The following is a 112,487-nucleotide window of genomic DNA, read 5'->3' on the forward strand; positions in this document are numbered from 1 at the left end:
GCCGCCCGCGAGAGCGGCCCGTTAACGTTAGATCTCTATCGCTTCGGCGATTGCTAAGGCATCCTCGAGTTCGACGCCGAGATACCGGACTGTACTGTCCATCTTAGTGTGGCCAAGAAGAAGCTGAACAGCGCGTAGGTTTCCGGTCTTCTTGTAGATCTGAGTGACCTTGGTTCTCCTCATTGAATGGGTTCCGTAGGCGCTTGCTTCGAGACCGATCGACGTGACCCAATCGCGGACAATCCGTGCATATTGGCGTGTCGAGATGTGCAAGCGTTCATGAAATCGGCCGGGCCAAAGGTACTCCGAACCGACCATCAGCTCATCTTCCATCCACTTCTCAACAGAGGCACGTGTGCCTTCCGATATCTCAAAGCGCACGGGTTTCTGCGTCTTGCTTTGAAGGACCGAAGCCCGTTCCTTAATCTGACCCGATGACATGACATCGGCGACCTTCATCTTCACCAGATCGCAGTCGAGGAGCTTACTGTCGATTGCCATGTTGAAGAGCGCAAGATCGCGATGATTTTCGGCAAGCTCGAGGCGAACTCGGATTGCCCAGACATGCTTTGGTTCCAGCGGTCGCTTCTGGCCGACGATGCGTCCTTTGTTCCAGGCTGGGCGAAGAGCACGAATGGCAGGTAAGTTTGGGGTTTCCATGGTTGATCCTCCGATCCGCCATGCCCACCCACAACGACAACCCGACGTTGACCGGAGAATTTTATCACAGCATGCTGCGCTGCCTCCGAGGTCCGCGATGAGCCCATTTTGCCGATGCTGCGCTTGGTTCCAAAGTCCGTTACCCCGCAGAACCCGGTCGTTCGTCAGGCAACTGGCGTGAAATCCATTGTCCAGTTGGTTTCCCAGGTGGCTCCAGCATCAGTCGAGAAAGCTTGTTCCCATCGTGGGACCGGCCCTTTTTTCCAAAGAAATCTGACGATGAGGGGTTGCCCGTTCAACACGTCATGCGCGCGAAATTCACCGGTATCTCCTGTGAATTTACCCTTTACCGGTGTATCAAGCCTGTGGGGCGATCTACCGTCGAGCCACCAGATTGCCCATTCCCCTGAACCTGGATTGAAGCTGCGCAGGGCAATGGCGCGATAAGGCTGTCCAGGAAGCTCGACAAGGTTGTCTTCAACATTTCCATTGCCTGCGAGGATTGGCTGCGTTTGCGAAAGGCCTGCGAAAACCTCCCAATCATCGCAGCCGGTTAGCCGCTCTTTTAGGCGTCTGTGCTGTACTGTCCAAGACCCGAACATGAAGTCAAAATCATTCTGAACGGTGTTTGTAGCCTCGCGGCCGCGATCGGTTTGCATGGATTGTCCTTTCTCCGTGACATGACTGCTTATGAGAGAGATAACCCGACATAACGTGTCATGTTTTTTGGAGAGCCGATGAAATCCTCTCGTTTACTGTCAATTTTGTTGTGCCTTCAAACCCGCGGCCTGATGACGGCGCAGCAGCTGGCCGACGAATTTGAGGTCAGCTTGCGCACGATCCACAGGGACATCGACCAGCTAAGCTATGCAGGTGTCCCGGTTTTCGCCGAACGCGGACGCAATGGCGGCTATCGGTTGATGGATGGTTACCAGACCCGATTGACGGGCCTTGACGCAGATGAAGCGCGCAGCCTGCTGTTGGCGGGGCTTGGCTCCGCATTGGATGATCTTGGTTTGCTGGAGGCCGCGAGCCAAACAGAGCTGAAAGTCATGGCGTCGCTCTCTGGCACGACGCGCGATCAGGCCATTGTTGTTTCAGAGAGGTTCTTGTTGGATCCGATGGGTTGGTATCAAAAGAAAACCATGGCTCCATTTGTGTCTGAAGTTGCCTCGGCGGTGTGGAATGAAAGGCAGCTGTCGATAGAATACGAAAGCTGGAACGGTGTCGTGCACCGTATTGTGTCGCCCCTGGCGATTGTCCTGAAAGCTGGTAACTGGTATCTCGTCGCGCTCGTCGAAACCCCACGTGTCTACAAGATTGCAAACATACAGAGCATCAAGCTTCTTGACGAAACGTTCTCTCGGCCGAGGACTTTTGATGTCAGCGCCTTTTGGCACAGCTGGATCGCAGATTTCGAGCGCCGGCTTAAGTCTCAACCAGTTGAACTTCGGGTCAGTTCAACCGGTTTGCGCATGTTGACGGAAAGAGGCTTTGCACCGCAGTCGCCTATTGAGATTCCGAAACGAAATGGATGGTTCTCTGTGTGCGTACAAATGGAACTTGGCGTGAAGGCCGTTCGCGATGTTTTAGCTCTGGGTTCTGAGGCCGAGGTGCATGAGCCAGCCGCATTTCGAAAAGACGTGATCGCTGAGGCCCGCAAGGTTATCGCTCTAAACCTATCTTGATTTCGCCGATGTCCGCTTAGTGCAGTAAGCGGGCACCCTTGGCGATCGCAACGAACGCCCGCACTGTGTGAGTTCGCTATAGCTTCGATTTCGCGGTCGCGGCGAAAGTCGGCAATGTGGGCTGCAACGCAGCATCGCAGCTGGAGGCCGGATGTCGGGTCTGGGCCGTTCACAAACTTCTCGGTTTAGACGCAGAAAATTGAGATATTCCCTGCCAAGTCGACCTGAAGACGTCGAAACACGCAATCAGCATGCCGCCTTACATAGCCTCCAACGTGTGGGTGAGGCCATTTCGAATGTGATCTTCCAACAGTCTCTTCGCCGTACCCGCGTCTCTGGCCAGCGCGGCATCGAACATGCCCTTGTGCTCCTTGACGGCTTCTTCGCCGCGATAGGTCAGCACGAGCATCTGATACCGCAGATATTTGTCGTAGATGATCGAGTGCAGAGACAGAAGGTTCTTGGAGTTGCAGGCCGCGATCATCGCTTGGTGAAATTCCCAATCATATCTTTTCCAGGTCTCTTTCTCGGACTCGTCGCCCTTGAGAAGCTGCTGTTCCATCAGGTGCAGCTTGTGATGTGCGGCGACGAGGTTGCCTTCCCAATCCGTATCGCCATTTGCAATCGACAATTCCAATGCGTGGCATTCCAACAGGACGCGCAGTTCCGCTATCTCGGTCAGATCCTCGGGTGAAACCGGCGTGACCAGGAAACCCCGTTGCTCGGGAGCTTCGACAAATCCGTCGCTGGCGAGCCTGTTCAGCGTTTCACGAAGTGTCGAAAGGCTTGCTGAGTAGCGTTCCTTCAAGGCGTCCAGCTTCAGTTTGGAACCGGGCTGTAACTCTCCGAAGATGATATCCCGCTTGATGCGCTGATAGGTGCTTGCACCTATCGTGGACGGCTGTTTCGCCATGCGTTTCACCCGATATTCTCAGTTTCTTCCTTCAATTAGCATTTTTTGCAGACACCAGCAATCCAAACAGAAATCTGGTAAAAAGAAAAATATCATATATTATTGCGGAATTGCGAAAACCCCAATACGGTCGCGGCCAAGTTGGGCAATGCAGCCCGGTCTCAATAATCGGTTTCGGGATTTTCCGGACCTTCCAGAAGGAAGCAAAGTGTCTAAGAACTTTCGCATTGCTATTGTCGGCATTGGCCTCGTTGGACGCCGCCACGCAGACGCTATCCGAGCGTTGCGCCATGTGGATCTTGTCGCGGTGGTCGACCCCAGCGACGAAGGCCGTGCGTACGCCGTTGAGCACGGGGTCGCATGCTACGCGACCCTCGAAGAAATGTTTGCAAATCAAACGCTGGACGGAGCTGTGCTTGCGACCCCGACGACGCTTCATGTCGAACAAGGCCTCACATGTATTCGACATGGTTGTCCCGTTCTCGTCGAAAAACCGATCGCCGTGGAAGCCACCGCTGCACTGGAGCTTGTCCAAGAAGCGGAGAGGGCCAATGTGCCACTGATGGTCGGCCATCATCGTCGGCACAATCCTCTGATCAAGTCAGCTAAGGAAGCCATCGTCGATGGGAAGATTGGGGATGTGCGCGCTGTCCACGCGAATTGCTGGTTCTATAAGCCCGACGAATATTTTGATGCTGCGCCATGGCGAAAGAAATCCGGGGCAGGACCCATTTCGGTCAATCTTGTCCATGATGTGGATCTTCTGCGGTACCTGGCCGGAGAAGTCGTGACCGTACAGGCGCAGTCGGCTGCATCGCAACGCGGTTATGACAACGAAGATGTCGCGGGCGCGCTGTTGACGTTTGAAAGCGGAGCGATTGGGACCATCAGTGTGTCCGACAGCATCGTCGCTCCGTGGAGTTGGGAGATGACGTCTCAGGAATATCCAATCTATCCGTCGACCACTGAGAGTAGCTACATGATAGGTGGCTCTCATGGGTCGTTGTCCGTCCCCGATCTTCGACTGTGGAGCTATCAGAGTGAGCAAAGGGATTGGTGGATTCCAATCTCGTCAACCGCGCTGAAGAAGGGTTCCTCTGACCCACTGGTCAATCAACTCAGGCATTTTGTCGAAGTTGCTCGGCACGAAGCAGATCCGATTGTGTCCGGCTGGGAAGGCTTCAGAACACTTCAAGTCATTGAAGCCATTCAGAATTCCTGCAGGACTGGCGAGACTGTCAGAGTAAGAAGTCTTCTTGAAATACAACAACAGAGACTGCAGGTAATAGGAAATATCTGATATTTTGGAAAAAATCTTGCAAAATGTCCAAAATAGGGCAAAACTCAGAATCGGAAAAATGCATCGTGATGTCTCAGGGAGGAGCAAAGTGATTACCAAACTTACCCGCCGGGCTGCTGTATCAGCCCTGGTCGCAACCGGTGTTCTGTTCAGTGCAACAAGCGGCGCACTGGCGGAAGACAAAGTGCAACTTCGTCTCGCAACATCAGGATCGGAGACCGACCAGCGCTCGGTCGCCATGGCCGAGGTTTTCGCGCCCATGGTCGCTGATTTCGCAAGCTACGAGCCCAGCTATAATGGCACTATCTTCGCCCAAGGCACTGAGTTGGACGCCATCAGCCGAGGTAACCTGGAAATGTCGATCACATCGGCGCAGGAACTGGCGCAGTTCTTCCCCGAGTTTTCGATCTTCACCGCCGGCTACGTCCATCAGGACGCGGCGCATCAGGTGGCTGTCTTCAACGATCCATTAATGGATGCCTTTAAGCAGAAGGCCGAAGAAGAGCTGGGCGTCAAACTGTTGTCGGTTATGTATCTGGGTCGTCGTCAGGTGAACCTGCGTCAGCCCAAGGATGAGCTGACCGTCTCAACGCCAGCCGATCTGGAAGGTGTGAACCTGCGGATGCCGGGCACAGACGCATGGCAATTCCTTGGCAAAGCTCTGGGTGCCGCCCCGACACCAATGGCGTTTTCGGAAGTCTACACCGCGCTGTCGACCGGGGCCGTAGACGGTCAGGACAACCCGCTGCCGACCGTTGTGGACGCGAAGTTCTACGAAGTGACCAACCAGATCGTTTTGACGTCTCATCTGGTTGACCTGAACTACATCGCAATCGGCAAAGAGGTCTGGGACGGCCTGACACCGGAACAGCAAGCCAAGGTTCAGGAAGCTGCCGACGCAGCCGCTGAAGCTGGCCGCCAGAAGCAGCTTCAGAAAGAAGAGGACCTTGTCAGCTTCCTCAAGGAGCAAGGCATGGAGGTCTATGAGCCCGACCTCGCGGCGTTCCGCGATCAGGTGCAATCGATGTATCTGGAAAGCGAATTCGCCGGAGCATGGCCAGACGGTGTCCTGGAACAGATCAACGCTCTGGGCAACTAAGCTCATCTACACAAGGGAGGGAGAACCACAATGAAAGGCTTCATAAAGGGGTTCTCCCGACTGACCGAAGCGATTGCCGGCGGGATGCTGGCGGCAATCTTCCTGATCTTCCTTCTCCAAATTCTTCTGCGATACTTCTTTACCCCTGCTGGCTGGACACTGGAACTCATCGGCATTCTTTGGGTCTGGGTGATCTTCTTCAGCTGCGCCTTCATCGTGCGCGAACGGGACCATGTGAAGTTCGACATCATCTACCTTTCGGTGCCGATGCGCGTGCGTCAGGTCTTTGCCATGATCGCGGCAGCCGCCATCGTGGTGGGGATGCTCTACAGCTTCCTGCCGACATGGGACTACATCGACTGGATGAAAATCCGCAAAACGGCGACCGTGCGAAACCCGTTCTCGGGCGAGAAGGTTCCCCTGCGGACCGTGTTTTCGATTTATGCGGTCTTCATGCTGGTTGTGGCCGCACGCTATGGCTGGCTGTTTTTCGATATCCTGCGAAACGGACCGCCAAAGACCGAGCTGGAACTGGTCGTTGGGTACAACGTGGTTGACGATCACCCCCGGGTTGACGGTGAAGACGACGAGGACGCAAGCAAATGAGTTTTGAACTTCTTTCCTGCCTGCTCGCTCTCTTTCTTCTGGCAGGCATCGGGACCCCTATCGGCTATTCCATCCTCTTGGCCTCATTAGTGTACCTGGGCACGGCCGGACTGGACGTCGCCCTCGCGGGCGAGAAGATCCTGCAAGGCTTCTACAAAAGCACGATCCTGCTTGCCGTGCCTTTGTTCATCGTCGCCGCGAATATCATGAACGCTGGGTCGATCACGGACCGTCTGCTGAATTTCTGCGTCGCTGCTGTCGGGCGATTTAAGGGCGGCCTCGGGCACGTCAACGTGGTTGCGTCGTTGATTTTCTCCGGCATGTCCGGCTCTGCCGTCGCGGATGCTGCAGGGATCGGCAAGATCATCATTGAGATGATGACCAAGGATGGTCGCTACAGCCGAGGTTATGCTGCCGCAATCACCGCGGCGTCGGCGACGATCGGCCCGATCATTCCGCCCTCGATCCCGATGGTGTTGTACGCGCTCGTTTCCAAGGCCTCTATCGGGTCGCTGTTCCTGGCCGGTATTCTGCCGGGCCTGATCATGGGCGTCGTCCTCATGGCGATGAACTACTATTTGGCCGGAAAGCGGAACTTTGCATTGGAAGAACCTGTTCCGTTGCGCGAGTTGCCGGCTAAAACCGCCAACGCGTTTCCGGCACTGCTGATGCCCGCAATCCTGTTGTACGGCATATATGGCGGCGTCACTACTCCGACTGAGGCTGCAGCCGTGGCTGCATTCTACGCCCTGCTACTGGCAGCGCTGTTCTACCGCGCGCTGACCTTCCGTGGCCTTTACCAAGTGTTCGTCGACAGCGCGCGCTCTTCCGCAGCCGTCGGGGTGGTCATCGGTGGCGCGTTCATTCTGAACTTCATCGTCATTCAGGAACAAATCCCACAGTCGATCTCAGCGCTGCTCGAAGGGTCGGATGTCAGCCCGATTGTTTTCCTGATCCTCGTAAACCTGCTGATCCTCGCGCTGGGTTGCGTGTTGGACGCAACAACGATCATTCTGGTGATCGTGCCCCTGTTTATTCCAACCTGCGAAGCGCTCGGGATTGATCTGGTGCATTTCGGAGTGCTGGTCGTGGTGAACTCGATGATCGGCCTGATCACGCCGCCCTATGGCATTCTGCTTTTCGTGATCAACGCCGTGACGGACATTCCGCTGCGCGAAATCATCTCGGAAATCTGGGCCTTCCTCGCGGTGCTAATCTTCGCCCTGGTGATCATGATGCTGATGCCTGATCTGGTCCTATGGTTGCCGCGTATGTTTGGGTACCAGGGATAATGTGCCTCTCGGTTTCGACAACGTCGATCCCCGGTGATCTGGCCGAAAAGCTGCGTGCTATCGCTGACGCGGGATTCGGGGGCGTCGAATTGCACGAACCGGATTTGACCGCTTTTGACGGGCCGCCATCGCAAATTCGGAACATTGCATCAGATCTCGGCCTTAAGATTTGCCTGCTGCAACCCTTCCATAACCTTGAAGGCCAGTCCGGCGGTGGACAGGAGCGCGCCTTTGATCGGCTGAAACGCAAACTCGACCTGATGAGCGAGTTGGGAACGGAACTGCTGCTCATCGGGTCTGCTTTCGAGGTCGATGCCGCTGCGACCGAAGAACAGGTAATCGCAGATCTTGGCGAAGCGGCCGAGATCGCGAAAGAGATGGGATTGCGTCTGGCCTATATGGGCTTGCCATGGTCGGATCTTGTTCACTCGGATGAGCAGGCGTTAGGTGTCGTTGAAGCTGTCAACAGCCCTCATCTGGGGTTGGCTTTGAATTCATTCTTCTCGCTTGCAGACGGGTCCAAACCCGCCCGCCTTCGGGACATTCCCGGAGAGCAGCTGTTCCATGTGCAACTGTCCGATGCACCCCGGCTTGAGATGGATATACGTCGGCTCAAACGGCACTTTGGGCTTCTGCCGGGGCTTGGGTCGCTGAACCTTGCGGGCTTCGTACGGGTTTTGTCCCGCGCCGGTTACAAGGGGCCTTGGTCCATTGCGCGCGTCAACGAAGCAGCTCCTCAACCCGGTGGCCGTACACTGGCCCGAGACAGCTACAGGTCGCTGGTGAACCTTCTGGATGAGGTATCCCGGACCGAGCCGGGAACCGATTTCGGCATCCCGGACCTGCCTGAGCGCGTCTATGCGTCAGGCTTTGAGTTCGTCGAATTTACAGCCGACGAAACAAGCGGCGCGCAACTGGCAGATATGCTGTCAGCAATGTGTTTTCGAATGGAGCGAAAGCATGTGAGCAAGTCCGTCGAGTTGTGGCGTCAGGGTGCTATCAACATCGTTGTGAACACCGAAAAGGAAGGCTTTGCCCATTCGGCGTTCCTGGGTCACGGCCCCTCCGTTTGTGACATGGGATTGCGTGTCAAAGATGCGGATCAGACGGTTCAGCGGGCGACCGCCTTGGGCGCGCCGAATTTCTCACAGCCGGTAGGGACCGGGGAACTGGACATCCCGGCCATCCGAGGTGTTGGCGGCAACGTCGTCCATTTCATTGATGAGAAATCTGATCTGCATCGGGTATGGGATATCGAGTTCGAGCCAGTCGCTAAGACTAAAGCGACCCAGCCTGCCGGTCTGCGCCGTATCGACCATCTGGCACAGACGATGCGTCACGATGAGATGCAAAGCTGGCTGCTCTACTACATTTCGACTTTTGAGATGGCAAAGTCTCCTATTGTGAACGTTGCCGACCCGTCCGGCGTGGTGCAAAGCCAAGCTATCGAAAGTCCCGAAGGCGAAGTGCGCCTGAACCTGAACGGGGCCGTTGGGCGTAGAACGCTGGCAGCGTCATTCCTTGAAGATGGGTTTGGGGCCGGTGTTCAGCACATCGCCTTCCAGTCGGATGATATTTTTGAAACGTCGGATCAGTTGCGCAAATCAGGCTTTCCCAGTTTGGCGATCCCGGAAAACTACTACGCCGATCTGCAAGCGACCTTCGGATTGGATGATGATCTGATCGCCCAACTGCGCGAGGGCAACATTCTCTACGACCGGGCAGCGGGTGCCGAGTATTTTCAAATCTACAGCCGCCCGATCTTCAACGGCTTTTTCTTTGAAATTGTTGAGCGCCGAACTGGTTACGCCGGTTATGGCGCGCGAAACGCGCCCATTCGCCTTGCCGCGCAAAGCAAAACTCAACCGCTCAAAGAGGTGCAGACTCAATGACCGTGCTGGGTGAAAACATGACAATGGATGAGCGCGCCGTTCGCCAATGGTGGCGTACCTCCATCATCGACATGAAACCCGGCCAGATCGCTTTTCGCGGCAACGCCATAGAGGACCTGATCGGGAACGTATCTTTCCCGCAGATGATCTGGTTGATGGTGCGGGGAGATCTGCCCAGCGACGCGCAAGCGCGCCTGTTCGAGGCCGCTTTGGTCGCAGGCGTGGACCACGGTCCGCAGGCCCCCTCGATCGCGGCGGCGCGCATGGCTGCCACCTGCGGGGTCGGGCTGAACAATGCGATGGCAACTGCGGTGAACATGCTGGGCGACGTACACGGTGGGGCAGGGGAGCAATGCGCCGAGCTTTATTTTGATATCGCGGTCCGCATGGATGCGGGAGCTTCGCTGAATGACGCTGTTCGGGATGGCTTGGACAGCTGGCGCGAGACCTATGGCAAAATCGTCTCGGGCTTTGGTCACAGGTTCCATAAACCCGTCGATCCACGTGCGCCCCGATTGATGCAACTTGTTCGTGATGCGGCGATAGAAGGTACAGTTTCTGGCCGGTTTGCCGATATCGGAGAAGAGGTTCAGGCCGAGCTTGGCCGTCAACGCGGCGGTCGGCCCATCGCCATGAATATCGACGGCGCAACGGCGGTGATCTTTTGCGAACTTGGCTTTCCTGCGCCCTTGTCGCGGGGGCTGTTTTGCCTGTCCCGCTCGGTTGGAATACTTGCCCACGCCTGGGAGCAGATGAACCAGGGGGGTCGGAACAAAGGGCCGATGCCCCCGAATTACTTACCCCTCTATGAAGACAGGAATGATGACAGGTGAGACATCGAAATCCTTCCGGGTCGGCCTTATCGGCTGTGGTCGTATCAGTGATATCTATCTAAAAACACTATCAAAGTTTTCGAACGTCGAGGTTGCGGCTTGTGCAAGCCTCGATCCTCAGGAGAGCCGCGCCAAGGCGGATAAATATGGCATCGTCAAAGCCTGCACGCCAGATGAGGTGTTCGACGATCCGACGATTGACTGCGTTCTGAACCTGACAATTCCGGCGGCGCATGCCGAAATCAGCCTGCGCGCGTTGACGGCGGGCAAGCACGTCTATTCAGAGAAGCCGTTGGTTATGAATCGAACGGACGGTAGGGCGATCCTGCACATGGCCTCTGAAAAGGGGCTACTGGTCGGTTGCGCACCCGACACGTTTCTGGGCGGACGTTGGCAGACCGTTCGGCGCTTGATCGATGAAGGCGCTATCGGGAAACCAACAGGAGTTTTTGCCCATGTCGGGACCCACGGGACGGAGCGCCACCATCCTAACCCGGATTTCTACTACCAGGCCGGTGGCGGGCCCTTGCTGGACCTTGGACCATACTACCTGACCGCCATGATTTGCTGCCTTGGTCCCGTTGACAGGGTCGCCGGAATGGCACGGCGGACATTTGACCAGCGGATGATCGAAAACGGCCCGCGCAACGGCGAATGGATGGATGTGGAGGTCGACACGCACTCCCTAAGCCTGCTTCAGTTTTCATCTGGAGCCATAGGGTCGATGACCATGAGCTTCGACGTCTGGGACAGCGAAACTCCGCGGTTCGAGATCTATGGCGAAGACGGGACCATCAGCATCCCTGACCCTGACCCGGTTCATGGCGCCAACATCTTTCAGGGGGATGTCTGGTTGAAGACGCGGGACACCTCGCGCTGGTCTCATCAGCCTCGTCCAACTGGTCGCGAAGACTGGCAAGTGGTCGAAAACAAACACGGGTTCAATGAGGACAGCCGCGGGCTCGGCCTTTTGGATCTGGCCTTGGCGACACAAGAAGGACGCCAACCCCGTGCAGGTGGAGCGCTTGCCTACCACGTTTTTGAGGTCATGGACGCGATCGAACGGGCACCGAAATTTGGCGCCTATCAGACAATAGAAAGCCGTTGCGCGGCTCCGGAGCCTTTGCCGGTCGATTTCCTTAACGATGAGAGGAAGGAATTGGTTCATGCCGATTGAGACACTCGACTTTGCTCAGCCATTCTTTCGCGTCCAGCACATAACTGACGAGCGCAGAATTTCTATCGAGGGTCGCGCCATCGTCCTTAACCTTGGGGGGCGAAATCTCTCTGTCGAGGATCAGACCATTGCACCGCTTTCCTCTGTGATCGTGCAAGACAGCAAGCTTAGCGGCGTGGAACGTACCGTCATTGTCCACGGTTTCGACGCCCATGCCGATGACAACGAGTTGTTCGCATGGGTGAAAGATACATGGCCATCTGCTTTTGATGTTCGCCAAGAGGAGCGTCTGCGCGGTGTCAGCCACTACATGTCGCCGAAGGTCTTCGTGGGTAACGTTGGACTGACCATGTACCATTCCGGCTCGGTCCCACTGAATGTCGGATTGCACAAAGATCATCCGTTCTGCCCGGTGCCGGGGTTCCGCGAAGTGCATACGCAAATTGTTGGCTTCGGTAAAATGCAGCAATGTCGTGAGCGGGACGTTGAAACCCTTTACCTCGAAGAATTTATGGCGCCGGGCACGACGCACAAGCCGATGTATGACGCCGAAGGCAACTATCCCTGGCATCAGTACGAGACGATTACCCCCAGCATCTTCATGGCGGTGGAAATACTGCCTGAGGGCGTACGGGTACCGGAAATGGAGGTTCGGAATGGCTGAGAGACTTTTACCCGAAGACCTGAACTTTGACGGACCTTTCCCCCGGTTGTCTCGCCGTTTGCGGCTGGGCGTTGTTGGCGGTGGGCGTATCTCGGTCACGCAAGCGATGGCGGCGAGGACGAGCGACCGATGGGAGGTCGCCGCAGGCGCGCTCAGTTCAGATGCCGAGCGCAGCAAAGCACGTGGGGCCGAGTGGTTCCTGCCAGCAGACAGGTGCTATGCGTCCTTCGACGAGATGGCACAGGCCGAGGCGGCGCGCCCGGATGGCGTGGATGCCGTTATGATCACGACCCCGAACCACGTTCATTTCGAAGCGGCCAAAGCGTTTCTGGAGGCGGACATTGACGTGCTGTGCGACAAGCCTCTGACGATCGAAGTCGACGAGGCCGAGGGGCTTGAGGAGATTACCGCGCGCACGGGGCAGGTTTTTGCCGTCGGTTATGCGATGTCGAGTTTTCCGGTGATCCGTCAGGCCAAACAAATCGTGGCCGAAGGCGGTATCGGCAAGATCAACCAAATCCATGTTGAGTTCATGCAAGACTGGATGACGCCCGATGATGTGGCTGATGCGCCCCACGTCAAATGGCGGCTGGACCCAAAGATTTCAGGTCCGACCAGTTGTGTCGGCGATATCGGCACCCATGCCGCGCATCTGGCCAGTTTTGTTTCGGGCTTACCGATGACCGACCTGAGGGCCGAGTTCCATGTTTGCGGCGCGCCAAAGCCTTTGGAAGACACGGTGTTCATGTTCACCCGTTACCAAAATGAAGTCCCCGGAACCTTGATGGCAACACGCCTTGCCCCCGGAAATCGGGGTGGGTTGCGGTTGCGCATATTCGGGAGCGAAGGAGGTCTCGAGTGGGATTTGGAGAATTCGGAACAGCTGAAGTTCAATCGGTTTGGTGAGCCGGATCGTATCATCAGCCGAGGTCACGGGCACGGTATCGGCCCTGGCGCGGAACGTCTGATCCGGACCGCGCGCGGCTTCCCCGAAGGGATTATCGAAGCCTGGGCCAACCTCTATACGGAATTTGCCATGGCCGTCGCCGCGCGTCGGGATGGCGTTACCGTTCCGGCCGATTGGCTCTCTTTTCCCAGTGTCGATCAAGGCGCAGACGGTGTTCGATTCATTGATGCCTCTGTGCGCTCTCACCAGTCCGGAGGGGACTGGGTCACTCTCTAAGGCGCTGCCAACACGAATGTAAAACACGCCCGGGCTATTGCCCGGGCGTTTTCATTTCCTGCTCAGTATTAAATGTTGATATTTTAAAAAATATCAGATATTTTTTACTACGTGTGATGAAATTTAAATTCGCAGACACGTGGAGCTGTCGTTCATGGTGAAACCCGAAGAGGCTGGCGCAAGCCCCTCTCTCTATTCCTTGGCGCATCTGACGCTGATTGGCTGTACGCCGCCCGAGCTGGTCTATATCGCCGCCCGGGCCGGTTACGATGCCGTCAGTCCCCGATTCATTCCGATGCATGTGCCCGGAGAATTCACCCAATCCCCGATCGACAAGGCACAGGTGCAGGCTACCAAAACTGCGCTCTCCACAACCGGTTTGAAAGTCCTTGATGTCGAACTGGCGCGCATCACTGAAGATGCCGATCCGCGCAGTTTTGAGCCTTCTCTGGAGATCGGCGGGGAACTGGGCGCTAAACGCATGATCATGAGCGCGTGGACAAACACCCGCGATGATCGTGATTTTCTGATCGACGTCTATTCCGAGACCTGCGAGTTGGCAGCACCCTATGGGCTGACGGTCGATTTGGAGTTTCCAAGCTTTTCCCGCCTGCGCACTCTGGATGAGGCGCTGGATATTGTCCGCGCCTCTGATCAGCCGAATGGCGGTATTCTGGTCGACACACTCTACCTGCACCTCAGCCGTGTCGATCTGGGAGAGCTGTTGCACGTCCCCTCGGAGTTGTTTCACTTCCTGCATATCTCTGATTGCCTGCCCGGCATCGCCGATACGCGTGAGGGTATGATCCAACTAGCCCGCGATGCGCGGCTCTATCCTGGCGAAGGCTGGATTGATTTCACCGGCATAATCGAACGGATGCCGCCCGTTGATTATTCTATTGAACTGCCAAACCAAAGCCGCGTTGCCGAGTTGGGATATGAAGAACACGCGCGTCGCTGTCTCAGCCACGCCAAACGAACATTCGGCGAGGCGCGGTCACAGCGTCGTATGCCCGATGCAGCAATTCCAAAACACCAAGAGGATTATCATGGGCAAAGAGCTCACTGAAAACGACCGCAATATGGCGGCCGATATGCTGGCACGCGCCCGCGCTGCCATGGCCGAGATCGAGGATTGGGATCAGGACAGGCTGGACCGCCTGTCTCAGGCCATTGCGTGGTACGCAGGAAACGAGAAAACCTTCACCCGTCTGGCCCAGCAAGGCGTGGACGAAAGCGGTATCGGAGATCGTGCGGGACGTCCAGCAAAGCGGTTCAAGATTCACATGGTGCTGCGCGATGTCCTGCGCACACCCTCGACCGGCATCGTCGAGGTTGATGAGGAAAAAGGTCTGGTTAAATATGCCAAACCTGCCGGTGTGATCGCATCCCTGATCCCGATGACCAACCCGGCGATGACGCCACCAGTGACCGGTGTTTCCGCCGCGAACGCCCGGAATGCCGTCATCTTTAGCCCGCACCCGCGAACCGCCCATACCACCTTTGAGATGGTCGAGGTCATGCGTGCAGCCTGCCGTGCCGCCGGTGCCCCCGAAGACCTGTTCCAGTCGATCCGCAAGCCGTCGATCCCGTTGACGCAACATCTGATGGAGATTTGTGACCTGACGCTGGCGACGGGTGGCAAACCCATGGTCAAAGCGGCGTACAGCTCAGGGCGTCCAGCCTATGGTGTCGGCGCGGGCAATTCATCCATTGTCATCGATGAGACAGCTGACTTGGACATTGCTGCTCAGAACACCCGTATTTCAAAGACGTCTGACTTTGGCTCGGGTTGTTCGGCCGACGGTAACATCATCATCCAGCGCTCGGTTTACGACGATATGATCAAGGCGCTTGAGGCCGAAGGCGGTTACCTGTGTTCTGACGAAGAGAAGGCCATGCTCGAAGCGGCAATGTGGGATGACAAGGGCAACCGTACCTTCCCAACCATCGCCTGTCCGCCGCAGCAAACGGCCAAGGTCGCCGGTTTTGGCATCCCCGAAGATCGCAAGTTTCTGATGGTTGAAAATCAGGGGCAAATCGGCCCGCAGCACAAGTTCTCCAAGGAAAAACTGACCACGCTGATGGCGCTTTATCACTTCGACACGTTCGATGACGCGCTGGAAACGGTCAGCCAGATCTACAACACCGGGGGCAAGGGCCATTCCTGCGGCATCTACAGCCACAATGACGATCACATCGACCGGTTGGCGCGTCTGGCTCCGGTCAGCCGCATGATGGTGCGACAGCCTCAGTCCAAAGCCAACGCAGGTGCCTGGACCAATGGCATGCCCATGACCAGCAGCCTCGGCTGCGGCATCTGGGGCGGTAACATCACCAACGAAAACGTCACCATGAAACACATGATGAACTATACCTGGGTCAGCCGTCCAATCCCCGAGGATCGCCCCTCGGAGCCGGACCTGTTCGGTGAGTTCTACGGACAGGAGGTCGCGTGATGGACGGAGCGAAACTGGAAGATAAGACCGTTGCCGAACATATCGTTGACTTCCTCGAACGTCGTGAGGTCAAGCATGTATTCGGCCTTTGCGGGCACACGAACATCGCGGTTCTGGCCGCGTTGGCGGAAAGTCCCATCGATTTCGTCACCGTGCGGCATGAACAGATCGCTAGCCACGCGGCGGACGCCTATGCCCGGGTGACAGGCAGGGCCTCGGTGGTGTTGTCCCATCTCTCCCCGGGACTGACCAATTGCGCCACCGGGGTCGCCAATGCCGCATTGGATTGTATCCCGATGGTGGTGATCGCGGGGGACATTCCGACGCATTACTATGGCAAGCATCCGCATCAGGAGGTGAACCTGCACGCAGACGCGGCCCAGTGGGAGATCTATCGCCCCTTTGTTAAACGCGCTTGGCGGGTGGATCGCGCGGACCTGATGGCCGAAATTCTGGAAAAGGCGTTTCATCTGGCTGAAACCGGCCAACCCGGCCCCGTGTTGGTCAACGTCCCCATGGACATCTTTTCCGAGGTCATCCCCGCGGACAGCTTCGACCGCATCCGCGACAACACGCGCGCGCTCAAGAAACCGTCCATCGACGACGAAACCGCGCGCGAGATTGTCGAAGCGTTGGCGAAGGCCGAAAACCCGGTCGCCTATGTCGGCGGCGGTGTCCTGTTGGCGCAAGCCAGCGAGGAGTTGCGCGGCTTCGTCGAACATATGGGGTTGCCCGTCGCGCATTCCCTGATGGGCAAGGGTGCGCTGCGGGACGACCATCCGCTGGTGTTGGGCATGACCGGGTTTTGGGGCACCGAACTGGTCAACCAATCCTGTCTGAATGCCGACTATATCTTTGCCGTGGGCACGCGGTTTAAGGAGGCCGACTGCTCCAGTTGGTATCCCGGCTATACGTTCAATATTCCCGGCTCAAAGGTCATTCATATCGACATCGAACCGCAGGAGATCGGTCGGAACTATCCCACCGAAATCGGCGTCGTTGCGGACGCCAAGGCCGCGTTACGTGTCCTCAACCGAGTTGCCCGCGAGATGTATCCGGACGGTTTCAACCGCCCCGCGCTGGAACGGCAGATCACGGATTTCAGGACAGAATTCAAAGCGCGCAACGTGGAAATGGCGACCTCGTCGGCCTTTCCGATGATGCCCGAGCGTATTCTGGCAGATACCCGCAAGGCACTGCCCGAGGATGCCATCATCACCACGGACGTTGGGTGGAACAAGAACGGTGTCGGACAGCAATTCGATATCCTGACCCCCGGCTCGATCCTGACCCCGGGCGGGTTCGCCACGATGGGTTTTGGCCCTCCTGGTGCGATTGGCGCGAAACTGGCGGCCCCTGATCGGGTGGTGATCAGCCTGGTCGGTGACGGGGGCTTTGGACAGAACCCCTCAATGCTGGCCACGGCGGTTGAGCTTGATCTGGGCATCATCTGGCTGGTGATGAACAACAACGCCTTCGGCACCATCGCGGGCCTTCAAAAGGCGCATTACGGTCTGACCTACGGCACCACATTCCCCGGATCAGCCGAAGCGCCCGCAAACGGGCCGGGCTATGCCGACATTGCGCGGGCCTACGGTGCGGAGGGACACAGGCTCAGCGCAGCCGATGAACTGTTGCCGGCATTGGAAGCGGCAATTGCCAGTGGAAAGCCAACCGTGCTCGACGTCCCAATGATCAACAACCCGACACCAACAACGGGACATTGGAACATCCTGGACATCTACTCGCCAGATAAAAAGGTTTCTCACGTCGCGACTTAAAGATACTGGGCGCGTTCGGACACGCCCAGTATCTTGCGTCAATGCTCATCCGTGTTCGAGCAGATATCAATATGTCCCGCTTTGTATCCCAACTTCGGAGGCATGGGATACATGTCGACTTGAAGGGGCGGAATTCCCCTTATTTTGTTGCTCTTTCGGAGAATGGTGGCTGGGGTGGTAGGATTCGAACCTACGATACACGGTACCAAAAACCGCTGCCTTACCACTTGGCTACACCCCAACGGTGAGGCGCTATCTACGATTGTTGGTTGGAGGGTTCAAGGCCTTTCCAGCAAAAAATCAGCAAGCTTGGAAAATATTTTTCAGGGCAGGGTCGGCATGGGTTTGCGCCCCAAATCGACGGGCTGTTCCGAAGGCATGTCGACGGGCTTCGTGCGTCCTGTCCCGGCGGGTCAATTCGAGGTTGGGCGCTGAAGGGGGTCCTCATTGGGTGACTTGCGGAGGGGCATACTTACCTGTTTCATGAGGTGGGACCTGCAATGAACGCACGGCACTCCCTCAATGGCAGGTGAGAAAGTCAGAAGGTGAGACATGAAAGCTCTGCGCACTCCGGATGAAAGATTTCACGGGTTGGCCGATTATGCCTTCGCGCCGCATTACTTGCAGGTCGATGACACGGAGGGCGGCACGTTGCGCGTCCACTATGTGGACGAGGGGCCGCGGGATGCCGATCCGGTGCTGATGATGCATGGCGAACCCAGTTGGTCGTATCTCTACCGGCATATGATCACGGGATTTGTCGCAAAGGGTCATCGGGCAGTTGCACCGGATCTGATCGGGTTTGGGCGATCTGACAAGCCAGCTGAGCGTGGGGATTATACCTATGAACGTCATGTCGCCTGGATGGGGGAATGGCTCCGTAAGGTGGATCTGCGCAATGTCACTTTGTTCTGCCAGGACTGGGGCGGGCTTATCGGCCTGCGGTTATGGGCTGAAATGCCGGAAAGATTCGCGCGGATCGTTGTGGCCAACACCGCTTTGCCGACGGGGGATCAGCCGATGGGTGCGGCGTTTGAGAACTGGCGCCAATTCAGCCAGGAAGTGCCGGTGTTTCCCGCCGGTGGGATCCTCAAGGGCGGAACGGTTGCCCCATTGTCGGAAGACACCATTGCAGCCTACGACGCACCGTTTCCGGATGAGCGTTTTAAGGCCGGAGCGCGACAATTCCCGATGCTGGTTCCGTCCTCGCCCGAGGACCCGTCGTCGGGTCCGAATCGCAGGGCGTGGGATGTGATCCGCAACTTGGACACCCCGGTTCTGACGGCGTTTGGGGCAGATGACAAAGTCATGGCCGGAATCGACACCGTGTTTCAGCGGCTGTGTCCGGGGGCCGCCGGTCAGCCGCATGTCGTGCTGCCGGATGCGGGCCATTTTCTGCAAGAGGATGTCGGTGCCGAACTGGTGGAGCTAACCTGCGACTTCATTGCGCGGACAAGCTGATTCCGGGGTTGCACGACTACGAGTTATTCGCGGATTTCCGCGGGGTCGACGCCCCAAAGGCTGGATTTGAGCGCCCAGCCGCGATAGCCGCCGGCGGAAATGTGGCACCAGTCCGGATTGCAACTGCCCAGCCGGGCGACAACCCCGGATTCGAATTGGGCGCTGACCTGCGCGTTCGGATCGGGGCTCGTATAGACCGGCAGCATCTCGGATTCGATCAGAACGGTGCGCACGCCCGACAATAAGGCGTAATGAACCCATCCGCCGGCACCGTCGCGGTCCTGAACCTTGCGCCAGTTGCCGTATTCGGCGGTGATTTGCAGGGGCATTCCGCGCCTTTTGAACACCCAGTCGATTCGATGGGTCAGCGACGGGCCACGCCGCACATTACCTTCGGCAGCTTTCATCGAAACATAACGTGGCAAAGGCAGGTTGGTGACAGGGCCGCGGTTATCCTGTGCGCTGGCGACCACGGGGCCGAACGCGAACAGAAGCACGGACACTATTGCCCAGAAACGGCGCATTACCGGTAGAGTACCACTCACTGACTGTCTGCTCTTGTGCCTGTTGATCTGTGTTCGAAAAAAGGTCGACTCAATGTCTTAGGAGTTCTTGTGCCCCGCCTTATCCTGCGCCACGATGCCATGGCGCGCGAAAGTTTGCAAAGCAGTGGGAGGGCGAAGGTGCCAAGAGAACGTCTGAGTGTTGTCGTTACGCGACGGTTGCCCGAGGCGGTTGAAACCCGGTTGAGCGAGCTGTTCGACGTGCAGCTGCGTGACGATGATACGCCGATGTCGCGCGAAGAACTGGTGACCGCCGTCCAAAGCGCGGACGTGCTGGTGCCGACCGTGACGGATACGATCGACGGTGGCCTGCTGGGGCAGGCCGGCGAGAATCTGCGCCTGATCGCGAATTATGGGGCTGGCGTTGACAATATCGATGTTGCAACTGCGCGGCAGCGCGGAATTCTGGTTTCGAACACTCCGGGTGTTCTGACCGACGACACCGCCGACATGACCATGGCGCTGATACTGGCCGTGACGCGCAGGATACCCGAAGGTCTGGCGGTCATGCAAAAGGGGGACTGGTCAGGCTGGGCGCCAAATGCCTTTCTGGGTGGCCGGATCGGCGGGCGGCGTCTGGGCATTCTTGGAATGGGACGCATCGGTCAGGCCGTGGCGCAGCGGGCCAAGGCGTTTGGCATGCAGGTGCATTATCACAATCGCCGCAGGCTGCGCCCCGAGACCGAACAGGATCTGGAGGCGACCTATTGGGAAAGCCTGGACCAGATGGTGGCGCGGATGGATGTCATCTCGATTAACTGCCCGTCCACGCCGTCGACCTTTCATCTGATTAATGCGCGGCGTCTGAAGCTGATGAAGCAGACAGCTGTTATCGTGAATACCTCGCGCGGTGAGGTGATCGACGAAAACGCACTGACCCGGCAGATCCGTTCGGGTGAAATCGCCGGGGCCGGGCTGGACGTTTATGAACACGGAACGAATGTGAATCCGCGCCTGCGGCAATTGCCGAATGTCGTTCTGTTGCCCCATATGGGGTCGGCCACGCTGGAGGGGCGTATCGAAATGGGCGAGAAGGTCATTATAAATATCAAGACCTTCGAAGACGGTCACCGGCCACCGGATCAGGTCGTACCATCCATGTTGTGACGAGTTTGGGCCTCGTTTGATTGCAGGGGCAAAAAACGGTTTTTCAGGAGGATACAATGAAACGAAGTCTGATTTCGGGATTGTTTTTGACGGCACTGACTTTTGGCGTGCCTTCCTTTGCACAGGAAACCGCAGATGCGGTTGCGCCCGAGGGCGCGTCCGAGGGGCAGGTGCAGGGGCTGACCGAAGAGGTTATCGCGGCGCTTGAGGCCAAACTGGCCGGTGCCCCTGTCGAGGCGCAGAACTGGATGGTCGCGGCCGCTAACCCGCTGGCCGTCGAGGCCGGTGCCAAGGTCCTGCGGGAAGGGGGGTCCGCTGCGGATGCGATGGTCGCGGTGCAGGTTGTGCTGGGGTTGGTTGAACCGCAATCCTCGGGCCTGGGCGGCGGGGCTTTCCTTGTCTGGTACGATGACGCAAGCGGCAATCTGACCACGCTCGACGGGCGTGAGACGGCCCCGTTGGAAGCGAACCACCGGCTGTTCCACGACGAAAACGGCGCGCCGCTGAAATTCTTTGATGCGGTGGTTGGCGGCTTGTCCGTCGGTACGCCCGGCACGCCTGCATTGCTGGAGGAAGCGCATCGCCGCTGGGGCCGCAGCCCGTGGCCCAGCCTGTTTCAGGTTGGAATTACGCTGGCCGACGAGGGGTTCCTTGTCTCGCCACGTCTGGCCAGCCTGGTCGAAGCGGATGCCGAGCGTCTGTCTCGGTTCCCCGGAACCGCGGCCTATTTCCTGCCCGATGGCGCGCCGCTGAAGCAGGGCCAACGTCTGATGAACCCCGCATATGCGGAAACCCTGCGGGTTCTGGCCAGCGAAGGGTCTGCCGGGTTCTATGGCGGTAAAATCGCCGCCGGAATCGTCAGCACCGTGCGCAATGCCCCGGGAAACCCGGGCGTTCTGTCCGGTGTCGATCTGGCGCTTTATCAGGTGATCGAGCGTGAGCCGGTCTGCGCGACCTATCGCACTTATGAGGTCTGCGGCATGGGGCCGCCATCTTCGGGCGCACTGACGGTCGGGCAGATACTTGGCATGCTGGACGGGTATGATCTGGCCGCCATGGGCCCCGAAGATGCCCATGCGTGGCGTCTGATCGGCGATGCCTCCCGGTTGGCCTTTGCCGACCGGGGCCGGTACATGGCCGACCACGATTTTGTTCCCATGCCCACGAAAGGATTGGTCGACCCGGACTATCTGTCGCAGCGCGGCGAACTGCTGGGCAGCGAAGGCGCGCTGACCGAGGTGGCGCCGGGAAATCCGGAATTCGATCACGCGTCGAACTGGGCCGATGATGTCTCGCTGGAACTGCCCTCGACCTCGCATATTTCGATTGTGGATCAATATGGCAACGTCCTGTCGATGACGACGACGATCGAAAACGGCTTCGGATCCCGGTTGATGACGAACGGGTTCCTGCTGAACAACGAGTTGACCGATTTCTCGTTCAAGACCCACAGCGACGGCGTTCCGATTGCCAACCGGCTGGAGCCCGGCAAGCGGCCGCGCTCATCCATGAGCCCGACAATCGTAATGCAGGACGGTGCGCCGGTGCTGGCCATCGGTTCACCCGGCGGCAGCCGCATCATCGGTTACGTGGCCAAGTCGATCATCGCCTGGGCGGACTGGGACATGGATGTTCAGCAGGCTTTGTCGCTGCCGCATCTGGTCAACCGTTTCGGAACATATGATGTCGAACTGAGCACATCGGCCGAGGGGTTCTCGGACGCTCTGACCGAAATGGGGTTCGAGGTTAACCCGCGTGACCTGACCTCGGGCCTGCATGCGATTGAAATTGGCGACGTTCTGATCGGCGGTGCCGATCCGCGCCGCGAAGGTATCGCGCTAGGCGAATAGGGGGGAAACCGAATGGTGCAGGCAGCTGTATTACCGCGAAATGAAGCCGGGATAGATACGGCTGTCAGCATCCTCAAGCAGAAGTTCGGCGACCGCCTTCAAACGGGGCGGGCGATCCGCGAGCAACATGGTCACACAACCACCTGGATCGAAAACCAGTCTCCGGATGCGGTGGTCTTTCCGCACTCGACCGAGGAAGTTTCCGAGATCGTCAAAACCTGCGCCTTGCACAAGGTTCCGGTCATTGCCTTCGGTACCGGCACATCGCTCGAAGGCCATGTAAATGCCCCGGCCGGGGGTATTTCGGTTGACCTCACGCAGATGAACAAGGTGCTGGCCGTCCATCCCGGCGATCTGGATTGCGTTGTCCAACCCGGTGTGACACGCGAGGACCTGAATACCCATTTGCGCGATCAGGGCCTGTTTTTCCCGATCGACCCCGGCGCGAACGCCTCGCTGGGCGGTATGGCCGCAACGCGGGCTTCGGGCACCAATGCGGTGCGCTACGGGACCATGAAGGACAACATCCTCAGCCTTGAGGCGGTGATGCCGGACGGGCAGATCATTCGGACCGGCCACCGGGCCAGGAAATCCTCGGCCGGGTATGACCTGACCCGCTTGTTGATCGGCGCCGAAGGCACGTTGGGCATCATCACCGAAATCACCCTGCGCCTGCAGGGCATCCCCGAGGCGATCACCTCGGCCCGCTGTTCTTTCCCTTCGGTGGACGCCGCCTGTCAGGCGGTGATGATGACGATCCAATATGGCGTCCCGGTCGCGCGGATCGAATTGCTGGACGAGATGTCGGTCAGGGCGGCCAATGCCTATTCCGGGCTGAGCCTGCCGGAAACGCCATTGCTGCTGTTGGAATTTCACGGATCGGAAAGCGGTGCCACCGAGCAGGCGGAAACCTTTGATCAGATCGCCGAAGAATTTGGCGGCACGGATTTCGCCGCAACCTCGACGACCGAAGAACGCAACAAACTGTGGCAGGCCCGGCATGACATGTACTGGGCCAGCTTGCAACTGCGGCCCGGAGCCCGCGGGATTTCGACGGATGTCTGCGTTCCGATCTCGCGTCTGGCCGAATGCGTCACAAAAACCCGGAAAAAGACCGAAGAGCTTGGCCTGCTGGCGCCGATGGTCGGGCATGTGGGCGACGGAAATTTCCACACCCTGTTGCTGATCGACATGGAAAACGAGGACGAAGTGGCCAGGGCAGGCGGATTTGTCGGGTGGCTGAACGATCTGGCAATCTCGATGGAGGGCACCTGTACCGGCGAGCACGGAATCGGGCAGGGCAAGCAACCCTATCTGGTCAAGGAGCTTGGGCCGGCGGTCGACTATATGGGCGCGATAAAACGGGCGCTGGACCCGGATAACATTATGAATCCGGGAAAGATTCTTCCGCTCGCGGACCCCTGAAGACAACGCGGGAATTCTGCAACAAAGCCACAAGACTGCCCCAATTTACTGCTATCCATCCGGGAAAAGAGCAGTGATTGATTTCGGAGATTCAGATGGACGCGTTGCGGTTCATTGGTTTTGTGCTGGTCGTGGTTCTGGCTGTGGCCGGGGTGGACTATTACCAGCAGGACAAAAAGCACGAGGGCACTTTATCGGCGAACGGTTATGTGGACACGCTGAAACAGCGGTTTGCCCTCTATCACGAAGAGCTGGACGCGGAAAAAGTCGAGCGTGAACGCCAGAAACGCTGGCGTGCCGGCGGCAAGCATTTCCTGCCGGACTCCGACAAGGAATGGGTGCGTCGCGCAATCGCCGACCGCGACTTTGCACGCGATGCGCGGGAAGGGGTCTTACAGGACAATATCAGCGAGGCAGCCCGGCCGCTGGCCAAGAAAGTCGCAATTCAGAAAGCTCAGCAACTGGCCAGCAAGGTAGACCGCAACAGTTGGGTTTACGAGAAAGGCGAACATACGATCTGGGTGCAGATTTCACTCAGGAAGGACGCCAGATCCAACACTCTTGCGGGCAACATCGCGCAATCCGTGGACGCGCTGGGCATCAGCGCCAGCGATTACACCCCCTTCGGCGTTATTGGCGGCGTGGCATTTTTTCAGTTCACGCAAAACAAATACAGTGTGATTAGGGTGGATGATCGCGCGTTCTGGTCGATGGTTACCGCAGGTATCACGGACCTGAGCGCCCCGGTGGCGTTCAATGTCTACAAGGGAACTATCGGTCTGGGCGAGGAAATCCGTCTGAAGATGTATTCGGATGCACCCGCACAGGACGTGCACGCGTTTCTGTCGCGGCTGGACTATGACGGGTTGAACGCGTTGCTCAGCCAGCCGGTGCCCGGTGTCGGCAATGACGCAGTAGTGAACGCCGAGACCGAGACGGAACTGGCCGTGAACATGGCTGAACTGAGATCGGAGTTCATGAAGCTCCGTGGGGAACTGGCGCAGCTCCGGCTCAACAACGTCGACGGGCTTGCTCTGGTCGCGAACACGATGGCTGCGCAATACGGGCTGCCCGACGATACCTTTGACCTGACCGCGAACAAGATCCAATCCGCCGATGATCTGGTTCAGCTAGGGTACCGCAGGGGGTTGACTGATCTGCTGGCGGGTGAAACCCAAAAAGCCGGATCTGAGGGCGGCAACATGTTCGGGCGCTTCTTTGCGTCGTTCAAGGGTGACCCAAAACAACCTACCGCCGAGGACGGCGGCGCAGGCGGCTTTTTCGGTGGGTTGAAGTCCTATTTCCAGAAAGACGAAACCGCGCAGGCACCCACGGTTCGCGTCAACAAGGGTGGCGCAGGCGTTTCAAGCAAATGCGCGACCAAAGAAGCCTTCAAGACCTGCACATTGGGCGACGGTTAACCCGCACCGGATTCCAGCCGAAATGCGACCCCCGACAGACCGGGGGTCGTTTTTTTTATATCACTGGTCGGATGAATGTCGCGGCGGGGGCTTCATTTGCGCCATATGGGGGCAACAAATTCCAAGGGGGGACACCCGGCTATGAAAACCCAAGTCAAAGCACTGGTCGTTGGCGGCGGCGCCGTCGGTACTTCGATTGCCTATCACCTGGCCAAAGCGGGCTGGGATGACGTGATGCTGATTGAGCGGGACGAACTGACATCCGGTTCCACCTGGCACGCCGCGGGCCTGCTGCCGCTGTTCAACATGTCCTATGCGACAACCCACATCCACAAGTACTCGGTTGATTTCTACAAGACGCTTGAAGAAGAAACCGGCCTGAACGCAGGCTTCGCCGTGGTCGGCAACCTGCGCATGGCGCAGACGCAGGAGCGTATGGATGAATACATGCTCTACGCCTCCACAGCTGAAACCTGCGATGTCGCCTATGAATGGTTGACCCCCGACCAGATCAAAGAGCGCTGGCCGCTGATCGAAACCAGCGATCTGAAGGGCGCGATCTATCACACCGAAGATGGCTATATTAACCCCGCAGACGTAACGCAGGCGATGGCCAAGGGCGCCCGTCAGCGCGGTGTTGATATCGTGCGCAAGATGCAGGCTGACGCCTTCCACTGGAACGGCACCCATTGGGAAGTCACCTGCACCAAGATGGTCGAAAAGGGCGGCAACCTGGTGCCGTCGGACGAGCAGGTCGTGATCACCGCCGAGCATGTCGTGACCGCCTCAGGCAACCACGCGCAGCGTACCGCCAAAATGCTGGGCATCAAGATGCCTGCCATCCCGGTCGAGCACACTTTCATCGTCATGGACAAAGACCCCGAACTGGTCAAATGGCGCGAAGCAGGCAACCCGGAACACCCCGTTGTCCGCGACGCCGACAACAAATCCTATGCGCGTGAGGAACGCGGCGGCTGGATTCTGGGTATCTACGAACACGGCGCGCCCGCGCAGTTTGAACATGGCGTGCCGGACAGTTTCCGCGCCGACCTGTTCCCGCTGGACCTGGACCGCATCGCGGATCAGTACATGGCGATGGCCGAACGCGTGCCCTCCTGCGCTGAATCCGGTCTGAAAGACGATTTCAACGGCCCGATCTGCTACACCCCCGATGGCAACCCGCTGGTTGGTCCGGCTCCGGGTCTGCGGAACATGTGGCTGGCCGAGGGCTTTTCGTTCGGCATCACCGCTGCGGGCGGCACCGGCTACTATCTGGCGCAGATGATGGTCGATGGCGAAGCCGAGATCGACATGGCATCGCTGGATCCCAAGCGCTACAGCAGCAACTGGATGACCACCGAATTCGCGGCACGCAAGAACGAAGAGTGCTATGAGCATGTCTACATCCTGCACCACCCCGATGAAGAGCGTGAGGCCTGCCGTCCGCTGCGCACGGTTCCTGCATATGACCGTCAGAAAGCCCGTGGCGCGCAGTTCGGCTGGGTGAACGGCTGGGAACGTCCGAATTATTTCGGCCCGCTGGATGCGCCGGATAACTTCGACAAGGAAAGCCGTTCCTTCCGCCGTGGTAACTGGTGGCAGTACGCCGTCGAAGAAGCCAAAGCGATCCGCGAAGGCGTTGGCCTGATCGACGCGTCGGCCTTCACCAAGCATGTCGTCAAAGGCCCCGGTGCGACCGCATTCCTCGACTGGTTCACCTGCAACAAGCTGCCAAAGGTCGGTCGTATCAACCTGACCTACGCGCTGACCTCGCACGGCACCACCCGCACCGAATACACCATCGTCCGGAATGGCGAGAACAACTATTACATCGTCTCTGCCGGTGCCTGGACCGAGTATGACGCCGACTATCTGCGCAAGGCGGCCGAGGACAAGATGGAGGAGTTCGGTTACATCGAGATCCAGGACGTGACCACCCAGTGGGGCGTCTTTGCCATCGCCGGACCCAAGTCGCGTGACGTTCTGAAAGAGGTCATCAAGGACGCTGATCCGGAAACCGCACTGTCCAACAAGCGCTTCCCATGGCTGTCGGCCCGTCAAATCGAACTGGGCATGTGCCCGGTCAACGCGATCCGCGTGGCTTATACCGGTGAACTGGGCTGGGAACTGCACCATCCGATCGAGATGCAGAACTACCTGTTCGATCTGCTGGAAAAAACCGGTGAGAAGCACGGTATGAAGCTGGTCGGCGCCCGCGCTCAGAACTGGCTGCGTCAGGAAAAATCCTATCGCGCCTTCGGCACCGAACTGGGCCGCGACGCGACCCCGCTGGAAGCTGACCTGCCGCGATTTGTTGACCTGTCGAAAGACTTCTACGGCAAGGCCAAGCTGGAAGAGACCGGCGTGCGCGTGAAATGCTGCACCCTGCTGATTGACGGACCGGACGATGCTGACCCGTGGGGCCGCGAGGCGCTCTATACGCCGGAAGGTGAGCGTGTGGGTCGTCTGACCTCGGGCGGGTATTCCGTGGCTTTCGAGAAATCCATCGGCATGGGCTATGTAAAGCCTGAACTGGCGGTTGAAGGCACTAAGCTGCAGGTCAAGATGCAGGACAAGCTGTGGGATGCGGTCGTGACCTGCGACAGCCCCTATGACCCCAAGAACGAAACCATCCGCAAGGACGGTTGATCAAGATCAGGCCCCGGAAACATTCCGGGGCCTTTTGATTTCGGTGCTGTCACGACCTCATTTCGTCGAAACATTCCAGCGCCTTGGCCGCGTACATCATCGACGGACCCCCGCCCATCTGGATGGCCACTGCGAGAACGTCCGAAAACTCCTCACGCGATGCACCGGCCTTGATCAGGGCTTCTGTGTGCAACGTGATGCAGGGTTCGCACCGGATCGCTATGGAGATGCCCAGAGCGATGTATTCCTTGGTTTTGTAGTCGAGTGTTCCACCTTGCTTTACCGCCGCCCCAAGCGCGCCGAACGCGCGGGTTGCATCGGGTATCGCGCCGTTCAGATTGCGCAGCCCGTTGCGGGTGGCCTTGATCTTTTCCTGCCAGTGCATGTCATCATTCCATTTATATTGTATAAATGGAATGTGTATTGCGGCGTTGAGCTGGGCCTTGATTTCGATCAGGTGGCGGGTTTTTCCGCGATGAAAGCCAGGTTATTGGCGGGCATTTCGACAGTTTCGACGATGGTCAGACTAAGGCCGGTCAAAAGCGCAGCAATGTCATCGTCATCCTTGTAGCCAATCTCAGCGTCCTGTTGGATCAACGCGTCATGAAACCGCTGGTCCCCGTCACTCGTCAACTGCCCCGACCGCATGAATGGGCCGTAGAGAACAAAGCGCCCCCCGCGGGCGAGCGCCTGTGCGACCTCGGAAATCAGCGTCTTGGTTTCTGCCCAACTGATCAGATGCACAAGGTTGATCAGAACAATCAGATTTTGCCCGGCGAATTCCTTGTGCCATCCCGGTGCCGTTGCATCCAATGGTGCGGCGTCAGAGACGTTGGGCAGGTCAGCCGTGTATGCGTCGATACTGTTCCGCCTCTCTTTGTCGATCTCGGTCGGTTGCCAGAGCAGGCCGGGCAAGTGCCGGGCAAAGGCGCTGACATGCTGGCCGGTGCCGCTGGCGATCTCCAGCGCGCGGCCGCTGGGTGGCGCGTATTGAACCAGCAGGTTGCACAGCGCGTCCGCATTGCGGGTCGCGGCGGGGGCAACCAGCCGCCCGTCCTGACCTTCGGTGGCAACGCTGGCATTCGAAGGAAGGTGTCTTTTACTCATCGGCGCAGCCTTTCCGGGCTGAGGGCGGCGATGACCTCGGCACCCAGTTGGGAAGGAGAGCCGGTCGCCAGATCCGCAACCAATTGCGAGGCGGCCGGGGCGGTCTGAAACCCATAGCCGCCCTGACCGGCTGACCAGATAAACGACGGATCCGCAGGATCCGGGCCCAGAACCAGCGTCCCGTCCGGCGCAAAACTGCGCAGACCGGCCCAGTTTGCCTCGACCCGGGTAACAGGCTCGGTAACCATTTCTTCGTACCGCGCCAGCCCTTCGGCCAGCACCATATCGTCGGCATAGGCGTCCTGCGGCGCGACCGGCTCAGCCTCAGCTGGTGAGACCAGCAGTTTACCCGCGTCAGGTTTGGCATACCAGGTCTCACCCGCGCCCAGCATCATGGGCCAGCCCCTGACGTCATGCCCGCCCGGGGCGGGAAGCCGGGCCATAGAACGACGTTTCGGTACAATCCCGATCGGTGCGATCCCGGCCAGGGCGGCAATCTCATCGACCCAGGCTCCGGCGGCGTTGACCAGATTGCGGGCCTCGTAGGTATCACCCGCCTGGATCATCCAATGCCCGGCTTTTCGAATATCTGTGACCTTGCGCTTGGTCTGCACCGTTCCGCCATTGCCGCGAATGATGCGCGCAAAATCCTGCAACAGCCTGTCCGTATCAACATCAAACGCGGCATAGCTGATCGCGGCATGCCCCACGGTGGCGGGGTTCAGGATCGGTATGCGGGCCCTTGCCTCATCCACGGTAATGACCTGCATATTCAGGTCGGCCGCATCGGTTTCGAACACCTGCCTCTGGCTCTTTCCGCCCACCAGCATCAAGCCGCGCGGGATCAGATAGCCGCCATTTTCACCGTTCATAAATGAGGCGCCAGCCTTGTTCAGCGCAACAACGGACGGCGGGCCATAGCTTTCTTCGAACAGGGCGGCGGACCGTCCCGACGCGTGGTAGCCTAACGCGTCCTCGGCTTCGAGAACGGTTACTGTCCCGTGCTGCGAAAGCCGCGCGCCAGCGCTGAGCCCGGCAATGCCGCCGCCGATGATCAGGAAATCTATCATGGTTCCTCTTATGGGCCAGCCGCCCTGTCCGTTGAAAATGCTCGTGGCCAAAATGCCGTCAAGTCGCGCCAGAAGCCTACCGGGAACTTTAAGCAGGCTTGAAATTATGCATCAACCCATCCAAGAAAGTGTAACGCAGAAACAGGAGGGCAGGGTGAGTACCGCAGATCTACACCCGATGGCCACGGGGCATATTCCGTCTTACGTGACCCAGGCGGACGGCAGTGATTTCCTTTTGACGTTCATGTTCGTGTTCACCGTTCTGGTCATCATCCTGATCGGCGTGGGATATTTCACGCTGCATTCGATACCCGAAAAAATCGCCCATGAATCCAACCACCCTCAGTTTCAGTTGGTCGGTATTCTGGCCCTGCTTGCGCTGTTTACGCATAACGGTCTGTTCTGGGTCGCGGCCGTTCTGGTGGCGGGGTTCCAGTTCCCTGATGTCGCGGCGCCTCTTCGGGCGATCGCGGACGCTATTCGATCTTTGGGCTCGCAGTCTTCGCAAGAGCCTGCCCCGGTTCAGCCCCAGGAACCAACCGCGCAGCAGGAGCAATAGGTCATGCTTGAGACATTGATGTGCGCGCTGGTTACAGTGCTGCCCGACTATCTGTTCCGCCGCTTTGTTCAGGGCAAACGGATCGGGCATGAAATTACCCTCTTCACGATGTGGTATGAACTGCGCTGGGGGTTGACCACCTGCGCTATTCTGGCGCTGACCGTGATCACCACATTGTTCTATTTCCATCCGGCCAGCAAAACGGCGGCATCCTATTTCCGCACCGTGACGATCCTGCCCCAGCTTGGCGGCCGTGTGTCCGAGGTGTTTGTCACCAACAACCAGCAGGTTGTCGCGGGTCAGCCCATCTTCCGGATCGAGGATTTTACCCAGACCGCGATGGTCGAAGCGGCGCATGCCGGGATCGCACAGGTGCAGGCTTCGCTGAAAGTGGCGGAAACCGATCTGGCCGAGGCCGAGGCCGGCATCGCCGGTGCCCGGGCCGCGCTGGATCAATCCCTTGAGGATCTGGAGCGCAACACCACCCTGCGCGACGAAGGGTCCAGCGCCGTCCGTCTGGCTGAAATTGACCGGCTGGAAAATCTGGTGGCCGAGCGTGAGGCGGAACTGAAGGCCGCGCAATCGAAACGTGCCGCCGTCCTGCAGCAGATCGAAGAACTGATCCCGGCCCAGCTGGCCAGTGCAAACGCGCAGCTGGATGCCGCTTTGACCGAACTGGACAAAACGGTGATCAGCGCCGGGGTAACGGGGCGGGTCGAACAATTCGGGCTGCAGGTCGGCGACTATGTCAGCCCTTTGCTGCGCCCGGCGGGTATTCTGGTGCCCTCATCCTCGGGGCATGATCGGTTTCAGGCGGCGTTCAACCAGCTTTCCGCGCAGGTCATCAAGCCCGGCATGATCGGAGAGCTTGGGTGCATGACCAAACCCTTCACGGTGATCCCGGTTGTTGTGGTCGAGGTGCAGGACGTTATCCCTTCTGGGCAAATCCGCCCGACGGACGAGCTGCGGGATGTGCAGACCAACACCAACCCGGGTTCGATTCTGGTCTATATGGAGCCGCTGTACAAAGGCATGGCGGATGACATTCCGCCCGGATCCAACTGTCTTGCGAATGTTTACACAGACAACCACGAACGGCTGGAACACGAAGACCTTGGATTTTGGGAGGCAGCGTTCCTACATGTTGTCGACACGATCGGCGTTGTCCATGCTGCGGGGCTGCGCCTGCGCCTGATCCTGATGCCGGTGAACACGCTGGTTCTGACCGGGCACTAATCTGTGTCTGGCCCGCGCGCCGAGGTCACTCGGTTGCGCGGTCAGTTTGCCCTTCTGCAGCAAGCGAGGCCATGGCGTAGGCCAGAACGCACGCCGCGAATGCGGCGACGAAACAAAAGACCAGAGTGAAAGAACCGGTAATGGCGAGGGCTGTACTTCCCAAGGCCATACCGACTGTTCCGCCCAACAGCTGAAACGTCATGGAAATGCCGCTGGCCTGCCCGTGCAGTTCTGGTGGCACAGCGGACATGACGGCGCGTCGGGGCGGAACAAACAGGAACGGGACACAGCATCCCCACAGGATGTATCCCACGTAGATTACCGCAGTTGCGTTCAGGTGCATTCCCAACGCGACCAGAAGAATGGCCAGCGTTCCAATAGCGGTGCCAGTCAGGGACGGGGCGCGGGTGCCGAATTTGTCGGCAACTTTACCTGCCATCGGTGCGATAAAGATTTGCGGCACAGCGATCGGCAATAACGCCACACCGGCCATCAAGGGTGAAAACCCAAGCGCGGACTGAAAATAGGCCGCGCCGAACACGAACAGGGCAATCTTGCCGAATTGCGCAGTAAACAGGATCATGTTCGCGGCCGCAAACCCCGGATTGGCGAACAAGTTTATCGCGATCAGTGGCGTCGAAAGGCCCTGTTCGACACGGACAAACAGGATCAGCAGCATCGCGCCTGCGGCCAGCGCGCCAAGAACTTCAAGCTGCATCCAACCCCGGTCCGGGCCTTCCATGACGCCGAACACCAGGGCGGCCAGACCGGGCACAAGAAGAAAAAGCCCTTTCCAGTCAAATCCAAGCTCTGGCAAATGTGGCGGATCGCGCCAGCAAGTCCAGGAGATTCCGGCCACAATCAGCACGATCGGAGGGTTGACCCAGAAGATCCAGCGCCAGGACAGGTATTCGGTCAGAAGACCTCCCACCAGCGGGCCCAACGACAGGAATACCGTTCCGATACCGCCGTAAAGCCCCAGTGCCAGCCCGCGTTCCTTTTCGTCAAATGACTGAACGAGCACCACCAGCGACAGAGGAAATATCAAAGCGGCGCCAACACCCTGAACTGCCCGCGCGGCAAGCAGGGCAAGTCCGCTTTCGGCAAACCCCCCCAACACAGATGACAGGCCAAAGATCACAAGGCCCGCGTTCAACAATACGCGGATACCCAGGATGTCGCCCAGCCGCCCTGCGGCACAGGCAAAACAGGCCAGCACCAGCAGGTAGATGTTCACGACCCAATGCGCATCCAACCGAGACAGGCCAAGCTCGGCCCGGATCGTGGGCAACGCCACGCTGACAACCGTTTCATCCAGAAGGATGACGCCAAGGATGGCCCCCATTGCGCCAAGTATCCACCAGCGGCTGCGGTCCTGTGCCTTGGGTTCCATCGGATTAACCATGCCGTCCTGTCGGAGAGTTGCCCTTGTCGCTATCAGGTCCGCTGCATCCCTGTTCGTCAAGGTCATGCGGAACCGAAACAAAAAAGGGCCGGCCTTACGGCCAGCCCTTCGGTTCGTATGCCTGTCGGCTTACTGTGGGATCTCGCCTTCCAGCCCTTCGACGTAGAAGTTCATGCCGGCCAGCGTGCCGTCATCGGCGGTTTCGCCATCTGCCAGCCAGTCGCTGCCATCCTGCTTTTTCAGCGGACCGGTGAAGGGGTGGTATTCGCCGGACGCCATGGCGGCCTTCAGGGTCATCGCTTCTTCTTTCACGTCAGCCGGAACCGCGTCAGAGATTTCTCCGATCTCGACCATGCCTTCCTTGATACCGTCCCAGGTGTTCACCGTCGCCCACGAACCGTCCATGACGGCCTGTGTACGGGCGATGTAGTAGGGGGCCCAGTTGTCGATGATCGACGACACGCGCGGGAACGGGGCGTATTCGCTCATATCCGAAGCCTGCCCGAAGGTGACAACATTGCCTGCCTCTTGCGCGGCCGCCTGCGGCGCGGTCGAGTCGGTGTGCTGCAGGATCACGTCCGCGCCCTGTTCGATCAGAACGGTGGCCGCGTCAGCCTCTTTCGCCGGGTCGAACCATGTATAGGCCCAGACGATCTTGAACTCGACATCCGGGTTCACCTTCTTGGCGTGGATATAGGCCGAGTTGATGCCCCGGATCACTTCGGGGATCGGATAGGAGCCGATATAGCCGATGGTGTTCGACTTGGTCATCTTGCCAGCGATGTGGCCCTGAACGGCGCGACCCTCGTAGAAGCGGGCCGAATAGACCGAGACGTTGTCGGCGGTTTTATAGCCGGTCGCGTGCTCGAACTTCACGTTCGGGAACTTCTTGGCCACGTTGATCGTCGGGTCCATGTAACCGAACGAGGTGGTAAAGATCAGATCTGCGCCTTCCAGCGCCATCTGGGTCATGACGCGTTCGGCGTCCGGGCCTTCGGGCACTGATTCAACGAAAACGGTTTCGACCTTGTCTCCGAAATGGTCCTCGACTGCGAGGCGACCCTTGTTGTGTTCATAGGTCCAGCCGCCGTCGCCCACCGGGCCAACATAGACAAAGCCGACCTTGGTCTTGTCTTGGGCCACGGCGCCTGTCGCCAGACCCAGCGCCATGGCGGCGCTTGCCAAAAGTGTTGTGAATTTCATGTGTTACTCCCCAAGTTGGTTCAATTGGCCCCTAGTGTGAGGCATGGAAGATCCGGCCCAGTGAGGCAGGTGCGCTGCTCTTGTCGGCCGAAAGGATCACAAGCACAAGGATCGTGATGATATAGGGCGACATTGCCAGATACTCGACAGGAATGGCAACGCCCGCTGCCTGCAAATTAAGCTGCAACACGGTGATGCCGCCGAACAAATAGGCACCCAGCAAGGCACGCCACGGTTTCCAGCTGGCAAAGACCACCAGCGCAAGGGCGATCCAGCCGACACCGGCGGTCATGCCCTCGGTCCATTGGGGCACGCGGATCAGGCTGATATAGGCCCCACCCAGCCCCGCGCAGGCCCCGCCGAACAGGATCGCAAGAATACGGATTCTGATGACTTTGTAGCCCAGTGCATGCGCCGCATCGTGGTTCTCGCCCACTGCGCGCAGGATCAGGCCAACACGGGTGTATTTCAGCGTGGCCCAGACCGCAGCGGTCAGAGCGATGCCGACATAGAGGATCGGGTCATGCTGGAACAGGATCGGGCCAATCACGGGGATATCGCTGATCACCGGGATATGGATTTCACCCATGCTGGGCGGTTTGATCCCGACATAGCTTTGGCCCAGCAGGGCGCTGAACCCCAGGCCAAATAGTGTCAGCGCCAGACCGCTGGCAACCTGGTTGGCCAATGCCACCTGCGTCAGCAGGACGAACAGCAGCGACAGTACGGCACCACCGATTGCGGCGGCGATGAAACCCAGCCAGGGTGAGCCGGTTTCGACCGAGATCGCAAAACCGCTGATCGCACCAACGATCATCATGCCCTCGACACCGAGGTTCAGAACGCCTGCTTTTTCGACAACCAGCTCTCCGATCGCGGCCAGCAACAGGGGGGTCGCGGCCACCATCAGCGAGGCGACCAGAAGTACGGGATTAATTTCACCAAGGTCCATGGGTCACGCCACCTCGCTACGGGCCGCACGGATGCGGTAGTTGGTCAAAAGGTCGAAAGCCAGCAGGAAGAACAGGAGCATCCCCTGAAACACCTGAATGGCAGCGGCGGGCAGGCCCAGCTGAGACTGAGCGATCTCACCGCCAATATACGTCAGGGCCATCAGCCCACCGGCCAGCAGGATGCCCACCGGATGCAGGCGGCCAAGGAAAGCCACGATGATCGCGGTAAAGCCGTAGCCGACGTTAAAGTCGATGCTGACCACACCCGACGGGCCGGACACCTCGAACATCCCGGCCAGACCGGCCAATGCGCCGGACAGACCCAGACAGAACAGGATCAGGCGCGCCGGGTTCACGCCGGCAAACTTCGCCGCACGCGGTGCCTCACCCGTCAGACGGATATGAAAGCCCAGCATGTGGCGGTTCAGCAGAACGTAGGCAAAGATCACCGCGATCAGGGCGGTTACGACGCCCCAATGCATGCCCGATCCCGCGATCAGTTCGGCATTATGCGCGCTGTCATAAGATTGCAGGTTGCGCGAGCCTGGAAAGCCGAACCCTTCGGGGTTCTTCAACAGGCCCAGTGAAACCGAGGCCAGCATCTGTTCGGCGACATAGACCAGCATCAGCGACACAAGGATTTCGTTGGTACCGAAGCGGACTTTCAGAAAAGCCGGGATCATCGCCCACAGCCAGCCGCCGAACGCCCCGGCAATCACCATGATCGGGAAGATATAGAACGCATCCAGCGGATAGAACGCCAAACCAGCGCCGGCACCAAAGATGGCGCCCATGATGTACTGCCCCTCGGCCCCGATATTCCAGATACCGGCCCGAAAGCCCAGCGACAGGCCGATGGCGATCAGCACCAGCGGCGCGCCTTTCACCAGCAGTTGCGGGCGGTAGTAAAAGGCGAATTCTCCGAACAGGGGTTCCCAGAAAATGGTTCCGATGGCCTCGATCGGGTTCTTGCCCAGAATGGCGAACAGGATGCCGCCAAAAACCATCGTTGCCAGCACTGCAACCAAGGGGGTCGCATAGGACCACGCCTTGGACGGCTGAGGCCGTTTCTCCAACACAATCATCTGCTCATCCCCCTGTTTTCATTGTTCTTTTTCGATGCAGTTCAGACATGGGCCACCTCCATGCCATGCGCGCCGCCCATCATCAGGCCGATTTCGTCCACGGTCAGGCCGGTGGTTGGGCGCGGGGCGCTCAGACGCCCTTCGTTCAGCGCGGCAAAGCTGTCCGAGATTTCCATCAGCTCGTCCAGATCCTGGCTGATGCAAACGACGGCGGTGCCTTTGGCTGCAAGATCCAGAATGGCCTGCCGGATCGAGGCGGCCGCGGCGGCGTCCACACCCCAGGTCGGCTGGTTCACTACCAGCACGTCGGGGTCCTGCAACACCTCGCGTCCGATGACGAATTTCTGCAGATTGCCGCCAGACAGCGACCGCGCTGCATTTTCCGGCCCCGGCGTACGGACGTCGAAGGCGCTGATGATCTTTTCGGCAAAGTTTTTGGTGTCGGCCCATTTCAGAAAGCCGTTGTTATCCAGCCCTTCGCGCACCGAACCGGTCAGCAGAGCGTTTTCGGTCAGGCTCATATCAGGTGCGGCCGCATGGCCAAGCCGTTCCTCGGGCGCGGTGAGCACCCCAAGTTTGCGGCGCGCGGTCGGACCAAGCTTGCCGATCGGCTGGCCGTTGAATTTGACCGCATCGGCGGCGGTCTGAACTTCACCCGACAGCACACCCAGCAACTCGTCCTGCCCGTTGCCGGCAACGCCGCCGATGCCCAGAACCTCGCCCTTGCGAACGGTCATGTGAAGGTTCTTCAACGCGGTTCCGAACTCTGATGGCGACGGCACCGACAACCCGCTGACATCCAGTGCGACCTGCCCGAATTCACGCCCGGTGCGTTCGGGTGTCTGCAGGGTCGAACCCACCATCAATTCGGCCATGTCCCGCGCCGAGGTCTCGGACGGAACACACTCGCCCACATTCTTGCCCAGACGCAGGATCGTGGCGTGGTCGCACAAAGTCCGGATTTCCTCCAGCTTGTGGGAGATATATAGGATCGACGTTCCTTCGGACCGCAGTTTGTTCAGCGTTTCGAACAGGATGTCTACCTCTTGCGGTGTCAGAACCGAGGTCGGCTCGTCCATGATCAGAAGTTTAGGGTCTTGCAGAAGGCAGCGGATAATCTCAACCCTTTGCCGCTCACCCGCGGACAGGTCGCCAACCGTGCGGTACGGGTCCAGCGGCAGGCCATAGGTTTCGGACACCTGGCGGATACGCGAAGCCAGATCGCCCATGGCTGGTGGGTTTTCCATCCCCAATGCGATATTTTCGGCCACGTTCAAAGCGTCGAACAGCGAGAAATGCTGGAATACCATCGCGATCCCGTCAGCCCGCGCCGCGCGCGGTTCGGGGGGCGCAAAGGGCTGGCCACGCAGCAGCATGGCACCGCTGTCAGGCTTCACCAGCCCATAGATCATCTTCACCAATGTGGATTTACCCGCGCCGTTTTCGCCCAGCAGGGCGTGAACTTCGCCTTCGCCGATGTCAAAGGACACCTGATCATTGGCCACGACGCCGGGATAGGCTTTGGTCAGCCCTTGCAAGCTCAATAGTGGGGTGGTCACGCGCTCAGGTCCTTCTTCAAGTCGTTTTGCCGGGTCGGGCGCAGCAGCTGCGCGGCGACGCCGACAGCGATCATCTGCGGGTGTTTGCCCAACATCGGGTCACCGATCGGGCAGGTGATCCGGCCAATCCGTTCGGGCGAGTGCCCAAGGGCTGCCAGCCGCGACCGGAATCGCGCCCATTTCGTAGCCGAGCCGATCAGCCCCGCAAAGCGGAAATCGTGCGAAAGCAGCCGGTTGCACAGTTCCAGATCCAGATTGTGCGAATATGTCAGCACCAGATGCTCGGCCTCGCGCGGCGCATGGCGCACCAGTTCGGCAGGTTTTGCCGCCGGAACGACGGTCACGCCGCCTGGCACCGCGTCGGGGAAACGGTCGGGACCTGTATCGACCCAGGTGATTGCCAAATCGGGCAAGGGGGACAGAACATCCACCAACGCGCGGCCAACATGGCCCGCGCCCCAGATCCACAAGGATCGCGCCGGTTTGTGCACCGGCTCGACCATCCAGCCGTCAACAAGCTGGGGGTCAGGTGCAATCCCCTGACCGCGTGCCGCGACCAGCAGTCTTTTGACCGAAAGAGGCATCGCCCCACCCGAAACGCTGCGGGCAATGACCGTTTCGTCCAGCCCGGCCACAGCCTCGGCGTCGAAAACTTCGCTGAACAGCGTCACCGCGCCGCCGCAGCATTGCCCCATATCAGGCCCAAGCGCGTGTTGCGTCAGACGCGACGGTGCCGATTGGGATCGCGCGGCCTTTGCCGCCTCGTATTCCAGCGTGCCGCCGCCAATGGTGCCCGACTGTCCGCCCTGCCAAACCAGCATGGCGGCGCCAACCTCACGCGGGGAAGATCCCTTGATCCCGGCGATAACCACGCGAACCACTTTGCCGTGGGTTTTGACCGCCTCCCTCAAAGCCTCCAGGTCAAATCCCATCAGATGTCTCCCTTCATCCTTTGGACCCCGCGCCAGACCTCTTCCGCGGTGGCCGGTGCATTCAATGCCGGGTAGCTGTCGCCAACGGCCGCAACCGCGTTCGACAGGGCCAGCCAGGCCGAGATGCCCAGCATGAAAGGCGGCTCTCCGACCGCTTTCGAGCGATAGATCGTGTCCTCGCGGTTCTCCCCATCCCAGAGCGCGACGTTGAAGATGTCAGGCCGGTCGGAACAAGCGGGTATCTTGTAGGTTGAGGGCGCATGCGTGCGCAGATTGCCCTTGTCGTCCCAGACCAGCTCCTCGGTCGTCAGCCAGCCCGCGCCCTGCACATAGCCACCTTCGACCTGTCCAATATCCAGCGCCGGGTTCAGCGACGCGCCTGCATCATGCAGGATATCGGTGCGCAGAATGCGGTTCTCACCGGTCAGCGTGTCAACGGCGACCTCGGTAACGGAGGCACCGTAAGCAAAGTAGAAGAACGGGCGACCGCGCCCCTTGATCCGGTCCCATTCAATCTTGGGCGTCTTGTAGAATCCGGTCGCCGACAGGCTGATGCGGCCCTGATAGACCAGCGCGGCGGCCTCGGCGAAAGAATAACATTCCTCACCGACCGAAACATGGCCATCCGAGAAGGTCACGGTGGACGGATCAGCCTGATGCCGTTCGGCCAGATAATCGGCCATCCGGTCGCGGATCGTGTCACAGGCCGCCTTTACCGCCATCCCGTTCAGATCGCTGCCCGACGAGGCAGCGGTGGCCGAGGTGTTCGGCACCTTGGCCGTGTCTGTCGCGGTGATCTTCACCATCTCCAGCGGAATACCAAACCGCGAGGCCGCGACCTGTGCAACCTTCTGGAACAGGCCTTGGCCCATCTCGGTGCCGCCATGGTTCAGGTGAACCGAGCCGTCCTGATAGACATGTACCAGAGCGCCCGCCTGGTTCAGGTGGGTCAATGTGAAGGAAATGCCGAACTTGACCGGAGAAAAGGCGATGCCTTTCTTGATCACGCTGTTCTCGGCATTCCAATTTTCTATGGCGGCCTTGCGAGCGGCGTAGTCACTGGACTTCAGCAGCGCTTCGGTCATGCCGTGCAGTTCGAAGTCGCTGACCTCCATGCCATAGGGGGTGGTGTTGCCACCTGCGGGCAGGGGACGCACCGGGGCGTCGCCTATCTCGACCGCGCCGCGGCTTGTCAGGTCTTCGTGCGGATCAGGGTGACCCAGCGGTTTTTCTATTGGCGCCGGGTCCGCCACCGCGTGCGCGGGTTCATAATAATTCCGCCGCCGCAACTCGGCCGGGTCCAACCCCAGTTCGTGCGCGGCGTGGTCCATGACCCGTTCGATCCCGACCATGCCTTGCGGTCCGCCGAACCCGCGATAGGCGGTGGCGGATTGCGTGTTGGTCTTCAACCGATGACTTTCGATCCGCGCATTCGGCAGCAGATAGGCATTGTCCGAATGCAGCATCGCGCGGTCGGCAACAGGCAGGGACAGATCCTGCGCCCATCCGCAGATGGCATAATGCAGGAACGAGACGCCCTGAATGTGCCCATCCTCGTTGAAACCCGCGCGGTAGGAAATCCGGAATGCGTGCCGTTTACCGGTGATGATCATGTCATCGTCTCGGTCATAGCGCATCTTGCAGGCCTTGCCGGTCGCACGCGCGGCGATGGCACAGGCTACTGCCAAAGCGTTGCCCTGGCTTTCCTTGCCGCCAAAGCCGCCGCCCATACGACGGGTTTCAACCCGGACCGCATGCATGGGAACGCCCAAAGCGTCCGCCACCTTGTGCTGAATCTCGGTCGGGTGCTGGGTCGAACTGTGCACCAGCATATCCGCGCCCTCATTCGGCACGGCCAGCGCGGCCTGACCTTCCAGATAGAAATGCTCCTGCCCGCCGAGTTCGAAGGACCCCTCGATCACATGGGCCGCACCGGCAATGGCCGCATCGGCATCGCCCTTGGCGTAGATGCGCGGCCCGTCTTCGAACCGGCTGTCTGCAGCCAACGCCTCTTCGACGGTCAGGATGGGGGCCTCTTCGGCATAGTCGATCTTGCCCAGACGTGCGGCCTTTCGCGCCGCCAGATGGCTTGAGGCGACCACAAGGAAAACCGGCTGGCCGATGTAATGGATCGTGCCGTCCGACAGCAACGGTTCGTCATGGATTGACGGTGAGACGTCATTGGCAAATGGCAGATCGTCGGCGGTCATCACCATCACAACGCCTTCGGCCGCCTTCACTGCCGACAGATCCATTGCCGTGATCGTACCCTTGGCGATGGGGCTGAGGCCGAAGGTCAGATACAGCGATCCCTTTGGCGTCGGGATGTCATCCACGTAACGCGCCGTACCGGAGACGTGCAGCGGCGCCGCGTCATGGGGCAGAGGTTTGGTCACACTCATGCCGTCACCTCCAGTACATTTGTCACTTCGCCCTGATCCTCAAGGAAATAGCGCTCAAGCATCGCTTTGGCGGTTTCCAGACGATACGAGGCAGATGCGCGCATGTCCGTCATCGGGGTGAAATCCTCAGCAAACGCGGGCAGGGCGGCTTGAATGGTTTCCTGCGACCAGAGTTTGCCGTTCAGCGATGCCTCGACCTTTGTGGCCCGCTTCGGAATGCCGGACATACCTCCATAGGCAACGCGTGCGTTGGTGACAGTTCCGTCTTCTACGGTGATGTTGAAACATCCGCAAACCGCCGAGATATCCTGATCGAAGCGCTTGCTGAGTTTGTAGCATTTAAGCCGATCCACCTGACGCGGGAAGCTGACCGCCTCGACAAATTCGCCGGGTGCGCGGTCCTGTTTGCCGTAATCGATGAAGAAATCTTCCAACGGGATCAATCGGCGTTCATCCCCTTTGCGAAGGTGCAGGGTGGCGTCCAGAGCGATCAACGCTGGTGGATTGTCCCCGATGGGTGAGCCGTTGGCGATATTGCCGCCCACCGTTGCCGCGTGGCGCACCTGAACGCTGGCGTAGCGGCGGATCATCTCGGCATAGGACGGGTGCAGATCGGCCAGCGCGTCGCCCATGCGGTTCATATCGACCATTGCGCCAAATCGGATTTCGTCTTCAGTAACCGTGATCTCTTTCAAATCGTCGCAGCGGTTGAGGAAGATCACCGGGTCCAGATCGCGCAGCTGCTTGGTCACCCACAGTCCAACATCGGTGGCACCGGCGACCAGAGTGGCGTCGGGATTTTCAGCATAGACCGCGGCCAGTTCATCCGACGAGCCGGGCAGCATCCGAGAGGTTGTCTGCGGCGCGACCGGCTTGTCCTTGACCCAGACCGGTACGGGATGGTCTTCAGCCGCTTTTGCGGCGCGGATGATCGGCGCATAGCCTGTACATCGGCACAGATTGCCGGCAAGCTGGGTATCATGGTCCGTCGCGCCTGTCGCGTGGCTTGCCACCATCGACATCACAAATCCGGGCGTGCAGAAACCGCATTGCGAACCATGCAGGTCGACCATCGCCTGCTGTACGGGATGCGCCTCTCCGTCCGGGCCACTCGCGCCTTCGACGGTGCGCACGGCTTTGCCATGCAGTTGGGGCAGAAACAGAATGCAGGAGTTCAGTGCCTTTGCGCCGCCCTCATCCGTCACCATAACGGTGCAGGCGCCGCAATCGCCTTCGTTGCAGCCCTCTTTGGTGCCGGTCAGGCCGCGATCCTCGCGCAGCCAGTCCAGCAGGGTCGCTGTCGGATCCACATCCGCCAGCTCCACTGTCTCTCCGTTCAGAAGAAACGCGATGTCCATTCGTGAAACCCGTCGCCTTACCCGGTTGCGCCCCTCGGTGCCCTCCTTCGATGCGACGTAGAAAGAGTGGCGGGCGGATAGCTTGCCGTCAGATGTTAGAAACAGCGTGGCTTATCTGGCAAGAAAAACTGCCTATATTATGCACCATTACGCCGTAACGGCACATATGCGGCGCGTGCCTGTACTGTTCAGTCGTTTGTAATTAAAGTGTTTTCTTGTGCCGCCCCGTTACCAGCCCCGAAGCACCTTCTGAAAAAGCCGAATAATCCAAGCCGATTTTTTGGGCGTTTTGAAAGTGCGGTTCACGCTTTTGCCGCGCGCCCGGCTGGGATAGCGTGGCGCTCATGAGCAGTAAACCTCGATTCATTCACCTCCGCGTTCACACCGAATATTCGCTTCTGGAAGGCGCCGTGCGGCTGAAAAAGTTGCCGGGCCTGTGCGAGAAGATGGAGATGCCCGCCGTTGCGGTCACAGATACCAATTCGATGTTCTCGGCATTGGAGTTTTCGGTCACCGCCAGCGGAGCAGGGGTACAGCCGATCATGGGCTGTCAGGTCGATCTGACCTATGTGCAGGCGCAGCCGGGCGAAAAGCCCAAAGCGCCCGCACCGCTGGTTCTGCTGGCGCAGTCCGAGGCGGGGTATGAGAACCTGATGAAGCTCAGTTCCTGCCTCTATGTGGACAAGGGCGGGCAGTTGCCACAGGTCACTTTGGATGAGCTGTCGGAACGGTCGGACGGCCTGATCTGCCTGTCCGGCGGGCCTGACGGCCCGGTCGGGCGGTTGTTGCAACAAGGCCAGCGCCCGGCGGCCGAGGTTTTGGTTGATCGTCTGGCCGCCATGTTCCCGGATCGCCTGTACATAGAACTCCAGCGTCATCCGGGCGAGGATGGCCAACCCGAGGCCGAACGCCTGACCGAGCGCGGTCATATCGAGATGGCCTATGCCAAGAACCTGCCGCTGGTCGCCACCAATGATGTCTATTTCCCGACCTCGGATATGTATGAGGCGCACGACGCGCTGATCTGTATTTCCGAAGGGGCTTATGTCGACCAGCAGGACGGCCGCCGCCGCCTGACAGCGCAGCACTATTTCAAGTCGCAGCAGGAAATGGTGACGCTGTTTGCCGATCTTCCCGAGGCTATCGAGAACACGGTCGAAATCGCCAAACGCTGCGCCTTCATGGCCTACCGCCGCGATCCGATCCTGCCGAAGTTCGCCGATGACGAGGTGGCCGAGTTGCGCCGCATCGCCAATGAGGGTCTGCAGAAACGTCTGGCGGTGATCCCGCACGCGGTGACGCCCGAGGAATATCAGGAACGGCTGGATTTCGAACTCGACATCATTGAAGGGATGGGCTTCCCCGGCTACTTCCTGATCGTCGCGGACTTTATCCAGTGGGCCAAGGACGAAGATATCCCGGTGGGGCCGGGGCGGGGCTCGGGCGCTGGGTCGCTGGTGGCCTACGCGCTGACGATCACCGACCTCGACCCGCTGCGCTATTCGCTGCTGTTTGAACGTTTCCTGAACCCGGAACGGGTGTCGATGCCCGACTTCGATATCGACTTTTGCATGGATCGCCGCGAAGAGGTGATCCGCTATGTTCAGCAGAAATATGGCCGCGACAAGGTGGGGCAGATTATCACCTTCGGCGCGTTGCTTTCGAAGGCCGCTGTGCGGGACATTGGCCGGGTGCTTCAGATGCCTTACGGGCAGGTGGATCGCCTGTCCAAGATGATCCCGGTCGAGGGCGTCAAACCCGTCTCCATCGAAAAAGCTTTGAAAGACGAACCCCGCCTGCGCGAAGAGGCGCGCAACGAAGAAGTCGTGGATCGCTTGCTTACTTACGGTCAGCAGGTCGAGGGGCTGTTGCGGAATGCCTCGACCCACGCGGCTGGGGTTGTGATCGGGGATCGGCCTCTGGACGCGCTGGTGCCGCTGTATCAGGATCCGCGCTCGGACATGCCGGCGACCCAGTTCAATATGAAATGGGTGGAGCAGGCCGGGCTGGTGAAGTTCGACTTTCTGGGTCTGAAAACACTGACCGTGATCCAGAACGCGATGGACATCATCTTCAAGTCCGGGCGTCCCTTGCATGTCGCGGCGGACGGCACCGAGCTTTACGAACCTGCCGAAGGGGCCGAGAACCAGATCAACGCCATCCCGCTGGATGATGAGGCGACGTACAAGCTCTACTCCGCCGCCAAGACGGTAGCAGTGTTCCAGGTGGAATCCTCGGGCATGATGGATGCGCTCAAGCGCATGAAACCGACCTGTATCGAGGATATCGTGGCCCTTGTGGCGCTGTACCGCCCCGGCCCGATGGAAAACATTCCGACCTATTGCGAGGTCAAGAACGGGCTGCGCAAGATCACGTCCGTCCATCCTTTGATCGACCATATCCTTGAGGAAACGCAGGGCATCATCGTCTATCAGGAACAGGTGATGCAAATTGCGCAGGTGATGGCCGGGTACAGCCTCGGCGGCGCGGATCTGCTGCGCCGGGCGATGGGTAAGAAGATCAAAGAGGCGATGGATGCCGAGCGCCCCAAATTCGAAAAGGGCGCGGGTGAGAACGGGGTGGACGCCAAGAAGGCCAGCGAAGTCTTCGATCTGCTGGAGAAATTCGCGAACTACGGCTTCAACAAATCGCACGCCGCCGCCTATGCGGTGGTCAGCTATCAGACCGGCTGGCTGAAGGCGAACCACCCGGTCGAGTTCATGGCCGGCGTCATGAACTGCGATATCCATATGACCGAAAAGCTGGCGATCTATTTCGAAGAGGTCCGCAAGGGGTTGGAGTTGCCCTACGTTCCGCCCTGCGTGAACCGGTCGCTGGCGACCTTCGATGTGGTGAATGGAGAGCTGGTCTATGCGCTGGGCGCGTTGAAAAACGTAGGCGTCGAGGCGATGAACCTTGTGGTCGAGGGGCGACGCGCGGGAGGCGCGCAAGAAGAAAATACGGATAAGCCGTTCGTCAACCTGTTCGATTTCGCCCGCCGGGTCGATCTGAAGAAGGTCGGCAAGCGCCCGCTGGAAATGATGGCACGGGCGGGTGCGTTCGATCAGCTCGACAAGAACCGCCGCCGGGTGTTCGAAAGCCTTGATCCGCTGGTGCAATATTCGGCAGCGATCCACGACCAGAAGAACTCGAACCAGGTGTCATTGTTTGGCGAGGCGGGCGACGACCTGCCCGAACCGCGCCTGTCGCCGACGCCGGATTGGCTACCGGCGGAACGCCTTAGCGAAGAGTTCAAGGCGATTGGGTTTTATCTGTCCGGTCACCCGCTGGACGACTACATGCCCGCGTTAAAGCGTAAACAAGTTCTGACGCTGGACGAGGTGACAGAAAAAGCGCGCTCTGGCCCGTTGATCGCCAAGATGGCTGGTGTTGTCGCCGGGCGGCAGGAACGGAAATCGGCACGTGGCAACCGTTTCGCCTTTGCCCAGCTTTCGGACCCGACCGGTGCATATGAGGTGACGCTGTTTTCCGAAACGCTGGAAAAATCGCGCGAGTTTCTGGATACCGGTGCGCAGGTCGTCCTGACCGCCGAGGCGACCATGGAATCCGATCAGCTGAAGCTGCTGGGCCGTTCGGTCGGGCCGGTGGACTCGGTCGTGGCCGAGGCGGGTGCAACGGGCCTGCGCATATTCGTCGGCGAACCGCAGGTTTTGCCCACCGTCGCCAAGGTTCTCGCCGATGCGGCGGGTGCGGCCAAGGGCGCGGCGAAGGGGCCGATCCACCTTTGCCTGCTCGATCCGGGTTTGCCTGGTGATGTGGAAATGGACTTGGGACAGGACTTCCCGATCAACCCGCAGATCAAGGGCGCGATCAAGTCTCTGGACGGTGTCATGTCGGTCGAGGAGATCTGATCCGCCAACCGTTTGTTGCCACACAGAATAGGCGTCGCTAGGCTGAAACCATATCCTATTGGGTCATGTCACAGGAGGGCTCAGATATGACGGTTTCAGGAATTGGTTTCAGGGCATTCACATTGGCCGCCGCTGCATCCCTTGCGATGGCATCAGCCGGGTTGGCGGATGACAAGGATGACAAGAAGAAAAAGAACACCATCGAAGGCGCTTTGATCGGCGCGGGCGTGGGCGCGCTGATCGGCGACGGCAAAGGCGCAGCGATCGGTGGCGTGGCTGGCGCCATTATCGGACATAACTGGAAGTGATAGCGATGCGGTATTTTAGACTCAGAATGACCGTTTGCGCCGCAATCCTGGCGGCTCCGTGCGTGGCGACGGCCGATGACGCGGCTGAACAGATGGTACAGGACGCATTGCCTGTGATGCACTATACCTGCGCCTCGATTGCCGAAGAGGCGGATGGGGACGAAGCCTTTGTTGTGGAGGTTGTTGGAAAGATGACGGCCCTGTCGCTCTACAATCGCCAGATCAATATCGAAGATCATGCGACGAGTGACGAGGAAAAGGCCCAACTGCGCGAAGCCTTCATAGCCGCGCTGTCGGAAGGGTGCGCCGCGGACAAGGACGCCCTGCTGGGTGGCGTGGTCGATAACGCGGTGAAAACGACGCTGGGGTTTTGATCTAGGGATGTTTTGATCTTTCTAATGTGCGGCCCGAGTAATCGCGGTTGCGCACTGGCAGGCCTTATTCTGGACAACATCCTGAGCGATAGACAGCTTTGAGATTTATTACTTATGTATGCAAAACATGTTTCGATTGATTTACAGGCAACGTCGTCGATTGCTGTTTGGGACGTTCTTTCTGATGGCCGGCGTTACAGCTCAACATTGGGAACAATTTGAAGCACAGTTTGTAGAGGGTATCACGGTCTACGGTCCGATGATAACTTGGCTGGCTTTTGGTCTGACAATCTTGCTGACCGGCTGTATCTTTTTTTCTGTCTTGGCTTTGTTTGTTCTGATCTTCCGTCGTTTGAGAATGATGGTGGAAATGATATCTTTTTGGCTGGTGCTCAATGAAACGCTCAAACCTGCGCAGCTATTGGTGGATCGTTTCAATCTACCCGACTCTATGACTGGAGTCATAAGCCTAGTTTTGATCCTGACGTTTATCTCCATCGTTTACGGGACCGTGCTTGATGGATTTCGGTTCGGACTGGACTGGAAGTCCAGGCGGCGCGTGCGTGTACGGCGACCCATTGAAGAAGTGTGGCCCTCCTTTGCGCTCGCGGAAAGCGGTCTCGCCGCCAACTGGGCGCAAACCCTACATAGTGTGCAACCTGTCCAAGAAGAAGCAAACAGTTTTGACGTTTCTTATTTACAGGGTCCGTCCATATTTGAGCTGCAGCGTCAGACCGTTTTGGAATGCGATGCTCCAAAGCGTTACTACTATGCTTTTTCGGGCAAGGGAAACTCGAAAAACCACCGTTTGACAGATGGCGAATTCGATGTGGCCCTTGAGCCGGACGGTAAGGGAGGAACCCTAGTCACGGCCCGCGAACACCGCAGGGCTATGCTTCCGCGCATGGCGCTGCTGCTATGGTTTGAAGATCAGCTTGGCGATGCGTTGGATGGATTTGCTTCAAGGATGCGCGGCAGACGCGATTGGTCAATCACTGGTCTGGAGCATCGCAAGATCCTGAGCCTCGCCTGACTGGGACCTGTCAATAATGTGGCGGGCGTTCGTCCCCCAACACGACCCCGCCAGAGCCTTCCTGCGCCCGTTCAGCTTCGCGCTGCAACAGCATTTCGACCCGGCGGGTCAGGCGGTCGATCTCGGCCTGCTGGCTTGTGACGACCGTGTTCAGTTCTTCGACCGTGCGGGTCAGGTGGGCGATCTGTTCTTCCAGATGCTGCATGGGGGTCTCCTTCGGTGTCGGTCATAGCGACGCTTGGGCGGCAAGGCCAGCGAAAGCGCGCCTTGCCCCGATGCGGACCATGGGATAGACCGCGCGCGGAACAAGGACATTCCCAAGGACGCCCCACATGGCCAAGCCCAAGAAACAGCCCCGCCCCAAGGCGATTACGCCGAAAGGGTTCCGCGACTATTTCGGCCAGGAAGTCACGCAGCGCACCGAAATGCTGCGGGCTATTGCGGATGTCTATCATCGTTACGGGTTTGATGCGTTGGAGAGCAGCGCTGTCGAAACCGTTGAGGCGCTGGGCAAGTTCCTTCCGGATGTGGATCGCCCGAACGAAGGTGTGTTTGCATGGCAGGAAGTGGACGAAAACGACAAGGGCGACTGGATGGCCCTGCGTTACGATCTGACCGCGCCTTTGGCGCGCGTCTACGCGCAGCACCGCAACGATCTGCCGACGCCCTATCGCCGTTATGCGATGGGTCCGGTCTGGCGCAACGAAAAGCCGGGGCCAGGGCGCTATCGTCAGTTTTATCAGTGCGATGCGGATACGGTGGGTACGGCCTCGATGGCCGCTGACGCCGAGATTTGCGCGATGCTGTCGGATACGCTGGAAACCGTCGGTATTCCGCGCGGCGACTATCTGGTGCGGGTCAACAACCGCAAGGTCCTGAACGGCGTGCTGGAAGCGATGGGTCTTGGTGATGACCTGGCGGCTCGCGACAACGTCCTGCGCACCATCGACAAGTTTGATAAGGTGGGCGAGGCCGGTGTGCGCGAGTTGCTGACCAAAGGCCGCCTGGATGCCTCGGGCGCGTTCATCGACGGTGTTGGACTGAGCGACGACCAGGCCGAGCCGGTGATTGCCTTCCTGACGTCCAAAGCTGCGGATACCGCTGGAACGCTTGCGAACTTGCGCGCTGCGGTCGGCGACAGCAAGATTGGCGCAGATGGGATCGCCGAGTTGGAACAGATCGGGGCGCTGCTGGATGCAGGCGGATACGGCGCGGATCGGATCGAAATTGACCCCTCGGTCGTGCGTGGCCTGGGCTATTACACCGGTCCGGTCTATGAGGCTGAACTGACGTTTGAGATTTTCGACGAGAAGGGCCGCAAGCGGCAGTTCGGATCGGTCTCGGGCGGCGGTCGTTATGACGATCTGGTCAAGAGATTTACTGGGCAGGAAGTGCCCGCGACCGGTATCTCCATCGGCGTTGATCGTTTGCTGGCCGCCCTGCGTGAAAAAGGTCGGATTGCGGCGCAGGCCACCGGCCCCGTGGTCGTTACCGTCATGGATCGGGACCGCATGGCAGATTATCAGGCGATGGTTGCCGAGCTGCGGAACGCTGGTATCCGGGCTGAGGTCTATCTGGGCAACCCCAAGAACTTCGGCAATCAGCTGAAATATGCGGATAAAAGGAACTCTCCGATTGCGGTCATTGAGGGCGGCGACGAAAAGACAAACGGGATCGTGCAGATCAAGGACCTGATCCTGGGCGCGAAAATCGCCGAAAGTGCCACGCTGGAGGAATGGAAAGAACGTCCCAGCCAGTTCGAAGTGCCCCGCGGCGATCTGGTCGCGAAGGTGCGCGAAATTCTGGACAGTCAGGACTGATCCATGGCCAATCGTTCCCAGATACAGGCCCGCGCCGCAACGATGCGGGTGCGCTTTGAGGCGGCGGGCGCTCAGGTGGTTGATACGCCGCTGCTGCAACCGGCAGGCACGCTGCTGGACCTTTACGGCGAAGATATTCGCGCGCGCGCCTACGTGACTTCGGATGCGCTGCGCGGCGAGCAGATGCTGCGCCCGGATTTCACCCTGCCCGTGGTGCAGATGCACATGACTGATGGGGCGGAACCGGCGCGATACACCTATTCAGGCGAGGTGTTCCGCCGTCAGGAGCATGATCCGGATCGGTCCAACGAATATATTCAGGTAGGGTACGAAGTCTTTGATCGCAACGACCCGGTTGGTTCGGATGCCGAAGTGTTTTCCCTGTTCGCGCTGCAATTGCGGGGGCTGCCGCTGCGTGCCGCGACCGGCGACATTGGTATTCTGACTGCCGCCGTTGCCGGGTTGCGCACAACTGACCGGCGCAAGGCAGCTTTGATGCGGCATCTGTGGCGGCCCCGTCGTTTTCGCCTTTTGCTTGATCGTTTCGCGGGTCGCAAACCGGCGCCCGACGGGCGCGACGCGCTGCTGGACGCCACGGACCCTTTGTCGACCGATGTGCCAATGATCGGCAAGCGCCGCTCTGCCGAGATTGAGGCGCGGATTAGGGCTCTGCGCGATGACCGGGACACACCGCCGATTTCAGACAGTGAACTTGCCGGACTTGAGACACTGCTGAACGTGCGGGAAACCATGCCTTTTGCATTGGAACAGTTGCGCGACGTGGCGGTCGACCTGCCCCAGATCACGCCGGCGCTGGACCGGCTTGAGGCGCGGGTCGCCGCGTTGCAGGCGCGCGGCGTAGATGTGGACCGTCTGGATTTCGAAGCCGCGTATGGGCGGACTTCGATGGAATATTATGACGGTTTCGTTTTTGGTTTCTATGCCGAAGGGCGTCCGGACCTGCCACCGATTGCAACAGGCGGGCGTTATGACGCGCTGACCCGTCAATTGGGCAATGGCGCTGAAATCCCCGCCGTGGGCGGCGTGATCCGTCCGGACCTGATGCTTGACGTTGAGGAGGACGCGCCATGAGCCTGAAATTGGGCGTGCCCTCCAAGGGCCGGTTGATGGAAAAAACCTTTGCATGGTTCGAAAAGCGCGGCATCACCCTGTCACGCAGCGGGTCAGACCGGGAATATGCGGGTAAAGTTGAAGGTATACAGGGGGTGTCCCTGATCCTGTTGTCCGCCGGGGAAATTCCGCGCGAACTGGCGTCCGGGCGCATTCACATGGGCGTCACCGGAATAGATCTTGTGCAGGAAAAACTGCCGCGCTGGGAACAGCAGGTCGAAGAGGTTTCGCAGCTTGGCTTCGGCAAGGCCGACCTGATCATTGCCGCGCCCGCCTGCTGGGTAGACGTCGAGACGCTGGACGATCTGGACGCGGTTGCGGCGGCGTTTCGCAAGACCCACGGCCACCGGCTGCGGATCGCCACCAAGTATCACCGGCTGGTGCGCGAGTTTCTGACCGATGCGGGCGTGGCCGATTACACGCTGGTCGACAGCCAGGGCGCGACCGAGGGCACCGTGGTCAATGAAACCGCCGAAGCGATTGCCGATATCACCTCGACCGGTGAGACGTTGCGGGCAAACCACCTGAAAATCCTTTCGGACGGCCTGATCCTGCAATCTCAGGCAACCCTGTGGCGCAGCCGCGTGGCAAAGTACGAAGCGGAAGATAAGGCGGTTCTGTCCGAGATGCTGGATCGTCTGGGCTGATTACAGCACGCCGATTTCTGCCAGGGCACTGTTCAGGTCGTCGGGCAGGGCGTCGTCCTGCTCGCGACCTTGCGGCAGGTCGGCGGGCGTGTCCTCGGGCTTCAGATAGCGCCACCCCTGAAACGGACGTTTCAGAGCGGTTTGAGTGCGATGTACTTCGGGGTCCAGCACGATGGCGCAACGGCGGATACCGTCCTCACCACGCACTTCATCCAGCCGCAGAATGCGCTGGCGGCACTGGATCACGCCTTTGATCACCCAATAGATTGATCCGCCGTTCAGAATCTCGGCCTCGCGTTTGGGCCACATGCGGGTGACGTGGCGCGGGCAGCCGTCCTCGTAAAGCGGTCTACGGCTGTCCTGCCACGCGATCAGCGTGTCGACGCTTTCCGATCCGACAGACAGTTTGATGAGGTTTACGTAGTTATCCACAGCTTTCCCACAGAGTCGTCCCGAGGTTCATCTTTATATTGTAGCTTGCTATCGGTTGTCATCAAGGTGTTGTGGTGCGGATGTGATTTAGGATAGTCTGGATATCTCTTTCAGCACAGGGAATCACCAATGAGCCGCTTTGCCGCCCCCATCGCCGAGCAGATCTGGGATATGAAATACCGCTTCAAAAAGGCGGATGGCACGCCCATCGACCAGACGGTCGAGGATAGCTGGCGGCGCATCGCCCGCGATCTGGCGCGGGTGGAAAAGGATCCCGTTCATTGGGAAGAGAAATTCTACGAAGCGCTGGAAGATTTCAAATACCTGCCCGCCGGGCGCATTACTGCGGGGGCGGGCACCGCGCGGCAGGTGACCCTGTTCAACTGTTTCGTCATGGGCACTGTGCCCGACAGTATGGGCGGTATCTTCGACATGCTGAAAGAGGCCGCGCTGACCATGCAGCAGGGCGGTGGGATCGGTTACGATTTCTCGACCATCCGTCCGCGTGGGGCGGATGTGCATGGCGTGGCGGCGGATGCTTCGGGACCGCTGAGCTTTATGGATGTCTGGGACGCAATGTGCCGCACGATCATGTCCGCAGGCTCGCGCCGCGGGGCGATGATGGCGACCATGCGCTGCGATCATCCGGATATCGAACAGTTCATCACCGCCAAGTCCGACCCGGCCCGCCTGCGCATGTTCAACATGTCGGTGCTGGTAACCGATCCGTTCATGGAGGCCGTCAAGGCCGACGGCCCGTGGGAGCTGGTGTTCGGCGACAAGGTGTATCACACCGTTCAGGCGCGTGATCTATGGAACAAGATCATGCAGGCCACCTATGACTATGCCGAACCGGGTGTCATCTTCATCGACCGGATCAATCAGGCCAACAACCTCAGCTATGTCGAAACCATCGCAGCAACAAACCCCTGCGGCGAGCAACCGCTACCGCCCTATGGCGCGTGCCTGCTGGGCTCGATCAACCTGGCGCGGCTGGTGGCCGAGCCGTTCGAGGACGCCGCCCATCTGGATGAAGAGGCGCTGCAAGAACTGGTCGCCACTGCCGTTCGGATGATGGACAATGTGGTGGATGCGTCGAAATTCCCGCTGGCAGAGCAGGAGGCCGAAGCGCAGGACAAACGCCGCATCGGACTGGGCGTGACGGGACTGGCCGACGCACTGCTGATGCTGGGCCTGCGCTATGGCTCCGACGAGGCGGCGCGCCAAACCGAACGCTGGTTGCACGCGATCGCCCGCGCCGCGTATCTGGCGTCGGTCGATTTGGCGAAGGAAAAAGGGGCGTTCCCTCTGTTCGATGCCGAGAAATATCTGGCCAGCGGCACGATGCAGCAGATGGACGAAGACGTGCGCGACGCGATCCGTGAACATGGTATCCGCAATGCGTTGCTGACATCGATTGCGCCGACGGGCACGATTTCCCTTTATGCCGGAAACGTCTCCTCCGGGATCGAGCCGGTCTTTGCCTATGCTTACACGCGCAAAGTGCTGCAAAAGGACGGCTCGCGCACCGAGGAAGAGGTAGTGGACTACGCGGTGCAGATGTGGCGCGACAAGTTCGGGGATAAGGACCTGCCGGGCTTTTTTGTCAACGCGCAGACGCTTTCCCCGTCCGATCACGTCAAGATGCAGGCGGCGGCGCAGAAATGGATCGACAGTTCGATCTCGAAGACGATCAACTGCCCCGAGGATATCAGCTTTGACGCGTTCAAGGACGTCTATATGCAGGCCTGGGATCAGGGCTGCAAAGGCTGCACGACCTACCGGCCCAATGACGTGACCGGTTCGGTCCTGACGGTTTCGGAAAGTGCCGACACTGCACCTGGTGAAAGCGCCGCGGCCCCGCATGAGGTCGACGGGGGCGAAGTCGTTTACATGTCCGAGCCGCTGGATCGCCCGCAGTCACTGGAAGGGTCCACCTATAAACTGAAATGGCCGGACAGCGAGCATGCGATCTACCTGACCATCAACGACATCGTCATCGGCGGTCGCCGCCGTCCGTTCGAAGTGTTCATCAACTCGAAGAACATGGAACATTACGCCTGGACACTGGCCCTGACCCGGATGATCTCGGCCGTGTTCCGACGGGGCGGGGATGTGTCCTTTGTCGTCGAAGAGCTGAAGGCCGTGTTTGATCCGCGTGGTGGGGCCTGGGTCAAAGGCAAGTACATCCCGTCCATCCTGGCTGCGATTGGCGGCGTGATCGAACAGCACCTGATCAATATCGGCTTTCTTGAAGGTGAGGGCATGGGACTCAAATCCGATCCTCAGGCGCAGGTCGTCAACATGGACGCGCCACGCGGCAAGGCGTGCCCGTCCTGTGGGCAGTTCGATATGGTGATGATCGAAGGGTGCATGACCTGCCGCAGTTGCGGACATTCCAAATGCGGGTGACCTGCGGGGTCCGAAATGACGTCAACATTGGCATCCCGGCCCTTTGACAGCCGGCCGGGGCGCTTTTTCTAAATCTCTTAAGCAACATTTTCGTGATCGCTGCATTTACGTCTCTTTTCCGCCCGAATTGGCACTGATAATACTCAGCCAGTGAGCAGTGATGTGTTGAAAGGTACGGGCGGTAAAATGAGAGCCGGGGAAAGCGGTCGCATAGCCATATTGTGGACTCAGACAGAAATCGACGGGCTGGAGGCAGCGCCTCTTTCCTTCCTGAGCGTTGGAGCAGCCTGGTCATGGCGCGGTCAGGCGCGTTTTCTAAGTGACGCTGTGGAACAGAGCCTTGAGCGGACCGGGGTCGCGCAGGGGGGATCTGCGCGAACGCTGGGCCACGTTACTTCGTATAAGGATCTTGCCGAAGGGGCGCAGGGCGAAGTTGTTCTGACCAACGGGGCGCAGCACTTTACTGCCAAGCTGGTGTTTGTTGCAGGCGAATCAGCCCCGACACTGGTGTTTGAAAAGGAATGTCCGGCCCGCGAACAGGAATTCTGGATCAGCGCCTTTACCGAGATTGAGCGCCGGGATGGTCAGGTTGCCCTGACGGACGACACGGTTGTTGCGTTCCCGTCGCAACTCCGGATGGATCACCTGCCGGAAGTGCCGGGCCGTCGCATGGCAGGCCGCGCGAGCTGCAGGATCGACTGACGGGCTGGCACCGCCCCTCCTGTCATCCATGGAAATTCCCGTTTGTTGCCGAAAGGCATGTTGACTCTGCGCGTTCCGCGGATATAAGCGCGGCTTCATTGGTGTTGGTGGCCCCCGCAAGGGGATGCCTGTCATGGGGGAAACCCCAAGAGGACAACGCCCTTCATAGTGGCCCGCAAGGCCTCGACCAAAACGAAGGAGATCAGCCGTGACCAAACGCACGTCTGCCAAGTACAAAATCGACCGCCGGATGGGTGAAAACATCTGGGGTCGTCCGAAATCCCCGATCAACCGTCGTGAATACGGCCCCGGCCAGCACGGCCAGCGCCGCAAGGGCAAACTGTCGGACTTCGGTCTGCAGTTGCGCGCCAAGCAGAAGCTGAAAGGCTACTATGGCGACCTGACCGAGAAGCAGTTCCGCCGCATCTACGCCGAAGCCGAGCGTGTCAAAGGCGACACCGGTGAAAACCTGATCGGTCTGCTGGAGCGCCGTCTGGACGCCGTTGTTTACCGCGCCAAGTTCGTGCCGACCGTATTCGCTGCACGTCAGTTCGTGAACCACGGCCACGTCAAAGTGAATGGCAAGCGGGTCAACATCCCCTCCTACCGTGTCAAAGAAGGCGACGTGATCGAAGTGCGCGACAAATCCAAGCAACTGACCGTTGTTCTGGAAGCCGCTGCTCTGGCCGAGCGTGATGTGCCTGATTACATCGACGCCGATCACTCGAAAATGACCGCGACCTTCGTGCGCGCACCGGGCCTGAGCGATGTGCCTTACCCGGTCATGATGGAACCGAATCTGGTCGTCGAATTCTACGCGAAGAACTAATCTTCGCCGGACCCGAGATTACGAAGGCCGCGCTTATGCGCGGCCTTTTTCGTTTAGGGGGCAGTAAGACCCGGCTGCCTGTCTGACCGCGCAAACTTCATGCAGGCAGTAATATTCCCACGTCGCCCTATTGCCGACATTCTGATCTGCGGAGCGAGCGGTAAACACAACCAAAGCATCGAGGTACTTATCGCTATGCGGGCACTGCGCAGTCAGAAGGCAAATCACAGAATCCGAAGCATCACGCACGGTTTGGCCGGGCTGGGTCTGGCGGCATTGGTCGCGAGGTGTGCGTCTTCAACAACTTCGGTCAACACAAGCACTCAGATTTCCACGGACCCGATTTTGGTCAGTGTTATCCGGAGGTTCGAAAGAGGATGTATCGAAAACGCACCCGCCTTTGATCCGGCACGGGTACGAGCTGGCTTTAACGCCAACAAACCCGATCTCGCCCCGGGCATGTTGTTTCTGGCCAGCGGCACGCCCGGACAGTCCTGCGGCGTAACGGTTCGCGGATACGGCGCAAACAGACCGGCGCCAACCGTTGGCGACGTGAACCGCCTGTGGCGTATCTTCGCCTCGAAAACAGGGTGGGCGTTTACACCCGCCGTGCCCGGAAAAACGACACGGACAAAAGTTTCGTTCCAGCGCAAGAACTTCAATATCACCGGATACGTCACCCGCGACGGAGACCTGCGCCTGACTGTCTACGAGTGACGCCGTCAAATCGGCAGCGGTCGCCCTTCGGCGATCGCTTCCATCGCAAAGTATGAGGTCACACTGTCCAGTTCGACCTTTTCGATCAGGCGCTGATAAACCTTGTCATAAGACGTCATGTCCTGCGTCACGACCTTGAGCTGATAGTCGTAGTCGCCGCCGATTCTGTGGAAATCCACAACCTCGGGAATGGTCAGCACGTGGCTGCGAAACGCCTGAAGCCATTCAGCCGAATGATGCCTTGTGCGCAGCATGACAAAGACCACAAGGCTCAGCCCCAGCTTTTCCCGCGCAATCCGGGCGGTCGAGCCGGTGATGACTCCATCCTCGTTCAAGGCTTTCAGTCGCCGCCAGCAGGCGTTTTGCGACAATCCCACCCGGTCTGCCAATTCACGCTGCGACAGAGTTGCGTCCGTTTGCAGCTCGCGCAAGATGCGCTTGTCAATTTGATCTAATTTTTCCGTCATTATTAAGCATATGACACAAAAAATGAGAAAACCACGAAAAGATAGGTGAAGTTTTCCCGCCTGAATTCAATCATATTGGATAGTGCAATACGGAGCCCATCCCATGACCCTGTCCAAGTTTCGCTCAGAAATCCAATCCATCACTCACAATTCAACTCTGCGCGACGGGCTGATCGGAGAGAACGTCCTGATCCCGGGTCTGCATGGGGACGTGCCGCTGGTTTATGCGGACTACGTCGCCTCGGGCCGTGCGCTGCGGCAGGTCGAGGATTTTGTCGCCGAACAGGTGCTGCCCTTCTATGCCAACAGCCATACCGAAGCCTCCTATTGCGGGTCCTACATGACCCGTCTGCGCCGCGAAGCCCGCGCAGAAATCGCCCGCATCGTCGGCGTAAAGGAAGAAGACGCGGTGATTTTCACCGGGTCTGGCGCCACTGCGGGTCTGAACCGGCTGGTCAGCTTACTGGGTGTGGATGCGGCTGACCGGCCGGTCGTTCTCATTGGGCCATACGAGCATCATTCGAACATCCTGCCCTGGCGGGAAAGCAAGGCGCAGGTGATCGAAATCCCCGAGGCCGTCGACGGCGGGGTGGATCTGGCGGCGCTGGAACAGGCGCTGATTGCCAACGCGGCATCCGATTTGATCATTGGCTCGTTTTCGGCTGCGTCTAACGTGACCGGCATCATCACCGACCCGGACCCCATCACGCGTTTGCTCAAGTCACATCGTGCGGTTTCCGTCTGGGATTATGCAGGCGGCGGTCCTTACCTGCCAATGGATATGGGCCCCGAAGACGCGCGCAAGGATGCCATCGTGATTTCGCCGCACAAGTTTCCGGGCGGTCCGGGTGCTTCGGGTGTATTGATCGTCAACCGGGACGCGGTGCGCCGTACCTGTCCCAGCTGGCCCGGCGGCGGAACGGTCAGCTTCGTTTCGCCCTGGCGGCACGACTACAGCGACGATCTGGCGACGCGGGAAGAAGCCGGCACACCCAACGTGATCGGAGACATTCGCGCGGCACTGGCATTCATCGTCAAGGACGCCGTGGGCACGCAAGAGATTGCCAGACGCGAAGCCCAATACAACCGCATGGCGCTGAAGGGTTGGGGGGACAATCCGAACCTGACGCTGTTGGGCACTGACAACCCGCATCGCTTGCCGATCTATTCCTTCCTTGTGTGCGACAACTCCGGCCAGCCGGTGCACCAACAGTTGTTCACACGGATGCTCAGCGACATTTACGGCATTCAGGCGCGTGGCGGCTGCGCCTGCGCGGGGCCTTACGCGCATCGATTGTTGGGGATCGACCGCGCAACATCGGACGAGTTGCACGCGGCGCTGTCCGCTGGGGAAGAGATGAAAAAGCCCGGATGGGTGCGCCTGAACTTCTCGTATCTGATGAGCGAGGAAACGGTTCAGTTCATCATCGACAGCATCAACGACCTGTCCCGCCGGACCGAGGAATTCACCCCGTATTACAATGCCGACCCGGCGACGGCCCGCTTCAAAGCGGCGTGACGGAATTGCCGCTTTTCTCAACGCGTTGAGACAGGTATGAGGGGCTCCAACAACGGAGCCTCTTATGAACAAGATCACCCCGCAACCCGGTATCATGGACATCGCGCTGTATCAGGGCGGACAGTCGCATGTGGCCGGGGTGAAACATGTGATCAAGCTCAGCTCGAACGAGAACCCCTTCGGCCCGAGCCCCAGGGCGATTGAGGCCGCGCGCGACAGCGCGGCCACCCTGCATCGCTATCCCAGCACCGACCACGCCGGTTTGCGTGCGTCAATCGGAGCGCGCCACGGGCTGGACCCGGCGCGGATCATCTGTGGCGTGGGCAGCGACGAGGTGCTGCAATTCGTGGCGCAGGCATATGCGGGGCCGGGGGATGAGGTCATCTATACCGAACACGGATTCTCGATGTATCCGATCATCGCCCGTATGGTCGGGGCAACCCCGGTTATGGTGGCGGAACGGGACCGCCATGTGGACGTGGACAACATCCTTGCCGCTGTCACGGACCGGACGCGGATCGTTTTCGTGACCAATCCGGGCAATCCGACATCAACCATGATCCCTGATGCAGAACTGGTGCGCCTTGCCGAAGGGCTGCCGCAAACCTGCCTGATGGTGATCGACGGGGCCTATGCCGAGTTCGTGGCAGGGTTCGACGGTGGCGCAGCGCTGGTGGATCGGTTTGACAACGTGATCATGACGCGCACCTTTTCCAAGATATACGGTCTGGGTGGAATGCGCGTTGGCTGGGGGTATGCCGCGCAGCCCATCATCGACGTGCTGAACCGCGTGCGCCAGCCATTCAACCTGTCACTGACCGCTTTGGCAGCGGCCGAGGCGGCAGTGCAGGACGAGGAATATTTGACTTTCTGCCATGCCGAAAACGCCCGCCTGCGCGTGTGGCTGTCCGATGAGCTGGCGAAGATCGGTGTTCACTCGGATGCGTCCTGCACCAATTTCGTCCTCGCACGCTTTGGTGACCGGGCCGAGGCCGAGGCCTGCGACGACTACCTCAAAACGCAGGGTTTGATCGTGCGTCGTGTAGCCGGTTACAACCTGCCGAATGCCCTGCGGATCACCGTTGGCGATGAAGAGGCTTGCCGCCGTGTCGTGGCAGCAATCACCACGTTCAAGGGGGGTGCGGCATGAGCCGGGTTTACGACCGTGTGGCGCTGATCGGGCTGGGGCTTATTGCATCCTCGATGTTCTGGGCCATCAAACGATCCGGCCTTGCCGGTGAGGTCACCGGTTATGCCCGATCCGAAGCCACCCGCCACACCGCTCGGCGCATCGGCCTGTGTGACCGCGTCTGTGACAGCGCGCAAGAGGCGGTCGAAGGGGCCGACCTTGTGGTGCTGTGCGTACCTGTCGGAGCCATGGGGGCGGTCGCTCGGGACATTGCGTCTGCGCTGAAGCCGGGGGCGACTGTGACGGATGTAGGTTCCGTCAAACGGCACGTCATCCGGGCGGTATCCCCGCACATCCCGGAAGGTGTTCATTTCATCCCTGCCCACCCGCTGGCCGGGACCGAACATTCGGGCCCGGAATCGGGTTTTGCCGAGCTGTTCGACAACCGCTGGTGCCTGTTGGTGCCGGCCGACGGCTCGGATCCAGATGCAATCGCACGCCTGCGCGCGCTGTGGGAGGGGATGGGCTCCAACGTCGATGAGATGGACGCGGACCACCACGATCTGGTTCTGGCCGTGACATCGCACGCGCCGCACCTGATCGCCTATACGATGGTGGGGGTTGCGGATGACCTGCGCCGTGTAACCGACAGCGAAGTGATCAAGTATTCCGCCGCCGGTTTTCGCGATTTCACCCGCATCGCGGCTTCGGACCCGACGATGTGGCGCGATGTGTTTCTGACCAACAAGGACGCGACGCTTGAGATTCTGGGGCGCTTTACCGAAGAGTTGTTTGCCCTGCAGCGCGCCATCCGAACCGGTGACGGAGAGCACCTGTTCGACTATTTCACGCGCACGCGGGCGATCCGGCGCGGGATCATCGACGCCGGGCAGGATACCGACGCGCCCGATTTCGGGCGGGGGAAAGCGAACCCATGAGGCTTGGCCGGCGGTACCTGACGATTGGATTTGTGGCCGTCAGCGCCACATTGGTCCACGCGGCCCCGCTGGAAACCTCTCTGGTGCCGGTGGCCCGACCGGCGGCCGCACAGGTCCTTGCGTTCGTCAGCGCAGCCCCCAATGCTCTCATCCGGCCGACGCCGCGCCCGGTGTCACCTCAGGTTCTGGCTGTGGCCGCCAGACCATCGGATTTGCCTCTGCTGGGGCCGGATACCTCTCTGATGCCTTATCTGCGCCCCAAGTCGCTGGAGCAGGAGGCGTTTTTCAAACGCCGGAAACTGCGCAAGGGTTCGGTCTGCGGCGACATTGACATTCAGGGCAAACCCGTCGGCAACGTACCCGGCAGGATCAAGGCCTGTGGGATCAAGGACGCCGTGCAGATCACATCGGTATCAGGTGTCGCACTAAGCCGTCCGTCCACGATGGATTGCGGCACGGCCATTGCGCTGAATGAATGGGTCGACAAATCGGTCAAGCCGACCTTCCAGCGGCGCGGGCCCGTGGTTGAGCTAAAGGTGGCCGCCCATTATGCCTGCCGAACCAGAAACAACCGAAAGGGCGCGCGGATCTCGGAACATGGCAAAGGGCGTGCCATCGACATTTCGGGTTTCAAGATGGCGGATGGGCAGGTGGTCACGGTTCTGAATGGCTGGCGTAAGAACCCGTCGCAAAGCCAGTTGATCAAGATCTGGCGCGGGGCGTGCGGCCCGTTTGGTACGGTGCTGGGGCCGAACTCGGACCGGTATCACCGTGATCATTTCCATCTGGACACGGCCCGCCATCGCCGGGGGCCGTACTGCCGCTAGCGCAGGATCAGCCGCGGAGCCGGCCCAAGGGGCAGGGGCCCCAGGGCAACGAACCCGTCACGGAAATTCAGCTGCATGTCCAGGGCGTTCGGGTTTCCACCCAACCCTGCCATAAAGTTCAGCGCGCGGGTCACGGGATCGACGGCCTGATCCGGCAAAGCCCCCGCCGCATTGGCCATCGCGATCATGTCGCGCCAATTCTCGGCCTTGATCGCGATCTCGCCTGTGGGAATCCCCTGCGTGTCCACATCCAGCTTTCCGGTCGCAAACAATCGAAGGGCACCCCACTTCATCTCGGCCAGGCGCAGGTCGATACTCACCGGTTGCGGTCGGCTTTGTTCCAGCGCCGAACGGTCCCAGGCTTTGTCAAACGTGGCGGTCAAATCCAGTTCAAGCGTCTCGAACGCCTGCGGCAGGGTGGTGGCCGACCGCATCAGATCGCGCAATTCGTCGCCGGGCGTAAAGCCGTCGATCCTTGCGCCGATCACATAAGCCTCGGGCGTGGGTGTCTGCTCCATCACAAGGGCAATCGTGTCCCCTCCGGCCAGCGCCTCGGCGTCATTCGTGATCGACCATGGCCCCGCTGTCAGCGCCATTTTTTCCAGCACCAGCGCCACGCCGGGTTGCAATTGCAATTCGGCCTGCAGGTCGCCGGCCTGAATGGTTGAGGTCTGGTCGAAATAGGACAGTCGATGCGGCGTGTCGGCAAAGCGCAGCACCTGCCGGCCGGGCCAGATCGCGGGGCTCTGGAACTCGATCCAGTCTGCGCTCCAGGCCGTGCCGTTCACGGGATCAGCCAGTGCGGGGTTGTACAGGCGGGTCATGTGATGCAGCGGGTATCCGGCGGTTTCCACGTCTGAAAACTCGGCCTGCCAACCCTGTTCCTGCTGCGTGTCGAACCAGGTCGTGATCGCATTGCGCAACCCGATTCCGGCGACGAACCAATAGGCGCTCCAGATCACAACTGCGAAAATGATGAAACGTATCAGACCGCGCATTGCAGATGGCCCTTTTTCCTGCGTTGGAATTGATGTTTATAGGCGCAAACGGGCAAGGACCAGAGCTATGACGATGTGGGTTTTCGGATATGGATCGCTGTTGTGGAACCCGGGCTTTCCGGTGGCCCGCAGCGAACGCGCCACATTGCACGGCTACGCGCGGTCCTTCTGCATGAGCTCGATCCACCATCGCGGTACCGAGGAAAAGCCGGGGCTGGTTCTGGCGCTGGACGAACAGGCCGATGCGCAATGCAAGGGTCTGGCGCTGGCGGTTGAAACCGGTCACGAAGACCGCACCCTGTACGAGTTGCGCGAGCGCGAGTTGATATCCTCGGCCTATGTCGAAAAGATGCTGGATGTCCATCTGGACTGCGGCAACGTCATAAGCGCCGTGACCTATGTGATTGATGCCGATCACGTGCAGTATTGCGGCGGCATGCCATTGGAAGAACAGGCGCAGATCATTGCCCATGCCGTGGGTGGGCGCGGCCCCAACACCGAATATCTGTACAATACCGCCGAACACCTGGCCGAGATCGACCTGCGCGATGCCGATCTTGAGTGGTTGGCGCAACGGGTGCGCAGCCTTACCGCATAAACCCTTGGCGTCACCGGCGTTATTTCGCTAAATTCGCGTCAGAGCAGGCAAAAACCGGGAACCACGCGCATGGCGCAGGCACATCAGGGCGCGAGACCCCATTTCTCGCATCCCATTCGGCAAATTGTGATGATGTTGATCGCAATTGCTCTGGCGGGTCTGGGCGTCTTCATGGCGCTGCCCTACGTGATGCCGGTCATTCAGGCCAACCCGTACCTGAACGGCTTTATCATCCTGGTTTTTATCATCGGTGTATTCGCCTGTTTCTATCAGGTGACGCAGCTGATCGGCTCGGTCCGGTGGATTGAAGCCTTTGTCGGCGGGGTCGTCCGCGAAGATGCCCGCACGCCGCAATTACTGGCCCCTTTGGCCTCGTTGTTGCGCGAAAGGGGTGCGCGGTCGCAGATCAGTTCCACCTCGACACGATCCATTCTGGACTCGGTCGCGGAACGGGTCGAGGAAGAGCGTGAGATCACCCGCTATATCACCAACGTCCTGATCTACCTGGGCCTTTTGGGGACGTTCTTTGGGCTGGCCACAACCGTTCCCGCCATTGTCGATACCATCCGCAGCCTCAATCCGCAGGAAGGCGAAGAAGGGCTGGCCGTGTTCAACCGCCTTATGGTTGGTCTGGAATCCCAGCTACAGGGTATGGGCGTTGCCTTCGGGTCCTCGCTGCTGGGTCTGGCGGGGTCGCTGATCGTTGGCCTGCTTGAACTTTTTGCGGGCCACGGACAAAACAGGTTCTACCGCGAGCTTGAGGAATGGCTGTCATCCATCACCCGCGTCGGCTTTGCCGGGGTCGAGGAGGGCGGCGCGGAGCTGGCCGTGTTGACGCCGGTCCTGGACGCGATGTCCGAACAGATGGATGCGTTACAGGACCTCTTTACCGCGCAAGAGGCGGACCGCGCCGCGGTATCGTCCAGACTGGGGCAGTTGGCCGACGCGATCGGGGAGATGAATCAGAGGCAATCGGACAGCGAAGGTGTGACTGCGGCACTGGAGCGTGTTGCTTTGGGCCAGGATGCCCTGCTGGATCACATGCGTGAACAGGGCGCGGGCGAAGGGATCGACGCCGAAAGCCGGATGCGCCTGCGGTCGATGGACGTGCAATTGCTGCGCATCCTCGAAGAAATCTCGGCCGGCCGGCAGGAGAGCATGAGCGAATTGCGCAAGGATATCGAATTGCTGGTCAAAGCCCTGACATTGCCCCGAGGCGCTGTGCGCACCGCTCCGGAAGGAGAGTAACCTATGGCTCTGTCCCGTCGCACAGGTCAGCGGTTTCAGGGGTCGGTCTGGCCCGGCTTCGTGGATGCCATCACCGGCCTGCTGATGGTGCTGACCTTTGTGCTGACCATCTTCATGGTGGTGCAGTTCGTGCTGCGGGAAACCATTTCGGGGCAAGAGGACGAACTGAGCGCCCTGTCCGACGAGGTTGCGGCCCTGGCCGGTGCATTGGGGTTGGAAGAGCGTGAAAACAGCCGGTTGCAGGCGCGTCTGGGTGTGTTGAATACAACCTTGTCGCAGGTCGAGACCGAACTGGTCCAGGCCCAGATTCAGATTACCGATTTTGAAGCACAGGTTGCGGCTTTGCTGACTGAACAGGACCGCGCCCGGGGGCAGATCGAAACGCTGGAATCGCAGCGGACTGAACTGCAAGGCGAGCGGGATGCATTAAGTCAGGCTCTGGCCCAAAGCCGCGATGAGATTGATGCGCAGACCGAGGCCGCGCGTCTGGCCGCTGCGCAGCGCGAAGCGCTGGAGGCTCTGGTCGCTGACCTTGAACAAAGCGATGCGGCGCAGTCCACCCGGATTACCGAACTTGAAGACCAGCTTGGCGCAGAAGAAGCGGCCAGACTGGCCGAAGCCGCAGCCGCCGAGGCCCTGCGCGACCGTTTGCAGAATGCCGATGCCGAACTGACCGCCATGACCCTGGCGCTGGAGGCGCAACGCAAGCAGGCCGAGGAAACTCTGACATTGCTGGCCGCCGCACAGGCCGCCAGAGCAGAGCTGGAGCGCCAGTTCGGTGCGTTGAACCCGGAAGAGTTGCAGGCCCAGTTGCAGGCGGCGCTGGCTGCGCAAACGCAGGCGCAGGCCGAGGCGCAGGCCCAGCGGTCGCTTGCTGATGAGCGCGCCGCCCTGCTGGCAGTGGCGCGCGACACGCTTTCCTCCGAAAAAGCGATTTCGGAAAGGGCGCAGCGTGAAACCGCATTGCTGAATCAGCAGATGGCGGCGCTGCGCGAACAGCTTGGCGGGTTGCAGGCCCTGCTGGACGATTACGAAGAACGCAATGCGGCGGCCGATATCCGCATCCAGACACTGGGCCAGGACCTCAACGCCGCGTTGGCGCGCGCGGCGTCGGAAGAACGCCGCCGGCGTCTGTTGGAAGAGGCCGAGCGCGCCCGGCTGGAGGCTGAGGCCGAAGCTCTGTCCGGTCAGAACGAGGAACTGGCAGCGCAGGCCGAGGATCTTCAGCGTTACCGCTCGGAGTTCTTTGGCCGGTTGCGCGACGTGCTGGGTGATCAGGAAGGTGTCCGGATCGAAGGCGACAGGTTTGTGTTTTCCTCAGAAGTTCTGTTCGACACCGGATCGGCGATCCTGTCGGGGGCCGGGCAGCAGGAGGTTGCGAAAGTGGCCAACATCCTGCGCAGCGTGGCCGCCGAAATACCGGAAGGCTTGAACTGGGTGATCCGGGTCGACGGCCACACGGACAACGTGCCTCTGGCCGGGTCAGGGCGTTACCGCGACAATTGGGAGCTTAGCCAGGGGCGGGCATTGTCGGTGGTGCGTTATATGGTCGACGCTTTGGGCATCCCGCCGAACCGGCTTGCCGCCAACGGGTTTGGAGAGTTTCAGCCGGTCAATCCGGCCGACACGCCAGAGGCCCGGGCGCAGAACCGCCGGATTGAACTGAAACTGACCGAGAGATGACGCGGTGAAACCCGCGATTGAGACCCGGGTCGCGCGGTATCTGACCCACCCGCAGGTCCTGATTGACCCCGCTGTGGACGTTCCGAACTGGTCGCTGAACGATCTTGGCAGATCCCGCGTGGCTGACCTGGCCCAAGACCTTGGCGTGTTGCGGCGGACAAGGCGGGTGATCAGCAGCACCGAGACCAAGGCGATTGAAACCGCCAAACCTCTGGCGGCTGCCCTGGGGTTGCAGGCCGAGCTACGTCCGGACATGCACGAGATTGATCGCAGCGCCACAGGTTATTTGCCGGCAGACGAATTTGAGGCTGTTGCCGATCAGTTTTTTGCCACCCCTGAGGACAGCGTCAGAGGTTGGGAAAGGGCGGTAGATGTTCAGGGGCGCATCATGCGCGCAGTTTCGCGCTTTTTGTCGGAACCGGGGGAGGGCGACATCCTTTTTGTCGGGCATGGCGGTGTCGGCACGCTGCTCTACTGCGCACTGTCAGGTCTGCCGATTAGCCGGAAACATGATCAGAGTCCCGGAGGTGGAGGCAACTGGTTCCAGTTCGATCTGGATCGAATGAAGCCCCTGCAACCGTGGCGTCCGATGGAAACGCTGTATGGGTCATGAACCAAGCGGCCCTTTACGGATCGGTTGCAAAGAAAAAGCCCGCTGAAGGACAGCGGGCTTTGAAATTTTGAAGGGGGAGATTAATCCGCTGTCAGCAATGGCGGTTTGTCCCCCGGAATGCGTGGCTGATCGGGGCCCAGAATCTCCAGATCCAGTTCGCCTTTCTTGACCGACACACGGACCACACCGCCCTTGGCCAGCTTGCCGAACAGCAACTCCTCGGCCAGAGGTTTCTTGATGTGTTCCTGGATCACGCGGCCCAGCGGACGCGCGCCCATCTTGTCGTCATAGCCCTTGTCGGCCAGCCATTCGGCGGCTTTGGGCGTCAGGTCGATTGTCACGTTGCGATCCAGCAACTGCGCCTCAAGCTGCAGGACGAATTTCTCGACCACTTGTAGGATGACCTCTTTCGGCAGCGGCGCGAAGGAAATCACCGCGTCCAGACGGTTGCGGAATTCCGGCGTGAACATGCGTTCGATCGCGGCGGTATCTTCGCCTTCGCGCCGGTCACGGGCAAAGCCGATGGCAGCCTTGGCCTGTTCTTGCGCGCCCGCGTTCGAGGTCATGATCAACACCACGTTGCGGAAGTTCACAGTGCGGCCGTTGTGGTCGGTCAATTCACCGTGGTCCATCACCTGCAACAGGATATTGAACACGTCTGGATGGGCTTTCTCGATCTCGTCCAGCAGCAGCACGCAATGCGGATGCTGATCGACGCCATCAGTCAGCAGGCCACCCTGATCGAAGCCCACATAACCCGGAGGCGCACCGATCAGACGGGAAACCGCGTGTTTCTCCATGTATTCCGACATGTCAAAGCGCAGCAGTTCCACACCCAGCGTATCCGCCAGTTGTTTCGCCACTTCGGTCTTGCCCACACCGGTCGGACCGGCGAACAGGTAGTTGCCGATGGGTTTTTCTGGTTCGCGCAAACCGGCACGGGCCAGCTTGATCGCGCTGGACAGTGCTTCGATGGCTTCGTCCTGACCGAACACCACCCGTTTCAGCGAGGCTTCGAGGTCTTTCAGAACCTCGGCATCGTCCTTGGTGACGTTCTTGGGCGGGATGCGGGCGATCTTGGCGACCACGGCCTCGATTTCCTTCACGCCGATGGTCTTGCGACGTTTGCTTTCCGCGACCAGATGCTGTGCCGCGCCGGCCTCGTCAATCACGTCGATGGCCTTGTCCGGCAGCTTGCGGTCGTTGATGTAGCGGGCCGAAAGCTCAACTGCGGTTTTGATCGCATCGGCGGTGTACTTAATCTCGTGATGCTTTTCGAAATAGGGTTTCAGACCGCGCAGGATCTTCACGCTGTCCTCGACCGAAGGCTCATTCACGTCAATCTTCTGGAACCGGCGGCTCAGCGCGCGGTCCTTTTCGAAGTGCTGACGGAATTCCTTATACGTGGTCGATCCCATGGTGCGCAGCTTGCCGCCCTGCAGGGCAGGTTTCAGCAGGTTCGACGCATCCATCGCGCCGCCCGAAGTGGCACCGGCACCGATCACGGTGTGAATCTCGTCGATGAACAGCACCGCGTCGGGGTGATCTTCCAACTCGGTCACAACCGCCTTGAGCCGTTCCTCGAAATCACCGCGATAGCGGGTACCGGCCAGCAACGCGCCCATGTCCAGCGAATAGATGGTGGTTTCCGACAGCACGTCAGGCGCCTCACCGGCCACGATCTTGTGCGCAAGACCTTCGGCGATGGCGGTTTTGCCCACGCCCGGATCCCCCACCAGCAGCGGGTTGTTCTTGCGGCGGCGGCAGAGAACCTGAATGCAGCGTTCAACCTCATCGGCGCGGCCGATCAGCGGATCGACATCACCCGCCCGCGATTTCGCGTTCAGATCGATGCAGTATTTACCCAGCGCGCTTTCCTTCTGCTCGCCTTCGCCCGAGCTGGACTGAACCTCTTCCTCCACCTGATCCGCGCCAGAGACCGAGCGGCTTTCGCCATAGGCCGGGTCCTTGGCGACGCCATGCGCAATGAAGTTCACCGCGTCATAGCGGGTCATGTCCTGTTCCTGCAGGAAATAGGCCGCATTGCTTTCGCGTTCGGCGAAGATGGCAACCAGAACATTGGCCCCGGTCACTTCGGTCCGGCCCGAGCTTTGAACGTGGATCGCAGCGCGCTGGATGACGCGCTGGAACGCGGCTGTGGGTACGGCTTCGGATCCGTCAATATCGGTGACCAGATTGGAAAGGTCTTCGTCAATGAATTCGACCAGAGTGCTGCGCAACTCGTCCAGATCGACGCTGCAGGCTTTCATGACGCGAATGGCGTCAGGTTCCTCAAGCAGCGCCAGCAACAGATGCTCCAGCGTTGCGAATTCGTGGCGCCGTTCATTCGCCGCCGCCAGGGCCGCGTGAATGGCTTGTTCTAATGTGCTCGAGAATGAAGGCACGCGGGTGCTCCTCTGTCTTGGGTCGAAGGGGCAGGCTTCGGCCGGAAACCCCCTCCAACCATGTCCTCATACTATTAGAGTTTGGTTGATCGTGGCCCGGCTTCAAGGGTTTTCTTTCACTTGACAGTCACATTTCACGTGACCGTGGCCGTGAAGAGATCGAAATAGGCGCTAGAACCGGTCTTTTCTAGCCCGCACTTCGGCAAAAACGGCAGCGGGATCGGCGTTTTCTATGCCAAGATGTGCCTGAATTGCCGGATCGGCGACGCGCAGAAACGGGTTTGTGGCTTTTTCCAGCGCCAGAGATGACGGAACCGTGGATTCTCCGGCAGCGCGGAGGCGATCGATATCGGCCACGCGTTGCTGTAATGCGGCGTTGTCGGGATCGACGGTCACCGCAAATTTGGCGTTGGATTGTGTATATTCGTGTCCAGAACACACAATTGTTTCGTCCGGCAGGGCGGCGAGCTTGCTGAGTGAGGCCCACATTTGCGGTGCGGTTCCTTCGAACAGGCGACCGCAACCCAGTGCCATCAGGCTGTCGGCGGTGAAAACCACTGCACTTTGCGGCAGGTAGTAGGCAACGTGGCCGACCGTGTGACCAGAGACATCGATCACCTGGACGGGCTCACCACCGATTTCGAACGTATCGCCTTCGTTGACCTGCTGATCCAGAGGCGGCAGCCGGTGGGCATCGGCGGCAGCGCCGATCACCTGTGCGGGATGCTGGTTTAGGATGTCGGCCAGCCCATCGACGTGATCCCAATGGTGGTGGGTCAGCAGAACATGCGACAGGGTCCACCCCCGTGCCGCCAGTTCAGTCAGAATCGGCGCGGCTTCGGGGGCATCGACCAGCGCGGTGTCCCCGGTTGCGGCATCATGCGCCAGAAATGCGTAATTGTCGCTGAGACAGGGAATGGTGACGATCTCAAGAGGCATGGCCTTTTGCCTTTTCGTTGCTAGACTGCGCTCAGCTAAGCCGATTGACCGGGTGTCCGCAATGCATCTTGATGTGCAGGATCTGAGGAATTTTTACTATCGCAGCACCCTGGGTCGGGCCGCACAGGCCGCGATCCGCGGGCGGCTGGTCGATCTGTGGCCCGAAGCAAAGGGTCAGACTGTGGTCGGCTTTGGATTCGCGGTTCCGCTGCTGCGGCCTTATCTGGCGGATGCGCGACGTGTGATCGGCCTGATGCCCGGCCCGCAGGGGGTGATGCCCTGGCCGGCCGGGATGCCCAATGTTTCCGTGCTGACTGAAGAGACGCTCTGGCCCATCGAAACCGGCCATGTGGACAAGCTGGTTGTCATGCACGGGCTTGAGACCTCAAGCCGCCCCAGCGAATTGCTGAACGAATGCTGGCGGGTTCTGGGGCCGGGTGGTCGCGCCCTGTTTGTTGTGCCGAACCGGGCCGGTCTCTGGTCGCGCACCGACCGAACGCCCTTTGGCTTTGGGCGTCCCTATTCGGCATCGCAGTTGGAGGGCCAGCTCAAGGCGCATCACTTCCTTCCCGAGAACCATTGTTCCGCGCTGTATCTGCCGCCGTCATTCCGTCGATTTTGGTTGAAATCAGGCAGTCTGATCGAAAAAACCGGTCAGCGTGTGCCGACGGTCATGGCGGGCGGTGTTCTGATGGTTGAAGTCACCAAGCATATCCGGCCACCCAGCGGCAGCGTCACCAAGGACAGGGAACGACGCCCGATCAAAGCGCTGGACGGTCTGTTGAAGCCAGCATAGAAAAATGTCTCGTTTTGCGACGCTTCAAACTGTGAAATTGCGGAAAAAAGGTCACAGGAATCGCAAAAACCTACAGTTTGGTAACATTTTTCCCTCGTTTCAGGCGCACCAAAGGGTCGCACTTGGCGTAAGCGTCTGAAAACAATGACTTTGTGGATAAAACGCTTCCCGTGATAATATATTGCTAGCTGGGTTCGCCTCTGCTACATCCCCGGTGATTTTGATCCCCGGCCGCATGGACGGGGTTTCTTCACGCCCCCGGGGTAGCTGCCGCAACGCGAATTCGGGGCCCAAAATATCGGAAGGGTGGACGTGTCCGAACCAGCTTCGATTTCCACAGGCATTGCCGAGCGCTATGCCACCGCGATCTTCGAGATCGCCAAAGAGAATAACGACCTTGCAGGTCTGGAAACCGGAATCAACGATCTGGCAGCAGCTTTGGGCGAAAGCGCCGAATTGCGCGACCTGATCGCGTCGCCTCTGGTTTCGCGTGCCGAACAGGAAGGCGCGATCACCGCAATCGCTGACAAAATGGGTCTGAACCCGATCCTGCGCAATACGCTGGGCCTGATGGCGCAGAAACGCCGCCTTTTCGTGGTGCCGCAGCTGGTGCAGGTACTGCGCGACATGCTGGCGGATGAGCGTGGCGAAGTGACTGCCGATGTCGCCTCGGCCAAGGCGCTGACCAAGACACAACTGGAAAAACTGTCCAAGACGCTGTCCGAGCGTGTGGGCAAGACCGTGACAATCAATGCGACCGTGGATGAAAGCCTCATCGGCGGTCTTGTCGTTAAAGTGGGCTCGAAAATGATCGACAGTTCGATCCGTTCGAAGCTGAACTCCCTACAGAATGCAATGAAAGAGGTCGGATAAATGGGAATCCAAGCTGCAGAGATTTCTGCAATCCTGAAGGACCAGATCAAGAATTTTGGTCAGGAAGCCGAAGTGGCCGAGATCGGCCGCGTGCTGAGCGTCGGTGACGGGATTGCCCGTGTATACGGCCTGGACAACGTGCAAGCGGGTGAGATGGTCGAATTCCCCGGCGGCATCATGGGCATGGCCCTGAACCTGGAAAGCGACAACGTGGGTGTCGTTATCTTCGGGTCCGACCGTGACATCAAAGAGGGTGACACTGTCAAGCGCACCAACTCGATCGTGGACGTTCCGATCGGTGACGAGCTGCTGGGCCGCGTTGTAGACGGTCTGGGCAACCCGCTGGACGGCAAAGGCCCGATCAACGCCTCCAAGCGTGGCGTTGCAGACGTCAAAGCCCCGGGCATCATCCCGCGTAAATCGGTGCACGAGCCGATGGCAACCGGCCTGAAATCGGTTGACGCGATGATCCCGATCGGCCGTGGCCAGCGGGAACTGATCATTGGTGACCGTCAGACCGGCAAGACCGCCGTTGCTCTGGACACCATCCTGAACCAGAAAGTTTACAACGAAGCCGCCGGCGACGACGAGTCCAAGAAACTGTACTGCGTTTACGTTGCGGTTGGTCAGAAGCGTTCGACCGTTGCGCAGCTGGTGAAGAAACTGGAAGAGTCCGGCGCAATCGACTACTCGATCGTTGTGGCTGCGACAGCGTCCGATCCGGCGCCGATGCAGTTCCTGGCGCCTTACGCCGCGACTGCGATGGCCGAGTACTTCCGCGACAATGGCCGCCACGCTCTGATCATCTATGATGACCTGTCGAAACAGGCTGTGTCCTATCGTCAGATGTCGCTGCTGCTGCGCCGTCCGCCCGGACGTGAAGCCTATCCTGGTGACGTTTTCTACCTTCACTCCCGTCTGCTGGAGCGTTCGGCGAAGCTGAACGAAGACTTCGGTGCAGGCTCGCTAACCGCTCTGCCGGTTATCGAAACGCAAGGTGGAGACGTTTCCGCGTTTATTCCGACCAACGTGATCTCGATCACCGACGGTCAGATCTTCCTGGAAACCGAACTGTTTTACCAAGGCATCCGCCCTGCTGTGAACACTGGTCTGTCGGTTTCGCGTGTGGGCTCTTCGGCTCAAACCGATGCGATGAAGTCGGTTGCTGGTCCGGTTAAACTGGAACTGGCTCAGTACCGCGAAATGGCTGCGTTTGCGCAGTTTGGTTCAGACCTCGACGCCGCAACTCAGCAGCTGCTGAACCGTGGTGCGCGCCTGACCGAGCTGATGAAACAGCCGCAGTACTCGCCGCTGACCAACGCCGAAATCGTCTGCGTCATCTTTGCAGGCACTAACGGTTACCTCGACAAGATCGACGTCTCAGATGTTGGCCGCTATGAGGCTGGTCTGCTGGCGCATCTGCGCGGCAAGCACGCTGACCTGCTGAAGTGGATCACCGACGAAGATCCGAAGGTCAAAGGTGAAGCGTCCGACAAGATCAAGGCAGCGATCGACGAATACGCCGCAACCTTCGCTTGATAGGAGGTTCCGATGCCTAGTCTGAAGGACCTTAAAAACAGGATCGAGTCGGTCAAATCGACCCGCAAGATCACCAAGGCCATGCAGATGGTCGCGGCAGCAAAACTGCGCCGCGCCCAGGAATTTGCCGAAGCCTCGCGCCCCTATGCCGAACGGTTCAATGCCGTGATGGCGGGGCTGGCGGCGTCGGTCGGGGGCAGCGACAGCGCCCCCAAGCTGCTCCGTGGTACGGGCAGCGATGATGTCCATCTGCTGGTTGTGATGACAGCTGAACGCGGCCTGTGCGGCGGCTTCAACGCGAACATCGCCAAGCTTGCCCGCGCCAAGGCGGACGAGCTGCGCGGCAAGGGCAAGACGGTCAAGGTTCTGACCGTCGGCAAGAAGGGCCGCGACGCGCTCAAGCGCGATTTGGGCGATCTGTTCGTCGGACATGTGGACCTGAGCGAAGTCAAGCGTCTGGGCTATTCCAACGCGCAGGACATCGCCAAGGACGTGTTGTCCCGCTTTGACGGGGGTGAGTTCGACGTTGCCACGATCTTCTACTCGAAGTTCGTCAACGTCGTGACCCAGATCCCGACGGCACAGCAGGTCATCCCAGCCTCGTTCGAAGACGAAGCGACGGATGACGACAGCGGTGCCATCTTCGATTACGAGCCCAGCGAAGAGGCCATTCTGGCCGACTTGCTGCCCAAGGGGGTTGCGACCGCGATCTTCTCGGCTCTGCTCGAAAACGGAGCGTCTGAACAGGGTGCACGGATGTCCGCGATGGACAACGCGACACGCAACGCGGGTGAGATGATCGACAAGCTGACGATCCAGTTCAACCGCTCGCGTCAGGCCGTGATCACCAACGAGCTGATTGAAATTATTTCCGGCGCCGAAGCGCTGTAGAGACATACCGGAGACGAAACATGGCGAATGCAAAAGGCAAAGTCACACAGATCATCGGGGCCGTCGTCGACGTGCACTTCGATGACGCACTGCCTGAAATTCTGAACGCGCTGGAAACCACCAACAACGGCAAGCGCCTGGTGTTGGAAGTTGCTCAGCACCTGGGTGAAAACACCGTCCGCACCATCGCGATGGACGCGACCGAAGGTCTGGTCCGTGGCGAAGTGGTAACCGACACCGGCGGCCCGATCTCGGTGCCGGTTGGTAACGCCACGCTGGGCCGCATCCTGAACGTGGTCGGTGAGCCGATCGACGAAAAAGGCCCGGTTGAAGCGACCGAAGCCCGCGCGATCCACCAGCCCGCGCCGACCTTTGACGAACAGTCGACCGAGTCGGAAGTTCTGGTTACCGGTATCAAGGTTGTTGACCTGCTGGCCCCCTACGCCAAAGGCGGTAAAATCGGCCTGTTCGGCGGCGCCGGCGTTGGTAAAACCGTTCTGATCATGGAACTGATCAACAACATCGCCAAAGTACACTCCGGCTTCTCGGTGTTTGCGGGCGTTGGTGAACGGACCCGTGAAGGCAACGACCTGTACTGGGAAATGATCGAATTGAACGTGATCAAGCCGGACAACCTGTCGGAAAGCCAAGTGGCTCTGGTTTACGGTCAGATGAACGAACCTCCCGGAGCGCGCGCGCGTGTTGCTCTAACCGGTCTGACCCTGGCCGAGCAGTTCCGCGACCAGTCCGGTACCGACGTTCTATTCTTCGTCGACAACATCTTCCGCTTCACGCAGGCGGGTTCCGAGGTTTCCGCTCTGCTGGGTCGTATTCCTTCCGCGGTGGGCTACCAGCCGACGCTGGCCACCGACATGGGCGCCCTGCAGGAACGTATCACCTCGACCAAGTCGGGCTCGATCACCTCGGTGCAGGCGATCTACGTGCCTGCGGACGACCTCACCGACCCTGCGCCGGCAACCTCGTTTGCGCACCTGGACGCGACCACCGTTCTTAACCGTGCGATCTCGGAAAAGGGTATCTACCCGGCGGTTGACCCGCTCGACTCGACCTCGCGCCTGCTCGATCCGGCCATCGTTGGCGAAGAGCACTACAAGGTTGCGACCGACGTTCAGCAGATCCTCCAGCGCTACAAGTCGCTGCAGGACATCATCGCCATCCTCGGCATGGACGAACTGTCGGAAGAGGACAAACTGACCGTGGCCCGTGCCCGTAAGATCGAACGCTTCCTGTCGCAGCCGTTCGACGTGGCCGAGGTTTTCACCGGCTCGCCGGGCGTTCAGGTTCCTCTGGATGTGACCATCTCGTCGTTCAAAGCGGTTGTCGCTGGCGAATACGATCACCTGCCCGAAGCGGCCTTCCTGATGGTTGGCGGCATCGAAGAAGTGATCGCCAAAGCGGAAAAGATGGCCGCAGAAGCCGCCTAAGGAGTATCCCTGATGGCAAACACGATGCAATTCGACCTCGTCAGCCCCGAGCGGAGCCTTGCTTCGCTTGAGGCCAGCGCGGTCCAGATTCCCGGCGCGGACGGGGACATGACGGCAATGCCCGATCATGCCCCCACCATCACCACTCTGCGCCCGGGCATCCTGAAGGTCGAGGCACCCGAAGGCTCCAGTGAATATCTGGTCACTGGCGGTTTTGCCCAGATCAACGGCGACAGCCTGTCGGTTCTGGCCGAAAAGGCCATTCCGGTGGCCGAGGTGACCCGGTCGCATCTGGACGACCTGATCGCCGAGGCGCGCGCCTCGCACGAGGCGGCAAAAACCGGCGAGGATCAGACCATCGTCGACGATGCCGCCAAGCTGCTGGCCGACATGGAAGCCCTTGGGACGCATATGAGCCTGTAAGGCAAAATGCGCTTAGATTTGCGAAACGGCCCTGCCTTGGCGGGGCCGTTTTTTTTTGTCGTGATTTTGCGGAGGCGCCGGGATAAGGTTTGGAAATTCATAGATAAAGACGACAAAATGAGAACTTTTCGAACCCATCCCATTGGCATTGATCAGGGCGAGGCCGTGCTGTTTTCCGACTTCGCCGACGGCGGCGACATGTGGACCGGCGAAGGCCCGAGAGAGCGTCGCTCGGCCATCACCTTCAGCCAGCGGTTTCGCTCGGCACCCTTGGTTCAAATAGGTATTTCGCTGTGGGATGTTGACACAACCTCGGCCCTGCGCGCCGAAGTGGCGGCCGAAGGCGTCACGCCGGAAGGCTTCGACGCCGTGTTCCGCACGTGGTCAGACACACGTATCGCGCGGATACGGGTGACGTGGACCGCGATAGGCGAGGTTGCGCACCCGGATGACTGGGATATTTCCTAACGATCAAATCTTCGGAACTAATTCGATTTAGGCGACTATTCCTGACCCTAGCCGCCTAAAGCAGAAGTTGGGGCGGCGGAAACTGCCGCCCCCATAGACTTCAATCCATGTGGTACATCGACTCGTAAATCGGTGTCAGTGTCTTATCCTCGAACAGAGACGACACGCTGGTGCCGTTCCAGATGTTCAGGATCGCTTGCGTAAAGATCGGCGCGGTGGGCACGATGCGGATGTTCTTCGCCTTGGCGATCTCTTTGGTAGGCTGGATCGTATCGGTCAGCACCAGAGATTTCATGACCGAGTTTGTCACCCGTTCCACTGCCGGGCCGCTCATCACGCCGTGAGTGATGTAGGAATGAACCTCTTTCGCGCCGTTATCCAGCAGCACCTGCGCCGCCTTGCACAGTGTACCGGCCGTGTCGCACATGTCGTCGACGATCAGGCAGATCTTGTCCTTAACGTCACCGATCACAGTCATCTCGGCCACCTCACCGGCCTTTTCGCGGCGCTTGTCCACGATCGACAGGGGGGCGTTGATCCGCTTGGCCAGTTCGCGCGCGCGTGCGACGCCGCCGACGTCGGGCGAAACGACCATGATCTCGTCCATCTGGTCCTTGAACTGGTTTTTCACGTCCAGCGCAAAGATCGGCGAAGCATAGAGGTTGTCGACCGGAATATCGAAAAAACCCTGAATCTGTGCGGCATGCAGATCCATGGTCAGCACCCGCTCGATCCCCGCTCCGGTCAGCATGTTGGCCACCAGCTTGGCGGAAATAGGCGTGCGGGCCTTGGTGCGGCGGTCCTGACGGGCATAGCCAAAATAGGGGATCACGGCGGTGATGCGTTGTGCCGACGACCGGCGCAGCGCGTCGGCGATGATCAGCAATTCCATCAGATTGTCATTGGCCGGGTTCGAGGTCGGCTGGACGATGAACATATCCTCTCCCCGGACATTCTCGAACACTTCGACGAAAATCTCGCCATCATTGAACCGTTCAACCCGCGCATCGACCAGGCCCTGATCGACACCGCGATACAGGCTCATGCGGCGCGAGATTGTTTCGGCAAGCGGAAGGTTTGCGTTCCCAGCGATGAGCTTGGGTTCGTTGAGTGTCGGCATCGGCTGAAGTCCCCGGGCAGCAATGGCAATGTGACAGATTCGTGATGTTGACACCGCTTAGCATGGCCTTACCGTCCAGCAAAGATTTCGCAGCGGAGAAAGTGCACATGGCCGATATTGACTACTTTTTTGCGACACTCTCGCCTTATTCCTACCTGGCCGGGACGCGGCTGGAAGAGATTGCGGCCAAACACGGCGCGTCGATCAATTACAAACCGCTGGATCTTATTGCCTTGTTCGGGCGGACCGGGGGCACGCCGCCGAAGGATCGGCACATTTCGCGCATCGAATACCGCGCGCAGGAGTTGCTGCGGCAATCGAAAAATCTGGGGATGAAGTTCAACCTTCAGCCTGCGCATTGGCCGACCAATATGGCGCCTTCCTCTTACGCCGTGATTGCGGCGACCAGGGACGGATCGGGGGATGTGGGCAAGCTGGTCCATTCCATTCTGCGCGCCTGCTGGGCTGAAGAGAAGGATATCGCGCAGGACGATGTGATCCGCGAGTGTCTGACGCAGGCCGGGTTTGACCCGGGGCTTGCCGACAGCGGTTTGCTTGTCGGTGCAGAAACCTATGCCGCCAATCTGGAGGAGGCTGTCGACCGCAGGGTCTTTGGCGCGCCGTTTTACATCACCGAAGATGATCAGCGGTTCTGGGGGCAGGATCGGCTGGATGATCTGGACCGGCATCTGGCGGAACTGAAAGGATAGTGAGCCCCTTGCCTTCGGTTTTTGTCCGAACGTTGGGGCAGGGCACCCGCAATGTTCTGGCCCTGCATTGCACCATCGCCCATTCCGGGGCCTGGTCAGGTCTGGCTTTGGCACTGGAGGGCGAGGCTCAGCTGACCGCGCCGGATATGCTGTCCCACGGCCGCAGCCCGGACTGGGACGGGCAGGGCGACTATTTCGATCTGGTCACTGCGTGCACCGCAGGGCAGATAACCCGGCCGGTGGATGTCATCGGCCATTCCTTCGGCGCCATGATCGCGTTGCGGCTGGCGGTGGAACATCCCGATCTGGTCCGCAGCGCCGTTCTGATCGAACCGGTTTTCTTTGCCATCGCCGCGCAGGATGCACCGGACCTGCTGGCGCAGCATGGTGACGACGCCGGCCCCTATGAGGCCGCCCTTGCCGCTGGTGACATGGCGCTGGCCGCGCGGTTGTTCAACCGGTTGTGGAGCACGGACGACAGCCCGCGTTGGCCGGACTTGCCGGAGCATACACGCGCGGCGATGGTCCGGGGCGTGCATGTTGTGCCTGCTGTCGAAGACGTGCTTTTTCAGGACAAAACCGGATTTCTGGAGGCCGGAGTTCTGGATCGCGCCAATATGCCCACCCTGATCGTGAGCGGTTCGAAGTCGCACCCGGTCATGCCCGCCGTTTGCCGGGGTTTGGCGCAAAGGCTGCCCAACGCAGCCTGCGCGCGGGTCGACGGGGCCGGGCATATGGTGCCGATTTCCCATCCGAAGGAAACCGCGGTTCTGGTGCGGCAATTCTGGAGTCAGCTCCCGGCGGTGGATACCTGAAACTGAGTTGGCGCAGTATCGCCGTTCGTCAAAGCAGGGACAGGAACCTGTCGATTTCCCCGGCGCTGATGGACCAGTCGCACACCAGACGGCAGGCCAGGATTTCCGCGTCGTCGCCCCCGTCCAGTTCTGCCCCCCACAGGTGATAGACGGCCCCGGCCTTGTGCAGCTGTTTGTGCCGCGCGCGCGAGAACCGGGCAAAGATCATATTGGCCTGCGGTTCGTGCAGGAACGACGCCCCTTTTGCCCGCAGCCCCTCGGCCAGCCGGGCGCAGTTGTCATTCGCCTGACGCGCCAGTTTCAGCCACAGGTCGTCCTGAAGATACGCCGCCATCTGAGCCGACAGATAGCGGTGCTTGGAAAACAGATGCGCGCCCCGCTTGCGGCGCAGTTCAAATTCCCAGGCCTTGGATTCGTCAAAGAACACGACCGCTTCGACCCCCATCAGCCCGTTCTTGGTGCCGCCGAAGCTGACGGCATCCACGCCCGCTTTCCATGTCATCTCGGCCGGCGAACAGTTCAGCGCCACCAGCGCGTTGGTGAACCGCGCGCCGTCCAGATGCACCGGCAGGTCGTATTCCTTGGCGACGCCGCACAGCGCCTGCAGCTCGGCCAGAGAATAGACTGACCCGCGCTCGGTTACCTGTGTGATCGAAACCGGGCCCCGCTGAGGGCCATGCACGCCGCGGGTTTCCTCGGCCAGAATAGACCGGCGCAGGGCCTCGGGCTCCATCTTGTCGTCACCGGGCACCAGCGTCAGTTTCGCGCCGCTGTAGAATTCCGGCGCGTTGCACTCATCCTCGTGGATATGGGCGACGGGAGAACAGAAAACCGTCTCCCATGGCTTGGCCAATGTTGCCAGCGCCAGCACATTTGCGGCGGTGCCGGTGGCCACCAGATAGACCGCCGCGCCCGGCGCCTCAAAGATGCCCCGGATGCGATCGCGCACCTCGTTCATCAGCGTGTCAGCCCCATAGGCCATCTGATAGCCCTGGTTGGCTTCGTTCAATGCGGCCATGACCTGCGGGTGGACCGGGCCGGAATTGTCAGAAGCGAAATACATCAGCTGGGCTCCTCGATGATATAGTCTTCCCATTCTTCGATGGGCGTTTCGAACTCTGACACCGTGCGCCCCTGAACCGAAATCCTGGCAGCGTGCACGCTGTCCGGCGTACCAGATATCAACGGATGCCAGTCGTAAAGAGGTTTCCCTTCCCACAGTAGGCGATAGGCGCAGGTCTGCGGCAGCCAATAGGCGTGATCGTCGATATTGTCGGGCTTCATTACGATACATTCCGGCACGAACTGGTGGCGGATGTCGTATTGCGTGCAGCGGCAGGTTTCGTCGTCCAGCAACCGACAGGCGACGCAGGTCAGCGCAACTTCGCCACTGTCCTCATCCTCAAGCTTGTTCAGGCAGCACTTGCCGCAGCCGTCGCACAGCGCTTCCCACTCGCGCTGGTTCATTTTGGTCAACGGTTTGCGTTCCCAGAATCGGGGGCTCAGGCCGTTGCGATCGATCGGGTCGGTGGTCATAGTTCTGCCAGAAGGGTACGGGCCTTGTCGCAATCGGCTGTCATCTGCGCGATCAGACCGTCCAGCCCGTCGAATGTCATCTCGGGGCGCAGGTAGTCGACCAGACCGACGGACAAAGTGGTGCCATACAGATCGCCGGAAAAGTCGAACAGGAAGGTTTCAATGTTGGGAACCTCGCCCTGAAACATCGGCCGCGTGCCCACCGAGGCCGCGCCGTGGTAACTGCCCTGATGGGGGCCGTCCAGAACATCGACAAGCACTGCGTAGACGCCGAATTTTGGCGGGTGCAGCCCTTCGATGGACATATTGGCTGTGGGGAAACCCAGTTCGCGCCCCCGTTGTTCGCCGCCTATTACCTCGCCCTCGATCCGGTGCCAGTGGCCCAGCATCGCCGCTGCGTCGCGCGGGCGGCCATCGGTCAGGGCCGTGCGGATCGCGGTGGACGAAACCACATTCTCGGACCGTTCCATCAGGGGGGCGATGGTCACGCCAAAGCCCATCTGTTGGCCGAACCGGGCCATGTCACCCGCCGTACCGCTGCGCCCCTTGCCGAAACAGAAATCGGCACCTACGACGATGTGGGACAAGCCCAGCCCGTCACAAATCACGTTGCGGGCAAACTCGTCGGGCAACAGCCCGGCCAATGCGGCGTTGAAAGGCAATTCATACAGCTTCCGCACCCCCAGCTTTTCCAGACGGTGCGCGCGGGCGTTGCCGCGCATCAGGCGAAAGGGCGGGGCGTCAGGCGCAAAATACTCCCGCGGATGCGGCTCGAATGTCAGCACGCCCAGCGGCGCGGACGGAGCGGCGCTGCGCGCCAGTTCGATCACCGACTGGTGGCCGACATGCACGCCGTCAAAATTCCCGATCGCCACGCTGGCGCCGCGGTCCTGAGGCTCGACAAACTGAAAATCCCGGATGATGCGCATGGCGTCTGCCTAGCGGGACTGGTGCGCTTGTTCAAGGGCCTGAGAGGTCAGAGAATCCTCAGTCGAATTTGCGTGACGGTGCCAGCACCATGGCTTCACCAACCAGGACCTTTTTGCCATCGACTGCACAGTGGCAATCCAGCTTGACCCGGCGCTTGGCAAAGTCGATATCGATCACCTTGACCTCGGCATAAACCATGTCGCCGGGGCGGACAGGGGCGAGGAATTTCAGCGACTGGCCCATATAGACCGTGCCGTGACCCGGAAGTTGTTCACCGATCACGGCCGAGATCAGCCCGGCAGTCAGCATCCCGTGCGCGATACGGCCCTCGAAAATCGTGTCGCGGGCATAATCGTCGTCCAGATGTACCGGATTCCGGTCGGTCGACACCTGCGCGAACATCTCGATATCTTCATCCGTCACCACTTTGCGCAGGTGACGGGTCATGCCCATTTCGATGTCTTCAATACAGATCGTTCCGCGTGGAAGATTGTCCAACATGTCGCCCTCACTCGAATCCTTCGGGCAACAAAAAAACATCAGCTACCCTGGTTGGGAAACTTTATTACTTCGCAAGCGCAGAAAATCAAGACATTTCTGTTCAGCGCAAACGGCCAATCGTGTAGGTCGGATTGATATTTTCCCTTGCAATATAATCAGTTAGGGATTCGTGATGCGGATGATGCGTGGTTTTTGTTTCAGCAGCGGCCAATCCGCCGGAAATGAACAGAGAATCAATCCCCTCACCCATGCCGCCCAGAATGTCGGTATGCGGGCCGTCACCGATCACCAGAATGTCGCCATCCACGATGTCATGACCCAGCTCCTGCAGCCTGCGCCGGGCCAGATCGTAGATCGGCGGGTGGGGTTTGCCGAAATACAGGCTTTCGCCCCCCATTTCGGTATACAGCCTTGCCAGCGCACCGGCGCACCATTCCCGGATTTCGCCCCGGTCGACCACGATGTCCGGATTTGCGCATAGCAGCTTCATGCCCTTTTGCTTGGCATAAAGGAAATCCGCGCGGTTGACTGACGGATCTGCCATCGGATCAAAGGGGCCGCAGCACACGATGCCCTCGGCCTGATCCAGTGGCACACGCTCGATATGGATCGGGTGATGCAACAGCTTCAGCGGTTCAAAGAACCCGGCGTCGCGTTCCCACTCGCCCATGAAATAGACTTTGTGGCCGACTTCACCGCGGTACATGGCCGACCGGGCGGAATCCCCGCTTGTAGCAATGGTGTCATAGGCATCGGCTGGAACGTTGAACTGCGCCAGTTGCTCGGCCACTCCGGCACGCGGTTTCGGTGAGTTCGTGACCAGCACCACGACCCCGCCCTGCTGCCGGTAAGCCTGCAGCGCGGCGACTGCTTCGGGGAAGGCGGTGATTCCGTTGTGCACACAGCCCCAAAGATCAACGAACAGCGCCTTGTAGCGGTCGGAAACTTCCGTAAGGGAGGAAATAATCTGGGTCATGGGCCCCTCATGTGGCACGTCGGTCAGGTTGGCATGGCTATGGCAGAGCTTGCACCGTTTGGCCAGAGGGGGCTCTGCCCCCGCCGCGGCAAGCCGCGACTCCCCCGAGGTATTTTTGGCCAGATGAAGCAGGGGGTCCATTCTTCATCCGGGGTTTTGTCTTCCACAGCGCGCGGCTGAGCCCTGTAAGAAAGAAAATGGCGCCCCGAAGGGCGCCTTTCTGTCGGATCAGACCTTAAGGTTCGGTATGATCTGTTTCTTCCGGCTCATGACGCCGGGCAGAACCACCGCGTCGCCGTCAACCGACGCGCCAAAGCTTTTCTCGGCGACGGTTTTTACCAGATCGTTCGGAACCAGCAGCGTGGCCTCTTCGTTGAGGATGTCCACAACGAACAGCAGCACCTGGTCTACGCCGTCTTCCTTGGCAACATCGACCATTGAGTTCGACAGGCTAGCCTTGCGGTCCAGTACGACGCCCGGTGCGGTGGTTTCCAGAACCGAGACGCGGAACTTGGTGCCGTCGACTTCGTATTCCTTGCTGTCCATGCGGATCAGCTCTGCGTCCGAGAAGGAGGACACATCCGATTTCGCGGCAAACATGTCGGCGGCGTAGGCCGGCACGTCCAGACCCAGATCAGCAGCCAGTTTCTCAGCCACTGCGCGGTCATGCGCGGTGGTGGTGGGCGAGCGAAACTCCAGCGTGTCGGACAGGATGCAGGTCAGCGCCGCGCCTTTGATGGCCTCTGGCATTTTCGCGGCATCGTCGCCCATCAGGTCAACCATGATGGTGGCGGTGCAGGCCAGCGGGCGTACGGTGATGTCGATTGGACCTTTGGTTTCCAGACCGCCGACCAGCTTGTGGTGGTCGATGATGGCGCGGATATCGGCGCTGTTGATGCTGGCGGGCAGCTCGGCCGGGTTGTTGGTGTCGACGATGACAACGGGCGCGTCTGCTTCGACGTCGTCGATAATGCGCGGCTTGGGCAGATCCCAGCGCTGCAGCATGAAGGCGGCTTCGGTGTTGGGTTCGCCCAGCAGAACGGGCTCGGCCTGTTCGCCTTTGACTTCGTTCAGGTACCAAGACCACAGGATCGGCGAGCCTGTGGAATTGGTGTCGGGGGATTTGTGGCCAAATACTAGGGTTGTCATGTCAGCGTCCTGAGGATGGAAGATTTGCGCGCCTTATAGGGCGGTCTTCCGGGGTTGTCACCCGGCGGAAGGCAGGATGCGACGGTTGGTCTGAATGTCGGCGGATTTCGGTCAGAAGGGGGCGCGGGTCAGTTGATAGCCTGCCTGCTGAAGCTGGTTCAGCAATCCATGTGTGTCACCCAGATGGCCTGCACCCACGGCAATGACCACCGTCTGATCCTGAAGGCGCAGGATCTTTTCCATCCAGTTGGCGTTCCGCTCGACCAGAAGCTGGTCTTCGAACCCTTTCCATTCTGCCTCGAATTCCTCGGGTGTCAGCCCGGATGCCTCCAGGCCCTGCATTTTGGCGAAGTGAAGGATCTGTGCATGCCGCTCTTCCAGATAGGCGTTTGCCATTGTGATCAGCTGGTTACTGTCGGATTGCAGCGCACCGGACAGGCGGCTCAGGGATTGCACCTGTTCCTCGATCGGATGGCTGTCGAATATGGCGATCAGATCCGATACCTGTTCCAACGAATGCTGGGGGATGCCGTTCGCCTCAGCCACTTCGGCAACCCGCTTGTCCATGCCGCGGTCGAAATCGGGCGTTGTCATCAGGCACGGCGGGATCCCAAGGATCATGCTGAGAAACCAGGGGCGCATCTTGGCGGCCATCCAGCTGGGAATACCCCGTTCGGACAAAGATGCGGAAAGCGCAGCCCAGTCTTCCGCAGGCATCAAATCGACCAAAGTCGGACCCGACGTGATCATGACCGGGCTGAAATCCTTGGCCAGATCACTTTCGAACGCCTTCATGTCGGCGTCGGTGATTTCAAAATAGAAAGCATCCGCGTCGCGCAGGGTCGGGGTCAGCCTGTCAATCACATCACCCATCCGCGCGTCATTGGTGTGCAGGGTCCCTATAAGGTGGAGAACAGTTCCGTCCTTTTCCGCGATCCAGTGATTGCCCTCGGGGAAAAGCGTTTCACTGACCAGTTGGTCCAGCGTCGCCCGTTCCTCGGCAGTCAGGTCCAGCCGCAGATCCCGCCCTTCGCAAGCCGCATGAGCCATTGCGGGCAGCAGGACAAACAACAATAGGCAAAGCAGACGCATGGAGGTGACCCCGGGTTTTCAGGTTTTTGTCCCAAGACATAGCCACGCGGGCAGCGCGGGCGCAAGCCGGCGAATTCTTTGCGGCCTCTCTGGCAATTGCGGAGGATTTGCATAGCATGCGGTCATGAACCGCGAGCAGGACCTCTACCCTCCGATCAAGGCGCTGTTGGAGCGTCAGGGCTATACCGTCAAAGGTGAGGTTGGCGCCGCCGATATCGTGGCCGTGCAAGAGGGCAGTGAGCCGGTTATCGTCGAGCTTAAACTGCGGTTTTCGCTGGCCCTGTTCCATCAGGCGATCACGCGGCTGAAAGTGACGGATCAGGTTTACATCGGTGTGTGCAAGCCAAAGGGTCGAACGGCCCGGCGGGCGTTAAAGGATAACCTTGCGCTGTGCCGGCGTCTGGGCCTTGGATTGATCACAGTGCGCGCCGATGGCGCGGTCGAGGTGCAATGCGATCCCGGCCCCTATGCGCCACGCAAGGACAAGGTCAGGGCCGCGCGGTTGCTGCGCGAATTCGACCGGCTGGAAGGCGACCCCAATGCCGGAGGGGCCACGCGGCACGGGATCGTCACAGCCTATCGTCAGGACGCGCTGAGATGCGCGGCGCATTTGGCCGAATGCGGGGCAACCAAAGGGGCGGACGTGGCAAAGGCCACCGGTGTAGCCGAAGCCACGCGTCTGATGCGCGATAACCATTACGGTTGGTTCGACAAGGTCGCGACAGGCGTCTATGGGCTTTCTGACGCCGGGTATGAGGGCCTGAAGCACTGGGCTTATAGCTGGGAGCAAGCTGACTGAGGCCTGCGGTCAAAAAAACCTTCACATCTTGTTGACTCGGGGTTTGCGACCCCCTAGCTATGCGTCGTTATCACTCGGCAGGTCCGAGTGCTAACGACCTCGCCATCCGGCGGGGGGAGGATAAATAAACTTTGAGCCCAAGGAGCTACAAAGATGGCATTGAAACCGCTTCATGACCGTGTGCTGGTTCGCCGTACCGAAAGCGAAGAGAAAACCGCAGGCGGCCTGATCATTCCTGACAGCGCGAAAGAAAAGCCCAGCGAAGGCGAAGTTGTCGCAACCGGCGAAGGCGCGCGCAAGGACAGCGGCGAACTGATCGCAATGGCTGTGAAAGCTGGCGACAAGATCCTGTTCGGCAAATGGTCGGGCACCGAGGTTCAGGTCGACGGCGAAGAACTGCTGATGATGAAAGAAAGCGACATCATGGGGATCATCGAGTAAGCGCAGGCTTTCTCTGATCTTCACACGCTTTACCTCAATACAATTTCTCAAGGAGAAACAACATGGCTGCTAAGGACGTCAAGTTCGACACCGATGCCCGTAACCGCATGCTGGCAGGTGTCAACATCCTGGCTGACGCTGTCAAAGTGACCCTGGGCCCCAAAGGCCGCAACGTGGTCCTGGACAAATCCTTCGGCGCACCGCGCATCACCAAAGACGGTGTTTCGGTTGCCAAGGAAATCGAACTGGAAGACAAGTTCGAAAACATGGGTGCGCAGATGGTGAAAGAAGTCGCCAGCCGCACCAATGACGAAGCCGGCGACGGCACCACCACCGCAACTGTTCTGGCTCAGTCCATCGTCAAAGAAGGTCTGAAGCAGGTTGCAGCGGGCCTGAACCCGATGGACCTGAAGCGCGGCATCGACCTGGCGACCGCCAAGGTAGTCGAAGGCATCAAAGCCGCTTCGCGTGAAGTCAAGGACTCGGCAGAAGTTGCGCAGGTTGGCACCATCTCGGCCAACGGCGAAGCCGAAATCGGCCAGCAGATCGCAGACGCGATGCAGAAGGTTGGCAACGAAGGCGTCATCACCGTCGAAGAAAACAAAGGTCTGGAAACCGAGACCGATGTTGTCGAAGGTATGCAGTTCGACCGTGGCTACCTGTCGCCTTACTTCGTCACCAACGCAGACAAGATGATCGCAGAACTCGACGACTGCATGATCCTGCTGCACGAAAAGAAACTGTCCTCGCTGCAGCCGATGGTTCCGCTGCTCGAGCAGGTGATCCAGTCGCAAAAGCCGCTGCTGATCATTGCCGAGGATGTTGAAGGCGAAGCACTGGCAACTCTGGTTGTTAACAAACTGCGCGGCGGCCTGAAAATTGCTGCTGTCAAGGCACCGGGCTTCGGCGATCGCCGCAAAGCCATGCTGCAGGACATCGCAATCCTGACCGGCGGTCAGGTGATCAGCGAAGATCTTGGCATGAAGCTTGAGAATGTCACCATGGACATGCTGGGCACCGCCAAGAAGATCGAAATCACTAAAGACGAAACCACCATCGTCGACGGTGCTGGCGAGAAAGCCGAGATCGAGGCACGTGTTGCTCAGATCCGCACCCAGATCGAAGAAACCTCGTCGGACTACGACCGTGAGAAGCTGCAGGAACGCGTTGCCAAACTGGCAGGCGGTGTTGCTGTTATCCGCGTCGGCGGCATGACCGAAGTCGAAGTGAAAGAGCGTAAGGACCGTGTGGACGATGCTCTGAACGCGACCCGCGCTGCCGTTCAGGAAGGTGTTGTTGTCGGCGGTGGTGTTGCTCTGGTTCAGGCCGGTAAGGCCCTGAACGAACTGGAAGGCGCAAACGCCGACCAGAACGCAGGCATCAACATTGTGCGCAAGGCCATCGAATTGCCGCTGCGCCAGATCGCTGAAAACGCGGGCGTCGACGGTGCGGTTGTTGCCGGCAAGGTTCGCGAAAGTGACGACGCAGCCTTCGGCTTCAACGCTCAGACCGAAGAATATGGCGACATGTTCTCGTTCGGTGTCATTGACCCGGCCAAAGTTGTCCGTACCGCTCTGGAAGACGCGGCATCGGTTGCTGGCCTGCTGGTCACCACCGAGGCCATGGTTGCAGACCGTCCCGCCAAAGAAGGCGCGGCACCTGCAGGCGGCATGCCCGACATGGGCGGCATGGGCGGCATGATGTAAGCTGCTTGGGCCATAGTGCTTAGGGACGGGGTCGCCTTCGGGCGGCCCCGTTTCGTTTTTGTGGCGCGATGCATGGGAAAGTGAGTGTGCAAGTGGTGACGAAACCGCTATGCCGTTGAAATGAGATTGTTTCTGTTCACCGCTCTGACCATGTGCGCCTTTGCGGCAAACTCGATTCTGAATCGTCTGGCGATCGACAGCGGAGCCAGCGACCCGGCGGGTTTTGCCGTAGTCCGCGTGTTCTCCGGCGCATTGGTGCTGGCCGCCCTGGTTTTTCTCCGGGCCGGAACGCTGCCCCTGCGCAACCGGCGCAGGGTTGCCGGGGCAGGGTCGCTTTCCCTTTACATGATCGGGTTTTCGCTTGCCTACCTGACACTGGATGCGGGGTTGGGAGCGCTGATCCTGTTCGGCGTGGTGCAAATCACAATGTTCGCGGTGACGTCCGTGACCGGCAACAGCCCTTCGCCCCGGCAAATCGCCGGGGCTTCGATTGCACTTGCGGGGTTGGCCTATGTCCTGTGGCCGTCCGGGGCGGTACAGGTCAGTCCGGCAGGCGCGACGTTGATGGCCGCAGCCGGGATCGGCTGGGCAATCTATTCGCTGGTCGGCCGGTCCGAGCCGGATGCATTGGCCGGAACCGCTGCCAATTTCGTAGTCGCCTTGCCTGTAACCGCGCTGACCTTGCTGGCCACCGGAGGAACGTGGCAAATGACGGCTGCCGGTTATCTGCTGGCCGCGCTGTCAGGGGGTGTCACGTCCGGCATGGGTTACGCCCTCTGGTACCGGGTTTTGCCACAGCTTGCGCCCACAACGGCCGCGGTTGTGCAACTCAGCGTGCCGATCATTGCCATCTTCGGCGGGGTTGTACTGCTGGGCGAAACCGCCAGCCTACGCCTGATCCTGGGGGCTGCGCTGGTGCTGGGTGGCATTGCGCTGGCGGTCCTGCGCCTGAAACCCGTGCAAGGGGTTTAATCGTCCCCCGTTAGGCTTTATCTGGCGGCTATGAGATATCTGCTCGCCCTGATCCTGCTCCTTGTCCCGGTGGCGGCGCACGCGAAATGCGTTGTGCTGCTGCATGGTCTTGCGCGAACCGAGGCATCGTTCACCGTCATGGAGCAGTTGTTCAAAGCACACGACTACAACGTCGTGCGCCCGGGCTATCCATCGACCGACCTGCCAATCCCGGAACTGGCCGCCCAGACCTTGCCCGAGGCGTTTGCGGGATGCGGCGAAGATCGGGTTAACGTGGTGGCCCATTCGATGGGTGGCATTCTGCTGCGCTACTGGTTGCAGGACAATCACCCGGAAAACATGGGCCGCGTCGTCATGCTCGGGCCGCCCAATCAGGGCAGCCAACTGGTGGATGAGCTTGGCGCGTGGGAGGTGTTCGGAATGCTGAACGGCCCCGCCGGGCTGGCGCTGGGCACCGGCCCCGAGGGGACCCCGAGGCAGCTGCCGCCGGTGGATTTCGAACTGGGCGTGATCGCGGGCGAAAACTCGCTGAACCCGCTGTTTTCCTCGATGATTGATGGCAGGGATGACGGCAAGGTTTCGATTGCGACCACCAGGGTTGACGGGATGAAGGACCATATCGTTTTGCCCGTGACACACACATTCATGATGAACAATCCGCGGGTGATGGCGCAGGCCCTGCATTTCATTGAATTCGGACAGTTCGATCCGCAGATCACCTGGCTGGACGGGGTGATGAATATCATCGACGAAATCTGCATCGGGCAGGATTGCTCGGAACCCGCTTCGGAGCCCACGCAATGACCGCATTAACCCTGAACCTGACCGGCGCAGAGGTTCTGCTGCCGGGGCAGGGTATCGTGCCCGCCGACCTTTCAATCGCCGGGGGGATCGTCCAGCCGGACAGCGCCGGGCGGCAGGTCGACCTGTCCGGATTTCTGGTGTTGCCCGGGATTATCGACCTGCACGGGGACGGGTTCGAGCGCCATATCGCGCCGCGCCGGGGTGCGATGAAACAGATGGACGAGGGTATCCTGTCGGTCGAGGCGGAACTGGCCGCCAACGGGATCACAACGGCAGTGCTGGCGCAGTTCCACAGCTGGGAAGGCGGTGTGCGCGGCCCCGAATTCGCGGGCCAGGTATTCGATGCCATTGCATCGGTCCGGGGTCGCGTCGTCACCGACCTGATGCCGCAATTGCGGTTCGAGACGCATATGCTGGACGACTATGCGGGGCTTCCCGAACGTATCTCCGCATGGCAGGTGCCCTATGTGGTGTTCAACGACCACCTGCCGCATGACCGTCTGGCGCAGGGCCGCACACCGCCACGCCTGACCGGGCAGGCACTGAAGGCCGGGCGCAGCCCCGAAAACCATCTTGCGATGTTGCAGACCATGCACGCCCGCAGGGATGAGGTTCCGGCGGCGCTGGATGCCCTTTGCGCGACTCTGACGGAACAGGGCGTCCGCATGGGCAGCCATGACGACGCGACCGCCCATACCCGTGCCGAGTGGCGGGAACGCGGGGCCTGGATTGCGGAATTCCCCGAAACGCTCGAAGCGGCCGAAGCTGCCCGAACCGCCGGGGATCATATCGTTCTGGGTTCTCCTAACGTGGTGCGCGGCGGGTCACACAAGGGCAATGTCAGCGCGCTGGACCTGATCACGATGGGGTATTGCGATGCGCTGGCGTCGGATTACCACTATCCCAGCCCGCGCCGGGCGGCGCTGATGCTGGTCAGGTCCGGGGTGTTGGATCTGGCCGGTGCGTGGGCGCTGGTGTCGTCAGGGCCAGCCCGGGTATTGGGATTGCGCGACCGGGGTACGCTGGCCGCTGGCCAGCGCGCCGATCTGGTCATTCTGGATGCGCGCACCCACCGCGTTGCCGCCACGCTGGCAGGCGGGCGGGTCAGCTATATGTCCGGCGACATCGCGGCAAGGTTCGTCGGGTAAGTCACCGCGAAATGCGGTTGAAGTGGCCCATCTTGCGCCCCGCTTTGACCTCGGCCTTGCCATACAGGTGCAAAGCAACATCGCGTTCCTGCGCCAGTTCCGGAACACGGTCCATATCGCCGCCAATCAGGTTCTCCATGACCACGTCCGAGTGGCGCTGCCCGTCGCCCAGAGGCCACCCGGCCACGGCGCGGATGTGCTGCTCGAACTGATCCACCGCGCAGCCGTTCTGTGTCCAGTGACCCGAGTTATGCACCCTTGGCGCAATCTCGTTCACGATCAGGCCCTCAGGCGTGACGAACAGTTCGACCCCCATGACGCCGACATAATCCAGCGCGTTCAGAATATTGGCGGCCAGCAGAACCGCATCGGTGCGCTGTGCCGGTCGCAGGCGGGCAGGGATGGTGGTGGTGTGCAGGATGCCGTCGCGATGCACATTCTCGCCCGGGTCGAAACAGGCGACCTGTCCGTCCAGACCACGGGCGGCGATGATCGAAACCTCGTGGCTGAACTCTACGAACCCTTCGAGGATCGAAGGCGCGCCCGCCATGTCAGCCAGCGCGGTTTCGGCGTTCTCGGGCGCGCGCAGCCGCGCCTGTCCTTTGCCGTCATAGCCAAACCGGCGGGTTTTTAGGATGGCGGGTGTACCGATCCGGCTGATCGCCGCGTTCAGGCTGTCCAGATCGGTGATGTCGGCAAAAGGCGCCGTCTTCAATCCCAGCTCCTGCAGGAAGGTCTTCTCGGTCAACCGGTCCTGGCTGACGCGCAATGCCTCACGCCCCGGACGGATCGGCCGATGTGCTTCAAGAAGGTCCAGCGCCTCGGTCGGGATGTTCTCGAATTCATAGGTGATGACGTCCACAGAGTTGGCGAACGTGCGCAAAGCCCCGGCATCATCATAGGCGGCAGTGGTGACACGATCTGCCACCTGTCCGGCGGGCGGGTTCGCTCCTGGTTCAAAGATATGAGTCTTGAACCCCAGTCGTGCTGCTGCGACCGACAGCATCCGACCCAACTGGCCGCCGCCCAGTATTCCGATCGTTGCACCGGTGGGGAGCATTTCTGCCATCGTTACGTCTCCAATCGTTTGCCAATCGCGGTAAGAGCGCGTTGCAAAGCATCATGTGCGCCCCCTGACTGCAAAGTATCCGTCATCTGAAGGCTCAGCGTGCCTTCGGTCGCAAGTGCATCGCGCTCTGTTGCCAAATGACCCGCTTGCCCTTTGTGCATGGCTTCAAGAAAACCTGACATAAGTTGCGTGGTGTAGAACTCAGCTCCATGTTCGTCGCCTGTCTGCTCGGCCAGCCAGCCTGCGCCGGTTGCCATCAGATCCAGAAGGCCCGGCACCATGGCGCAGATTGCGAAATGGGCGTTCAATGCTGTCTCGTCAGCGACTTTCACCACCGGGTTTTCAGGCTCAAACAACCCGGCCAGCAAGCGATCATTGCCGTAGGCGGCGAGCGGGCACCCTCCGGTCTGCAAGAACCCCAGCGGGATGGTCTGCACGAAATCTGATGCTGGCGCGCATAATGTGGCAAGCTGGGCCTGAGGCACTGCGGCCATCACGGATACGATCTGCTGATCTGAGCGAAAAGTCAGCGGGCTCAGGACGTCTTCTGCAATATGTGGGCGCAGGCAGAGGAACACGATGTCCGAGGCATCGATTACCTCCTGCGGAGAGCCGACAGTGACACCAAGCTCGGTCTTCAGGTTATCGGAAACCTGCGCATTGCGCTCGGTGACGCAAATATCATGCCCTTTCGAGGCCATAAGCCGTGCAATCGGCGCCGCGATGTGGCCGGTGCCGATAATGCCGATGCGGCTCATCCCTGCGGTTCCTCGGGGATTGAGGCCGACAGCGCCTCACGCCACGCGTCCAGCCGCTCGGCCAGCTCGTCATCCTGCAACGCCAGAATACCCGCCGCCATCAATCCGGCATTTGCGCCCCCGGCCGCGCCGATGGCCATGGTCGCAACCGGAAAACCCTTGGGCATCTGAACGATTGAATACAGCGAATCGACCCCGGACAGGGCCCGCGTTTGCACCGGCACGCCGATCACCGGCACCCGCGTCTTCGAGGCCATCATCCCTGGCAGATGCGCGGCCCCGCCGGCGCCTGCGATGATAACGTGAAGGCCGCGCTGCACTGCGGTTTTGCCATAGTCCCACAAGCGATCCGGGGTGCGATGTGCCGAAACAATGCGCTTCTCGTATGCAATGCCCAGCTCATCCAGAATATCCGCGGCTTCCTTCATCGTGGGCCAGTCCGACTGGCTGCCCATGATGATCCCCACTTTCACATCGCTCATCCGCTTACGTCCCTGCCTTCGGAAAGAGCGCGCACTATAGCCAAATCCGACTATGTGGCAATGCGGTACAGGGGTTTCAGGCGATGATATCCGGGGTCAGGCGGTCTTCGATCAGGCGTATGATGTCCTTGAGGCGCAGTTTCTGCTTTTTCAGCCGTTTGATCGTCAGTTGATCGGACGTGCCTTTGGCCTGCAAGGCCTCGATCGCTTCGTCCAGATCGCGGTGCTGGCGGCGAAACACCTCCAGTTCGACCCTTAAAACCTCATCTGTTTTCATCGAAAGATCAGTGGGCGCATTCATTGGCGACTTGGTGTTGGTTGTGGTGCTTAACACACAAGATAGTGTGTCAGGGTTTATCCGGCCAGACCTTGTGGACATCCCCGCATATTCCCATATTCTATTCTACGCGGTTGCCGGAACGGGGCCGCACCACACGTCGCTTTGGCAATAAAGGACGATAATACGTGTCAAAACTTACGCTTGGCTCATACCCGCATCTTTTGGGGTTCGAGCAGTTGGAACGCCTTCTGGAACGGTCTGCAAAGGCCGGAAACGAAGGGTACCCGCCTTATAATATCGAACAGACCTCGGATTTTTCCTATCGCATCACCCTGGCCGTGGCCGGTTTTGCGGAAGAGGACCTGTCGATCACGATTGAGGACCGCCAGTTGGTGATCCGGGGCCGTCAACGCGACGACAGCGAGGGGCGCATCTTTCTGCACCGTGGCATCGCGGCGCGTCAGTTCCAGCGCATGTTCGTGCTGGCAGATGGCGTCGAGGTGGGCGAGGCGATCATGGAGAACGGTCTGCTGCATGTGGATCTGACCCGCGCCGTGCCGGAAACCGTGGTGCAGACGATTAATATAAGAAAGGGGTAAGAGCAATGAATACACCGATTGAACTGAATGCCGAAGGCGACCGGATCGTCTATGTCAAAACGGTCGAAGTCGCTGATCTGCCTCGGGAAGTGCGTGAACAGGCCGGTGATCTGGATCAGCTCTATGCGGTTCACGATTCCGATGGCCAGCAATTGGCGCTGGTTGCCGATCGGAAGCTGGCCTTTGTTCTGGCGCGCGAGCACGATTTCTCTCCGGTGGCCGTTCACTGAAACGGCCCCGCCGCGCGCGATTTTCTCGTGACATCCGCCGCCCCGCGGGCGAGATATGCAAACCGACAGAGGTTCGCATGGCTGCAAGGGGGCGCGACACATGAGCTGGTTTGACTTCGACTGGGTAGACGCGTTCAGCGACCGCGCCTTTGGCGGTAACGGATGCGCCGTGGTTCATGGCGGGGCGGCCCTGTCCGAAGACGTCTGCATGGCCTATGTGCGCGAGACCTCTCTGGTGGAATGCACCTTTACCGGACCGTCCGATGTGGCCGACATCCGCGTGCGCTATTTCCTGGCCAGCCGCGAAATTCCCTTTGCCGGACATCCCACAATAGCCACTGTCGCGGCGATGAAGTCCCGCGGGCTGTTTCAGGGCGATGCGGTGACGCTTGAGACCGGGGCAGGGATCGTTTCCATTCAACTGAACGGCGATGAGATCGAGATGACTCAGGTCGCGCCACAATTCGGGGCTCAGGTTCCTTCCGATCTGGTCGCTGCCGCTGTCAGCCTGCCCGAAGAGGCAATTATTTCGCCACCGCAAATGGTATCCACGGGCCTGCCTTTCTGCATCACGGTCCTGCGCGACCATGAGGCGCTGCGCGCGGCAAAGCTGGATCTGGCGGCGCTGCCCAAAGTAGCTGAAACAGCCGGGTATTCCGGTTCCGACATGGCCGAGCCTTTCCTTGTGACACTTCGGGGCGCGACCGAGGCGGGGGATACGTTTTCGCGCCTGCTGATGGCGCCGCCCAGCCCGCCCGAAGATCCGTTCACCGGATCGGCAACCGGTGCGATGGCCGCCTATCTGTGGAAGCACGGGCTGATGCCCAAAGATACGTTCATTGCCGAACAGGGCCATGATATGGGCCGTCCGGGGCAGGCTATTGTCTCACGCATCGGTCCTGCCGAAGCGATGACCGGCATCCGGGTGGCGGGCAAGGGGCATGTCCTGATGCGCGGCCAGGTCGATCTGCCCGAGCAGACGCAATGACCGAACCGGCCATCGCCATCCTGCCCTATGGCCACCGGCTAGGGCCAAAGCTGGCATCGGTCCCTCTGTCCGAACTGATCTGGCCGGAAGGTTGTCCGGATCGCCTGCAAGGCAAGAGCGTGGGTGATCTGGAATCCACCGATCATCTGATCATGTACCCCAATTCAACTGTGCATCTGCGCTTGCGCCGAGGCACGCGCGCGCGCATTTCGTTGATGATGGGAGAGCCCTCGGCCATCCATGCCAAGCACGACCGGATGCTGCGCTATACGTGGCGACGGTTCTTCCGGGTTCTGACGTTCCACGACGTGCTGTTGCAGGGAATCCCGAACGCAGTATTCCTGCCCTATGGCGTAACGATGGTGCCGGACTGGCGCGACCTCAATGTCGAGAAAACCAAATCCTGCTCGCTGATCGCCTCGGCTAAGCGTGATCTGGAAGGCCACCAGCTGCGCCATTCTGTAATCGACTGGCTGCGCGAAACCGGTTCGGATGTTGAAATCATGGGCCGCGGCTATACGCCGTTCGACCACAAATCAGACGGGCTGGCCCCGTACCGCTATTCCGTGGTGATCGAGAATGTGCGGGAGCGGAATTATTTCTCGGAGAAGCTGACGGACGCGATCCTGTGCTCGACAGTGCCGATCTATTGGGGCTGCCCGAATATCAGCGACTTCTTCGATACGTCGGGCATGATCCTGTGCGAAACCGAAGCGGGTATCCGGCAGGCGATTAATGCCGCATCTGATAAGGATTTCGCCGCGCGCCTGCCGCATCTTCAGGCGATCCAACCCAAGGCCGCCGAATTCGGAGATTTCGAAGGACGCGCCGTCGCCGCCTTGCGCGCAGAGCTGTAACGGCACAAAAAAGCCCCCGCAATGCGAGGGCTTTCGGTAGCTTCTGATCAGACCTTACGACCCGGCGATCAAGCCCATGCTCTCCAGCTTCAGCAATACCTGATGGGCGCAGTTGTCGACATCGACATTCTCGGTCTCGACGCTCAGTTCCGGGTTCTGAGGTACGTCGTAAGGGTCAGAAATCCCGGTGAATTCCTTGATCTTGCCCTCGCGTGCCAGCTTGTACAGGCCCTTGCGGTCGCGGCGTTCGCATTCCTCGATGCTGGTCGCGACATGCACCTCGCAGAAAGCGCCGAATTGTTCGACTTCTTCGCGAACAGCGCGGCGGGTCGTCGCGTAGGGCGCAATCGGGGCGCAAATGGCGATGCCGCCATTCTTGGTGATCTCGCTGGCCACGTAACCGATGCGGCGGATGTTCAGGTCGCGGTGCTCTTTCGAGAAGCCCAGTTCCGAAGACAGGTTCTTGCGCACGATGTCCCCGTCCAGCAGGGTTACCGGACGACCGCCCATCTCCATCAGCTTGACCATAAGCGCGTTGGCGATGGTGGATTTGCCCGAACCCGAGAAACCGGTGAAGAACACGGTAAAGCCCTGTTGGCTGCGTGGCGGTTTGGTCTTGCGCAGTTCGGCCACCACTTCGGGGAAGCTGAACCATTCCGGAATTTCCAGACCTTCGGACAGACGGCGGCGCAATTCGGTGCCCGAGATGTTCAGGATGGTGACGTTGTCCTTGTCCAGAATCTCGTCATTCGGTTCGTACTGGGCGCGTTCCTGCACGTAGACCATGTGCTTGAAGTCGACCATTTCGACGCCGATTTCGTCCTGGAACTGGCGGAACAGGTCCTGCGCGTCATAGGGGCCATAGAAATCCTCACCGGCCGAGTTCTTGCCGGGGCCCGCATGGTCGCGACCGACGATGAAGTGAGTGCAACCGTGGTTGGCGCGGATCAGGCCGTGCCAGACCGCCTCACGCGGGCCGGCCATACGCATCGCCAGGTTCAGCAACGACATCGACGTGGTCGAGGCCGGGTATTTGTCCAACACGGCCTCATAGCAGCGCACGCGGGTAAAGTGATCAACGTCGCCCGGCTTGGTCATGCCGACGACCGGGTGGATCAGCAAGTTGGCCTGTGCCTCTTTCGCGGCGCGGAAGGTCAGTTCCTGATGCGCGCGGTGCAGCGGGTTGCGGGTCTGGAAGGCGACGATGCGGCGCCAGCCCACCTTGCGGAAATAGGCGCGCAGTTCATTCGGCGTGTCGCGGCGGGCGCGGAAATCATAGTGGACGGGCTGTTGAATGCCGGTGACGGGACCACCCAGATAGACCTTGCCCGCAACGTTGTGCAGGTAGTTCACGGCGGGGTGGGCATCGTCGTCGGCGCCAAAAACCTTCTCGGCCTCGCGCGCCTTGTCCGGAGTCCAGCGGTCTGTCACCGTCATGGTGGCCAGAATGACGCCCTCCTGATCGCGCAGGGCAATATCCTGACCCAATTCGATCTTTTCAGCGAACTCTTCACCGACATCCAGGGTAATCGGCATCGGCCACAGGGTGCCGTCCGCCAGGCGCATGTTTTCGACGACGTTGTCGTAATCGGCTTCGCTCAGGAACCCTTTGAGCGGGTTGAAGCCGCCGTTCATCAGCAGTTCCAGATCGCAGATCTGGCGCGGGCTCAAGTCCCAGCTGGTCAGGTCGGCGGCTTCTACTTTCAGCTTCTGTGCCGACTCGTACGAGACATACAGTTCAGGGATCGGAGCCAGATTGCTTAACATCGTCATTGGAATACTCTTGTCGAAGTGTGGTTTTGCCGGTGATTTAGGCGCGATTGCGGGGCATTTGCCCCGACCATTGGTCAAAGTCCATATGCATTTGCGAAACAAAGGACGATATGCGCGGTTTTTCCCCGGATTGGAAGGATTTTCCGCTATCTGCGGCGTTATACGACCACGATCCCCCAGATGCAGGGTATTCGGCGGGAAAACGCGCGAGTGTTCTTATGCGGCTTTGTCGGCATCAAGGTCGGACGCATTTGTAATCGGCAGGGCCGGGACCGGCTGCGTCACACCGCGCAGGTTGAACGGGCGCAGGCCGCTCAGGTCATCGGTGTACCCGGCTGCTTGCAGCAGTTCGGCCGAAACCAGAAGCTCGACCCCCAGCGCCTTGGTCTCTGCCTCCAGCCGGCTGGCCACGTTGACGGCGTCTCCGATGATGGTGCGTGATGCGTTGCTGGCGGCGCCGATTTCCCCCAGCACCAGATCCCCAAGATGCAAACCCATTCCGATACGGATCCGCGGGCTGCCTTCGGCCTCAAGCTGCTGGTTGAAACGCGCCAGAGCCCGGCTGACATCGGCGGCGGCGTTCAGCCCGGCCCGGGCAGAGCTTGCCGCGTCTTTGGTTTCGAAGACGGCCAGCAGCCCGTCGCCCATGTATTTATCGACCACGCCCCCATCCGCCGTGATCGCCGGGACAATCGCGTCGAAAAACCGGTTCAGCAGGAACACAATGTCGTAAGGCAACTGGCCGGTCGTCCGAGAGGTAAACCCCCGCATATCCAGAAACAGCACCGCCAGTTGCCGTTCCTGGCCCTGGCTTGCATGTGCCCGGTTGCGGCCGCCATCGGGGCGGAACATGCGAAAGGCAGTGATCGGCTCGGTCGGGCGGATTTGGCAGGCCAGCCGCGTACCTGCGGGGGCGCTGACGGCAGCAAGGCTGCGGGCTTCGACCTCGCTGGGTTCCGGTAATTGGTCGCCCCCGTTTTCGACAATCACACGGCAGGTCGTGCAGCGCCCCTTGCCGCCACAGAGCGCCGTGTGCGGAATGCCGTTAGCCTGCGAAATCTCAAGCAGGGTCATGCCCTTTTCGGCAACGATCTCGGGGCCTTCGACATATTTGACCCGGACCGAATGTCTGCGCCGCCACATCTTGCGGATCACGAACACAGCCAGTGATACGCCCAATGCCATCCAGAACGCCATCAGCGCGTTGTTCTTGACGCTAAACATGGCCTGAAACTCTTCAGGCGAGGGCCAGTTGTAATGTTCGATATATTGCTCGCGCAAAAACGGATCGGCAAAATCCGCCCAGATGCGCCGCCCTTCAGTCAGCAGACCGGCCAGAGCGAAGGACGGAACAAAAACCGCAAGGCCGATCAGATAGGGCACCGTCTTTGACCACCAGCGCGTCAGCCTGAGCCACATATGCAATCCGATGCAACTGTGAACCCAAACCAGCAATACCAGCAGGCTTTGCATCCAGATCACGGTGCTGGGCCACATCAGGATGATGATGTACCCCATCTCGTCGTTCACATCGTAAACCTCATGCGCATAGCGGGTCTGAACGATGTGAGAGATCAGTTGCAGCGGGATCAGCAGCCCCAGAATGACCTGCAGGGCCGTTGCGAATGGCATCCGCAAGGTTCTGCGCTGACTGATGGAATAGAGGGCCAGACCCGCGTGCACCAACAGCGCGGCATATAAAACCGTGCTGATGATATCGTGCCGGGTTACGAATTTCCGGCCATCTTGCATGCCGTGCAGGTAATCGGTGTGAAACAGGCCAAGCCCGATATTGATGAAGTGAAAGAACGCAAAGGTAAACAGAACCAGGCCGCTGCCGATCCTCAGCCGGGTTGCCCACCCGCCTTGCCACAGAACACTTTTCAATCAATCCACCTGCGTTCGCTTTGCTCGACACCGAGTTTGATACGCGGCGGCGGACGGGTCAAGCCAAGGTTGAGCGACGCAGATCGGCATCCCCGGACGGGACCGGGGATGCCGGCGCAGGAGTTATTCCTGTTCGGCCAGGAAACGTTCGGCGTCCAGCGCGGCCATGCAGCCCATTCCGGCGCTGGTAACGGCCTGACGATAGATGTGGTCGGTCAGGTCGCCAGCGGCGAAGACGCCCGGAACCGAGGTCTCGGTCGAGCCCGGCTTGGTCACGACATAGCCACCCATATGGGTTTCCAGCGAATCCTTGACCAACTCGTTGGCGGGCGCGTGGCCGATGGCCACAAAGACACCCTTGCAGGGGATCTCGGTGATCTCGCCGGTCTTTACGTTCTTGACGCGCGCACCCTCGACGCCCAGCGGGGCGTCGGTGCCGATCACCTCATCCAGTTCGTGGAACCACAGCGGCTCAATCTTTTCGTTCTTGAACAGACGATCCTGAAGGATCTTTTCAGCCCGCAACTCGTCGCGGCGATGGATCAAGGTGACCTTGCTGGCGAAATTGGTCAGGAACAGCGCCTCTTCGACGGCCGTGTTACCGCCGCCAATCACCACGATTTCCTGCCCGCGATAGAAAAAGCCGTCACAGGTGGCACAGGCCGATACGCCGAAACCCTTGAACTTGTCTTCTGACGGCAAGCCCAGCCATTTCGCGCGCGCGCCCGTGGCCAGAATGACGGCGTCGGCAGTGTAGGTCGTGCCGTTGTCGCCCTTGGCGGTAAACGGGCGCTTGCTGACGTCGAGATTGCTGATGATGTCGCCGATCACCTCGCATCCCATCGCCTTGACGTGATCCTGCATGCGCACCATCAGATCCGGGCCCTGAACCTCGGTATCGCCGGGCCAGTTCTCCACCTCGGTGGTGGTGGTCAGCTGACCGCCGGGTTCGATGCCCTGAACCAGAATAGGCTCCAGCATCGCGCGGCTGGCGTAGACGCCCGCGGTATAACCGGCCGGTCCCGACCCGATGATCAGAACCTTGGTGTGTTTCGTTTCGGCCATGGTACCCCCAACTCGATCTGCCTGATTTGGGCATGCAGCCCCTGGCGAATGGATATAGCGACCCCTGTGCGGTGCTTAAAGCCCCTTCCTGTTTCGTATCCGCTATGCATGCTGCGAATGGCGCTGAAAAAAAGGACATTGAAAATAAAGAATATTGCGCAAGCACGAAAGATTATTGCGCATCTTCCGGGTGCTGATATAACAACCGAAAAATCAGGAGCATTTGATGGTCGCGACACGGCTGGATGAAATTGACCGCAAGATTCTGGCGGAATTGCAGGCCGATGGCCGCATGACCAATGTCGAGTTGGCGAAACGCGTGGGTATTTCGGCACCGCCCTGCCTGCGGCGCGTTCGGACGCTGGAAGAATCCGGCCTTATCCGGGGCTATCACGCTGATGTGAATTCGCGCGAACTGGGATTCGAGGTTCAGGTCTTTGCCATGGTCGGATTGGAAAGCCAGGCCGAAACCGAACTCAGCGCCTTTGAAGAGCGCTGCCGGGAATGGCCGCTGGTCCGGGAATGCCACATGCTGAACGGTGAGGTGGACTTTATCCTGAAATGTGTCGCACCCGATCTCAGCAGTTTTCAGCAGTTCCTGACGGGCGAGTTGCTGACCACGCCGAACGTGGCCAGCGTCAAAACCTCGCTTGTCATCCGCGGCGCAAAAGACGAGCCCGGCGTGCCCTTCGACGTTCTGGAAGAACGAATGAGCCGGACGGCGTGAACATCATCCGCTTTGGGTGTTGTTTTGCCGGCGGCAGAAAAGCCGCGACCGTTAATGATAAAATCCAACTCAGTATCAGCTGCATGATGCCCCCACATTGCAGTTTCCGTTGAGGTTAAGTCGAAATTGCGTCTATTTCTCCGTCTCCCGCGCGCGGCATGGCCAGCGGACCAAAATCGTTCAGCGAATCGACATGCGCGAACAGGTTCAGATAGATGGATCGCAATGAATGGCTGATCCTGCGAACGGCATTGACGCCGGGATGGTAGGATTCGAACTGCAATCCATCAACCTTGATGACCGAATGCCGCTTCAGGCAGATGTGAAACAGCTCGACCGGTGTCGGCGGCAGCGTCTCAATCACGCTTGTGCCGTCCTGAAACTCGTGAACCGGCGTCAGCACCTGACAGTCGCCATGCACGTGACGCAGATGGGCAGGCGTGCCAAGCAAGCGCGCCGACGGGCCGGCGATCACGCCGGATAGCGGTTTTTGCATACCGAACGTGTCGGCCATGATCCGCGTCAGCGGCCGCGTCCGCCCCCGCGAATCCTGACGTCCCGGGATCAAGGTGACAGACCCTTTCCACAAAATGGTTTCCGAGGTGCCGTCCTGCGTCAGCACGGTATCCCCGGGCAGAAGATCCTCGATCGCCATCGGACCGGTTTCGGTTTCGACCAGCGACCCCCGGGTAAACGCGCAAAAGGCGTCCTCAAACACTGGCAGGGCGGGTGCAACATGGCGGGTTTGCACGACGTCCCCGTTTTTCATCAATGTGCTGACTTCATAGCGGCGCAGCTGCGCCTTTTGCTTTGTTGTTGGTCTTGGCGCATCCCGCAACAGAGCCGACGTGTCGACGGCATTCTGGGCGGCGCGCGATAAAGAATGTGGAATAGGCATTAGTATTCCGACCCCTCTAATCTCCGCACAGGTGGGCTGAACCCCATTACTGGCCGACCTGTTCGGGTTTTATCTTTGTCTTGAATGTAAGGAGTGACCGCATTGCGACAGTCGAACGGACCGCGCATCGCGATGGAATTTCGCACATTTCTGGTCAACACACTGACCCCCCAGACAAACTCGCACAATCGCAGGCTAAAAACGCCTGCGCACACATGCCCCAAAAACCCATGCCGCGCCAAATTCAGGCGGCAGGACACACACCGGACTGGAGCACCCCTCCGTTGTGCGTATTAACCCTTGGAACCGGCAGCTTGGTTCCGCGGGCCGTGTTGGTCAGCGCCGAGCCGCCAGGCGGCGTGCGACTCTGACCGAGTGGCTGGAAACCCGTTTCCAGGGCATTTCCAGCTCGTGCTCTCTGGTGGCCGCGACAACGGCGCTGAGAAAGCGAGATTTTAACTTCATTTTATTGTCCTGCCCTTTTGGGGTCTGAAGCCCCGTTTCCCTCTGAGCCTTGAACATGACGTGCCATTAAGGCGTCGATAAGGCTGATCCGGGATGAATTCAGGACAAACGAAGTCAGTCAGTTCCTTTTTCAATAAACTGTCGCGCACGCATTGATTTTTGGCTGGTAAACACCTGAGCACGGACAAAAAACATAAAATTCTACCGACTCAGATAGACACAAAAAATGTGGCGAAAAAGCGGCGAAATTGCCACAATTGGGGCCAGCCTTACAATTTAATGGCGGAAATCAGGCGCCCGTAATCGGCCTCTTTCGCGTGCGTCGAGCGGCGGTAGGAATAGAATCTGTCGGGGTCGGAATAGGTGCAGTGACGGGTCCATTCGGCCCGGCCGACCCCCGCCTGCCGCAGCTTGTGCAACCCGAAGGCGGGCAGGTCGAACTGCAATCTGTCGCCTTGTCCATTTGCAAAAAACCGCAGGTTTTCGGGCGATTCCGCCACGAAGTCATCCAGGAATTCCGGTCCGACCTCATACGCACGTTGCGAGATCGTGGGGCCGATGACGGCCCTGATGTTTTCCCGCTTTGCGCCCAAATCCTCCATCGCGTCCAAAGTGGCTTCCAGAACGCCATCCAATGCACCGCGCCACCCGGCATGCGCCGCCCCGATCACTTTCGCGTCAGGATCGGCGAACAGGACCGGCTGACAATCCGCCGTCAGAATCGTCAGGGCCAAACCGGGGGTCGATGTCACGACGGCGTCCGCCCTGGGCTTTTCGCCATTGATGGGGCCATTGATTGTCAGGACATCCGGCGAATGAATTTGATGCACACCAACCAGCGCTTCGGGTGCGACGTCCATGGCGTCGGCCACGCGGTGGCGGTTCACTGCAACGGCTTCGGTCTGGTCCGATGACCCGTAGCCGCAGTTCAGGCCCGCGAAAATCCCCGAAGACGCGCCGCCGCGACGGCTGAAGAACCCATGTCGGACAGGTGACAACAGATCCGAAGTCAGAATTTCCAGCGTCATGAATCCAGTCCCGGTGGAGGTGCGGCGTAGGTGGGAAAAAGCCCCAGCACTTTGAACAGGTTTCCCATTTCCTCGGGGTGCGTCAACCGGCGATGTGCGGCAATCAGCGTTTCAAGCTCGGAACCGCTCAACCCTTTTGCCAGGGTCTGCGCGCGATGGGCGATTCCCAAACGCTCAAGGAACACACCCTGCGTGGTCAGACGCGAATGGGCGCAACCAGCGGCGCGGGTCGCGGATGCCAGCGCTTCGAAATCCACATGCGCCGTCAGATCCGCCCGTCCCGGAGCGATAAGGGGATCGGCGCGCTCATGGTCTTTCAGGGCCTGCAGCGTATCACCCAACGAGCGCCAGTCCCCATAATCCACGATCAGACCGGCGCCGCCATGGGTTGCAATGCGGCCGGCGATCACGGTTGTGATGGGGATTGCAGCGGCGCACAGTTCAACCAGATCGCCGTCTGTGGTGTCCGCAAGCCGGTCTTTCAACGCAACTTGATCAGCCTGCGGACCCAGCCCGAATGTCAGCGCCGTGCCCTGCATTCCGATCAACCTTTCGCGCCAGCCATCGCCATCGCGCAGGAACTGACGAATCGGAAGCGCGTCGAAAAATTCGTTTGCGACCAGAAACAGCGGGGCTTCGGGCAGATCGGTGACTGCATTGATCCATCGCGGCGCACGACCTTTCAAGGTTCGCGCCTGAATATCCCGCAAAGCAGGTGAAGCTTCGAGCAGAACGATTTCCGCCGCGTCCAGAAATCCCGGGATATTGCGCGTGGCGCGCAGAATATCCGCCATCAGCGTCCCGCGCCCTGGTCCAAGCTCGGCCAGAACGAAGGGATTCGGCTGCCCCTGATCTTTCCAGCATTGCGCCAGACACACGCCGACAAGTTCACCAAACATCTGGCTGATTTCGGGCGCGGTGATGAAATCCCCCTGTGCGCCCAACGGATCGCGGGTGGTGTAATAGCCATGGGTCGGGTGCAGCAGGCAATCGGTCATGTAGTCGGCCACGCTCATCGGGCCGTCCAGCGCAATGCGCGCCAGCAGATGATCAATCAGGCTCATGACGCGGACCGCGCGCGCAGCGCGAACCACAGCCCAAGCGCGATCATCGGCAGCGACAACATCTGTCCCATGGTCAGGCCGTACCCGCCCACATGCCATGCCAGTCCCAGCGGGTTTCCGGGTGAGATGAACTGCGCATCCGGCTGACGGAAAAACTCGACAAGAAACCGCGACGCGCCGTAGCCGGCCAGAAAGACACCCAAGACAAGACCCGGCTTGCGAAACGCCCCGCGCCGATAGGCCAGCCACAATAAGACCGCGCCCAGAATCAGACCTTCCAACGCCGCCTCATAAAGTTGCGAGGGATGCCGCGCGCACATGCCCGCAACAACGCCGGGGCAATCCTGCGCGGCCGGGCCGGGAAAAATCACAGCCCATGGCAATTCGCTGGGCCGCCCCCAAAGCTCGGCATTGGTGAAATTCGCCATCCGTCCCAGCAACAGTCCCGGCGGCACCGCATGTGCAATCAGATCGGCGAGAGACAATACCGGTATCCGGTGGCGCCGCGCATATAGGTAGGACGCGATCACAACCCCGAGCAGCCCGCCATGAAACGCCATGCCGCCCTGCCAGACCTTCAGAATCTCTGCCGGGTGCGAAAGGTAATATGCGGGCTGGTAAAACAGCACGAACCCAAGCCGCCCACCCAGAATCACACCAAGGATGATCCAGGTGACCAGGTCCTCCAGTTGTTCCGGCTTCAATGGTGGCGTCTTTTCAGGCCACAGAGCGGGACGTTTCAGCGCCATCACCCCCATGCGCCACGCAATCAGAATACCGACGATATAGGCCAGCGCGTACCACCTCAGGGCGAACTCCGTCCCGAACAGTGAGATCGAGAACAGCTCGGGCGACAGATCGGGGAAATTCAGAACAGCCTGCATGTGCGTCTCATTGCCCGGGGTTTGCGGGGCAAGTCAACCTTGAGCCCGCGCCATTCTTTACCCATATAGAAGCCAACCGCGATATCGGAGTAAAACCATGCAGACCCGCAACAAGATCCTCGACGACGTTTCCCAGTTGATGACCAACGCCATGGGTGTGGCGCAGGGCGCCCGGGAAGAGGCAGAGAACGCGATGAAGTCGATGATCGACCGCTGGCTGGCCGACCGCGATTTCGTCACGCGCGAAGAATTTGACGCAGTTCGTTCGATGGCCCAGAAAGCGCGCGAGGAAAACGCCGCACTCGCAGCGCGCATCGCCGCGCTTGAGGCCAAGCTGGACAAGTAACGCCATAGATTTCCGGATGGTTCGGGACAAGCCCTGCGCCGCACAATCCGACCCAGGGTTGTGCGGTGACGTGTATTCTGACGCCTTGCGGGATTTAATCAAGGTAAAGCTGCATTCCGTGCCAATATTTTGAGTGGCGTTGCCATCTGTCCACAACTTATTGCTGTTATCCCCAATAAATAGGGTTGTCAGAACCCGCCTCGCATCGCACCATATTTAGTACAGGCCTACGGGGGAAGCCCGGCTTGTAGAGCAGGCAACTAGCGCTGGGGCGCTGCCAGCCCCAACATGCTAGAGATTAGTGAGGTGGCATTATGGCCCTTTCCGAGCAGTTTCTCGAAGAAGACCTTCATCCGATCGACATTGTTGAACATCTTGCCGAACATCACGACTGGGATTTTGACCGGATCGGGGATGATCAGATCGCCATGGCTGTCGAGGGGCAGTGGCGAACATACTCGATCACGCTGGCCTGGTCCAATTTTGACGAAACACTCCGCATGGTGTGCTCGTTCGAGATGGAACCACCGTCCGAGCGGGAAACCGAACTGTATGAGCTGCTGAACAAGATGAACGATCAGTGCTGGGCCGGCGCGTTCACATATTGGGCCAATCAGAAGCTGATGGTGTACCGTTATGGTCTGGTTCTGGCCGGCGGCCAGATGGCCAGCCCGGAACAGATCGACACGATGATCACCGCCGCGGTGCTGAGCGCCGAGCGGTATTACCCGGCGATCCAGCTTGTCACATGGGGCAACCGGACCCCGGAAGAAGCGATGCAAGTCGCCATTGCAGAGGCTTACGGCCGCGCGTAAAGCTTTGCCCCGAACCGAATGACAGGGGAGGGGCAATCATGGACATGTCACGTGTCGCCGAACAGGGGCTTGTGCTTCTGGGATGCGGCAAGATGGGGTCGGCCATGCTTGCCGGATGGTTGGAGCATGGCCTTCCTGCGCCATCCGTTTGGGTGATCGACCCGAATCCCTCGGACTGGTTGAAGGCGCAGGGCGTCAACATCAACACACCGCTGCCTGAAGCCCCCGCCGTGGTGCTGGTGGCCGTCAAACCGCAGATGATGGGCGTGGCTCTGCCTGCCATTAAGGCGCTGGGGGGTGGCGACAGCCTGTTCATCTCGGTCGCGGCCGGAACTTCGATTGCCACGTTCGAGAGCGTGCTGGGCAATGCCACTCCGATCATTCGCGCGATGCCCAACACCCCGGCCGCGATCCGGCAGGGGATAACAGCCCTGATCGGCAATGCGAAAGCCTCAGACTCTGACGTTGCACTGGCGGAAAATCTGCTGTCAGCCATTGGTGAGACCGTTCGGTTGCAGGATGAGGCGCAGATGGACGCCGTTACCGGCCTCAGCGGTTCCGGTCCGGCCTATGTGTTCCACCTGATCGAAACTCTGGCCGCCGCAGGGCAGGCGCAGGGCCTGCCGCATGAACTGGCTATGAAACTGGCCAAATCCACCGTGGCCGGGGCGGGCGCTTTGGCATTGGCTGCCGACGAGGACCCGTCGCAACTGCGGGTCAACGTAACGTCGCCCAATGGCACGACGCAGGCCGCGCTTGAGGTGTTGATGCATGAAGAATTCGGCTTTCCCGATCTGCTGCACCGCGCCGTCAAGGCCGCAACCGACCGATCCAAGGAGCTTTCGCGTGAGTGAGATTACATTCGATGACTTTCTCAAGGTCGACATCCGAGTGGGCACGGTGATCCGCGCCGAGCCGTACCCGGAAGCCCGCAAACCCGCGATCAAGATGTGGATCGACTTTGGCGATGAGATTGGCGAACGCAAAACCTCGGCGCAGATCACCGCGCATTACGATCCTTCTGCGTTGGTTGGAAAACAGGTGATGGCGGTCGTCAATTTCCCGCCACGCCAGATCGGCAGGTTCATGTCCGAGGTTCTGGTGCTGGGTCTGCCAGACGACAATGGCGAGATCGTCCTGATCGGCCCGGATGGCGAGGTTCCGATCGGCGGGCGGATGCACTGATGAAATTGCTGATCGCCCGCCCGATGACCGCAGCTGTCGAGGCTCGCGCCCGTGCCGAGTTCGATGTCGAGATCCGCAGCAACACTGCGCCAATGTCGCTCCGGGAAATGATGCGGGCCCTGACAGAGTTCGACATTGTGGTTCCAACGCTGGGCGACCAGTTCTCAGCGCAGGTCTTTGCTGAAGCAGTTGCGCCCCGTTGCAGGCTGCTGGCCAATTTCGGTGTCGGCTACAACCATATCGACGTGGCTGCCGCGCGGTCCGCTGGGGTCGAAGTGACGAATACCCCCGGTGCCGTCACCGACGCCACGGCGGACATTGCCATGACGCTGCTGCTGTCCACCGCCCGCCGCACGGGTGAAGGTGAGCGGCTGGTGCGCGCAGGCCACTGGCAGGGCTGGCACCCGACCCAGATGCTGGGCCATCACGTCTCTGGCAAACAGGTTGGCATTGTCGGCATGGGCCGCATCGGTCAGGCCATCGCGCGACGGTGTCATTTCGGTTTCGGAATGCGGGTGGCGTACCAGTCGCGCAGCCCCAAAGACCTGGATTTTCCGTCCGACTATTTCGGCGATCTTTCAGCGCTTGCCGCGGCTGTCGATTTCCTCGTGCTGGCCGTTCCCGGCGGGGCTGAAACCCGCCATCTGATCAATGCGCAGGTGCTTGAGGGCATGAATCCATCTGCCATCCTGATCAACATCGCGCGCGGAGAGGTCGTTGACGAAGCGGCCCTGATCGCGGCCCTGCAGACCAGGCGCATCGCGGGTGCGGGGCTGGACGTGTACGAGTTTGAGCCAGCGGTCCCACAGGTCCTGCGCGACATGGATAATGTTACCCTGCTGCCGCATCTGGGCACGGCGACCGAAGAGGTTCGCACCGATATGGGGCATATGGCACTGGACAACGTCGCAGCATTTGTTGCGGGTCGCCCCTTGCCGAACCCGGTTTAGGCGCCCACCGCCTCGCGCCAGTGTTTGCGGCAGAGCGACACATAGGTCTCGTTCCCGCCGATCTGAACCTGCGCGCCTTCGGTAATGGCATTGCCGCTTTCGTCCTGACGAATCACCATCGTCGCCTTGCGGCCGCATTTGCAGATCGTGCGGACCTCGCGCATCTCGTCGGCCAACGCCAGCAACGAGGCGGAGCCCGGAAACAGGTGGCCCTGAAAGTCTACCCGTAGCCCATAGGCCAGAACAGGCACATTCAGGTCATCCACCGCCCGGGCAAGCTGCCATACTTGGGTCTCGGTCAGAAACTGGGCTTCATCGACAAAAACGCAGGCGATTTCACCCTGGCTCAGCCGAGTCTCAATCATTGTGAACACGTCGTCGCCGACCGAGAAGGTGTCCGCATCTGCTGATATTCCGATCCGCGACGCGATCCGCCCGATACCGGCGCGCCCGTCCAGCGCCGCAGTCATTAGATAAGTATCCATGCCCCGCTCGCGATAGTTGTGCGAGGCCTGCAGCAACACGGTCGATTTGCCCGCGTTCATGGTGGAATAATTGAAGTAGAGCTTAGCCATAGGCCGGGTCTAAATCGCCTGACCCGTATGGGCAAGGCATCAAAAACCGAAAGGAAAGCGACGTCGCCGTTGCCGTTGCAGAGGCTGAGCGAAAGCTCATAGGGGATGGAACCCCCGCGTCAACAACAGCGACGCCGTCGGCCAACATTTGGCCTGTAAACAGCAGGGCTTAAATGGCGCCCTGCAAACACTCATTACCGGCCGGAACGGCCGCCACTCACTCACAAAACCCCCGCATATCTGAGGGATAGCCAACATATGACATTTCAATTATGAATTGAGTATGGGAATTTTCTATTCCCTTTCCCCTGCAGTGGCATATCTTGTAGGAGAGGCAGGCAGCAAAGGTAAAAAAATGGCAGATATCGGGGCCTATCTGAAAAAGCACACCGAAGCTTTGGTCAAAGACGTCGGAATTGAATCCGCTTGCGAGATTACCGGCAAGTCCAAGGCAACTTTGGGCCGATATTATTCCGACAACGCGGAACATGCCGACCGGTTCATGCCCGTGGACGCAGTTGCCCGGCTTGAGGCGGTGGCAACTTTTCCGCATGTGACTTCGGCGCTGGCCGACCTCAAAAACATCACGCTGTCCTATGACGGTCGCAACACGGACAGCCCGCGCACCGGTGGGGTAAACTCGGATGTCATCGCGCTGAGCCAGCGGTTCGCAATGCTGATGACCGAATATCAGGCGGCCATCGAAGACGGCATCATCACCGTGAACGAAGCCAAGCGACTGCTGAAAGAAACCAGCTTGCTGCAGCAGGTGCTAATCGAAATGAAGCTGCATCTGGAAGAAGAAAGCGTAAGCTGAGTCGGTTCGACCAATTTTCGGGATCGGTCAATCCTGATCGCTATCTTCGGCGGTTGCTTCGGTTTTCGAAAGTGTAAGCCCGGATTCCGGGTTGGATCAGCGGCGACCGTAGGGCCTTACTTGTGCCGCCTCAAAATCACCGAACCCACCGAATACCCGGCGCCGAAGGAGCAGATCAGTCCGACATCCCCGTTTTCCAGATCGTCCGAGTATTTCGAAAATGCGATAATGGAACCGGCCGAGGACGTGTTTGCATAGTCCTGCAGGATGTTGGGCTGTTCATCTGCCTCCGGCTCGCGCCCCAGAACTTTCTTGCCGATGAAATCGTTCATCGTCTTGTTGGCTTGATGCAGCCACAGGCGTTTCAGGTCATCGCTGCCCACGCCTTCTGCGCCCATGTGATCGGCGATGTGTTTGCTGACCATCGGCAGCACTTCCTTGAACACCTTCCGGCCATTTTGCATGAACTGCATGTCGCGGCGGTCAACGACGCCATCCGGGCGCGAACGGCGCAGGAAACCGTTGTTATTGCGGATATTGTTCGAAAAGGACGTGGCACAGCGGGTCGAGAGGATTTCGAAATGCGGGCCCTGGGCGTCTTCAATCCGTTCAATCAGCGCGGCGGTCGCAACGTCGCCGAAGATAAAGTGGCAATCGCGGTCCCGCCATTCCAGATGGCCGGAACAAATCTCGGGGTTCACCACCAGTGCAGACCGGACCGAGCCCGAGCGGATCATGTCCGCCGCCGCCTGAATGCCGAAGGTGGCCGAGGAACAGGCGACGTTCATGTCAAAGCCAAAACCCTCAATTCCCAGCGCCTGCTGAATCTCAATCGCGACCGCGGGATAGGCGCGCTCGTGATTCGACGCTGCGCAGATTACAAGATCGACGTCCGCCGCGCTGCGACCGGCCTGGTCCAGCGCCTTCTTGCAGGCGTCGATCGCCATCTCGGTCATGATGCCGGGCTCGTCATCGTTGCGTTGACGCAGCAGGGGATGCATCACGTCCGGGTCCAGCACCCCGGACTTGTCCATCACGTATCTGTTTTCGATTCCAGAAGCTTTCAGGATGAACTCTT

111 protein-coding genes and 1 tRNA gene (1 of these 112 running past the window's edge) are annotated in these 112,487 nt (G+C 59.7%); 67 read left to right on the plus strand and 45 right to left on the minus strand.

The window, feature by feature from the left end; all coding sequences use genetic code 11:
* Window positions 1-27 precede the first annotated feature (27 nt).
* Entirely contained in the window at window positions 28-660 is a 633-nt protein-coding gene (locus ACXAC3_RS07585) for a tyrosine-type recombinase/integrase (protein ID WP_475158310.1), read from the minus strand.
* A 164-nt stretch (window positions 661-824) separates the two neighbouring features.
* Entirely contained in the window at window positions 825-1,319 is a 495-nt protein-coding gene (locus tag ACXAC3_RS07590; RefSeq protein WP_475158314.1) for a DUF1579 domain-containing protein, read from the minus strand.
* 78 nt (window positions 1,320-1,397) lie between these two features.
* Here ACXAC3_RS07590 and ACXAC3_RS07595 point away from each other — a divergent pair, with 78 nt between their 5' ends.
* Window positions 1,398-2,348: a helix-turn-helix transcriptional regulator gene (locus ACXAC3_RS07595; protein ID WP_475158316.1), complete on the plus strand. Its 951-nt coding sequence runs from the start codon at window positions 1,398-1,400 to the stop codon at window positions 2,346-2,348.
* Window positions 2,349-2,607: 259 nt separating this feature from the next.
* Here ACXAC3_RS07595 and ACXAC3_RS07600 read toward each other — a convergent pair whose 3' ends face one another.
* Window positions 2,608-3,261: a GntR family transcriptional regulator gene (locus ACXAC3_RS07600; RefSeq protein ID WP_475158319.1), complete on the minus strand. Its 654-nt coding sequence runs from the start codon at window positions 3,259-3,261 to the stop codon at window positions 2,608-2,610.
* 148 nt (window positions 3,262-3,409) lie between these two features.
* Between ACXAC3_RS07600 and ACXAC3_RS07605 the strand changes: the two genes are divergently transcribed.
* From ACXAC3_RS07605 to ACXAC3_RS07660, 12 genes are all read left to right on the plus strand, one after another.
* Window positions 3,410-4,561: a Gfo/Idh/MocA family protein gene (locus tag ACXAC3_RS07605; protein ID WP_475158320.1), complete on the plus strand. Its 1,152-nt coding sequence runs from the start codon at window positions 3,410-3,412 to the stop codon at window positions 4,559-4,561.
* Between the two features lie 88 nt (window positions 4,562-4,649).
* On the plus strand, window positions 4,650-5,660 hold the full coding sequence (dctP, locus tag ACXAC3_RS07610; RefSeq protein WP_475158323.1) for a TRAP transporter substrate-binding protein DctP: 1,011 nt from the start codon (window positions 4,650-4,652) through the stop codon (window positions 5,658-5,660).
* 30 nt (window positions 5,661-5,690) lie between these two features.
* Window positions 5,691-6,266 (plus strand): TRAP transporter small permease, encoded by a 576-nt coding sequence (locus ACXAC3_RS07615; protein ID WP_475158324.1) that lies wholly within the window; start codon window positions 5,691-5,693, stop codon window positions 6,264-6,266.
* Entirely contained in the window at window positions 6,263-7,558 is a 1,296-nt protein-coding gene (locus ACXAC3_RS07620; protein WP_170328647.1) for a TRAP transporter large permease, read from the plus strand. Before ACXAC3_RS07615 ends, ACXAC3_RS07620 begins: the two co-directional genes overlap by 4 nt.
* Window positions 7,558-9,450 carry a bifunctional sugar phosphate isomerase/epimerase/4-hydroxyphenylpyruvate dioxygenase family protein gene (locus ACXAC3_RS07625; protein WP_475158327.1) on the plus strand — a complete coding sequence of 631 codons (1,893 nt, stop codon included), beginning with the start codon at window positions 7,558-7,560 and terminating at the stop codon, window positions 9,448-9,450. The genes ACXAC3_RS07620 and ACXAC3_RS07625 overlap by 1 nt, the downstream gene beginning before the upstream one ends.
* The gene (locus ACXAC3_RS07630) at window positions 9,447-10,283 is read left to right on the plus strand and encodes a citryl-CoA lyase (RefSeq protein ID WP_475158329.1); all 837 of its coding nucleotides are present in this window, start codon (window positions 9,447-9,449) and stop codon (window positions 10,281-10,283) included. The genes ACXAC3_RS07625 and ACXAC3_RS07630 overlap by 4 nt, the downstream gene beginning before the upstream one ends.
* Complete coding sequence (locus ACXAC3_RS07635; RefSeq protein ID WP_475158331.1) at window positions 10,270-11,460, plus strand: Gfo/Idh/MocA family protein; 1,191 nt, start codon at window positions 10,270-10,272, stop codon at window positions 11,458-11,460. The genes ACXAC3_RS07630 and ACXAC3_RS07635 overlap by 14 nt, the downstream gene beginning before the upstream one ends.
* Complete coding sequence (locus ACXAC3_RS07640) at window positions 11,450-12,124, plus strand: hypothetical protein (RefSeq protein WP_475158333.1); 675 nt, start codon at window positions 11,450-11,452, stop codon at window positions 12,122-12,124. The genes ACXAC3_RS07635 and ACXAC3_RS07640 overlap by 11 nt, the downstream gene beginning before the upstream one ends.
* Window positions 12,117-13,307 (plus strand): Gfo/Idh/MocA family protein, encoded by a 1,191-nt coding sequence (locus tag ACXAC3_RS07645; RefSeq protein WP_475158335.1) that lies wholly within the window; start codon window positions 12,117-12,119, stop codon window positions 13,305-13,307. The genes ACXAC3_RS07640 and ACXAC3_RS07645 overlap by 8 nt, the downstream gene beginning before the upstream one ends.
* Before the next feature lie 154 nt (window positions 13,308-13,461).
* Complete coding sequence (locus tag ACXAC3_RS07650) at window positions 13,462-14,376, plus strand: sugar phosphate isomerase/epimerase family protein (RefSeq protein WP_475158340.1); 915 nt, start codon at window positions 13,462-13,464, stop codon at window positions 14,374-14,376.
* Window positions 14,357-15,766 (plus strand): aldehyde dehydrogenase family protein, encoded by a 1,410-nt coding sequence (locus ACXAC3_RS07655; RefSeq protein ID WP_475158342.1) that lies wholly within the window; start codon window positions 14,357-14,359, stop codon window positions 15,764-15,766. The genes ACXAC3_RS07650 and ACXAC3_RS07655 overlap by 20 nt, the downstream gene beginning before the upstream one ends.
* Window positions 15,766-17,547: a thiamine pyrophosphate-binding protein gene (locus ACXAC3_RS07660; protein ID WP_475158343.1), complete on the plus strand. Its 1,782-nt coding sequence runs from the start codon at window positions 15,766-15,768 to the stop codon at window positions 17,545-17,547. The genes ACXAC3_RS07655 and ACXAC3_RS07660 overlap by 1 nt, the downstream gene beginning before the upstream one ends.
* Before the next feature lie 166 nt (window positions 17,548-17,713).
* Here ACXAC3_RS07660 and ACXAC3_RS07665 read toward each other — a convergent pair.
* Window positions 17,714-17,788: transfer RNA gene (locus ACXAC3_RS07665), tRNA-Gln, on the minus strand.
* A 311-nt stretch (window positions 17,789-18,099) separates the two neighbouring features.
* On the opposite strand from ACXAC3_RS07665, the gene ACXAC3_RS07670 reads away from it, so the two are divergent.
* Window positions 18,100-19,008, plus strand: a complete 909-nt coding sequence (locus ACXAC3_RS07670; RefSeq protein ID WP_475158347.1) for a haloalkane dehalogenase — start codon at window positions 18,100-18,102, stop codon at window positions 19,006-19,008.
* 23 nt (window positions 19,009-19,031) lie between these two features.
* On the opposite strand, the gene ACXAC3_RS07675 is transcribed toward ACXAC3_RS07670, so the two are convergent.
* A complete protein-coding gene (locus ACXAC3_RS07675) occupies window positions 19,032-19,532 on the minus strand; it encodes an SH3 domain-containing protein (RefSeq protein WP_475163382.1) in 501 nt (166 codons plus the stop codon).
* Window positions 19,533-19,691: 159 nt separating this feature from the next.
* Between ACXAC3_RS07675 and ACXAC3_RS07680 the strand changes: the two genes are divergently transcribed.
* The 5 genes from ACXAC3_RS07680 to ACXAC3_RS07700 all read left to right on the plus strand — a co-directional run bounded on the left by ACXAC3_RS07680 (window position 19,692) and on the right by ACXAC3_RS07700 (window position 28,023).
* Window positions 19,692-20,678 carry a 2-hydroxyacid dehydrogenase gene (locus tag ACXAC3_RS07680; RefSeq protein WP_475158350.1) on the plus strand — a complete coding sequence of 329 codons (987 nt, stop codon included), beginning with the start codon at window positions 19,692-19,694 and terminating at the stop codon, window positions 20,676-20,678.
* Between the two features lie 56 nt (window positions 20,679-20,734).
* Complete coding sequence (gene ggt / locus ACXAC3_RS07685; protein ID WP_475158352.1) at window positions 20,735-22,528, plus strand: gamma-glutamyltransferase; 1,794 nt, start codon at window positions 20,735-20,737, stop codon at window positions 22,526-22,528.
* A gap of 12 nt (window positions 22,529-22,540) precedes the next feature.
* A complete protein-coding gene (locus ACXAC3_RS07690; RefSeq protein WP_475158354.1) occupies window positions 22,541-23,953 on the plus strand; it encodes an FAD-binding oxidoreductase in 1,413 nt (470 codons plus the stop codon).
* Window positions 23,954-24,048: 95 nt separating this feature from the next.
* The gene (locus ACXAC3_RS07695; RefSeq protein WP_475158358.1) at window positions 24,049-25,374 is read left to right on the plus strand and encodes a hypothetical protein; all 1,326 of its coding nucleotides are present in this window, start codon (window positions 24,049-24,051) and stop codon (window positions 25,372-25,374) included.
* A gap of 141 nt (window positions 25,375-25,515) precedes the next feature.
* Window positions 25,516-28,023, plus strand: coding sequence for a GcvT family protein (locus ACXAC3_RS07700; RefSeq protein WP_475158361.1), 2,508 nt, complete (start codon window positions 25,516-25,518; stop codon window positions 28,021-28,023).
* 49 nt (window positions 28,024-28,072) lie between these two features.
* Here the strand turns inward: ACXAC3_RS07700 and ACXAC3_RS07705 are convergent, their stop codons facing one another.
* From ACXAC3_RS07705 to ACXAC3_RS07715, 3 genes are all read right to left on the minus strand, one after another.
* Complete coding sequence (locus tag ACXAC3_RS07705; RefSeq protein ID WP_475158365.1) at window positions 28,073-28,408, minus strand: carboxymuconolactone decarboxylase family protein; 336 nt, start codon at window positions 28,406-28,408, stop codon at window positions 28,073-28,075.
* 68 nt (window positions 28,409-28,476) lie between these two features.
* Window positions 28,477-29,130: a DUF938 domain-containing protein gene (locus ACXAC3_RS07710; RefSeq protein ID WP_475158368.1), complete on the minus strand. Its 654-nt coding sequence runs from the start codon at window positions 29,128-29,130 to the stop codon at window positions 28,477-28,479.
* Window positions 29,127-30,200, minus strand: coding sequence for an NAD(P)/FAD-dependent oxidoreductase (locus ACXAC3_RS07715; RefSeq protein WP_475158370.1), 1,074 nt, complete (start codon window positions 30,198-30,200; stop codon window positions 29,127-29,129). Before ACXAC3_RS07715 ends, ACXAC3_RS07710 begins: the two co-directional genes overlap by 4 nt.
* A 154-nt stretch (window positions 30,201-30,354) precedes the next feature.
* On the opposite strand from ACXAC3_RS07715, the gene ACXAC3_RS07720 reads away from it, so the two are divergent.
* Both ACXAC3_RS07720 and ACXAC3_RS07725 read left to right on the plus strand, forming a co-directional pair.
* Window positions 30,355-30,759 (plus strand): hypothetical protein, encoded by a 405-nt coding sequence (locus tag ACXAC3_RS07720; protein ID WP_475158374.1) that lies wholly within the window; start codon window positions 30,355-30,357, stop codon window positions 30,757-30,759.
* A gap of 3 nt (window positions 30,760-30,762) precedes the next feature.
* The gene (locus ACXAC3_RS07725) at window positions 30,763-31,995 is read left to right on the plus strand and encodes an HlyD family secretion protein (RefSeq protein WP_475158376.1); all 1,233 of its coding nucleotides are present in this window, start codon (window positions 30,763-30,765) and stop codon (window positions 31,993-31,995) included.
* Between the two features lie 25 nt (window positions 31,996-32,020).
* On the opposite strand, the gene ACXAC3_RS07730 is transcribed toward ACXAC3_RS07725, so the two are convergent.
* The 9 genes from ACXAC3_RS07730 to ACXAC3_RS07770 all read right to left on the minus strand — a co-directional run bounded on the left by ACXAC3_RS07730 (window position 32,021) and on the right by ACXAC3_RS07770 (window position 43,238).
* Window positions 32,021-33,388, minus strand: coding sequence for an MFS transporter (locus ACXAC3_RS07730; protein WP_475158379.1), 1,368 nt, complete (start codon window positions 33,386-33,388; stop codon window positions 32,021-32,023).
* A 141-nt stretch (window positions 33,389-33,529) separates the two neighbouring features.
* Window positions 33,530-34,603, minus strand: a complete 1,074-nt coding sequence (locus ACXAC3_RS07735) for a BMP family ABC transporter substrate-binding protein (protein ID WP_475158382.1) — start codon at window positions 34,601-34,603, stop codon at window positions 33,530-33,532.
* Between the two features lie 31 nt (window positions 34,604-34,634).
* Window positions 34,635-35,555, minus strand: coding sequence for an ABC transporter permease (locus ACXAC3_RS07740; RefSeq protein ID WP_475158383.1), 921 nt, complete (start codon window positions 35,553-35,555; stop codon window positions 34,635-34,637).
* A gap of 3 nt (window positions 35,556-35,558) precedes the next feature.
* A complete protein-coding gene (locus ACXAC3_RS07745) occupies window positions 35,559-36,641 on the minus strand; it encodes an ABC transporter permease (RefSeq protein ID WP_475158386.1) in 1,083 nt (360 codons plus the stop codon).
* 41 nt (window positions 36,642-36,682) lie between these two features.
* Window positions 36,683-38,200: an ABC transporter ATP-binding protein gene (locus ACXAC3_RS07750; RefSeq protein ID WP_475158390.1), complete on the minus strand. Its 1,518-nt coding sequence runs from the start codon at window positions 38,198-38,200 to the stop codon at window positions 36,683-36,685.
* A complete protein-coding gene (gene xdhC / locus ACXAC3_RS07755; RefSeq protein ID WP_475158394.1) occupies window positions 38,197-39,132 on the minus strand; it encodes a xanthine dehydrogenase accessory protein XdhC in 936 nt (311 codons plus the stop codon). The genes ACXAC3_RS07750 and xdhC overlap by 4 nt, the downstream gene beginning before the upstream one ends.
* Window positions 39,132-41,534 carry a xanthine dehydrogenase molybdopterin binding subunit gene (xdhB, locus tag ACXAC3_RS07760; RefSeq protein ID WP_475158397.1) on the minus strand — a complete coding sequence of 801 codons (2,403 nt, stop codon included), beginning with the start codon at window positions 41,532-41,534 and terminating at the stop codon, window positions 39,132-39,134. Before xdhB ends, xdhC begins: the two co-directional genes overlap by 1 nt.
* On the minus strand, window positions 41,531-42,892 hold the full coding sequence (gene xdhA / locus ACXAC3_RS07765; RefSeq protein WP_475158400.1) for a xanthine dehydrogenase small subunit: 1,362 nt from the start codon (window positions 42,890-42,892) through the stop codon (window positions 41,531-41,533). Before xdhA ends, xdhB begins: the two co-directional genes overlap by 4 nt.
* Window positions 42,893-43,094: 202 nt before the next feature.
* Window positions 43,095-43,238, minus strand: coding sequence for a hypothetical protein (locus ACXAC3_RS07770; RefSeq protein ID WP_475158402.1), 144 nt, complete (start codon window positions 43,236-43,238; stop codon window positions 43,095-43,097).
* Between ACXAC3_RS07770 and dnaE the strand changes: the two genes are divergently transcribed.
* The 4 genes from dnaE (at window position 43,237) to ACXAC3_RS07790 (ending at window position 48,479) form a co-directional block, all read left to right on the plus strand.
* Window positions 43,237-46,764 (plus strand): DNA polymerase III subunit alpha, encoded by a 3,528-nt coding sequence (gene dnaE, locus ACXAC3_RS07775; RefSeq protein ID WP_475158404.1) that lies wholly within the window; start codon window positions 43,237-43,239, stop codon window positions 46,762-46,764. The genes ACXAC3_RS07770 and dnaE overlap by 2 nt on opposite strands.
* An 86-nt stretch (window positions 46,765-46,850) precedes the next feature.
* On the plus strand, window positions 46,851-47,072 hold the full coding sequence (locus tag ACXAC3_RS07780) for a YMGG-like glycine zipper-containing protein (RefSeq protein WP_475158406.1): 222 nt from the start codon (window positions 46,851-46,853) through the stop codon (window positions 47,070-47,072).
* A 5-nt stretch (window positions 47,073-47,077) separates the two neighbouring features.
* Window positions 47,078-47,446, plus strand: coding sequence for a hypothetical protein (locus tag ACXAC3_RS07785; RefSeq protein ID WP_475158408.1), 369 nt, complete (start codon window positions 47,078-47,080; stop codon window positions 47,444-47,446).
* Window positions 47,447-47,630: 184 nt separating this feature from the next.
* Window positions 47,631-48,479, plus strand: coding sequence for a hypothetical protein (locus tag ACXAC3_RS07790; protein WP_475158411.1), 849 nt, complete (start codon window positions 47,631-47,633; stop codon window positions 48,477-48,479).
* Window positions 48,480-48,489: 10 nt separating this feature from the next.
* Here the strand turns inward: ACXAC3_RS07790 and ACXAC3_RS07795 are convergent, their stop codons facing one another.
* Entirely contained in the window at window positions 48,490-48,684 is a 195-nt protein-coding gene (locus ACXAC3_RS07795; RefSeq protein ID WP_475158415.1) for a SlyX family protein, read from the minus strand.
* Window positions 48,685-48,811: 127 nt separating this feature from the next.
* Between ACXAC3_RS07795 and hisS the strand changes: the two genes are divergently transcribed.
* From hisS to hisG, 3 genes are read left to right on the plus strand one after another with little or no spacing between them, the layout of a single operon-like run.
* Entirely contained in the window at window positions 48,812-50,299 is a 1,488-nt protein-coding gene (gene hisS / locus ACXAC3_RS07800; RefSeq protein ID WP_475158416.1) for a histidine--tRNA ligase, read from the plus strand.
* Between the two features lie 3 nt (window positions 50,300-50,302).
* Window positions 50,303-51,391, plus strand: coding sequence for an ATP phosphoribosyltransferase regulatory subunit (locus ACXAC3_RS07805; RefSeq protein WP_475158418.1), 1,089 nt, complete (start codon window positions 50,303-50,305; stop codon window positions 51,389-51,391).
* Window positions 51,388-52,077: an ATP phosphoribosyltransferase gene (gene hisG, locus ACXAC3_RS07810; protein WP_475158421.1), complete on the plus strand. Its 690-nt coding sequence runs from the start codon at window positions 51,388-51,390 to the stop codon at window positions 52,075-52,077. The genes ACXAC3_RS07805 and hisG overlap by 4 nt, the downstream gene beginning before the upstream one ends.
* On the opposite strand, the gene ACXAC3_RS07815 is transcribed toward hisG, so the two are convergent.
* Entirely contained in the window at window positions 52,078-52,509 is a 432-nt protein-coding gene (locus ACXAC3_RS07815) for a DUF1489 family protein (protein WP_475158422.1), read from the minus strand. It abuts the gene before it with no gap.
* A 129-nt stretch (window positions 52,510-52,638) separates the two neighbouring features.
* Between ACXAC3_RS07815 and ACXAC3_RS07820 the strand changes: the two genes are divergently transcribed.
* From ACXAC3_RS07820 to ACXAC3_RS07835, 4 genes are all read left to right on the plus strand, one after another.
* The gene (locus ACXAC3_RS07820; protein WP_475158425.1) at window positions 52,639-54,921 is read left to right on the plus strand and encodes an adenosylcobalamin-dependent ribonucleoside-diphosphate reductase; all 2,283 of its coding nucleotides are present in this window, start codon (window positions 52,639-52,641) and stop codon (window positions 54,919-54,921) included.
* Between the two features lie 219 nt (window positions 54,922-55,140).
* Window positions 55,141-55,623, plus strand: a complete 483-nt coding sequence (locus ACXAC3_RS07825) for a hypothetical protein (RefSeq protein WP_475158426.1) — start codon at window positions 55,141-55,143, stop codon at window positions 55,621-55,623.
* A gap of 208 nt (window positions 55,624-55,831) precedes the next feature.
* Complete coding sequence (gene rpsD / locus ACXAC3_RS07830; RefSeq protein WP_475158427.1) at window positions 55,832-56,452, plus strand: 30S ribosomal protein S4; 621 nt, start codon at window positions 55,832-55,834, stop codon at window positions 56,450-56,452.
* A gap of 345 nt (window positions 56,453-56,797) precedes the next feature.
* Complete coding sequence (locus ACXAC3_RS07835) at window positions 56,798-57,169, plus strand: hypothetical protein (protein ID WP_475158428.1); 372 nt, start codon at window positions 56,798-56,800, stop codon at window positions 57,167-57,169.
* Between the two features lie 5 nt (window positions 57,170-57,174).
* Here the strand turns inward: ACXAC3_RS07835 and ACXAC3_RS07840 are convergent, their stop codons facing one another.
* Window positions 57,175-57,636: an Lrp/AsnC family transcriptional regulator gene (locus ACXAC3_RS07840; RefSeq protein ID WP_475158433.1), complete on the minus strand. Its 462-nt coding sequence runs from the start codon at window positions 57,634-57,636 to the stop codon at window positions 57,175-57,177.
* Window positions 57,637-57,739: 103 nt separating this feature from the next.
* Here ACXAC3_RS07840 and ACXAC3_RS07845 point away from each other — a divergent pair, with 103 nt between their 5' ends.
* The 4 genes from ACXAC3_RS07845 (at window position 57,740) to ACXAC3_RS07860 (ending at window position 62,049) form a co-directional block, all read left to right on the plus strand.
* The gene (locus tag ACXAC3_RS07845) at window positions 57,740-59,155 is read left to right on the plus strand and encodes an aminotransferase class V-fold PLP-dependent enzyme (RefSeq protein WP_475158435.1); all 1,416 of its coding nucleotides are present in this window, start codon (window positions 57,740-57,742) and stop codon (window positions 59,153-59,155) included.
* Between the two features lie 64 nt (window positions 59,156-59,219).
* Window positions 59,220-60,305 (plus strand): histidinol-phosphate transaminase, encoded by a 1,086-nt coding sequence (gene hisC / locus ACXAC3_RS07850; RefSeq protein ID WP_475158436.1) that lies wholly within the window; start codon window positions 59,220-59,222, stop codon window positions 60,303-60,305.
* Window positions 60,302-61,222 carry a prephenate/arogenate dehydrogenase family protein gene (locus ACXAC3_RS07855; protein WP_475158439.1) on the plus strand — a complete coding sequence of 307 codons (921 nt, stop codon included), beginning with the start codon at window positions 60,302-60,304 and terminating at the stop codon, window positions 61,220-61,222. The genes hisC and ACXAC3_RS07855 overlap by 4 nt, the downstream gene beginning before the upstream one ends.
* Window positions 61,219-62,049: an extensin-like domain-containing protein gene (locus ACXAC3_RS07860; protein ID WP_475158441.1), complete on the plus strand. Its 831-nt coding sequence runs from the start codon at window positions 61,219-61,221 to the stop codon at window positions 62,047-62,049. Before ACXAC3_RS07855 ends, ACXAC3_RS07860 begins: the two co-directional genes overlap by 4 nt.
* Here ACXAC3_RS07860 and ACXAC3_RS07865 read toward each other — a convergent pair.
* Window positions 62,046-63,047 (minus strand): DUF2125 domain-containing protein, encoded by a 1,002-nt coding sequence (locus ACXAC3_RS07865; protein WP_475158442.1) that lies wholly within the window; start codon window positions 63,045-63,047, stop codon window positions 62,046-62,048. The two genes, ACXAC3_RS07860 and ACXAC3_RS07865, sit on opposite strands and share 4 nt — an antisense overlap.
* A gap of 67 nt (window positions 63,048-63,114) precedes the next feature.
* Between ACXAC3_RS07865 and ACXAC3_RS07870 the strand changes: the two genes are divergently transcribed.
* From ACXAC3_RS07870 to ACXAC3_RS07885, 4 genes are all read left to right on the plus strand, one after another.
* Entirely contained in the window at window positions 63,115-63,645 is a 531-nt protein-coding gene (locus ACXAC3_RS07870) for a gamma-glutamylcyclotransferase (protein WP_475158444.1), read from the plus strand.
* 69 nt (window positions 63,646-63,714) lie between these two features.
* Entirely contained in the window at window positions 63,715-64,893 is a 1,179-nt protein-coding gene (locus ACXAC3_RS07875; protein ID WP_475158445.1) for a biopolymer transporter ExbB, read from the plus strand.
* 3 nt (window positions 64,894-64,896) lie between these two features.
* Window positions 64,897-66,576, plus strand: a complete 1,680-nt coding sequence (locus ACXAC3_RS07880) for a peptidoglycan -binding protein (protein ID WP_475158446.1) — start codon at window positions 64,897-64,899, stop codon at window positions 66,574-66,576.
* A gap of 4 nt (window positions 66,577-66,580) precedes the next feature.
* Window positions 66,581-67,189: a histidine phosphatase family protein gene (locus ACXAC3_RS07885; protein ID WP_475158447.1), complete on the plus strand. Its 609-nt coding sequence runs from the start codon at window positions 66,581-66,583 to the stop codon at window positions 67,187-67,189.
* An 80-nt stretch (window positions 67,190-67,269) separates the two neighbouring features.
* On the opposite strand, the gene clpA is transcribed toward ACXAC3_RS07885, so the two are convergent.
* The gene (gene clpA, locus ACXAC3_RS07890) at window positions 67,270-69,594 is read right to left on the minus strand and encodes an ATP-dependent Clp protease ATP-binding subunit ClpA (protein ID WP_475158449.1); all 2,325 of its coding nucleotides are present in this window, start codon (window positions 69,592-69,594) and stop codon (window positions 67,270-67,272) included.
* A 171-nt stretch (window positions 69,595-69,765) separates the two neighbouring features.
* On the minus strand, window positions 69,766-70,533 hold the full coding sequence (gene gloB, locus ACXAC3_RS07895; protein WP_475158452.1) for a hydroxyacylglutathione hydrolase: 768 nt from the start codon (window positions 70,531-70,533) through the stop codon (window positions 69,766-69,768).
* Between the two features lie 61 nt (window positions 70,534-70,594).
* On the opposite strand from gloB, the gene ACXAC3_RS07900 reads away from it, so the two are divergent.
* From ACXAC3_RS07900 to ACXAC3_RS07930, 7 genes are all read left to right on the plus strand, one after another.
* Window positions 70,595-71,329: a methyltransferase domain-containing protein gene (locus tag ACXAC3_RS07900; protein WP_475158455.1), complete on the plus strand. Its 735-nt coding sequence runs from the start codon at window positions 70,595-70,597 to the stop codon at window positions 71,327-71,329.
* 312 nt (window positions 71,330-71,641) lie between these two features.
* On the plus strand, window positions 71,642-72,202 hold the full coding sequence (locus ACXAC3_RS07905; protein WP_475158460.1) for a F0F1 ATP synthase subunit delta: 561 nt from the start codon (window positions 71,642-71,644) through the stop codon (window positions 72,200-72,202).
* Window positions 72,203-73,741, plus strand: a complete 1,539-nt coding sequence (gene atpA / locus ACXAC3_RS07910; protein WP_475158464.1) for a F0F1 ATP synthase subunit alpha — start codon at window positions 72,203-72,205, stop codon at window positions 73,739-73,741.
* Window positions 73,742-73,753: 12 nt separating this feature from the next.
* On the plus strand, window positions 73,754-74,632 hold the full coding sequence (locus tag ACXAC3_RS07915) for a F0F1 ATP synthase subunit gamma (RefSeq protein ID WP_475158466.1): 879 nt from the start codon (window positions 73,754-73,756) through the stop codon (window positions 74,630-74,632).
* Between the two features lie 20 nt (window positions 74,633-74,652).
* Window positions 74,653-76,077, plus strand: a complete 1,425-nt coding sequence (gene atpD / locus ACXAC3_RS07920; RefSeq protein WP_475158468.1) for a F0F1 ATP synthase subunit beta — start codon at window positions 74,653-74,655, stop codon at window positions 76,075-76,077.
* A gap of 12 nt (window positions 76,078-76,089) precedes the next feature.
* Complete coding sequence (locus ACXAC3_RS07925; protein ID WP_475158469.1) at window positions 76,090-76,500, plus strand: F0F1 ATP synthase subunit epsilon; 411 nt, start codon at window positions 76,090-76,092, stop codon at window positions 76,498-76,500.
* 117 nt (window positions 76,501-76,617) lie between these two features.
* On the plus strand, window positions 76,618-76,968 hold the full coding sequence (locus ACXAC3_RS07930) for an H-type lectin domain-containing protein (RefSeq protein ID WP_475158472.1): 351 nt from the start codon (window positions 76,618-76,620) through the stop codon (window positions 76,966-76,968).
* A 100-nt stretch (window positions 76,969-77,068) separates the two neighbouring features.
* Here ACXAC3_RS07930 and ACXAC3_RS07935 read toward each other — a convergent pair whose 3' ends face one another.
* Window positions 77,069-78,088: a ribose-phosphate pyrophosphokinase gene (locus ACXAC3_RS07935; RefSeq protein WP_475158476.1), complete on the minus strand. Its 1,020-nt coding sequence runs from the start codon at window positions 78,086-78,088 to the stop codon at window positions 77,069-77,071.
* Window positions 78,089-78,195: 107 nt separating this feature from the next.
* Here ACXAC3_RS07935 and ACXAC3_RS07940 point away from each other — a divergent pair, with 107 nt between their 5' ends.
* Both ACXAC3_RS07940 and ACXAC3_RS07945 read left to right on the plus strand, forming a co-directional pair.
* Window positions 78,196-78,798, plus strand: a complete 603-nt coding sequence (locus ACXAC3_RS07940; protein ID WP_475158479.1) for a DsbA family protein — start codon at window positions 78,196-78,198, stop codon at window positions 78,796-78,798.
* A complete protein-coding gene (locus tag ACXAC3_RS07945) occupies window positions 78,798-79,613 on the plus strand; it encodes an alpha/beta fold hydrolase (RefSeq protein ID WP_475158480.1) in 816 nt (271 codons plus the stop codon). The genes ACXAC3_RS07940 and ACXAC3_RS07945 overlap by 1 nt, the downstream gene beginning before the upstream one ends.
* A gap of 28 nt (window positions 79,614-79,641) precedes the next feature.
* On the opposite strand, the gene ACXAC3_RS07950 is transcribed toward ACXAC3_RS07945, so the two are convergent.
* From ACXAC3_RS07950 to ACXAC3_RS07980, 7 genes are all read right to left on the minus strand, one after another.
* The gene (locus tag ACXAC3_RS07950) at window positions 79,642-80,676 is read right to left on the minus strand and encodes a threonine aldolase family protein (protein WP_475158483.1); all 1,035 of its coding nucleotides are present in this window, start codon (window positions 80,674-80,676) and stop codon (window positions 79,642-79,644) included.
* A complete protein-coding gene (locus ACXAC3_RS07955; protein WP_475158485.1) occupies window positions 80,676-81,149 on the minus strand; it encodes a YcgN family cysteine cluster protein in 474 nt (157 codons plus the stop codon). Before ACXAC3_RS07955 ends, ACXAC3_RS07950 begins: the two co-directional genes overlap by 1 nt.
* Window positions 81,146-82,078, minus strand: a complete 933-nt coding sequence (locus tag ACXAC3_RS07960; protein WP_475158486.1) for a bifunctional riboflavin kinase/FAD synthetase — start codon at window positions 82,076-82,078, stop codon at window positions 81,146-81,148. The genes ACXAC3_RS07955 and ACXAC3_RS07960 overlap by 4 nt, the downstream gene beginning before the upstream one ends.
* A gap of 58 nt (window positions 82,079-82,136) precedes the next feature.
* Complete coding sequence (locus ACXAC3_RS07965; protein ID WP_058275996.1) at window positions 82,137-82,580, minus strand: MaoC family dehydratase; 444 nt, start codon at window positions 82,578-82,580, stop codon at window positions 82,137-82,139.
* Between the two features lie 100 nt (window positions 82,581-82,680).
* Entirely contained in the window at window positions 82,681-83,556 is an 876-nt protein-coding gene (locus ACXAC3_RS07970) for a TIGR01459 family HAD-type hydrolase (protein WP_475163384.1), read from the minus strand.
* A gap of 228 nt (window positions 83,557-83,784) precedes the next feature.
* Window positions 83,785-84,705 (minus strand): manganese-dependent inorganic pyrophosphatase, encoded by a 921-nt coding sequence (locus ACXAC3_RS07975; protein ID WP_475158490.1) that lies wholly within the window; start codon window positions 84,703-84,705, stop codon window positions 83,785-83,787.
* 111 nt (window positions 84,706-84,816) lie between these two features.
* On the minus strand, window positions 84,817-85,797 hold the full coding sequence (locus ACXAC3_RS07980; RefSeq protein ID WP_475158494.1) for a TraB/GumN family protein: 981 nt from the start codon (window positions 85,795-85,797) through the stop codon (window positions 84,817-84,819).
* A gap of 124 nt (window positions 85,798-85,921) precedes the next feature.
* On the opposite strand from ACXAC3_RS07980, the gene ACXAC3_RS07985 reads away from it, so the two are divergent.
* The 6 genes from ACXAC3_RS07985 to ACXAC3_RS08010 all read left to right on the plus strand — a co-directional run bounded on the left by ACXAC3_RS07985 (window position 85,922) and on the right by ACXAC3_RS08010 (window position 91,667).
* Window positions 85,922-86,596: a DUF2161 domain-containing phosphodiesterase gene (locus tag ACXAC3_RS07985; RefSeq protein WP_475158496.1), complete on the plus strand. Its 675-nt coding sequence runs from the start codon at window positions 85,922-85,924 to the stop codon at window positions 86,594-86,596.
* Between the two features lie 153 nt (window positions 86,597-86,749).
* The gene (groES, locus tag ACXAC3_RS07990; RefSeq protein ID WP_170352338.1) at window positions 86,750-87,037 is read left to right on the plus strand and encodes a co-chaperone GroES; all 288 of its coding nucleotides are present in this window, start codon (window positions 86,750-86,752) and stop codon (window positions 87,035-87,037) included.
* 62 nt (window positions 87,038-87,099) lie between these two features.
* Window positions 87,100-88,743, plus strand: a complete 1,644-nt coding sequence (groL, locus tag ACXAC3_RS07995) for a chaperonin GroEL (protein WP_475158497.1) — start codon at window positions 87,100-87,102, stop codon at window positions 88,741-88,743.
* A 120-nt stretch (window positions 88,744-88,863) separates the two neighbouring features.
* A complete protein-coding gene (locus tag ACXAC3_RS08000) occupies window positions 88,864-89,715 on the plus strand; it encodes a DMT family transporter (protein WP_475158500.1) in 852 nt (283 codons plus the stop codon).
* Window positions 89,716-89,745: 30 nt separating this feature from the next.
* Complete coding sequence (locus ACXAC3_RS08005) at window positions 89,746-90,519, plus strand: alpha/beta fold hydrolase (protein WP_475158502.1); 774 nt, start codon at window positions 89,746-89,748, stop codon at window positions 90,517-90,519.
* The gene (locus tag ACXAC3_RS08010) at window positions 90,516-91,667 is read left to right on the plus strand and encodes an alpha-D-ribose 1-methylphosphonate 5-triphosphate diphosphatase (protein ID WP_475158503.1); all 1,152 of its coding nucleotides are present in this window, start codon (window positions 90,516-90,518) and stop codon (window positions 91,665-91,667) included. The genes ACXAC3_RS08005 and ACXAC3_RS08010 overlap by 4 nt, the downstream gene beginning before the upstream one ends.
* Window position 91,668: 1 nt before the next feature.
* Here the strand turns inward: ACXAC3_RS08010 and ACXAC3_RS08015 are convergent, their stop codons facing one another.
* The 4 genes from ACXAC3_RS08015 to ACXAC3_RS08030 all read right to left on the minus strand — a co-directional run bounded on the left by ACXAC3_RS08015 (window position 91,669) and on the right by ACXAC3_RS08030 (window position 94,277).
* Window positions 91,669-92,736, minus strand: a complete 1,068-nt coding sequence (locus ACXAC3_RS08015) for a 5-(carboxyamino)imidazole ribonucleotide synthase (protein WP_475158505.1) — start codon at window positions 92,734-92,736, stop codon at window positions 91,669-91,671.
* Window positions 92,737-92,738: 2 nt separating this feature from the next.
* A complete protein-coding gene (locus ACXAC3_RS08020) occupies window positions 92,739-93,494 on the minus strand; it encodes an NAD(P)-binding domain-containing protein (RefSeq protein WP_475158506.1) in 756 nt (251 codons plus the stop codon).
* Window positions 93,491-93,976, minus strand: a complete 486-nt coding sequence (purE, locus tag ACXAC3_RS08025; protein WP_475158510.1) for a 5-(carboxyamino)imidazole ribonucleotide mutase — start codon at window positions 93,974-93,976, stop codon at window positions 93,491-93,493. Before purE ends, ACXAC3_RS08020 begins: the two co-directional genes overlap by 4 nt.
* A gap of 76 nt (window positions 93,977-94,052) precedes the next feature.
* On the minus strand, window positions 94,053-94,277 hold the full coding sequence (locus ACXAC3_RS08030; RefSeq protein ID WP_010441787.1) for a YdcH family protein: 225 nt from the start codon (window positions 94,275-94,277) through the stop codon (window positions 94,053-94,055).
* A gap of 164 nt (window positions 94,278-94,441) precedes the next feature.
* Here ACXAC3_RS08030 and ACXAC3_RS08035 point away from each other — a divergent pair, with 164 nt between their 5' ends.
* The 4 genes from ACXAC3_RS08035 to ACXAC3_RS08050 all read left to right on the plus strand — a co-directional run bounded on the left by ACXAC3_RS08035 (window position 94,442) and on the right by ACXAC3_RS08050 (window position 96,930).
* A complete protein-coding gene (locus ACXAC3_RS08035) occupies window positions 94,442-94,855 on the plus strand; it encodes an Hsp20 family protein (protein WP_058275530.1) in 414 nt (137 codons plus the stop codon).
* Window positions 94,856-94,860: 5 nt separating this feature from the next.
* Complete coding sequence (locus ACXAC3_RS08040; protein WP_475158516.1) at window positions 94,861-95,085, plus strand: DUF1150 family protein; 225 nt, start codon at window positions 94,861-94,863, stop codon at window positions 95,083-95,085.
* A 100-nt stretch (window positions 95,086-95,185) separates the two neighbouring features.
* Window positions 95,186-96,073, plus strand: a complete 888-nt coding sequence (locus tag ACXAC3_RS08045; protein ID WP_475158520.1) for a PhzF family phenazine biosynthesis protein — start codon at window positions 95,186-95,188, stop codon at window positions 96,071-96,073.
* A complete protein-coding gene (locus tag ACXAC3_RS08050; RefSeq protein ID WP_475158524.1) occupies window positions 96,070-96,930 on the plus strand; it encodes a hypothetical protein in 861 nt (286 codons plus the stop codon). The genes ACXAC3_RS08045 and ACXAC3_RS08050 overlap by 4 nt, the downstream gene beginning before the upstream one ends.
* A gap of 54 nt (window positions 96,931-96,984) precedes the next feature.
* On the opposite strand, the gene ACXAC3_RS08055 is transcribed toward ACXAC3_RS08050, so the two are convergent.
* The 3 genes from ACXAC3_RS08055 to trxB all read right to left on the minus strand — a co-directional run bounded on the left by ACXAC3_RS08055 (window position 96,985) and on the right by trxB (window position 101,655).
* Window positions 96,985-98,703 (minus strand): bifunctional sulfate adenylyltransferase/adenylylsulfate kinase, encoded by a 1,719-nt coding sequence (locus ACXAC3_RS08055; protein WP_475158526.1) that lies wholly within the window; start codon window positions 98,701-98,703, stop codon window positions 96,985-96,987.
* Window positions 98,704-98,919: 216 nt separating this feature from the next.
* Window positions 98,920-100,590 carry an adenylate/guanylate cyclase domain-containing protein gene (locus ACXAC3_RS08060; protein WP_475158529.1) on the minus strand — a complete coding sequence of 557 codons (1,671 nt, stop codon included), beginning with the start codon at window positions 100,588-100,590 and terminating at the stop codon, window positions 98,920-98,922.
* A 123-nt stretch (window positions 100,591-100,713) separates the two neighbouring features.
* Window positions 100,714-101,655, minus strand: a complete 942-nt coding sequence (trxB, locus tag ACXAC3_RS08065; RefSeq protein WP_475158532.1) for a thioredoxin-disulfide reductase — start codon at window positions 101,653-101,655, stop codon at window positions 100,714-100,716.
* Between the two features lie 117 nt (window positions 101,656-101,772).
* On the opposite strand from trxB, the gene ACXAC3_RS08070 reads away from it, so the two are divergent.
* Window positions 101,773-101,904: a hypothetical protein gene (locus ACXAC3_RS08070; protein WP_475158536.1), complete on the plus strand. Its 132-nt coding sequence runs from the start codon at window positions 101,773-101,775 to the stop codon at window positions 101,902-101,904.
* The gene (locus ACXAC3_RS08075; RefSeq protein ID WP_475158540.1) at window positions 101,882-102,382 is read left to right on the plus strand and encodes an Lrp/AsnC family transcriptional regulator; all 501 of its coding nucleotides are present in this window, start codon (window positions 101,882-101,884) and stop codon (window positions 102,380-102,382) included. The genes ACXAC3_RS08070 and ACXAC3_RS08075 overlap by 23 nt, the downstream gene beginning before the upstream one ends.
* Before the next feature lie 115 nt (window positions 102,383-102,497).
* On the opposite strand, the gene ACXAC3_RS08080 is transcribed toward ACXAC3_RS08075, so the two are convergent.
* The 5 genes from ACXAC3_RS08080 to lgt all read right to left on the minus strand — a co-directional run bounded on the left by ACXAC3_RS08080 (window position 102,498) and on the right by lgt (window position 106,721).
* Window positions 102,498-103,280 (minus strand): Hint domain-containing protein, encoded by a 783-nt coding sequence (locus tag ACXAC3_RS08080; RefSeq protein WP_475158543.1) that lies wholly within the window; start codon window positions 103,278-103,280, stop codon window positions 102,498-102,500.
* 336 nt (window positions 103,281-103,616) lie between these two features.
* Entirely contained in the window at window positions 103,617-103,745 is a 129-nt protein-coding gene (locus ACXAC3_RS08085; protein WP_475158547.1) for a hypothetical protein, read from the minus strand.
* Window positions 103,746-104,014: 269 nt separating this feature from the next.
* A complete protein-coding gene (pgeF, locus tag ACXAC3_RS08090; protein ID WP_475158549.1) occupies window positions 104,015-104,773 on the minus strand; it encodes a peptidoglycan editing factor PgeF in 759 nt (252 codons plus the stop codon).
* Window positions 104,770-105,837 carry a class I SAM-dependent methyltransferase gene (locus tag ACXAC3_RS08095; protein ID WP_475158552.1) on the minus strand — a complete coding sequence of 356 codons (1,068 nt, stop codon included), beginning with the start codon at window positions 105,835-105,837 and terminating at the stop codon, window positions 104,770-104,772. Before ACXAC3_RS08095 ends, pgeF begins: the two co-directional genes overlap by 4 nt.
* Window positions 105,834-106,721 (minus strand): prolipoprotein diacylglyceryl transferase, encoded by an 888-nt coding sequence (gene lgt, locus ACXAC3_RS08100; protein WP_475158555.1) that lies wholly within the window; start codon window positions 106,719-106,721, stop codon window positions 105,834-105,836. Before lgt ends, ACXAC3_RS08095 begins: the two co-directional genes overlap by 4 nt.
* 97 nt (window positions 106,722-106,818) lie before the next feature.
* On the opposite strand from lgt, the gene ACXAC3_RS08105 reads away from it, so the two are divergent.
* The 5 genes from ACXAC3_RS08105 to ACXAC3_RS08125 all read left to right on the plus strand — a co-directional run bounded on the left by ACXAC3_RS08105 (window position 106,819) and on the right by ACXAC3_RS08125 (window position 110,017).
* Complete coding sequence (locus ACXAC3_RS08105) at window positions 106,819-107,067, plus strand: accessory factor UbiK family protein (protein ID WP_475158557.1); 249 nt, start codon at window positions 106,819-106,821, stop codon at window positions 107,065-107,067.
* Between the two features lie 314 nt (window positions 107,068-107,381).
* Window positions 107,382-107,882: a type III secretion system chaperone family protein gene (locus ACXAC3_RS08110; protein WP_475158561.1), complete on the plus strand. Its 501-nt coding sequence runs from the start codon at window positions 107,382-107,384 to the stop codon at window positions 107,880-107,882.
* A gap of 38 nt (window positions 107,883-107,920) precedes the next feature.
* The gene (gene proC, locus ACXAC3_RS08115) at window positions 107,921-108,736 is read left to right on the plus strand and encodes a pyrroline-5-carboxylate reductase (protein ID WP_475158565.1); all 816 of its coding nucleotides are present in this window, start codon (window positions 107,921-107,923) and stop codon (window positions 108,734-108,736) included.
* A complete protein-coding gene (locus tag ACXAC3_RS08120) occupies window positions 108,729-109,067 on the plus strand; it encodes a tRNA-binding protein (RefSeq protein ID WP_475158570.1) in 339 nt (112 codons plus the stop codon). The genes proC and ACXAC3_RS08120 overlap by 8 nt, the downstream gene beginning before the upstream one ends.
* Window positions 109,067-110,017, plus strand: a complete 951-nt coding sequence (locus ACXAC3_RS08125) for a 2-hydroxyacid dehydrogenase (protein ID WP_475158574.1) — start codon at window positions 109,067-109,069, stop codon at window positions 110,015-110,017. Before ACXAC3_RS08120 ends, ACXAC3_RS08125 begins: the two co-directional genes overlap by 1 nt.
* On the opposite strand, the gene ACXAC3_RS08130 is transcribed toward ACXAC3_RS08125, so the two are convergent.
* Window positions 110,014-110,592, minus strand: coding sequence for a thymidine kinase (locus ACXAC3_RS08130; protein ID WP_475158576.1), 579 nt, complete (start codon window positions 110,590-110,592; stop codon window positions 110,014-110,016). The genes ACXAC3_RS08125 and ACXAC3_RS08130 overlap by 4 nt on opposite strands.
* Before the next feature lie 355 nt (window positions 110,593-110,947).
* On the opposite strand from ACXAC3_RS08130, the gene ACXAC3_RS08135 reads away from it, so the two are divergent.
* Window positions 110,948-111,409 (plus strand): hypothetical protein, encoded by a 462-nt coding sequence (locus ACXAC3_RS08135; protein WP_475158578.1) that lies wholly within the window; start codon window positions 110,948-110,950, stop codon window positions 111,407-111,409.
* Window positions 111,410-111,525: 116 nt separating this feature from the next.
* On the opposite strand, the gene ACXAC3_RS08140 is transcribed toward ACXAC3_RS08135, so the two are convergent.
* Window positions 111,526-112,487: the 3' portion of a beta-ketoacyl-ACP synthase III gene (locus tag ACXAC3_RS08140; protein WP_475158581.1), read on the minus strand. 163 nt of this gene lie beyond the right edge of the window; 962 of the gene's 1,125 nt are visible here — the last part of the coding sequence; its start codon lies beyond the right edge, outside the window; the stop codon is at window positions 111,526-111,528.

The sequence above is a fragment of the Ruegeria sp. ABV4_181 genome (assembly GCF_056158465.1).

Excerpts from the sequence above, each read along its gene's own strand:
- atpD (WP_475158468.1), top strand. The coding sequence starts at position 74,653 with ATGGCGAATGCAAAAGGCAAAGTCACACAGATCATCGGGGCCGTCGTC.
- hisS (WP_475158416.1), top strand. The coding sequence starts at position 48,812 with ATGGCCAAGCCCAAGAAACAGCCCCGCCCCAAGGCGATTACGCCGAAA.
- ACXAC3_RS07915 (WP_475158466.1), top strand. The coding sequence starts at position 73,754 with ATGCCTAGTCTGAAGGACCTTAAAAACAGGATCGAGTCGGTCAAATCG.
- ACXAC3_RS08020 (WP_475158506.1), bottom strand. The coding sequence starts at position 93,494 with ATGAGCCGCATCGGCATTATCGGCACCGGCCACATCGCGGCGCCGATT.
- gloB (WP_475158452.1), bottom strand. The coding sequence starts at position 70,533 with ATGCCTCTTGAGATCGTCACCATTCCCTGTCTCAGCGACAATTACGCA.
- ACXAC3_RS07630 (WP_475158329.1), top strand. The coding sequence starts at position 9,447 with ATGACCGTGCTGGGTGAAAACATGACAATGGATGAGCGCGCCGTTCGC.
- ACXAC3_RS07620 (WP_170328647.1), top strand. The coding sequence starts at position 6,263 with ATGAGTTTTGAACTTCTTTCCTGCCTGCTCGCTCTCTTTCTTCTGGCA.
- ACXAC3_RS08075 (WP_475158540.1), top strand. The coding sequence starts at position 101,882 with ATGGTCGCGACACGGCTGGATGAAATTGACCGCAAGATTCTGGCGGAA.
- ACXAC3_RS08095 (WP_475158552.1), bottom strand. The coding sequence starts at position 105,837 with ATGAGCCTGATTGATCATCTGCTGGCGCGCATTGCGCTGGACGGCCCG.
- ACXAC3_RS08105 (WP_475158557.1), top strand. The coding sequence starts at position 106,819 with ATGCAGACCCGCAACAAGATCCTCGACGACGTTTCCCAGTTGATGACC.
- ACXAC3_RS08135 (WP_475158578.1), top strand. The coding sequence starts at position 110,948 with ATGGCAGATATCGGGGCCTATCTGAAAAAGCACACCGAAGCTTTGGTC.
- xdhA (WP_475158400.1), bottom strand. The coding sequence starts at position 42,892 with ATGGACATCGCGTTTCTTCTGAACGGAGAGACAGTGGAGCTGGCGGAT.
- ACXAC3_RS07640 (WP_475158333.1), top strand. The coding sequence starts at position 11,450 with ATGCCGATTGAGACACTCGACTTTGCTCAGCCATTCTTTCGCGTCCAG.
- ACXAC3_RS07925 (WP_475158469.1), top strand. The coding sequence starts at position 76,090 with ATGGCAAACACGATGCAATTCGACCTCGTCAGCCCCGAGCGGAGCCTT.
- ACXAC3_RS07870 (WP_475158444.1), top strand. The coding sequence starts at position 63,115 with ATGACGATGTGGGTTTTCGGATATGGATCGCTGTTGTGGAACCCGGGC.
- ACXAC3_RS07865 (WP_475158442.1), bottom strand. The coding sequence starts at position 63,047 with ATGCGCGGTCTGATACGTTTCATCATTTTCGCAGTTGTGATCTGGAGC.
- ACXAC3_RS07590 (WP_475158314.1), bottom strand. The coding sequence starts at position 1,319 with ATGCAAACCGATCGCGGCCGCGAGGCTACAAACACCGTTCAGAATGAT.
- ACXAC3_RS08130 (WP_475158576.1), bottom strand. The coding sequence starts at position 110,592 with ATGGCTAAGCTCTACTTCAATTATTCCACCATGAACGCGGGCAAATCG.
- ACXAC3_RS07615 (WP_475158324.1), top strand. The coding sequence starts at position 5,691 with ATGAAAGGCTTCATAAAGGGGTTCTCCCGACTGACCGAAGCGATTGCC.
- ACXAC3_RS07740 (WP_475158383.1), bottom strand. The coding sequence starts at position 35,555 with ATGGACCTTGGTGAAATTAATCCCGTACTTCTGGTCGCCTCGCTGATG.
- ACXAC3_RS07880 (WP_475158446.1), top strand. The coding sequence starts at position 64,897 with ATGGCTCTGTCCCGTCGCACAGGTCAGCGGTTTCAGGGGTCGGTCTGG.
- ACXAC3_RS08080 (WP_475158543.1), bottom strand. The coding sequence starts at position 103,280 with ATGCCTATTCCACATTCTTTATCGCGCGCCGCCCAGAATGCCGTCGAC.
- ACXAC3_RS08125 (WP_475158574.1), top strand. The coding sequence starts at position 109,067 with ATGAAATTGCTGATCGCCCGCCCGATGACCGCAGCTGTCGAGGCTCGC.
- ACXAC3_RS07745 (WP_475158386.1), bottom strand. The coding sequence starts at position 36,641 with ATGATTGTGTTGGAGAAACGGCCTCAGCCGTCCAAGGCGTGGTCCTAT.
- ACXAC3_RS07675 (WP_475163382.1), bottom strand. The coding sequence starts at position 19,532 with ATGCGCCGTTTCTGGGCAATAGTGTCCGTGCTTCTGTTCGCGTTCGGC.
- ACXAC3_RS07955 (WP_475158485.1), bottom strand. The coding sequence starts at position 81,149 with ATGACCACCGACCCGATCGATCGCAACGGCCTGAGCCCCCGATTCTGG.
- ACXAC3_RS07695 (WP_475158358.1), top strand. The coding sequence starts at position 24,049 with ATGGACGCGTTGCGGTTCATTGGTTTTGTGCTGGTCGTGGTTCTGGCT.
- ACXAC3_RS08015 (WP_475158505.1), bottom strand. The coding sequence starts at position 92,736 with ATGGCAGAAATGCTCCCCACCGGTGCAACGATCGGAATACTGGGCGGC.
- ACXAC3_RS07900 (WP_475158455.1), top strand. The coding sequence starts at position 70,595 with ATGCATCTTGATGTGCAGGATCTGAGGAATTTTTACTATCGCAGCACC.
- ACXAC3_RS07585 (WP_475158310.1), bottom strand. The coding sequence starts at position 660 with ATGGAAACCCCAAACTTACCTGCCATTCGTGCTCTTCGCCCAGCCTGG.
- ACXAC3_RS07770 (WP_475158402.1), bottom strand. The coding sequence starts at position 43,238 with ATGAGCGCCACGCTATCCCAGCCGGGCGCGCGGCAAAAGCGTGAACCG.
- ACXAC3_RS07930 (WP_475158472.1), top strand. The coding sequence starts at position 76,618 with ATGAGAACTTTTCGAACCCATCCCATTGGCATTGATCAGGGCGAGGCC.
- ACXAC3_RS07730 (WP_475158379.1), bottom strand. The coding sequence starts at position 33,388 with ATGGAACCCAAGGCACAGGACCGCAGCCGCTGGTGGATACTTGGCGCA.
- xdhB (WP_475158397.1), bottom strand. The coding sequence starts at position 41,534 with ATGAGTGTGACCAAACCTCTGCCCCATGACGCGGCGCCGCTGCACGTC.
- ACXAC3_RS07795 (WP_475158415.1), bottom strand. The coding sequence starts at position 48,684 with ATGCAGCATCTGGAAGAACAGATCGCCCACCTGACCCGCACGGTCGAA.
- ACXAC3_RS07655 (WP_475158342.1), top strand. The coding sequence starts at position 14,357 with ATGGGCAAAGAGCTCACTGAAAACGACCGCAATATGGCGGCCGATATG.
- ACXAC3_RS07940 (WP_475158479.1), top strand. The coding sequence starts at position 78,196 with ATGGCCGATATTGACTACTTTTTTGCGACACTCTCGCCTTATTCCTAC.
- ACXAC3_RS07785 (WP_475158408.1), top strand. The coding sequence starts at position 47,078 with ATGCGGTATTTTAGACTCAGAATGACCGTTTGCGCCGCAATCCTGGCG.
- ACXAC3_RS07975 (WP_475158490.1), bottom strand. The coding sequence starts at position 84,705 with ATGACAACCCTAGTATTTGGCCACAAATCCCCCGACACCAATTCCACA.
- ACXAC3_RS07715 (WP_475158370.1), bottom strand. The coding sequence starts at position 30,200 with ATGATAGATTTCCTGATCATCGGCGGCGGCATTGCCGGGCTCAGCGCT.
- ACXAC3_RS08110 (WP_475158561.1), top strand. The coding sequence starts at position 107,382 with ATGGCCCTTTCCGAGCAGTTTCTCGAAGAAGACCTTCATCCGATCGAC.
- ACXAC3_RS07845 (WP_475158435.1), top strand. The coding sequence starts at position 57,740 with ATGACCCTGTCCAAGTTTCGCTCAGAAATCCAATCCATCACTCACAAT.
- ACXAC3_RS07840 (WP_475158433.1), bottom strand. The coding sequence starts at position 57,636 with ATGACGGAAAAATTAGATCAAATTGACAAGCGCATCTTGCGCGAGCTG.
- trxB (WP_475158532.1), bottom strand. The coding sequence starts at position 101,655 with ATGGCCGAAACGAAACACACCAAGGTTCTGATCATCGGGTCGGGACCG.
- ACXAC3_RS07935 (WP_475158476.1), bottom strand. The coding sequence starts at position 78,088 with ATGCCGACACTCAACGAACCCAAGCTCATCGCTGGGAACGCAAACCTT.
- atpA (WP_475158464.1), top strand. The coding sequence starts at position 72,203 with ATGGGAATCCAAGCTGCAGAGATTTCTGCAATCCTGAAGGACCAGATC.
- ACXAC3_RS07860 (WP_475158441.1), top strand. The coding sequence starts at position 61,219 with ATGAGGCTTGGCCGGCGGTACCTGACGATTGGATTTGTGGCCGTCAGC.
- xdhC (WP_475158394.1), bottom strand. The coding sequence starts at position 39,132 with ATGGGATTTGACCTGGAGGCTTTGAGGGAGGCGGTCAAAACCCACGGC.
- ACXAC3_RS07820 (WP_475158425.1), top strand. The coding sequence starts at position 52,639 with ATGAGCCGCTTTGCCGCCCCCATCGCCGAGCAGATCTGGGATATGAAA.
- ACXAC3_RS07985 (WP_475158496.1), top strand. The coding sequence starts at position 85,922 with ATGAACCGCGAGCAGGACCTCTACCCTCCGATCAAGGCGCTGTTGGAG.
- ACXAC3_RS07660 (WP_475158343.1), top strand. The coding sequence starts at position 15,766 with ATGGACGGAGCGAAACTGGAAGATAAGACCGTTGCCGAACATATCGTT.
- ACXAC3_RS07645 (WP_475158335.1), top strand. The coding sequence starts at position 12,117 with ATGGCTGAGAGACTTTTACCCGAAGACCTGAACTTTGACGGACCTTTC.
- ACXAC3_RS08040 (WP_475158516.1), top strand. The coding sequence starts at position 94,861 with ATGAATACACCGATTGAACTGAATGCCGAAGGCGACCGGATCGTCTAT.
- ggt (WP_475158352.1), top strand. The coding sequence starts at position 20,735 with ATGAAACGAAGTCTGATTTCGGGATTGTTTTTGACGGCACTGACTTTT.
- ACXAC3_RS08070 (WP_475158536.1), top strand. The coding sequence starts at position 101,773 with ATGGCGCTGAAAAAAAGGACATTGAAAATAAAGAATATTGCGCAAGCA.
- ACXAC3_RS07700 (WP_475158361.1), top strand. The coding sequence starts at position 25,516 with ATGAAAACCCAAGTCAAAGCACTGGTCGTTGGCGGCGGCGCCGTCGGT.
- ACXAC3_RS08000 (WP_475158500.1), top strand. The coding sequence starts at position 88,864 with ATGAGATTGTTTCTGTTCACCGCTCTGACCATGTGCGCCTTTGCGGCA.
- ACXAC3_RS08085 (WP_475158547.1), bottom strand. The coding sequence starts at position 103,745 with ATGAAGTTAAAATCTCGCTTTCTCAGCGCCGTTGTCGCGGCCACCAGA.
- ACXAC3_RS07705 (WP_475158365.1), bottom strand. The coding sequence starts at position 28,408 with ATGCACTGGCAGGAAAAGATCAAGGCCACCCGCAACGGGCTGCGCAAT.
- ACXAC3_RS07805 (WP_475158418.1), top strand. The coding sequence starts at position 50,303 with ATGGCCAATCGTTCCCAGATACAGGCCCGCGCCGCAACGATGCGGGTG.
- lgt (WP_475158555.1), bottom strand. The coding sequence starts at position 106,721 with ATGCAGGCTGTTCTGAATTTCCCCGATCTGTCGCCCGAGCTGTTCTCG.
- ACXAC3_RS07875 (WP_475158445.1), top strand. The coding sequence starts at position 63,715 with ATGGCGCAGGCACATCAGGGCGCGAGACCCCATTTCTCGCATCCCATT.
- ACXAC3_RS08050 (WP_475158524.1), top strand. The coding sequence starts at position 96,070 with ATGACCGAACCGGCCATCGCCATCCTGCCCTATGGCCACCGGCTAGGG.
- ACXAC3_RS07970 (WP_475163384.1), bottom strand. The coding sequence starts at position 83,556 with ATGACCCAGATTATTTCCTCCCTTACGGAAGTTTCCGACCGCTACAAG.
- pgeF (WP_475158549.1), bottom strand. The coding sequence starts at position 104,773 with ATGACGCTGGAAATTCTGACTTCGGATCTGTTGTCACCTGTCCGACAT.
- ACXAC3_RS08055 (WP_475158526.1), bottom strand. The coding sequence starts at position 98,703 with ATGACGATGTTAAGCAATCTGGCTCCGATCCCTGAACTGTATGTCTCG.
- ACXAC3_RS07650 (WP_475158340.1), top strand. The coding sequence starts at position 13,462 with ATGGTGAAACCCGAAGAGGCTGGCGCAAGCCCCTCTCTCTATTCCTTG.
- groES (WP_170352338.1), top strand. The coding sequence starts at position 86,750 with ATGGCATTGAAACCGCTTCATGACCGTGTGCTGGTTCGCCGTACCGAA.
- hisC (WP_475158436.1), top strand. The coding sequence starts at position 59,220 with ATGAACAAGATCACCCCGCAACCCGGTATCATGGACATCGCGCTGTAT.
- ACXAC3_RS07780 (WP_475158406.1), top strand. The coding sequence starts at position 46,851 with ATGACGGTTTCAGGAATTGGTTTCAGGGCATTCACATTGGCCGCCGCT.
- ACXAC3_RS07950 (WP_475158483.1), bottom strand. The coding sequence starts at position 80,676 with ATGTATTTCGCTTCTGACAATTCCGGCCCGGTCCACCCGCAGGTCATG.
- ACXAC3_RS08010 (WP_475158503.1), top strand. The coding sequence starts at position 90,516 with ATGACCGCATTAACCCTGAACCTGACCGGCGCAGAGGTTCTGCTGCCG.
- ACXAC3_RS08005 (WP_475158502.1), top strand. The coding sequence starts at position 89,746 with ATGAGATATCTGCTCGCCCTGATCCTGCTCCTTGTCCCGGTGGCGGCG.
- ACXAC3_RS07670 (WP_475158347.1), top strand. The coding sequence starts at position 18,100 with ATGAAAGCTCTGCGCACTCCGGATGAAAGATTTCACGGGTTGGCCGAT.
- ACXAC3_RS07960 (WP_475158486.1), bottom strand. The coding sequence starts at position 82,078 with ATGCGCATCATCCGGGATTTTCAGTTTGTCGAGCCTCAGGACCGCGGC.
- ACXAC3_RS07690 (WP_475158354.1), top strand. The coding sequence starts at position 22,541 with ATGGTGCAGGCAGCTGTATTACCGCGAAATGAAGCCGGGATAGATACG.
- ACXAC3_RS07595 (WP_475158316.1), top strand. The coding sequence starts at position 1,398 with ATGAAATCCTCTCGTTTACTGTCAATTTTGTTGTGCCTTCAAACCCGC.
- ACXAC3_RS07725 (WP_475158376.1), top strand. The coding sequence starts at position 30,763 with ATGCTTGAGACATTGATGTGCGCGCTGGTTACAGTGCTGCCCGACTAT.
- ACXAC3_RS07600 (WP_475158319.1), bottom strand. The coding sequence starts at position 3,261 with ATGGCGAAACAGCCGTCCACGATAGGTGCAAGCACCTATCAGCGCATC.
- purE (WP_475158510.1), bottom strand. The coding sequence starts at position 93,976 with ATGAGCGATGTGAAAGTGGGGATCATCATGGGCAGCCAGTCGGACTGG.
- dnaE (WP_475158404.1), top strand. The coding sequence starts at position 43,237 with ATGAGCAGTAAACCTCGATTCATTCACCTCCGCGTTCACACCGAATAT.
- ACXAC3_RS07790 (WP_475158411.1), top strand. The coding sequence starts at position 47,631 with ATGGCCGGCGTTACAGCTCAACATTGGGAACAATTTGAAGCACAGTTT.
- ACXAC3_RS08030 (WP_010441787.1), bottom strand. The coding sequence starts at position 94,277 with ATGAATGCGCCCACTGATCTTTCGATGAAAACAGATGAGGTTTTAAGG.
- ACXAC3_RS07980 (WP_475158494.1), bottom strand. The coding sequence starts at position 85,797 with ATGCGTCTGCTTTGCCTATTGTTGTTTGTCCTGCTGCCCGCAATGGCT.
- ACXAC3_RS07855 (WP_475158439.1), top strand. The coding sequence starts at position 60,302 with ATGAGCCGGGTTTACGACCGTGTGGCGCTGATCGGGCTGGGGCTTATT.
- hisG (WP_475158421.1), top strand. The coding sequence starts at position 51,388 with ATGAGCCTGAAATTGGGCGTGCCCTCCAAGGGCCGGTTGATGGAAAAA.
- ACXAC3_RS07710 (WP_475158368.1), bottom strand. The coding sequence starts at position 29,130 with ATGAGTAAAAGACACCTTCCTTCGAATGCCAGCGTTGCCACCGAAGGT.
- groL (WP_475158497.1), top strand. The coding sequence starts at position 87,100 with ATGGCTGCTAAGGACGTCAAGTTCGACACCGATGCCCGTAACCGCATG.
- ACXAC3_RS07625 (WP_475158327.1), top strand. The coding sequence starts at position 7,558 with ATGTGCCTCTCGGTTTCGACAACGTCGATCCCCGGTGATCTGGCCGAA.
- ACXAC3_RS07965 (WP_058275996.1), bottom strand. The coding sequence starts at position 82,580 with ATGTTGGACAATCTTCCACGCGGAACGATCTGTATTGAAGACATCGAA.
- ACXAC3_RS07605 (WP_475158320.1), top strand. The coding sequence starts at position 3,410 with ATGCAGCCCGGTCTCAATAATCGGTTTCGGGATTTTCCGGACCTTCCA.
- ACXAC3_RS08045 (WP_475158520.1), top strand. The coding sequence starts at position 95,186 with ATGAGCTGGTTTGACTTCGACTGGGTAGACGCGTTCAGCGACCGCGCC.
- ACXAC3_RS07735 (WP_475158382.1), bottom strand. The coding sequence starts at position 34,603 with ATGAAATTCACAACACTTTTGGCAAGCGCCGCCATGGCGCTGGGTCTG.
- proC (WP_475158565.1), top strand. The coding sequence starts at position 107,921 with ATGGACATGTCACGTGTCGCCGAACAGGGGCTTGTGCTTCTGGGATGC.
- ACXAC3_RS07635 (WP_475158331.1), top strand. The coding sequence starts at position 10,270 with ATGATGACAGGTGAGACATCGAAATCCTTCCGGGTCGGCCTTATCGGC.